The 109,948-nt window shown below is 65.9% G+C and carries 112 protein-coding genes and 2 tRNA genes (1 of these 114 running past the window's edge); 48 read left to right on the top strand and 66 right to left on the bottom strand.

Annotated elements, in window-relative coordinates:
* On the bottom strand, positions 1 to 783 hold the 5' portion of the coding sequence (locus ACT4ML_RS00820) for a DMT family transporter (protein ID WP_444719161.1). Its footprint begins 198 nt before the window's first position; only the first 783 of its 981 coding nucleotides appear in the window; it begins with the start codon at positions 781 to 783; the stop codon falls past the left edge of the window.
* Positions 784 to 1,021: 238 nt separating this feature from the next.
* On the opposite strand from ACT4ML_RS00820, the gene ACT4ML_RS00815 reads away from it, so the two are divergent.
* Positions 1,022 to 1,816, top strand: coding sequence for a helix-turn-helix transcriptional regulator (locus ACT4ML_RS00815; protein ID WP_138244334.1), 795 nt, complete (start codon positions 1,022 to 1,024; stop codon positions 1,814 to 1,816).
* Between the two features lie 56 nt (positions 1,817 to 1,872).
* On the opposite strand, the gene ACT4ML_RS00810 is transcribed toward ACT4ML_RS00815, so the two are convergent.
* On the bottom strand, positions 1,873 to 3,567 hold the full coding sequence (locus tag ACT4ML_RS00810) for a fused MFS/spermidine synthase (RefSeq protein WP_444719160.1): 1,695 nt from the start codon (positions 3,565 to 3,567) through the stop codon (positions 1,873 to 1,875).
* Positions 3,568 to 3,667: 100 nt separating this feature from the next.
* The gene (locus ACT4ML_RS00805; protein ID WP_444719159.1) at positions 3,668 to 3,895 is read right to left on the bottom strand and encodes a hypothetical protein; all 228 of its coding nucleotides are present in this window, start codon (positions 3,893 to 3,895) and stop codon (positions 3,668 to 3,670) included.
* Between the two features lie 168 nt (positions 3,896 to 4,063).
* Here ACT4ML_RS00805 and ACT4ML_RS00800 point away from each other — a divergent pair, with 168 nt between their 5' ends.
* Entirely contained in the window at positions 4,064 to 4,474 is a 411-nt protein-coding gene (locus tag ACT4ML_RS00800; RefSeq protein ID WP_444719158.1) for an SRPBCC family protein, read from the top strand.
* 75 nt (positions 4,475 to 4,549) lie between these two features.
* Here ACT4ML_RS00800 and ACT4ML_RS00795 read toward each other — a convergent pair whose 3' ends face one another.
* Positions 4,550 to 5,791 carry a CobW family GTP-binding protein gene (locus tag ACT4ML_RS00795; RefSeq protein ID WP_444719157.1) on the bottom strand — a complete coding sequence of 414 codons (1,242 nt, stop codon included), beginning with the start codon at positions 5,789 to 5,791 and terminating at the stop codon, positions 4,550 to 4,552.
* A 162-nt stretch (positions 5,792 to 5,953) separates the two neighbouring features.
* Here ACT4ML_RS00795 and ACT4ML_RS00790 point away from each other — a divergent pair, with 162 nt between their 5' ends.
* The 4 genes from ACT4ML_RS00790 (at position 5,954) to ACT4ML_RS00775 (ending at position 11,365) form a co-directional block, all read left to right on the top strand.
* Positions 5,954 to 7,897 carry a hypothetical protein gene (locus ACT4ML_RS00790; RefSeq protein WP_444719156.1) on the top strand — a complete coding sequence of 648 codons (1,944 nt, stop codon included), beginning with the start codon at positions 5,954 to 5,956 and terminating at the stop codon, positions 7,895 to 7,897.
* Positions 7,898 to 8,026: 129 nt separating this feature from the next.
* Positions 8,027 to 8,323 (top strand): hypothetical protein, encoded by a 297-nt coding sequence (locus ACT4ML_RS00785; RefSeq protein ID WP_444719155.1) that lies wholly within the window; start codon positions 8,027 to 8,029, stop codon positions 8,321 to 8,323.
* A complete protein-coding gene (locus tag ACT4ML_RS00780) occupies positions 8,323 to 9,300 on the top strand; it encodes an ArsA family ATPase (protein WP_444719154.1) in 978 nt (325 codons plus the stop codon). Before ACT4ML_RS00785 ends, ACT4ML_RS00780 begins: the two co-directional genes overlap by 1 nt.
* 199 nt (positions 9,301 to 9,499) lie before the next feature.
* Positions 9,500 to 11,365, top strand: coding sequence for a carbon starvation CstA family protein (locus ACT4ML_RS00775; protein WP_444719153.1), 1,866 nt, complete (start codon positions 9,500 to 9,502; stop codon positions 11,363 to 11,365).
* Between the two features lie 122 nt (positions 11,366 to 11,487).
* On the opposite strand, the gene ACT4ML_RS00770 is transcribed toward ACT4ML_RS00775, so the two are convergent.
* Entirely contained in the window at positions 11,488 to 12,093 is a 606-nt protein-coding gene (locus tag ACT4ML_RS00770; protein WP_444719152.1) for a hypothetical protein, read from the bottom strand.
* A gap of 186 nt (positions 12,094 to 12,279) precedes the next feature.
* Between ACT4ML_RS00770 and ACT4ML_RS00765 the strand changes: the two genes are divergently transcribed.
* Positions 12,280 to 12,501 (top strand): hypothetical protein, encoded by a 222-nt coding sequence (locus tag ACT4ML_RS00765; protein ID WP_444719871.1) that lies wholly within the window; start codon positions 12,280 to 12,282, stop codon positions 12,499 to 12,501.
* A gap of 57 nt (positions 12,502 to 12,558) precedes the next feature.
* Here ACT4ML_RS00765 and ACT4ML_RS00760 read toward each other — a convergent pair whose 3' ends face one another.
* Both ACT4ML_RS00760 and ACT4ML_RS00755 read right to left on the bottom strand, forming a co-directional pair.
* Entirely contained in the window at positions 12,559 to 13,758 is a 1,200-nt protein-coding gene (locus ACT4ML_RS00760; protein ID WP_444719151.1) for a redox-regulated ATPase YchF, read from the bottom strand.
* Between the two features lie 136 nt (positions 13,759 to 13,894).
* Positions 13,895 to 14,962 carry a pyridoxal-phosphate-dependent aminotransferase family protein gene (locus tag ACT4ML_RS00755; protein WP_444719150.1) on the bottom strand — a complete coding sequence of 356 codons (1,068 nt, stop codon included), beginning with the start codon at positions 14,960 to 14,962 and terminating at the stop codon, positions 13,895 to 13,897.
* 111 nt (positions 14,963 to 15,073) lie between these two features.
* Between ACT4ML_RS00755 and ACT4ML_RS00750 the strand changes: the two genes are divergently transcribed.
* Both ACT4ML_RS00750 and ACT4ML_RS00745 read left to right on the top strand, forming a co-directional pair.
* Positions 15,074 to 15,751 carry a class I SAM-dependent methyltransferase gene (locus ACT4ML_RS00750; RefSeq protein WP_444719149.1) on the top strand — a complete coding sequence of 226 codons (678 nt, stop codon included), beginning with the start codon at positions 15,074 to 15,076 and terminating at the stop codon, positions 15,749 to 15,751.
* Between the two features lie 195 nt (positions 15,752 to 15,946).
* The gene (locus tag ACT4ML_RS00745) at positions 15,947 to 16,852 is read left to right on the top strand and encodes a hypothetical protein (protein ID WP_444719148.1); all 906 of its coding nucleotides are present in this window, start codon (positions 15,947 to 15,949) and stop codon (positions 16,850 to 16,852) included.
* A gap of 14 nt (positions 16,853 to 16,866) precedes the next feature.
* Here ACT4ML_RS00745 and ACT4ML_RS00740 read toward each other — a convergent pair whose 3' ends face one another.
* Positions 16,867 to 17,643: an NAD(P)H-hydrate dehydratase gene (locus ACT4ML_RS00740; protein WP_444719147.1), complete on the bottom strand. Its 777-nt coding sequence runs from the start codon at positions 17,641 to 17,643 to the stop codon at positions 16,867 to 16,869.
* A 119-nt stretch (positions 17,644 to 17,762) separates the two neighbouring features.
* On the opposite strand from ACT4ML_RS00740, the gene ACT4ML_RS00735 reads away from it, so the two are divergent.
* Together ACT4ML_RS00735 and ACT4ML_RS00730 are read left to right on the top strand one after the other, a co-directional pair.
* Entirely contained in the window at positions 17,763 to 18,389 is a 627-nt protein-coding gene (locus tag ACT4ML_RS00735; RefSeq protein WP_444719146.1) for a phosphoribosyltransferase, read from the top strand.
* Between the two features lie 249 nt (positions 18,390 to 18,638).
* Positions 18,639 to 19,964: a CitMHS family transporter gene (locus ACT4ML_RS00730; RefSeq protein WP_444719145.1), complete on the top strand. Its 1,326-nt coding sequence runs from the start codon at positions 18,639 to 18,641 to the stop codon at positions 19,962 to 19,964.
* 90 nt (positions 19,965 to 20,054) lie between these two features.
* On the opposite strand, the gene gdhB is transcribed toward ACT4ML_RS00730, so the two are convergent.
* From gdhB to ACT4ML_RS00715, 3 genes are all read right to left on the bottom strand, one after another.
* Positions 20,055 to 21,374, bottom strand: a complete 1,320-nt coding sequence (gdhB, locus tag ACT4ML_RS00725; protein WP_444719144.1) for a glutamate dehydrogenase GdhB — start codon at positions 21,372 to 21,374, stop codon at positions 20,055 to 20,057.
* Positions 21,375 to 21,376: 2 nt separating this feature from the next.
* Positions 21,377 to 21,523 (bottom strand): rubrerythrin-like domain-containing protein, encoded by a 147-nt coding sequence (locus ACT4ML_RS00720; protein ID WP_138244352.1) that lies wholly within the window; start codon positions 21,521 to 21,523, stop codon positions 21,377 to 21,379.
* Between the two features lie 109 nt (positions 21,524 to 21,632).
* On the bottom strand, positions 21,633 to 24,611 hold the full coding sequence (locus ACT4ML_RS00715; RefSeq protein ID WP_444719143.1) for a bacterio-opsin activator domain-containing protein: 2,979 nt from the start codon (positions 24,609 to 24,611) through the stop codon (positions 21,633 to 21,635).
* Between the two features lie 97 nt (positions 24,612 to 24,708).
* On the opposite strand from ACT4ML_RS00715, the gene ACT4ML_RS00710 reads away from it, so the two are divergent.
* Positions 24,709 to 25,365, top strand: a complete 657-nt coding sequence (locus tag ACT4ML_RS00710; protein ID WP_444719142.1) for an ERCC4 domain-containing protein — start codon at positions 24,709 to 24,711, stop codon at positions 25,363 to 25,365.
* A 41-nt stretch (positions 25,366 to 25,406) separates the two neighbouring features.
* Here the strand turns inward: ACT4ML_RS00710 and ACT4ML_RS00705 are convergent, their stop codons facing one another.
* The 3 genes from ACT4ML_RS00705 to ACT4ML_RS00695 all read right to left on the bottom strand — a co-directional run bounded on the left by ACT4ML_RS00705 (position 25,407) and on the right by ACT4ML_RS00695 (position 27,228).
* Positions 25,407 to 25,580 (bottom strand): DUF7556 family protein, encoded by a 174-nt coding sequence (locus ACT4ML_RS00705; protein ID WP_444719141.1) that lies wholly within the window; start codon positions 25,578 to 25,580, stop codon positions 25,407 to 25,409.
* Positions 25,581 to 25,731: 151 nt separating this feature from the next.
* Complete coding sequence (locus ACT4ML_RS00700) at positions 25,732 to 26,586, bottom strand: YihY/virulence factor BrkB family protein (protein WP_444719140.1); 855 nt, start codon at positions 26,584 to 26,586, stop codon at positions 25,732 to 25,734.
* Between the two features lie 435 nt (positions 26,587 to 27,021).
* Positions 27,022 to 27,228 carry a DUF2196 domain-containing protein gene (locus ACT4ML_RS00695; RefSeq protein ID WP_138244356.1) on the bottom strand — a complete coding sequence of 69 codons (207 nt, stop codon included), beginning with the start codon at positions 27,226 to 27,228 and terminating at the stop codon, positions 27,022 to 27,024.
* Between the two features lie 303 nt (positions 27,229 to 27,531).
* On the opposite strand from ACT4ML_RS00695, the gene ACT4ML_RS00690 reads away from it, so the two are divergent.
* On the top strand, positions 27,532 to 29,931 hold the full coding sequence (locus ACT4ML_RS00690) for an MEDS domain-containing protein (RefSeq protein ID WP_444719139.1): 2,400 nt from the start codon (positions 27,532 to 27,534) through the stop codon (positions 29,929 to 29,931).
* A 21-nt stretch (positions 29,932 to 29,952) separates the two neighbouring features.
* Here ACT4ML_RS00690 and msrB read toward each other — a convergent pair whose 3' ends face one another.
* Together msrB and ACT4ML_RS00680 are read right to left on the bottom strand one after the other, a co-directional pair.
* Entirely contained in the window at positions 29,953 to 30,354 is a 402-nt protein-coding gene (gene msrB / locus ACT4ML_RS00685; protein ID WP_138244358.1) for a peptide-methionine (R)-S-oxide reductase MsrB, read from the bottom strand.
* Positions 30,355 to 30,446: 92 nt separating this feature from the next.
* The gene (locus ACT4ML_RS00680) at positions 30,447 to 30,608 is read right to left on the bottom strand and encodes a hypothetical protein (protein ID WP_175416361.1); all 162 of its coding nucleotides are present in this window, start codon (positions 30,606 to 30,608) and stop codon (positions 30,447 to 30,449) included.
* A gap of 593 nt (positions 30,609 to 31,201) precedes the next feature.
* Here ACT4ML_RS00680 and ACT4ML_RS00675 point away from each other — a divergent pair.
* The 3 genes from ACT4ML_RS00675 to ACT4ML_RS00665 all read left to right on the top strand — a co-directional run bounded on the left by ACT4ML_RS00675 (position 31,202) and on the right by ACT4ML_RS00665 (position 33,692).
* A complete protein-coding gene (locus tag ACT4ML_RS00675) occupies positions 31,202 to 32,188 on the top strand; it encodes a hypothetical protein (protein WP_444719138.1) in 987 nt (328 codons plus the stop codon).
* Between the two features lie 328 nt (positions 32,189 to 32,516).
* Entirely contained in the window at positions 32,517 to 33,467 is a 951-nt protein-coding gene (locus ACT4ML_RS00670; RefSeq protein ID WP_444719137.1) for a phytoene/squalene synthase family protein, read from the top strand.
* A gap of 72 nt (positions 33,468 to 33,539) precedes the next feature.
* A complete protein-coding gene (locus ACT4ML_RS00665) occupies positions 33,540 to 33,692 on the top strand; it encodes a hypothetical protein (RefSeq protein WP_175416362.1) in 153 nt (50 codons plus the stop codon).
* A 53-nt stretch (positions 33,693 to 33,745) separates the two neighbouring features.
* On the opposite strand, the gene ACT4ML_RS00660 is transcribed toward ACT4ML_RS00665, so the two are convergent.
* From ACT4ML_RS00660 to ACT4ML_RS00630, 7 genes are all read right to left on the bottom strand, one after another.
* Positions 33,746 to 33,907, bottom strand: a complete 162-nt coding sequence (locus tag ACT4ML_RS00660) for a hypothetical protein (protein ID WP_444719136.1) — start codon at positions 33,905 to 33,907, stop codon at positions 33,746 to 33,748.
* A 107-nt stretch (positions 33,908 to 34,014) separates the two neighbouring features.
* On the bottom strand, positions 34,015 to 35,016 hold the full coding sequence (gene cruF / locus ACT4ML_RS00655) for a bisanhydrobacterioruberin hydratase (protein ID WP_444719135.1): 1,002 nt from the start codon (positions 35,014 to 35,016) through the stop codon (positions 34,015 to 34,017).
* Positions 35,009 to 35,881, bottom strand: a complete 873-nt coding sequence (locus ACT4ML_RS00650) for a prenyltransferase (protein WP_444719134.1) — start codon at positions 35,879 to 35,881, stop codon at positions 35,009 to 35,011. The genes cruF and ACT4ML_RS00650 overlap by 8 nt, the downstream gene beginning before the upstream one ends.
* A gap of 85 nt (positions 35,882 to 35,966) precedes the next feature.
* Positions 35,967 to 37,463 (bottom strand): phytoene desaturase family protein, encoded by a 1,497-nt coding sequence (locus ACT4ML_RS00645; protein ID WP_444719133.1) that lies wholly within the window; start codon positions 37,461 to 37,463, stop codon positions 35,967 to 35,969.
* Between the two features lie 208 nt (positions 37,464 to 37,671).
* Positions 37,672 to 37,956 (bottom strand): translation initiation factor eIF-1A, encoded by a 285-nt coding sequence (locus tag ACT4ML_RS00640; RefSeq protein WP_083902798.1) that lies wholly within the window; start codon positions 37,954 to 37,956, stop codon positions 37,672 to 37,674.
* 136 nt (positions 37,957 to 38,092) lie between these two features.
* On the bottom strand, positions 38,093 to 38,605 hold the full coding sequence (locus ACT4ML_RS00635; RefSeq protein WP_444719132.1) for a YkgJ family cysteine cluster protein: 513 nt from the start codon (positions 38,603 to 38,605) through the stop codon (positions 38,093 to 38,095).
* Between the two features lie 164 nt (positions 38,606 to 38,769).
* The gene (locus tag ACT4ML_RS00630) at positions 38,770 to 39,531 is read right to left on the bottom strand and encodes a fumarylacetoacetate hydrolase family protein (RefSeq protein ID WP_444719131.1); all 762 of its coding nucleotides are present in this window, start codon (positions 39,529 to 39,531) and stop codon (positions 38,770 to 38,772) included.
* A 180-nt stretch (positions 39,532 to 39,711) separates the two neighbouring features.
* On the opposite strand from ACT4ML_RS00630, the gene ACT4ML_RS00625 reads away from it, so the two are divergent.
* A complete protein-coding gene (locus ACT4ML_RS00625) occupies positions 39,712 to 39,960 on the top strand; it encodes a hypothetical protein (protein ID WP_444719130.1) in 249 nt (82 codons plus the stop codon).
* 72 nt (positions 39,961 to 40,032) lie between these two features.
* On the opposite strand, the gene ACT4ML_RS00620 is transcribed toward ACT4ML_RS00625, so the two are convergent.
* From ACT4ML_RS00620 to ACT4ML_RS00575, 10 genes are all read right to left on the bottom strand, one after another.
* Positions 40,033 to 41,055, bottom strand: a complete 1,023-nt coding sequence (locus ACT4ML_RS00620) for an amidohydrolase family protein (RefSeq protein ID WP_444719129.1) — start codon at positions 41,053 to 41,055, stop codon at positions 40,033 to 40,035.
* A 136-nt stretch (positions 41,056 to 41,191) separates the two neighbouring features.
* Positions 41,192 to 41,428, bottom strand: coding sequence for a hypothetical protein (locus ACT4ML_RS00615; RefSeq protein WP_444719128.1), 237 nt, complete (start codon positions 41,426 to 41,428; stop codon positions 41,192 to 41,194).
* Between the two features lie 141 nt (positions 41,429 to 41,569).
* A complete protein-coding gene (locus ACT4ML_RS00610; RefSeq protein WP_444719127.1) occupies positions 41,570 to 42,016 on the bottom strand; it encodes a hypothetical protein in 447 nt (148 codons plus the stop codon).
* Between the two features lie 26 nt (positions 42,017 to 42,042).
* On the bottom strand, positions 42,043 to 42,846 hold the full coding sequence (locus tag ACT4ML_RS00605) for an adenosylcobinamide amidohydrolase (protein WP_444719126.1): 804 nt from the start codon (positions 42,844 to 42,846) through the stop codon (positions 42,043 to 42,045).
* Positions 42,846 to 43,901, bottom strand: a complete 1,056-nt coding sequence (locus ACT4ML_RS00600) for a pyridoxal phosphate-dependent aminotransferase (RefSeq protein WP_444719125.1) — start codon at positions 43,899 to 43,901, stop codon at positions 42,846 to 42,848. The genes ACT4ML_RS00605 and ACT4ML_RS00600 overlap by 1 nt, the downstream gene beginning before the upstream one ends.
* Positions 43,891 to 44,940, bottom strand: coding sequence for a nicotinate mononucleotide-dependent phosphoribosyltransferase CobT (gene cobT / locus ACT4ML_RS00595; protein ID WP_444719124.1), 1,050 nt, complete (start codon positions 44,938 to 44,940; stop codon positions 43,891 to 43,893). The genes ACT4ML_RS00600 and cobT overlap by 11 nt, the downstream gene beginning before the upstream one ends.
* Before the next feature lies 1 nt (position 44,941).
* Entirely contained in the window at positions 44,942 to 45,535 is a 594-nt protein-coding gene (locus ACT4ML_RS00590) for an NTP transferase domain-containing protein (RefSeq protein ID WP_444719870.1), read from the bottom strand.
* Positions 45,535 to 46,299 (bottom strand): adenosylcobinamide-GDP ribazoletransferase, encoded by a 765-nt coding sequence (gene cobS, locus ACT4ML_RS00585; protein WP_444719123.1) that lies wholly within the window; start codon positions 46,297 to 46,299, stop codon positions 45,535 to 45,537. The genes ACT4ML_RS00590 and cobS overlap by 1 nt, the downstream gene beginning before the upstream one ends.
* A complete protein-coding gene (cbiB, locus tag ACT4ML_RS00580; protein ID WP_444719122.1) occupies positions 46,296 to 47,234 on the bottom strand; it encodes an adenosylcobinamide-phosphate synthase CbiB in 939 nt (312 codons plus the stop codon). The genes cobS and cbiB overlap by 4 nt, the downstream gene beginning before the upstream one ends.
* A gap of 43 nt (positions 47,235 to 47,277) precedes the next feature.
* Positions 47,278 to 47,913 (bottom strand): HAD family hydrolase, encoded by a 636-nt coding sequence (locus ACT4ML_RS00575; protein WP_444719121.1) that lies wholly within the window; start codon positions 47,911 to 47,913, stop codon positions 47,278 to 47,280.
* A 112-nt stretch (positions 47,914 to 48,025) separates the two neighbouring features.
* Between ACT4ML_RS00575 and ACT4ML_RS00570 the strand changes: the two genes are divergently transcribed.
* Positions 48,026 to 48,568: a helix-turn-helix transcriptional regulator gene (locus tag ACT4ML_RS00570; protein ID WP_444719120.1), complete on the top strand. Its 543-nt coding sequence runs from the start codon at positions 48,026 to 48,028 to the stop codon at positions 48,566 to 48,568.
* 142 nt (positions 48,569 to 48,710) lie between these two features.
* Here ACT4ML_RS00570 and ACT4ML_RS00565 read toward each other — a convergent pair whose 3' ends face one another.
* Both ACT4ML_RS00565 and ACT4ML_RS00560 read right to left on the bottom strand, forming a co-directional pair.
* Complete coding sequence (locus ACT4ML_RS00565) at positions 48,711 to 49,322, bottom strand: translation initiation factor IF-2 subunit beta (protein WP_006431209.1); 612 nt, start codon at positions 49,320 to 49,322, stop codon at positions 48,711 to 48,713.
* 116 nt (positions 49,323 to 49,438) lie between these two features.
* Entirely contained in the window at positions 49,439 to 49,825 is a 387-nt protein-coding gene (locus ACT4ML_RS00560; protein ID WP_444719119.1) for a DUF5789 family protein, read from the bottom strand.
* Between the two features lie 200 nt (positions 49,826 to 50,025).
* Between ACT4ML_RS00560 and ACT4ML_RS00555 the strand changes: the two genes are divergently transcribed.
* From ACT4ML_RS00555 to ACT4ML_RS00535, 5 genes are all read left to right on the top strand, one after another.
* A complete protein-coding gene (locus ACT4ML_RS00555) occupies positions 50,026 to 50,223 on the top strand; it encodes a hypothetical protein (protein WP_138244376.1) in 198 nt (65 codons plus the stop codon).
* Positions 50,224 to 50,472: 249 nt separating this feature from the next.
* Positions 50,473 to 51,375 (top strand): 5-oxoprolinase subunit B family protein, encoded by a 903-nt coding sequence (locus ACT4ML_RS00550; protein ID WP_444719118.1) that lies wholly within the window; start codon positions 50,473 to 50,475, stop codon positions 51,373 to 51,375.
* Positions 51,372 to 52,349, top strand: coding sequence for a biotin-dependent carboxyltransferase family protein (locus ACT4ML_RS00545; protein WP_444719117.1), 978 nt, complete (start codon positions 51,372 to 51,374; stop codon positions 52,347 to 52,349). Before ACT4ML_RS00550 ends, ACT4ML_RS00545 begins: the two co-directional genes overlap by 4 nt.
* Before the next feature lie 80 nt (positions 52,350 to 52,429).
* On the top strand, positions 52,430 to 52,672 hold the full coding sequence (locus ACT4ML_RS00540; protein ID WP_138244379.1) for an acetyl-CoA carboxylase: 243 nt from the start codon (positions 52,430 to 52,432) through the stop codon (positions 52,670 to 52,672).
* A gap of 204 nt (positions 52,673 to 52,876) precedes the next feature.
* Complete coding sequence (locus ACT4ML_RS00535; RefSeq protein WP_444719116.1) at positions 52,877 to 53,638, top strand: LamB/YcsF family protein; 762 nt, start codon at positions 52,877 to 52,879, stop codon at positions 53,636 to 53,638.
* Between the two features lie 54 nt (positions 53,639 to 53,692).
* Here the strand turns inward: ACT4ML_RS00535 and ACT4ML_RS00530 are convergent, their stop codons facing one another.
* Positions 53,693 to 55,036, bottom strand: a complete 1,344-nt coding sequence (locus tag ACT4ML_RS00530) for an acetyl-CoA carboxylase biotin carboxylase subunit (protein WP_444719115.1) — start codon at positions 55,034 to 55,036, stop codon at positions 53,693 to 53,695.
* A gap of 186 nt (positions 55,037 to 55,222) precedes the next feature.
* Positions 55,223 to 56,557, bottom strand: coding sequence for an aspartate aminotransferase family protein (locus ACT4ML_RS00525; RefSeq protein WP_444719114.1), 1,335 nt, complete (start codon positions 56,555 to 56,557; stop codon positions 55,223 to 55,225).
* A gap of 203 nt (positions 56,558 to 56,760) precedes the next feature.
* Between ACT4ML_RS00525 and ACT4ML_RS00520 the strand changes: the two genes are divergently transcribed.
* The gene (locus tag ACT4ML_RS00520) at positions 56,761 to 57,252 is read left to right on the top strand and encodes an Lrp/AsnC family transcriptional regulator (RefSeq protein ID WP_444719113.1); all 492 of its coding nucleotides are present in this window, start codon (positions 56,761 to 56,763) and stop codon (positions 57,250 to 57,252) included.
* 79 nt (positions 57,253 to 57,331) lie between these two features.
* On the opposite strand, the gene ACT4ML_RS00515 is transcribed toward ACT4ML_RS00520, so the two are convergent.
* On the bottom strand, positions 57,332 to 58,729 hold the full coding sequence (locus tag ACT4ML_RS00515; protein ID WP_444719112.1) for an APC family permease: 1,398 nt from the start codon (positions 58,727 to 58,729) through the stop codon (positions 57,332 to 57,334).
* Between the two features lie 398 nt (positions 58,730 to 59,127).
* On the opposite strand from ACT4ML_RS00515, the gene ACT4ML_RS00510 reads away from it, so the two are divergent.
* Both ACT4ML_RS00510 and ACT4ML_RS00505 read left to right on the top strand, forming a co-directional pair.
* The gene (locus ACT4ML_RS00510; RefSeq protein ID WP_444719111.1) at positions 59,128 to 60,090 is read left to right on the top strand and encodes a PGF-CTERM sorting domain-containing protein; all 963 of its coding nucleotides are present in this window, start codon (positions 59,128 to 59,130) and stop codon (positions 60,088 to 60,090) included.
* A 447-nt stretch (positions 60,091 to 60,537) separates the two neighbouring features.
* Entirely contained in the window at positions 60,538 to 60,765 is a 228-nt protein-coding gene (locus ACT4ML_RS00505; protein ID WP_444719110.1) for a hypothetical protein, read from the top strand.
* Between the two features lie 19 nt (positions 60,766 to 60,784).
* Here ACT4ML_RS00505 and ACT4ML_RS00500 read toward each other — a convergent pair whose 3' ends face one another.
* Complete coding sequence (locus ACT4ML_RS00500; protein WP_267877932.1) at positions 60,785 to 60,916, bottom strand: hypothetical protein; 132 nt, start codon at positions 60,914 to 60,916, stop codon at positions 60,785 to 60,787.
* A 266-nt stretch (positions 60,917 to 61,182) separates the two neighbouring features.
* On the opposite strand from ACT4ML_RS00500, the gene ACT4ML_RS00495 reads away from it, so the two are divergent.
* Together ACT4ML_RS00495 and ACT4ML_RS00490 are read left to right on the top strand one after the other, a co-directional pair.
* A complete protein-coding gene (locus ACT4ML_RS00495; RefSeq protein WP_444719109.1) occupies positions 61,183 to 61,623 on the top strand; it encodes a hypothetical protein in 441 nt (146 codons plus the stop codon).
* A gap of 91 nt (positions 61,624 to 61,714) precedes the next feature.
* A complete protein-coding gene (locus ACT4ML_RS00490) occupies positions 61,715 to 62,119 on the top strand; it encodes a hypothetical protein (protein WP_444719108.1) in 405 nt (134 codons plus the stop codon).
* A 5-nt stretch (positions 62,120 to 62,124) separates the two neighbouring features.
* Here ACT4ML_RS00490 and ACT4ML_RS00485 read toward each other — a convergent pair whose 3' ends face one another.
* From ACT4ML_RS00485 to ACT4ML_RS00475, 3 genes are all read right to left on the bottom strand, one after another.
* Complete coding sequence (locus ACT4ML_RS00485; RefSeq protein ID WP_444719107.1) at positions 62,125 to 64,653, bottom strand: DEAD/DEAH box helicase; 2,529 nt, start codon at positions 64,651 to 64,653, stop codon at positions 62,125 to 62,127.
* A gap of 2 nt (positions 64,654 to 64,655) precedes the next feature.
* Complete coding sequence (locus ACT4ML_RS00480; RefSeq protein WP_444719106.1) at positions 64,656 to 66,152, bottom strand: ribonuclease H-like domain-containing protein; 1,497 nt, start codon at positions 66,150 to 66,152, stop codon at positions 64,656 to 64,658.
* A 144-nt stretch (positions 66,153 to 66,296) separates the two neighbouring features.
* Positions 66,297 to 66,647, bottom strand: a complete 351-nt coding sequence (locus ACT4ML_RS00475; protein WP_444719105.1) for a thioredoxin family protein — start codon at positions 66,645 to 66,647, stop codon at positions 66,297 to 66,299.
* 208 nt (positions 66,648 to 66,855) lie between these two features.
* On the opposite strand from ACT4ML_RS00475, the gene ACT4ML_RS00470 reads away from it, so the two are divergent.
* Both ACT4ML_RS00470 and glnA read left to right on the top strand, forming a co-directional pair.
* Positions 66,856 to 67,203, top strand: a complete 348-nt coding sequence (locus tag ACT4ML_RS00470; RefSeq protein WP_444719104.1) for a hypothetical protein — start codon at positions 66,856 to 66,858, stop codon at positions 67,201 to 67,203.
* A gap of 240 nt (positions 67,204 to 67,443) precedes the next feature.
* Positions 67,444 to 68,796, top strand: a complete 1,353-nt coding sequence (glnA, locus tag ACT4ML_RS00465) for a type I glutamate--ammonia ligase (RefSeq protein ID WP_444719103.1) — start codon at positions 67,444 to 67,446, stop codon at positions 68,794 to 68,796.
* Between the two features lie 152 nt (positions 68,797 to 68,948).
* Here the strand turns inward: glnA and ACT4ML_RS00460 are convergent, their stop codons facing one another.
* Positions 68,949 to 69,182: a MarR family transcriptional regulator gene (locus tag ACT4ML_RS00460; protein ID WP_444719102.1), complete on the bottom strand. Its 234-nt coding sequence runs from the start codon at positions 69,180 to 69,182 to the stop codon at positions 68,949 to 68,951.
* 187 nt (positions 69,183 to 69,369) lie between these two features.
* On the opposite strand from ACT4ML_RS00460, the gene ACT4ML_RS00455 reads away from it, so the two are divergent.
* Positions 69,370 to 69,675: a hypothetical protein gene (locus tag ACT4ML_RS00455; protein ID WP_444719101.1), complete on the top strand. Its 306-nt coding sequence runs from the start codon at positions 69,370 to 69,372 to the stop codon at positions 69,673 to 69,675.
* Between the two features lie 126 nt (positions 69,676 to 69,801).
* Here the strand turns inward: ACT4ML_RS00455 and ACT4ML_RS00450 are convergent, their stop codons facing one another.
* The 4 genes from ACT4ML_RS00450 to ACT4ML_RS00435 all read right to left on the bottom strand — a co-directional run bounded on the left by ACT4ML_RS00450 (position 69,802) and on the right by ACT4ML_RS00435 (position 75,309).
* Positions 69,802 to 70,647, bottom strand: coding sequence for a metallophosphoesterase (locus ACT4ML_RS00450; protein WP_444719100.1), 846 nt, complete (start codon positions 70,645 to 70,647; stop codon positions 69,802 to 69,804).
* A 10-nt stretch (positions 70,648 to 70,657) separates the two neighbouring features.
* Entirely contained in the window at positions 70,658 to 72,451 is a 1,794-nt protein-coding gene (locus tag ACT4ML_RS00445) for a hypothetical protein (protein WP_444719099.1), read from the bottom strand.
* Positions 72,448 to 73,722 carry a Single-stranded DNA binding protein gene (locus ACT4ML_RS00440; RefSeq protein ID WP_444719098.1) on the bottom strand — a complete coding sequence of 425 codons (1,275 nt, stop codon included), beginning with the start codon at positions 73,720 to 73,722 and terminating at the stop codon, positions 72,448 to 72,450. Before ACT4ML_RS00440 ends, ACT4ML_RS00445 begins: the two co-directional genes overlap by 4 nt.
* Before the next feature lie 591 nt (positions 73,723 to 74,313).
* Positions 74,314 to 75,309, bottom strand: a complete 996-nt coding sequence (locus ACT4ML_RS00435) for a PhoU domain-containing protein (protein ID WP_444719097.1) — start codon at positions 75,307 to 75,309, stop codon at positions 74,314 to 74,316.
* 575 nt (positions 75,310 to 75,884) lie between these two features.
* Here ACT4ML_RS00435 and ACT4ML_RS00430 point away from each other — a divergent pair.
* The 12 genes from ACT4ML_RS00430 (at position 75,885) to phoU (ending at position 87,917) form a co-directional block, all read left to right on the top strand.
* Positions 75,885 to 76,859 (top strand): PstS family phosphate ABC transporter substrate-binding protein, encoded by a 975-nt coding sequence (locus tag ACT4ML_RS00430; RefSeq protein WP_444719096.1) that lies wholly within the window; start codon positions 75,885 to 75,887, stop codon positions 76,857 to 76,859.
* 41 nt (positions 76,860 to 76,900) lie between these two features.
* Positions 76,901 to 77,842 carry a phosphate ABC transporter permease subunit PstC gene (gene pstC / locus ACT4ML_RS00425; RefSeq protein WP_444719095.1) on the top strand — a complete coding sequence of 314 codons (942 nt, stop codon included), beginning with the start codon at positions 76,901 to 76,903 and terminating at the stop codon, positions 77,840 to 77,842.
* A gap of 49 nt (positions 77,843 to 77,891) precedes the next feature.
* Positions 77,892 to 79,529 carry a phosphate ABC transporter permease PstA gene (gene pstA / locus ACT4ML_RS00420; RefSeq protein ID WP_444719094.1) on the top strand — a complete coding sequence of 546 codons (1,638 nt, stop codon included), beginning with the start codon at positions 77,892 to 77,894 and terminating at the stop codon, positions 79,527 to 79,529.
* Between the two features lies 1 nt (position 79,530).
* Complete coding sequence (gene pstB / locus ACT4ML_RS00415) at positions 79,531 to 80,442, top strand: phosphate ABC transporter ATP-binding protein PstB (protein WP_444719093.1); 912 nt, start codon at positions 79,531 to 79,533, stop codon at positions 80,440 to 80,442.
* Between the two features lie 7 nt (positions 80,443 to 80,449).
* Positions 80,450 to 81,169 carry a phosphate signaling complex PhoU family protein gene (locus ACT4ML_RS00410; protein ID WP_444719092.1) on the top strand — a complete coding sequence of 240 codons (720 nt, stop codon included), beginning with the start codon at positions 80,450 to 80,452 and terminating at the stop codon, positions 81,167 to 81,169.
* Positions 81,170 to 81,568: 399 nt separating this feature from the next.
* Positions 81,569 to 82,543 carry a PstS family phosphate ABC transporter substrate-binding protein gene (locus ACT4ML_RS00405; RefSeq protein WP_444719091.1) on the top strand — a complete coding sequence of 325 codons (975 nt, stop codon included), beginning with the start codon at positions 81,569 to 81,571 and terminating at the stop codon, positions 82,541 to 82,543.
* On the top strand, positions 82,540 to 83,463 hold the full coding sequence (gene pstC / locus ACT4ML_RS00400) for a phosphate ABC transporter permease subunit PstC (protein WP_138244407.1): 924 nt from the start codon (positions 82,540 to 82,542) through the stop codon (positions 83,461 to 83,463). The genes ACT4ML_RS00405 and pstC (ACT4ML_RS00400) overlap by 4 nt, the downstream gene beginning before the upstream one ends.
* Positions 83,463 to 84,341: a phosphate ABC transporter permease PstA gene (pstA, locus tag ACT4ML_RS00395; protein WP_444719090.1), complete on the top strand. Its 879-nt coding sequence runs from the start codon at positions 83,463 to 83,465 to the stop codon at positions 84,339 to 84,341. The genes pstC (ACT4ML_RS00400) and pstA (ACT4ML_RS00395) overlap by 1 nt, the downstream gene beginning before the upstream one ends.
* 11 nt (positions 84,342 to 84,352) lie before the next feature.
* On the top strand, positions 84,353 to 85,225 hold the full coding sequence (pstB, locus tag ACT4ML_RS00390; protein WP_444719089.1) for a phosphate ABC transporter ATP-binding protein PstB: 873 nt from the start codon (positions 84,353 to 84,355) through the stop codon (positions 85,223 to 85,225).
* Between the two features lie 203 nt (positions 85,226 to 85,428).
* Positions 85,429 to 85,920: a metal-dependent hydrolase gene (locus tag ACT4ML_RS00385; RefSeq protein WP_444719088.1), complete on the top strand. Its 492-nt coding sequence runs from the start codon at positions 85,429 to 85,431 to the stop codon at positions 85,918 to 85,920.
* Positions 85,921 to 86,026: 106 nt separating this feature from the next.
* Positions 86,027 to 87,184 (top strand): glutathione-independent formaldehyde dehydrogenase, encoded by a 1,158-nt coding sequence (locus tag ACT4ML_RS00380; protein ID WP_444719087.1) that lies wholly within the window; start codon positions 86,027 to 86,029, stop codon positions 87,182 to 87,184.
* A gap of 61 nt (positions 87,185 to 87,245) precedes the next feature.
* Complete coding sequence (gene phoU, locus ACT4ML_RS00375; protein WP_444719086.1) at positions 87,246 to 87,917, top strand: phosphate signaling complex protein PhoU; 672 nt, start codon at positions 87,246 to 87,248, stop codon at positions 87,915 to 87,917.
* A 52-nt stretch (positions 87,918 to 87,969) separates the two neighbouring features.
* Here phoU and ACT4ML_RS00370 read toward each other — a convergent pair whose 3' ends face one another.
* The 6 genes from ACT4ML_RS00370 to ACT4ML_RS00345 all read right to left on the bottom strand — a co-directional run bounded on the left by ACT4ML_RS00370 (position 87,970) and on the right by ACT4ML_RS00345 (position 94,409).
* A complete protein-coding gene (locus tag ACT4ML_RS00370) occupies positions 87,970 to 88,545 on the bottom strand; it encodes a plastocyanin/azurin family copper-binding protein (protein ID WP_444719869.1) in 576 nt (191 codons plus the stop codon).
* Positions 88,546 to 88,688: 143 nt separating this feature from the next.
* Positions 88,689 to 89,108, bottom strand: coding sequence for a hypothetical protein (locus tag ACT4ML_RS00365; RefSeq protein ID WP_444719085.1), 420 nt, complete (start codon positions 89,106 to 89,108; stop codon positions 88,689 to 88,691).
* Position 89,109: 1 nt separating this feature from the next.
* Positions 89,110 to 90,891 carry an FAD-dependent monooxygenase gene (locus tag ACT4ML_RS00360; RefSeq protein WP_444719084.1) on the bottom strand — a complete coding sequence of 594 codons (1,782 nt, stop codon included), beginning with the start codon at positions 90,889 to 90,891 and terminating at the stop codon, positions 89,110 to 89,112.
* Entirely contained in the window at positions 90,891 to 92,471 is a 1,581-nt protein-coding gene (locus ACT4ML_RS00355) for an electron transfer flavoprotein subunit alpha/FixB family protein (RefSeq protein ID WP_444719083.1), read from the bottom strand. Before ACT4ML_RS00355 ends, ACT4ML_RS00360 begins: the two co-directional genes overlap by 1 nt.
* Before the next feature lies 1 nt (position 92,472).
* Positions 92,473 to 93,342, bottom strand: a complete 870-nt coding sequence (locus ACT4ML_RS00350; RefSeq protein ID WP_444719082.1) for an electron transfer flavoprotein subunit beta/FixA family protein — start codon at positions 93,340 to 93,342, stop codon at positions 92,473 to 92,475.
* A gap of 206 nt (positions 93,343 to 93,548) precedes the next feature.
* Positions 93,549 to 94,409 (bottom strand): polymer-forming cytoskeletal protein, encoded by an 861-nt coding sequence (locus tag ACT4ML_RS00345; protein ID WP_444719081.1) that lies wholly within the window; start codon positions 94,407 to 94,409, stop codon positions 93,549 to 93,551.
* A gap of 228 nt (positions 94,410 to 94,637) precedes the next feature.
* On the opposite strand from ACT4ML_RS00345, the gene ACT4ML_RS00340 reads away from it, so the two are divergent.
* Positions 94,638 to 94,835 carry a DUF5800 family protein gene (locus ACT4ML_RS00340; RefSeq protein ID WP_138244417.1) on the top strand — a complete coding sequence of 66 codons (198 nt, stop codon included), beginning with the start codon at positions 94,638 to 94,640 and terminating at the stop codon, positions 94,833 to 94,835.
* A 21-nt stretch (positions 94,836 to 94,856) separates the two neighbouring features.
* On the opposite strand, the gene ACT4ML_RS00335 is transcribed toward ACT4ML_RS00340, so the two are convergent.
* Complete coding sequence (locus ACT4ML_RS00335; protein ID WP_444719080.1) at positions 94,857 to 95,420, bottom strand: DUF420 domain-containing protein; 564 nt, start codon at positions 95,418 to 95,420, stop codon at positions 94,857 to 94,859.
* Positions 95,421 to 95,635: 215 nt separating this feature from the next.
* Positions 95,636 to 95,720 (bottom strand) — tRNA-Leu (locus tag ACT4ML_RS00330).
* Positions 95,721 to 95,968: 248 nt separating this feature from the next.
* Between ACT4ML_RS00330 and ACT4ML_RS00325 the strand changes: the two genes are divergently transcribed.
* On the top strand, positions 95,969 to 96,706 hold the full coding sequence (locus ACT4ML_RS00325) for a TVP38/TMEM64 family protein (RefSeq protein ID WP_444719079.1): 738 nt from the start codon (positions 95,969 to 95,971) through the stop codon (positions 96,704 to 96,706).
* Positions 96,707 to 96,790: 84 nt separating this feature from the next.
* Here the strand turns inward: ACT4ML_RS00325 and ACT4ML_RS00320 are convergent, their stop codons facing one another.
* From ACT4ML_RS00320 to ACT4ML_RS00310, 3 genes are all read right to left on the bottom strand, one after another.
* Positions 96,791 to 97,312: a response regulator gene (locus ACT4ML_RS00320; RefSeq protein ID WP_444719078.1), complete on the bottom strand. Its 522-nt coding sequence runs from the start codon at positions 97,310 to 97,312 to the stop codon at positions 96,791 to 96,793.
* A 103-nt stretch (positions 97,313 to 97,415) separates the two neighbouring features.
* Positions 97,416 to 97,619, bottom strand: coding sequence for an HVO_2523 family zinc finger protein (locus tag ACT4ML_RS00315; protein ID WP_444719077.1), 204 nt, complete (start codon positions 97,617 to 97,619; stop codon positions 97,416 to 97,418).
* 112 nt (positions 97,620 to 97,731) lie between these two features.
* Complete coding sequence (locus ACT4ML_RS00310) at positions 97,732 to 100,857, bottom strand: adenosylcobalamin-dependent ribonucleoside-diphosphate reductase (protein WP_444719076.1); 3,126 nt, start codon at positions 100,855 to 100,857, stop codon at positions 97,732 to 97,734.
* Between the two features lie 436 nt (positions 100,858 to 101,293).
* On the opposite strand from ACT4ML_RS00310, the gene ACT4ML_RS00305 reads away from it, so the two are divergent.
* Complete coding sequence (locus tag ACT4ML_RS00305; RefSeq protein ID WP_138244424.1) at positions 101,294 to 101,479, top strand: hypothetical protein; 186 nt, start codon at positions 101,294 to 101,296, stop codon at positions 101,477 to 101,479.
* Between the two features lie 118 nt (positions 101,480 to 101,597).
* Here ACT4ML_RS00305 and trpG read toward each other — a convergent pair whose 3' ends face one another.
* From trpG to trpD, 4 genes are read right to left on the bottom strand one after another with little or no spacing between them, the layout of a single operon-like run.
* Positions 101,598 to 102,236, bottom strand: a complete 639-nt coding sequence (trpG, locus tag ACT4ML_RS00300) for an anthranilate synthase component II (RefSeq protein ID WP_444719075.1) — start codon at positions 102,234 to 102,236, stop codon at positions 101,598 to 101,600.
* Positions 102,233 to 103,921 carry an anthranilate synthase component I gene (trpE, locus tag ACT4ML_RS00295; protein ID WP_444719074.1) on the bottom strand — a complete coding sequence of 563 codons (1,689 nt, stop codon included), beginning with the start codon at positions 103,919 to 103,921 and terminating at the stop codon, positions 102,233 to 102,235. Before trpE ends, trpG begins: the two co-directional genes overlap by 4 nt.
* 8 nt (positions 103,922 to 103,929) lie before the next feature.
* On the bottom strand, positions 103,930 to 104,580 hold the full coding sequence (locus ACT4ML_RS00290; RefSeq protein ID WP_444719073.1) for a phosphoribosylanthranilate isomerase: 651 nt from the start codon (positions 104,578 to 104,580) through the stop codon (positions 103,930 to 103,932).
* Positions 104,577 to 105,593, bottom strand: coding sequence for an anthranilate phosphoribosyltransferase (gene trpD, locus ACT4ML_RS00285; protein WP_444719072.1), 1,017 nt, complete (start codon positions 105,591 to 105,593; stop codon positions 104,577 to 104,579). The genes ACT4ML_RS00290 and trpD overlap by 4 nt, the downstream gene beginning before the upstream one ends.
* A 184-nt stretch (positions 105,594 to 105,777) precedes the next feature.
* Here trpD and ACT4ML_RS00280 point away from each other — a divergent pair.
* Positions 105,778 to 105,852 (top strand) — tRNA-Val (locus tag ACT4ML_RS00280).
* Between the two features lie 232 nt (positions 105,853 to 106,084).
* On the opposite strand, the gene ACT4ML_RS00275 is transcribed toward ACT4ML_RS00280, so the two are convergent.
* On the bottom strand, positions 106,085 to 106,294 hold the full coding sequence (locus tag ACT4ML_RS00275) for a hypothetical protein (RefSeq protein ID WP_444719071.1): 210 nt from the start codon (positions 106,292 to 106,294) through the stop codon (positions 106,085 to 106,087).
* A 107-nt stretch (positions 106,295 to 106,401) separates the two neighbouring features.
* Between ACT4ML_RS00275 and ACT4ML_RS00270 the strand changes: the two genes are divergently transcribed.
* Positions 106,402 to 107,310, top strand: coding sequence for an AEC family transporter (locus ACT4ML_RS00270; RefSeq protein ID WP_444719070.1), 909 nt, complete (start codon positions 106,402 to 106,404; stop codon positions 107,308 to 107,310).
* A 16-nt stretch (positions 107,311 to 107,326) separates the two neighbouring features.
* On the opposite strand, the gene ACT4ML_RS00265 is transcribed toward ACT4ML_RS00270, so the two are convergent.
* The 3 genes from ACT4ML_RS00265 to ACT4ML_RS00255 all read right to left on the bottom strand — a co-directional run bounded on the left by ACT4ML_RS00265 (position 107,327) and on the right by ACT4ML_RS00255 (position 109,849).
* Positions 107,327 to 108,061 (bottom strand): hypothetical protein, encoded by a 735-nt coding sequence (locus tag ACT4ML_RS00265; RefSeq protein ID WP_444719069.1) that lies wholly within the window; start codon positions 108,059 to 108,061, stop codon positions 107,327 to 107,329.
* A gap of 87 nt (positions 108,062 to 108,148) precedes the next feature.
* Positions 108,149 to 108,931 carry a YihY/virulence factor BrkB family protein gene (locus tag ACT4ML_RS00260; protein ID WP_444719068.1) on the bottom strand — a complete coding sequence of 261 codons (783 nt, stop codon included), beginning with the start codon at positions 108,929 to 108,931 and terminating at the stop codon, positions 108,149 to 108,151.
* A gap of 168 nt (positions 108,932 to 109,099) precedes the next feature.
* Positions 109,100 to 109,849, bottom strand: a complete 750-nt coding sequence (locus tag ACT4ML_RS00255; protein WP_444719067.1) for a CAP domain-containing protein — start codon at positions 109,847 to 109,849, stop codon at positions 109,100 to 109,102.
* Positions 109,850 to 109,948 lie beyond the last annotated feature (99 nt).

Here is a 109,948-nt window from a genome sequence, read left to right as displayed (position 1 = left end):
GAGCGTCGAGACGACGGGCACGACGTAGAAGATCAGGTTCGCGCGGATCGCGCCGGCCGTGTCGATGAGGCCGAAGTAGGCGATGTAGGCGAGGACGCCGGCGAAGATGCTGACGTAGCCGAGCGCCAGAGCCGCTTCGGCGCTCCACGTGATCGCGGCCGTCGACTCGCCGCCGGACCAGGCCAGCAGGTGACACAGCGCGGCGGCGAACGGCAGGCCCCACGCGACGCGGACCGTACTCGAGAGGTCGCTGTCGGCCCGGCGGATGAGGACGGCCCCGAGCGCGGCGGCGATCGCTCCGGCGAAGAGGATGCCCTTGCCGACGGCACCGCCGAGCAGGTTCGCGGGATCGGGGCTGACCACGAGGGCGACGCCGAGCAGGCCCAGTCCCATGCCGGCCGCGCCGCGGGCGGAGAGGCGCTCGTCGGAGAGCAGGAACGCGGCGAACACCGGCGTCATGATGGGGTTGAGACTGTACATGATCGAGGCGACGGCGCTCGTGACGTACTGCTGGCCGACGAACAGCAAGGCGTTCGTCAGCCCGATCGCGAGGACGCCGGTCGCGAGGATCGCGCCGATGTCACCGCTGGTCCGCGGCAGCAGTTCCGATCGCGACGAGGTCAGACCGACGTAGGCAAGCATGACGACCGCGGCGATGTCGAACCGGAAGGCGACGAACAGCAGCGGCGGAAAGTACGCGAGTCCGGCCTTCGCGGCGACGAAGGTGCCGCCGAAGAACAGACTCGAGAGGGCGAAGAAAACGGCGATGCGGCGGGAAACCATCTACGCCGTCACCTCCGTTCGAACCGTGTGCGCCGGACCGATCTCGGCCGACGCGGGGATAGCGAAAATCATCGTACTACACCGTACGAGCTACGGGTTTATAGTTTCGTTCAGAAAATATTTCATAGTAAGAAAGGTCGGCGAGCCGAGAAACTGCTGGAAGCCGCGATACCGCTGCAGACCGTGAAATAATTTCACACTGCGAAAACGATTTACCACAGCGGCGACGACTGTCCGTATGGAATCGGCGCTCGAGGAGATCGAGTTCCTCGCACTCTCGTCGAACCGGGTCGAGGTGCTCAGGCTGCTCGCCGAGGAACGACGGACGCGGACCGACCTCGCGAACGCGACCGGCGCCTCGCAGGCCACGCTGGGCCGGATTCTCGGCGATTTCGAGGACCGATCGTGGATCAGACACGACGGCAGCGAGTACGTCGCGACCGCGACCGGACGGCTCGTCGCGGAGGGGTTTACCGACTTACAGGAGATCCTCGAGACCGAGGGCAGGCTCCGGGATATCGTGGACTACCTGCCCACGCACGCGATGGACTTCGACCTCCGGCGGCTCTCGGACGCGACGATCACCGTCCCCAGCGGGACGCGGCCGAACGCGCCGCTGAGCCGGTTGCTCGGATTCCTTCGGGAGGGCGTCGAGGTCCGGACGTTTTCGCACACGTTCAACGAACAGACGCTGCGCGTCGTCCGAGAGCGCGTGACCGCCGGCGAGCAGCGCTTTCGAGGCGTGTTCGGCCGCAGCGCGATCGACGCCCTCGCCGACGACTCGGCGCTCCGCGGGCAACTCGAGGCCCTGCTCGCGGCCGAGGACGCCGAAATCCGGGTCCGCGAGGAGGGCGTGCCGATCGCGATCATGATCGTCGACGAGGTCGTCTACCTGCTCTTGCGCGACGAGAACGGCATTCTCCGCGCCTCCGTCGACACCGACGACGACGCCGTCCGCTCGTGGGCCGAGGACTCGCTGGACCACTACTGGCGGACGGCGACGCCGCTCGAGTCTGAGACGCTATCCGACTGAGAAGCGACCGGCGCACCCGTTCTGCGTCGTCATGGCTCCGTAGCCGCGGCGACCGGCTACGGCGACGCCGGTTCCGTTGCCACCGGGCCGACGGCCGCCGGATCGGTCGCTCCCGACTCGAGTCCCGGTCCGCCCGGTTCCGGCGCGGGTCGCGCGAGTGCGGGTGAGGAGCCCGCCGCGATCGACGCGGGTTCCGGGCTCGTCTCCTCGTCGTCCGTCTGTTCGATGACGTACTCCTGTCCGACCGTCGACGCCTGCAGACTGTCGACCGGCGCGTGGTCCTCGGTCAGCACCGGCACGTCGTCGGTCTCCGGCTCGGAGAGGGAGGCGTTGACCTCGCCGCTCAGGTCGATCCCGAGGTCGCGGTTTTCGTTTCGCTCGGCGAGTTCGGCGTCGGTGAAGTCGGTGTTGTCTTTCGTCGCGACGACCTCGATGTTCTGGACCGAGTCCCAGTTCGACGTCCGGTAGCTGTAGGTCGACGCGAACGCCTCGTCGATGGTCTTGTACTGGGCGCGGTAGAACTCCGAGCCGGCGCCGCTGGGTGCGGCGATGACGTTCGCGAGGAAGACGCCGTCCTCGGTCAGTCGCTCCTCGGCCAACTCCATAAATCCGAGTTGGGTCAGGTGAATCGGGACCTGATCCTTCTGGTAGGCGTCGAGGACGATCACGTCGTAGGTCGTGTCGGTATCTCGGAGGAACTGCCGCCCGTCTTCCGTGTGGACGGTCATGTTATCGCCCTCCTCGAGATCGAAGTAGTCCTTGGCTGCCTGCGACACTTCGGGATCCAGTTCGGCGACGTCGACGTTGACGTCGTATTTCCGTTCGAAGTCCTTCGGCCCGGTGTACCCGCCCCCGCCGATGAACAACACGTTCTCGACCTCGTCCGGATCGTCGACCATCAGCATGGGCAGGTGGAAGAACCGCGTGTACTCGAAGACGTGGCGGTCGGGGTCCTCAAGGTCCATCGCGCTGTGGCGGGCCCCGTCGAGATACAGCGTCCGGGTATCGCCGTCGTCGATGACCTCGAGTTCCTGATAGGCCGTCTGGGTCTGGTAGACGACGTCGCCGCGGTGGTCGAACGCGATCGGGCCGAGGCCGGCCGCGACGACGAGCAACACGGCGATGGCGACGCTGGCAGCCGCTGGTTTCGATGTGACTGCGGGGAGCGTGAGCGCGAATGCGGTGCCGACGAGGACGAACCCGAACAGGAGGCCGATCATGTCGATGCCGAGCACGGGGATGAGGAGGTACGTCGTCGCGCCCGCGCCGACGATGCTCCCGATCGTCCCGAGCGCGTAGACGTGGCCCGACGCCTCGCCGGTCCCCTCCTTCATCGAGAGTTCGGCCGAGTAGGGGCTGATGAACCCGAGCAGGTAGGTCGGGGGACCGAAGAGGATGAGGACGGCCGGCAACGAGGCGTATCGGGCCGGCAGCGGCATCGCCGAGGCCGAGAGCAGGAGTTGGTCGCTCGCGTAGACCACGATGGCGACGTAACCCGCCGTTCCCAGCAGGATCCAACTCATTCGGCGGTTCGACGCCGTCTGGGCCCGCTTCCCGCCCTGCCAGTAGCCGAGACTCAGCGCGGTGAGGAAGACGGTGATGATGCTTCCCCACGTGTAGATGCTGCTTCCGAACTGGGGGGCGATGATCCGGCCCGCGAGAATCTCCAGTCCCATGCTGGCAACGCCGGAGACGAACACTGCGACGTCGGGTTTGGTCGGCCGGTAGGCGGACAGCTGCCGCATACTCATTATCGAAACTGTAGCGGGCCTGCGATGAGAACCTGTCGCCTCGCGACGGTATCGCCGGACCCCGCTATCGCCGCGTCGATCGGCCCCTCACGACGACCGGTCAGGGCCGCGTGACGACGTGGGTGAGCACGAAGACGGCGAGAGCCACCGCTGCGACGGTGACCGGCGTGAATACGAGCGCACCGATGAGGTCCGCCCCCCAGACGAACATCGCGGCGAACAGCGTCGAGAGGACGGCGTTCAGGAGGAGCAAGACGCGCGGATCGCCCTGCGAGGACTCGAGCCCTTCCTGTAGTCCGTCGTCCGGCTCGCCGTCGGGTTCGGCCATGCGAAGAGAGGGGGACGTGGGTCACTTAGTGGTTTCCGTGCGCGACACCGGCGACCCGCAGCGGCGACCTGCCGTGTTGGCCGCGTCGAGACCAGTGTCGGCGGTCTCGTCGGGAACGATCCCGCCGGGACGGCGGTTTTTATAGTGGTTCGGCGGCACGGGGTCACTATGCGCGAGGTGACGGCGTCGCGAGTCCTCGAGGTGGCCGCGGCCGACCTGTCGGCGTGGCTCGAGCCGGCGGCGATCGTCGAAGCCGAGGGGAGCTTCGCGGTCGAGAGCGTCGAGGAGGGAGCCGACGCCACGATCGTCGTTGCCAGCGGTCCCGGAATCCGACTTCCGCTGCGGTTCGAGGACCGCGACGACGCGATGTACTACACACAGGAGGGCGAACACGGCCCCTTCTCTCACATGGAGACGTGGCTCGAGTACGAGCCGATCGACGACCGGCGGACTCGGGTGACGATCCGGTCGGCGGTCGAACTCGCCGCGCCGCTGCCCTTCGGCGATCGGATCGCCGCGTGGAAACGCAACGGCGAACTCGAGGGGGCGCTCGAGACGATCGAGACCGAACTCGGCTGACGGTTGTGGTGGGATGGAACGAGCGGCGGAGACGGAGTCGGAGTACGGAGCGGTGAGCGCGGGCAGCGGCAGTGATCAGGGCTCGCGAAGTACGACATCCTCGTCGTCCTCGCTCGGGAACGGGTTCGGCAACTCGTCGGCTCGCTCCCACTCGTCGTCGGTGACCAGACAGTCCTCGAGTCGCGAGCGAAGCGTCGGTTCGTGAGCCGCGAGGTCGGTACCGATGACGACCAGTTCCGTCCGGCGGTCGCCGTGGTCGTCGTGCCACTCGAGGTCGGGTCGATTGGAGCGGTACAGGTCCCGCTGGACCTCGGGGAGGGCGTCGATCCACGGCCCACGGACGGTCGCACGAACTGACGGGCCGGCCTGAGCGATATCGACTTTCACGTCGCGGCCGGCGATCCACGCCGTCCCCTTCGATCGGACGATATCGTCGGGGAGGTCTCGGAGGAACGACGCGAAGCGCTCGGGATGGAACGGGCGGCGCTCCCGGACGACGAACGAGTCGACGCCGTAGACCTCGTCCGGGTGGCGATGGCCGTGGTCGTCGTGGTCACCGTGATCGTCGTGGCCGTGCGGCTCGTCTCCGTGCTCGGCGTCGCGGTCCGCCCCCAGCGCCCGCTGCCAGCCAGCCAACTCGCCCGTCCGGCCGGGATCGAACAGGTCGACGCCCAGTATGCGATCCGGGTCGACCTCGCTGAACGTCGTGTGGATCGTCTCGGCGGTCGGCTGGAGCGCGCGGACGAGGGCGTCCGCCCGCTCGAGTTCCGTCTCGGTACAGAGATCCGTCTTGTTGAGCAGGACCAGATTCGCGACCTCGAGCTGTTCGATCACCAGATCCGAGAGCGGGCGATCGGCATCGCCAGTCTCTCCGCGGCGCTCGGGAACCTCGTCGCCGGCGAAGGTATCGAGGAACAGCCGCGTGTCGAGGACGGTCACCAGCGCGTCGAGATCGTAGCTGGCGGCCACGCGCGAGGACGTGGTAAAGAGTCGGGCGACCGGCGCGGGCTCCGAGATACCTGAGGACTCGACGAGCAGGTGATCGAACTCCCGTTCGCGGGCCAGCCGAACGACCGCCGTCTCGAGGTCGTCTTGGAGTTCACAGCAGATACAGCCGTTCGAGAGTTCGGCGACGCCGCCCTCGACGTCGAGATCCGAGCCCTCCGCGACGAGTTCGGCGTCGACGTTGACCGCGCCCATGTCGTTTACGAGTACCGCGAGGTCGCGGTCGGCGGTCCGCAGAAGGTGATTGAGCAGCGTCGTCTTTCCCGCCCCGAGGCTCCCCGAGAGGACGGTCACCGGAATCGGCGATTGCATAGGGATGGGTTGTGACTCGAGGGGCAAGAAGCGTCGCCTCGAGGTCGGGGCTGTCGGCTCGCGGAACGTACGTCGTCCCCACTACCGTTCCCCGGTGAAGTAGTTACTGAATGGGAAAGTAATGAAAACCTACTTGTAATGTCGGGAATAAAATCGGCTCGTATGAAGCAGTGTCCCCGCCGTACCCTCCTCGGTGGCATCGGCACGACGATCACCGCCGCGATGGTAGGAAGCGCCGCCGGCGCGACGACCACACAGACGGGTAGCGACGCCGAGTTACCGTCGCTCGATGGGCTCCTCGACTATCTCCCGGCGTCGGTCGCGACGGACTCGATGATGGTGATGGCGACGGACTACGAGCGCCGACGGAAAGCCGACGAACCCTACGAACGCACTCCGTCCACCGGACGGTTCGAGATCGACGCCGAATCCGTCTCGAAACAGGTCTACGTCTACGACAGCGGAGGCAGCGAGTTTTCGCGGCCGATCATTGTCCTCGCCGGTGAGTTCGACCTCGAGGGCGACGCCGAGACTCGCGAGACCGACGGCGGCGTCGAGTACGAATACCGGGAGACCGAGGAAACGGTCGCCGCCGTCACCGAGACGCTCGCCGTCATCGCCGAAGACGACGACACGATCGACGACGCGTTCGCCGCGAAGGCGGGCGAAACCGAGCGCTTGCTGGCCGCCGAATCCTCCCTCAAGAAGGGGTTCGGCCTCTTCGACGGCGGCCGTGCCGGCTACACCGTCCAGACCGGCAACAGCGCTCAGGCCCCCGATTCCATGGACGACGTTACCGTCGAATACATCGTCCGAGCGATCACGGTACTCGATCCGGACACCCTCGAGATGAACGTCGGGGTCGAATTCGAGGACGCCTCTGATGTCACCGACGAACTGATCGAGACGCTCAAAGGCGAACTGGCGTACACCGCGACGACGGGCGAGCCGACGGTCGAAACCGACGGCGCTCTCGTCACCATCTCCGTCGAGCGCGATCTCGCGGCCGAACGGGCGGTCAGAGAACACGACAGTCCCGGATTCCTCCGGGCCGAACGCGACTTCGATCTCGAGGACGATTACCTCGAGATCGAAGTCGGGCGCGGCGACCCGACTCCGATCGAGGACCTCACGCTCGAGGTCGGCGACGAGGAGTACGACCGTGATATCTGGGCCGACGGCCACGGCACCCTCGAAGAGGGCGACACGATCGTCATCGACATGGACGACGTCGAACCGAACCAGTCTGTCACGATCACACACGATCACGAACTCGGCACGAGTTCGAGTTCAACGAGGATCCTCAGCCGGTTCCAGTTCGAGTTCGACTACGATATCGAGACCGAGACGCTCGCCGTCGAGTACGTAGACGAGTTCCCGCTCGACGGCGACGAGGTTTCGCTCGTCGCCTACGACGAACAGCCGCGATACCGACTCGACGAGGACGGCCCCGAGCCGAAAACGACGACGCAGCCGTGGAGCGGAACGATGAGTTCGGGTGACGAGACGACACTCGAGGACGTCCAACCCGGCGACACCGTCCTCGTCTGCTGGGACGGGGCGAGCCGACAGGACAGCATCGCTCGCACCCGTATCCGACCGCCGGGCCACGTGCGCTTCGAGTACGACTACGAGAACGAGACGCTCTCGGCGACCGTCGAGTTCGAAGACGAGACCGAGCGGTCGGCCGCGGAGTACGAACTGCTGATCGACGACGAGCCGGCGGCCACGCAATGGGCCGACGAGTACGACACCGTTAGCTCGGGGACGACGATCGAACTCGAGGACGTGGCGGTCGGCACCGACGCCACTGCCGTCTGGGGCGACGAAGACATCCGCATCGGCGGTACGCGAGCGGAACCGTCGATCCAGCTGTCGTTCGATGAGGGGACGGTCACCCACGAGGGCGGCGACACCCTCCCCGCGTCGAAACTCGAGGCTCGCGTCTGGACGACCGACGGTCGCACCGAGATCGACATCGCCGACGAGGTCGACGGCGACTTCGAGGAAGGCGATTCGTTCACCGTCGACGCCGACGAGGCCCGCAGCATTATGCTCCGATACGACGGCGAGTATTCGGTCGGCTACGCGCATCCGCCGCGGTAACCGAGTCGAAACCCGCGGTCACCGGGAGTGCGTTTGTTGGCTCTCGCGGTTCGATATTCCGAGCGACGGCGAGTCGGCCACCGCCGGGACGCGACATATTTTTGTCTCCGGCCCTGAGCATGATTGACGATGACATTGGCCGATCGGATCGCGACGTTCCGGGCCACGCTCGAGGAGTGGCTCCGCGGGCTCTATCACGGGATGATCGCCCACCCCGCCTACGAGAAGATCGAGGCCGAAGCGGAGGACCTCGAGGACGCGTTCATGCTGGCGTGTTTCCCCGACGCCTTCGGCATCCCCTCGCCAGTCTCCTATTACACGGCCGAACTCCTCCCCTTCCTCGAGGACGAGTATCAAGCGTGGGAACGACGGATGTGGGACCGGCAGTCCGTGATCGAGCGTAAGGGCCACCAGTACCACTTCTGATGACGGAGTTTACCTTCTTCGGCGGCAAGGGCGGCGTCGGCAAGACGACCGTCTCGAGCGCCTACGCCCTCGAGTGCGTCGATGCGGGCCTCGAGACGCTGGTGGTCTCGACGGACCCGGCCCACAGCACCGCCGACGTGTTCGACCAGGAGTTTGGCGACGAGCCGCGGCCGGTCGAGGGCTATGACGGGCTCTCGGCGATGGAGATCGACCCCGATCGGGAAGTCCAGGACCACCTCTCGGAGCTCAAACAGCAACTCGGCTCCCAACTGAGCGCGACGATGGTCAACGAGGTCGACATCCAACTCGAGATGGCCCATCAGACTCCGGGTGCCTACGAGGCCGCCCTGTTCGATCGATTCGTCGAGGTGATGCGCAACGCCGAGCCGTACGATCGGGTGGTGTTCGACACGTCGCCGACCGGGTCGACGCTCCGATTGCTCGCGCTCCCGGAACTGCTCGAGCGCTGGATCGATCGGCTGATGGACAAACGCGAGCGCAGCATCGACCGCTTCGAGAAGGCGGCGATCGGCAACAACGAACCGCGCCGCGTGATGGAGGGCGATCCGATCCTCGCGCGCTTGCGGGAGCGCAAGGAGCGATTCGAGTTCGCCGGGGAGGTGCTGCGCGAGGACGCCGCGTTCTACCTCGTCTTGAACCCCGACGAACTCTCGATCCGGGAGACGCGCCGGTCGGTCGAGACGCTCGCGGAGGCCGACCTGCCGATCCGGGGACTCGTGGTCAACCGCCTCTCGCCCGAGCCCGATCCCGACGAAAACGGCCGGGGCGCGCGCTATCTCCGCCAGCGGGTCGCGACCGAACGCGACCGCCTCGAGCGGATCGAACGCGAGTTCGACGTGCCGATCGCCGCGACGATCGAAACCCGCGTCGAGGAGGTCCGCGGGAGCATTCTCGAGGATGTCGCCGCCGACCTCGAGATCGAGGTCGAAGACGGCGATCGAGCGCCGACGACGTAACGGAGTCGACCGTCGCGATTGGGACAGGGAAACTCGGTGTCGGCGGGAACCCGCGGTAGATTCAGCATCGCTCGTGACGTATATATTATATTCTCAAATCAATAGAGGGAGGAATGAAAAATCGTTCAGACCTAGTCCGAAATACAATGAATTATATTTATGGTTGTCCCGTGCAACGCATCGCTAGGGAGTTAGTAACATGGCAGGTGTAATTTGGATCGTCGCACTGGTGCTGGTGACGTTTACCGTCTCGTACGTGGCGTACGGACGATATCTCTCACAGTTCGTGGGGTTAGACGACAGTCGAGAGACGCCAGCACACAAGTACCAGGACGGACAGGAGTACGTACCGGCGAAGAAGCCGGTGCTACTGGGGCATCACTACTCGAGTATCGCGGGCGGGGCACCCGTGGTGGGTCCGATTACGGCCGCACTGGTCTGGGGCTGGGTGCCGGCCGTACTGTGGGTCGCTATCGGCAACCCGCTGTTGGGTGCGGTCCACGACTTCGTCTCGCTGTCGAGCAGCCTGCGACACGAGGGGAAGTCGATCGGCTACATCATCGGCGAGTACGTCGGCGAACGCGGCAAGGACATGCTGTTGTGGTTCGCGTTCCTGCTGACGATTCTGGTCGTCGCGGTGTTCGCGCTGGTCATCGGGGTCGTACTGAACGCGTATCCGTCGGCGGCGACCGCGAGCCTGCTGTACGTCACGCTCGCGTTCGTCTTCGGGGTCTGGCTCTACCAGCTAAACCTCCCGTTCTCGGTTGGGACGGTCGTCTTCGTCGGCGGCGTCTTCGCGTCGGTCTGGGTCGGCATCCAGTATCCGCTCGCGATCGTTCCCGGCGACTACCCCAGCGGAACGACCGTGTTGCTCGATTCGACGGCGTTCTTCCCGGCGCTGCTCGACAGCGCGAACATCGGCGCGTGGGTGCTGGTGATGCTCCTCTACGGGGCCGCCGCCAGCATCCTGCCGGTGTGGATGCTGTTGCAGCCGCGCGACTACCTCTCGTCGTTCCTCCTGTACGCGGGGGTCGGCGGGAGCCTGCTCGCGGTCATCGTCGGCACCTTCATCACCGGGATGGGCAGCGACGCGGTCCACCCCGAAACCGGTTCCGCGCTGAACTTCGAGATCACGACCGGCGCCTGGTACGGCTTCCTCGGACAAGGCGGGCCACTCGCGGAGATGATCCCGCTCATGCCGCTGTTCCCGCTGCTGTTCCTGACGATCGCCTGCGGGACCATCAGCGGCTTCCACGCGCTGGTCTCGTCGGGGACGACGGCCAAGCAGCTGAACAAGGAAACCGACGCGAAACTGATCGGCTACGGCGGCATGCTCGCCGAGGGCCTACTGGCAGCGGTCGCGCTCTGTGCGGTGACTGTCGTCGCGCTTCCGGAAAGTAGCGGCGGGATCGGCCTCGCGCTGCCCAACTTCGCGACCGGCGGCGGCGCACTGCTCACCGCGCTCGGGATCCCGTTCGAGTACGCCGCGCCGTTCATGGCGCTCGTACTCGCGAGCTTCCTGCTGACGAGCATGGACACGGCCGTTCGACTGGGCCGATACATGTTAGAGGAGATCGTCGGGACGCCGGAGACGACCGTCGAGCAGTACGCGGCCAACCGCTACGTCAACACGTCCATCATCGCGATCGTCGCGTTCTTCCTGCTCGGCAGCGGTCGATGGGAGGACCTCTGGACGCTGTTCGGCGGCGCGAACCAGCTGCTGGCGTCGCTGGCGCTGCTGACCGGCACCGTCTGGCTGGCTAACTGGAGCCAGTCCAAGCAACTGCTCTCCACGGGCGGCCCGATGGCGTTGATGGGATTCATCACGGTCATCGGCCTCACCTGGACCGGGCTCTATCAGATCCTCGGCGGGCGACTGCTCGGCATCACCGCCGACGCGGAGACCGAACTGCTCGGACAGGCCTCGGCGGTCGTCCAGCTCGCGATCATCGCCGTCCTCATCGGACTGGCGCTGTCGCTGTTCAAGATCGGCTACGACAACATCCAGATGGCCCGCGGGGCCGGCGACGGCCCCGCGGCCGACGTGGCCTCTGACGACGACTGATCGCGTCACGAGGGTGCGATTCGTAATCGCACCGATTTTTTTGGATCCGACGGCTCGAGCGAGTCCAGAGAGCGATCTCGAGTACTCGACGCAAGAACGGCGACCGAAACGCGGTGGACCGGCTACAGCTGGAGCCGGCGGGAAATCAGTCCGAGCAGTCCCGGCTCGTCGCGTTCGATCGGTTCCCAGAGCCGGAACGCGGTCGCGACGTCGGCGTTCTCGCTGGCGACCAGTTCCTCGCTGGCGGGCGAGACGACGGCCAGATTGATCTCGTAGTGGCCGTGATACCCCCACCTCAACAGCGTGCGGCCGTCGAACCCCGCGACCGCGTCGCGGATCTCGGCCGGGATGGACGGTGCGACCGCGACGAACGTGAACTCCGTCGAGAAGTGGTCCTCGTCGGGCTCGATCCACTCGTCGGCCAGCCGCTCGCCGAGGTCGACGAAGCGATCGAGCGTCCGGTCGTCGACGCGATCGACGCGCCGGACGAACAGGTGTTCGGTCGACTGGTGTTCGGCCAGCGAGACCGACGGATGGAGGAAGTGCTTCTTGTTCACCATCTCCAGCTCGCCGTACAGCGTGAACCGCTCGCCCTCGACGGCGAAGTCCTGCTCGAGGTCGTAGTTGTGCAGCAGTCGGTCGCTGACCCGGTCGACGTACTCGTCGTCCCACTCGGGGACGTCCTCGAGAGCGTCGTCGGGGCCGTTCGCGTTGTCACTGTCACTCATTCGAATCATCGGTTCGGTCGCCGGAAGCGGTGTGTCGATCGAGACCGGCAGTTCTCGCGAGGGGGTCGTCCATGCGTTCGAATGGCACGAGACGGCCAAAAGTCCGTCGGCACCGTTTCGGATCGGCCGTTCTCCGTCGAGTCGCGACAGCACTTAAGGATCGCGCGCTCCTACGGTGAACCGACCATGACCAACGACCGCGAGGCGTGTGGCCGCTGCTCGATGTCGGTAGCGGTCGACATCACGAACGCCGACCGGGACGACGAACGGGCCGAGCGAAACCCGTACGGCGAGGACCGAATCGAGGTCGACGAGGACCGGTTGCGAACCCTCTCGCCCGCCGGACGGATTGCCGGCCTCTCGAGTCGACTGAACGACGCGGCCCAGCGCGCTATCTGGGGACGATAACGAGAACGCCGTTCGCGGTCGACCGGAGTCGATTTGCGGGTCTCGACCGCGTCGGTGTCAGTTCGTCGTGATGACTTCGATGACGTCTCGAGACTCGATTTCGTAGTCCTTGCCCAGTTGGCGGTTCGTCCGGCAGTCGATCGCGTGCAGGAAGCCGTCGCCGATATCGGAGTGGAGGCTGTAGGCGAAGTCCTCCGCGGTCGAGTTCGGCGGGATCAGGTAGCAGTCCGGCAGCACCTCGCCCCGTTCGTTCCCCAGCCCGTTCGCGCCGCCGGGGAAGACGGGGGTGACACCGAGGACGTCGAAGAGCGCGGTTTCCAGCGCCGCCTGAACGCCGGTCGCGCCGAACTCCTCGAGGAAGTCCCGGATCTGCTCTAAGCCCTGTTCCTGATCGCCGGAGACGTCGCCCGTGATCTCGAAGTCGTCGTCACCGGGTCGGTAGTCGACGACGCCGGCCCCGTCGGCGGATTTGAGGGCCTTCTCCGCGTGGGCGCTGCAGGGAACGATCGTCAGGTGCTCGTAGTCGGGATCGTTCGCGATCTCCTCGTAGTTTGCCTGCGCTTCGGGGGTGTCCATCTTGTTCGCCGCGATGACCATCGGCTTGGTCTCCTTGCGGATTTCGCGGGCCAACTCGAGTTGGTCGTCCTCGTCCCACTCGTCGGGATCGAAGCCCACGTCGACGCGCCGAATGAGTCGTTTGATCTCGTCTTCGGTGGTCTTGAACGCGCTCATCTGTTCGGCGAGTTCCTCCTCGATGGCGTCGTCCTCGGTGGTGTAGCCCGTCTCGTATCGGTTGATCCCCTTCTCCAAGACGCCGAGATACCACTGGTCGAGTTCCTCTTCCAAGAACGCGATGTCGTCCCGCGGGTCGTGGCCCTCGGTCGGTTCGCCCTCGGCGTCCGTCTCCCCGGAGAAGTCGACGACGTGGACGAGCACATCGGTCTCGTTCAGATCGGAGAGGAACTGGTTGCCCAGCCCGTTGCCCTCGTGTGCGCCGGGGATCAGCCCGGCCACGTCGACGAGTTTCGTCGGGACGAAGCGGGTGCCGTGGTCGCAGTAGCCGACGTTGGGCGTACACTCCTCGTCGAATTCGGGTGCTGCACAGTCGACGCGGACGTAAGCCTCGCCCACACTGGGGTCGATGGTCGTGAACGGGTAGGCCCCTTCGGGCACGTCGTTCATCGTGGCCGCATTGAAGAAGGAGGACTTGCCGACGGAGGGTTTGCCGACGAGTCCGATCCGGTAACTCGTACTCATTACCCCTTCTGGACGGGGTGTGCCTAAACGGGTTTCTGTCCGACAGCGGCGTGGTATGGCCATCCCTGCCACGGTGTCATCCCCGCTCGCGCCGATCCGACGAACGGTCCGAACCGCAGTCGATCGCAACTCGAGCCTACTCGAGAACAGCAGCTAACGCGTCCATCGTCCGATCGACGCGGTCGAGACGCGCGTTGTGTCCCATATGCCCGACGCGGAGGATGTCGTCCTCGAGGTCGCCGAGCCCGGTCGCGAGGACGATGTCGTGGTCCTCGGCGAGCGTTCGCTGCAGGGCCGTCGCGCTCCCGTCGATCTCGAGTGCGGTCACGGTCGGCGACGGCGTCGCCTCGTCGGGGTACAGCGACAGTCCGAGATCCGCGGCCCGCTCGCGACAGCGCGCGGCGGCGTCCTCGTGGCGCTCGAAGACCGACTCGAGGCCCTCCTCGAGCAGCAGGTCGGTCGCCGCGTCGAGCCCGTACAGGTTCGACGCAAGGTGCGTGTAAGGGAACCACTCGTCGGCGGCGGCGTCGCGCCACGGCTCGAGGTCGGTGTACAGACTCTCGGTCTCGAAGGACTTGATTTTCTCCCACGCGCGGTCGCTGATCGAACAGACCGTCAGCCCCGGCGGCGCGCTGAAACACTTCTGGGAGGCGCCGAGACAGACGTCGATCCGGTCGGTCGGCACCGGCGTCCCGCCGAGCGAGGAGACGGCGTCGACGACGCTGATGACGCCGTGTTCCTCGAGCACATCGAGAATCGGCTCGATATCGTTCAGCGTGCCCGTCGGCGTCTCGCAGTGGACCAGCGTCGCCACGTCGAACGACTCGTCCGCGAGCCGGGACTCGATCCGCTCGATATCGAGCGGGTCCCGCCACGGCGCGTCACAGACCACCGCCTCGCCGCCGGCCATGTCGACGAAGTCTGCGAACCCCTCGCCGTAAAGGCCGTTCGCGATACACAGCACCCGATCGCCCGGTTCGACCAGCGAGGCGATAGCGGCCTCGAGACCGAGGATGCCCTCGCCGCCGAGGATCGCGATATCGTCGTCTCCGTAGATCGCCTCGAGCTTGGCCGTCACGTCGCGGTAGAACTCGAAGAACGCGGGTTCGATGTCGGGGTTCGGCGTCGGCTCGCTCATCCGTTCGCGGACGGCCGCGGGCACCTCGGTCGGTCCGGGAGTCATGCGCAGTCGATCGTCACTCATACGCGGGACACCGGCGCGTTCGGCCATAAAACCACTCGAGACGACGGCCGCTCGAGCGGGGACGGGCAAACGGGTATCAACGAGGTCGTCGTCGGTTGCACCGAGTCCGCCATGGCAGACACTGATCCACGGCGCGGTGCGGGCGAGGGGACGATCTCCCATCCCGCCTTCGCCGCGCTGTCCGACCGTCTCGTGCCGGATCGATTCCTGATGGGCCCGCACCGCGAATACCTCGCGGCCGACCTCTCCGGGCGCGTCCTCGATCTGGGCGCGGGCAGCGGCCCGACGTTTCCCTACGCCGCCGACGCGGGAGGCGACGACCTCGAGTACCACGCGGTCGAACCGGACCCGAACATGCGACGCCGGGCGGCACGCAAGGCAAAGCGCACGGACTTGTCGGTCGCCCTCCGCGACGCTCGCGGCGAGTCGCTGCCCTACGCCGACGACAGTTTCGACGTCGTGCTCTCCGGACTGGTCTTCTGTACTATCGGCGACCCGGACGCCGCGCTCGAGGAAGTCGCCCGCGTCCTGCGGCCGGGCGGGGAACTGCGCTTCCTCGAGCACGTCCGAAACGACGGCTGGCGCGCGCGAGCCCAGGATCGGCTGACACCGCTGTGGGAGCGCGCCGCCGGCGGCTGTCAGTTGAACCGCGAGACGGTCGCGCGGTTCGTCGGCCACGACGCGTTCGGCGTGCTCGAGATCGAGCGGACCGGCGTCGGGATCTTCCCGGTGACGCCGGTCGTCCGCGGGCGACTTCGGCGACGGGACGAGCAGTTCTCGATCCGGTAGCCGTCTTCGGACTCGAGGCCGCGTTCGGGTCGCGTTTTCGCCCGCAGTGACCCTCGAGACCGCTGCCCGAAGGTGTGGAACGTCGACCGGAGGGTCTCGCCGCTCACCGAGAACAGTCACATCGAACTGATTTTCATGAACTGATGACTATAACCATTCATTATGCGTTCGCCGTCGGTCGTTGGAGTATCGGTTATGTCTCCCGAACACCACCGGAGTACACACCTGAACCGGCGATCGTGTCTCGCAGCAACCGCCACGGCCGTTGCGGGGGCGATCGGCGGAGCGGGAACGGTCGGCGCGGCGTCGAACGACGGGTACGAGACGGTCACCGTTCCCGCGGGCGAGCGCGAGGTCGTCCGCGTGGACGACGGCGGGACGTTCGAGAACGTCCTGTTCGACGTCACCGCGAGCGGGGCCGCGGTGACGATCGTCGCGTACGGTTCGGACTGGACCATCCGGAACGTCGCGGTCCGCGGGCAGGTCGATATGGGCGACGAAGCGGTGATCGGCGCGGCCGATACCGACGGCGGGACCTCCCGCATCGAAAACGTCTGGCTCGGCGACGGCGCGGTCTACGAGGAGAAAGGCGGGACCGGGATCTGGGTCAGTCCGGACCACGACGGCCACCTCGAGATCGATCGAGTGAACGTCCAGAAGATGAGCGACAACGGCTTCTACTGCTCGCCGCCGGGTACGGGCTGTGGCGGAACCGTCGCCCTGCGGAACTGTTACGCCGCGAACTCGTGGGTCGCCAACTACCGGCTCGCGTCGGGGATCGTCGAGGACTGCGTCGCCGCCGTCACCGACGACCGCCAGTACCGCAAGGGCCGGGGCGTCTGGGCGTGGCCGTCCGGGCCGGTCCTGGTCAAAGGGTGTCAGTTCGCCATGAACGGGCACCACTACTCGTTCGTCCCCGGCGCGAACGGCGAGGGGAGCGATATCGCCGCCATCGAGACCCGATGGGGCGACGAGTTCCACGGCGGGTGGACCGACCACCACGGCGGAACGGTGTACTTCGGCGGTGAGTCCGGGACCGACCCGCAAAACACTGTTCCCGACGGCTGTCCGACATCGGCCGCGGCGGCAGTCGAAGAGTAGGACGACCTACCCCGTTATCGAATCGTGTCCGGAATCCGCTCGATGACGTCGGTCGCGACGACGCCCGGGCCGCGTTCGGCCGTCGCGAGTTCGCCGGTCTTGCCGAGGATCCACGCGCCGAGTTCGGCGGCCTCGCGCCGATCCATCCCCTGACCGAGCAGCGACGCCATGATCCCGGCCAACGTATCCCCGGTCCCGGCGACGGTCATGGCCGAGGTTCCCGTCTCGTTTTCGATCCGTTCGCCCTCGGCGACGATCTCGTCGATGTCTCCCGTGAGCGCGATGACCGCTCCCGTCTCCTCGGAGAACGCCTCGAGCGAGCCGTAGGCCTCGTAGATCGGGCCGTCCTCGGAGCCGCTGGGGGTCAGAACGGTGTTCGAGAGGTCGGCCTCGAGGGCGGGTTCGATCGCCAGCGCGTCGACGATGGTCGGGACTTCGATGCGATCGACCGCGTCGCGCACCGCCTCGGGATCGGCGTCGACGAGGCCGGGGCCGATCACGAAGGCGTCGGCCCACTCGCTGACCTCGACGGTCCGTTCGACGGCACCGTCGTAGAACTCCTCGTGCCCGTGGTGGTCGACGAGCAGGTTCGGCGAGTGGCCCGCGACGATCTCGTAGATCGGTTCGGCGACGAACGCCCGGACGTGATCCGAGCCCGTCCGGAGCGCCGCCCGGCCGACGAGTGCGGGCTGGTTCGGGTACGCGACGCTCCCGGCGACGATCCCGACCCGGCCGTTGTCGTGTCCGGACTCCTCCGAGATGTTCGAGAGCGTTTGCTGGAGCCGTGCCATACGCACCGTCCCGAACGACGGCGTGTAGGCGTTCGGCAGGCGAGTTCCGGTTCGGCGTTGCGTCCCGGCGTGTGCGACGCAAACCCATAGTGGGTTGCCGCCGTAGCTCCGGACGAACCATGTTCGACGACAGAACCGACGCCGGCGAACGCCTCGCAGCGGACCTCGAGGCCCGCGGGCTCGAGGCCGACGTCGTCCTCGGGATTCCCCGCGGTGCCCTGCCCGTCGCGCGGCCGGTCGCCGACGCGCTCGCGGCCGACCTCGACGTCGTCGTGGCGCGCAAGATGGGCGCGCCCCAAAACCCGGAGGTGGCGCTGGGTGCGGTCGCAAGCGACGGCAGCGTCTGGTACAACGACGACCTGATCGATCGGGTAAATCCCTCCGAGGCGTACCTCGAGGAGATCCGGACCGACGAGGCCGAAAACGCGCGCGAGAAAGCAGATCGGTACCGCGAGACGGGCGGCCTCCCCGACCTTCGGGGGAAGCGAGTCCTGCTCGTCGACGACGGCGTCGCGACCGGCGCGACCGCGACGGCCTGTCTCCGACAGGTCCGGGAGACCGGGGCCGACTGGGTCGGTCTTGCCGTCCCGGTGGGCTCGCCGCGGTCGATCGATGCCCTCGAGCGGGAGGCCGACGACGTGATCGCGCTGGAAACGCCTGCGGACTTCCGTGCCGTGGGCCAGTACTACCGGGATTTCGGGCAGGTGACCGACGAGGAGGCACTCGAGTACCTCGATCGGGGGTAGGGCTCCGTCTCGAGTGCCGTCGTGACCGCCGACGCGCTACTCCCGTGACGGCTGCCGTCGTTTTTCGATCCGATTGTCCGTTATCTGATCTGTCCAGATAAAGGGAATTGGACATGTATTGTACAAATATTCGAAGAACTTACAAATAACTCTATTTTAATAATTGTTCATACTTTTTATGGCGGCAAGATCTGATAAACAGTGATAGACATCAGTTAATTTTTATATGTAGAATATGACCGCCCTCGTATGGCAATAACTGGCTTGCCGCTTGGTATTATCGGCTACTGTTCGGTGTTTCTCATACTATTTTTGATTATACAACGGCGGTTATACGTCATCCCTGCTCTGATCATCGTCCCGGTGCTAGCCGGGTTGATCGCGGGGTTCTCGCCGGACGAGATCGGGACGTTCGCGGCGGAAGGGTTAGGCGGAATCGTCAGCATCACCGCGATGTTCGCGTTCGCGGTCTGGTACTTCAGCATCATGCGGGACAACGGGCTCTTCGACCCGTTCGTCGCCCGCATCGTCAGCAGCGTTGTCAATCGGCCAGCCCTGTTGACGGGTGGAACTGTGGTCCTCGCGATGGTCTCGCATCTCGACGGGGCCGGCGCGACGACGATGCTGATCACGATTCCGGCAATGTTGCCGCTGTACGACGCCCTCGATGTCGATCGGAAGATCCTCGCGGCGCTCGTCGCGATCACCGCCGGGACGATGAACATGGTCCCGTGGGGCGGGCAGGTCGTCCGCGGCGTCGCGGCGATCGAGCCCGCGGAGATCTCGAACGTGTTCGATCCGATGATCCCCGCCCAAGCCGCTGGCGTCCTCTCGATCTTCGTGATCAGCGCCTACTTCGGGCGAAAGATCCGCAACGATATCGACTCCGTCACCGCCTTCGAAGGAGTCGACGAGGAGTCGATAATCGACGAAGCCGTCGACGAGCGGACGATCGAGACGGACTGGCGATGGTGGTTCAATCTCCTGCTGACGGTCGCCGTCCTCGCCGTGCTCATCCGGGGTGTCACGTCGCCCGAACTGTCGTTCATGGTCGGACTGGTCATCGCCCTCGTCGTCAACGTCCCCGACTACGAGAAGCAGAAGGACGTCCTCGAGTCCTACGCGCCCGACGTGATGACCTACGTCGGCATCCTGTTTGCCGCGGGCGTCCTCATCGGCGTCCTCGAGGAGAGCGACATGATCACCGAGATGGCGAACATCCTGATCGTGCTCATCCCCGACGTGCTGGGCGCGAACCTGCCGCTGGTCGTCGCGATCGTCTCCTTGCCCGCGCGACTCCTGTTCAGCCCCGACGCCTTCTATTTCGGCGTCCTCCCCGTGCTCGCGGAGACGAGCGTTTCCTACGGCCACGATCCCGTGGCCGTCGTCCGCGCGTCGCTGGTCGGCCAGACCGTCGGTTTCCCGATTTCACCGTTTACCGGCGCGACCTACCTCCTCATCGGGCTAGCGGACATCGAACTCGGCGAACACATCAAGTTCACGCTCCCCTACATGGTGGTCGTCTCGGCGACGATCCTCGTCGCCGGCGTGGTGGTCGGTGCGATTCCGATCTAAGCCGATCAGTGCGCCGTCAACTCGGAGAATAGTACTCGGGAAACTCGATTGCAGACGGTCGGACGGCCGCGCTCGATTCCGCCCGTCCGATCAGGGCCAGAGACCGCGCGTCTCGTGTGCCTCGCCGATCCGATCGAGCGCGACGGCGTAGGCGGCGTCGCGCCACGTCACGTCCCGCCGCTCGACCTCGTCTTTCAGGGCGGTCCACGCCGTGAGCATCTCGGTCTCGAGTTCCTCGTGGACGCGCTCGAGTGACCACGCGCGGCGGTTGATATCCTGCAGCCACTCGAAGTACGAGACGGTGACGCCGCCGGCGTTCGCGAGGATGTCCGGAATCACCTGCACGCCTCGTTCCGCGAGGATGGTGTCGGCGGCGAAGGTGGTCGGACCGTTCGCGCCCTCGACGACGATGTCGGCCGCGATGGCGTCGGCGTTGTCCGCCGTGATGACGTTGCCGACCGCCGCCGGGATCAGTACGTCGACATCTAACTCGAGGAGGGCCTCGTTCGAGAGCCGCCGGACGCTGTCCGCGTCATCGATACCCGTCGCGAAGCGAGTGACCGCTTCCGGCTCCTCGTCGTGGGACGGGATTTCGGCCACGTCGATCCCGTCGGGATCGTAAATCGCGCCGTTGACATCGCTCACGGCGACGACGGTGGCACCCCACTCCTCGAGCAGGCGGGCGGCGTTCGCGCCGACGCTGCCGAAGCCCTGGACGGCGACGGTCGTCTCGGCGAGCGGGTAGTCGTAGTACTCGCAGGTTTCTCGAGTGACGATGGCGACGCTCCGGCCCGGGGCTTCCTCGCGGCCGTAGGAGCCGCCGATGACCGGCGGCTTGCCGGTGACGACGCCGGGAATCGTCTCGCCTTCTTGCATCGAGTAGGCGTCCATCAGCCACGCCATCGTCTGCGGATCGGTTCCCATGTCGGGTGCCGGAATGTCCGTCTTCGGCCCGATCACGTCGCGGATTTCCTGGGTGAATCGACGCGTCAACCGCTCCTTTTCGTCGTCGCTCAGCGACTTCGGATCGACGACGATACCGCCCTTCGCGCCGCCGAAGGGGAGGTTCATCACGGCGCACTTCCAGGTCATCCACATCGACAGGCCGACGCACTCGTCGCGGCTCACGTCGGGATGGTAGCGCAGGCCGCCCTTATAGGGCCCGCGGACGCTGTCGTGCTGGGCCCTGTAGCCGGTAAAGACCTCGACGGAGCCGTCGTCGCGCTCGAGTGGCACCGTTACCTCGTGGACCGCCGCGGGGTGTGCGAGCCGCTCGAGGGCGGCGTCATCGATATCCAGTTGGGCGGCGACGCGGTCGAGCTGTCGGCGCGCGGTCCCGAGTGCGGTCTCGGGGTCGGTCGATTCGGCCGTCGCTTCCCGCGTCGGCGACGAACGGTTTTGAGACGCCATCGTTACTCGATCGGTGTGCGCCGATTTCGCATCTCCGCACCGCATTCGGGGCAGGCATCCGGCGCAGCCGCGCGGACGACGGTTCCGCAGTCGAAGCATTCGTAGGTCGATTCCGCTTCGGGATCGAAGTCGGCGTCTTTGTGTTGCATGGGAGAGATGACGAACGATGTTTCGATGGTCGTCGCATTTAGGAATACAAGGGATATTAGGATGAGTATATCCGTCAGATAGCTAGCGTCGCCGTTAATTGAGGGTTCACTATTCAACCCCCTGCGATTGGGTTGCCGGAAGTCCGAGTTCCTCGAACACCACTTCGAAGAGCTTCCGCTGAACGGCCCGAATGTGACGGTAGAACGCAGCCGGCGAAATGTCGAGCGCGCCGGCGACGTCTTCGCCCGAGTTCTCCCGCGGCGATTCGAAGTAGCCGCCGTAGTACGCGATCTGGACGACCTCGAGTTGGCGATCCGTGAGCCGATCCCGCAGTGCCGACCGGAAATCGCGCGGCGACGTTCGTTCGACGGTCCGTTTCGAGCGCAGGTCGGCGTCCGAGAACGCCGTCGAGACGATGTCGGCGCTCTCCCGCGCGTCGACGGATCCGGGGACGTCGATGACGACTCGAGTGCTCGAGGGAGACGCCTCGATCCCCCGTAACACCGCGCCGTGGTCCGCGAGGCGGAGAGCGAGCGCCGGGCGGGCGAGTTGCAAGCGGACGATCCCGCCGTCGCTACCGTCGCCGTGATCGCTGCCACCGCCGCCCTGATCGCCCTCGCCGATGACCTGTGCGCGCTCGACGCTGACGAGGTCCGCGGCCGCGGTGACGACGGCGTCCGGCGACGCGCCGTCGACCGCGGCGAAGACCGACGCGCCGTCCTCGTGCTGGCGGACGCTCCCGTCGACGGAGAGCGCGCAATCAGCCCGTCGGGCGAGCTGTGCGAACACGAACGCGTCGTCGCCCACCTCGAACTCGAGTCGCGTGCTCGCGTCCGAGACCAGCGCGCGCTTGCGCTCGACCGCGGCGATGGCGGAGGCGATCGTCTCGCCGAGTTCCCCGAGGACGGCCCGGATCATGTCGTCGAACGCGCCGGGTCGATCGGCGTAGACGGTCAGGACGCCGTACGCGAACTCGTCGTAGCAGAGCGGGACGCTCACGGCGGACTGGTACTCGCGGGCGAGCGCCGCCGACCGCCACGGCTCGTCGCGGAGGCCGTCGGCGACGTTCGAGACGACGGTCTCCTCCCGATCGGTCGCCGCCCTGACCGCGGGTTCGCTCCCGTCCACGAGCGAGAGCGACACGCTATCGAGATACGCCCGGCCGTTCGATTCGCCGCCGTGCGCGCGGGACTCGAGGCGGTCGCCGCCGACGTCGGTGGTGCCGATCCACGCGAACGAAAACCGATCGGCGGCCGTGAGCCGGTCGCAGACGGCGCGTTCGATCTCCTCGCGGGTCTCGGCTCGAACCAGCGCCTGATCGAGTTCCCTGATGATCTCGTTGACCCGATTGAGGCGGGTGAGTTGTCGGTTCCGCCCCTCGAGTTCGCGGTCCCGCTCGCGCAGCGCGTGCTCTCGTTCGACGCGGTCGAGCGCCGCTTCCGCGGTCGCCGCGAGCAAGTCCGTCAGCTCTCGGGTCACGTCGTCGAACGCGTCCGGCTCCGGTGAGCCAGCGACGAAAACGCCGTGGTCGCCCAGCGGGACGTAGGCCGCGCTTCGCAGGTCCGTCCCGGGGTTCGAGAGCGACGGCGAGTCGTGAACGTCCGCGAAGAACCGACTCTCGCCGTCGACGAACACGCGTCCCGGAACGCTGTCGTCTGTTGCCCGATGATCGCGGACCGGCCCGTGTAGCCGCTCCATCCCCGGCGAGGACGCGGCGGGCCGCAACACGTTGTCGTCCGTCTCGAACAGGTACGCCGCGCTCGCCTCGCAGTCGAGGACGTCCGTCGCGTCGTCGACGACGATGTCGGCGATTTCGCGGTCGGTTTCGGCGTACAGGAGTTCGCGGGCGGTGCGATGGAGGGCCGTCAGCGCCTCCTCGCGGCGCTTTCGCGTCGTGATGTCCCGGCAGCTGTAGAGGGTCGTTCCGCCCTGAATCGAGACCTCGCGGACGTTGACCAGTAGCGTGTGCTCGCGACCCGCCCGATCGGTCGCCGTACACTCGAGGTTGGTCAGGACGCCGGCCGACTCGAGCTCGGCGCGATCGAAGAGGTCCGGCTCGAGCAGTTCGTCGATCGTCCCCAGTTCCCGGATCTCGTCGTCCGAGTAGCCGAAGATGAAGTGGACGTTCGGACAGACGTAGGTGAACTCGCCGTCGTCGTCGGTGATGAGGACCGTGTCGGTCATGTTGTTGAGCGTCACCCGGTGGAGCTCCTCCGACTCGCGGAGCTCCCGCTCGAGCCGGGCGCGTTCGGTGATATCTGTCGCCCGCGCGAGCAACGAGACGACCCCGCCGGACTCGTCGCGGACTGGTCGAACGGTCACTTCGAAGTGGGCCTCGGCCGCGTCCGCGACATCGCTCGAGGACGCGCTTCCGCCGTCCGTGGCCCCCGCTGTCGCGCCGCCGTCGGCGCGGAGTTGCGTTAGCTCCCGGTGAGCCGTGTCGCCGCTCGCCGCCCGGTCGATCGCCTCCCGAATCGCCGTTTCCCCGTCGGCGGTACACCGCCACCACGGGAGGTCCTGTAACGGCCGGCCGCGAACGTCTCCCTCGGTCGCGCCGATAGCCTCGAGCGCGGGTTCGCTGGTCCGTCGGACGGTTCCGTCGGGCTCGAGTACCCACGAGTACGTCTCGGAGTCCTCGAAAATCGCGTCGAACCGGCGAGCCCGCTCCCGCCGGCGCCGTCGCTCGCGGCCCGTCGAGAGCGCTCGGTCGATCGCCGCCCGACAGTCCGCGACCGTGTCATCGGCGTCGTCGGTACCATCGCGCGGAACGTACGCCGTAACGCCCGTGGCGACCGCGTCGCTGGCCAGTGTCTCGTCGCCGTCGGCCGGCGCGAACACCACCGGAAGCTCCGGGTCGCGTTCGCGAACCGCCTCGAGGAGGGCGAGTCCGGCCGCTTCGGATTCCGGCAGGGACTGTACCGTCAGCAGACAGTCGACGGACTGGCGCTCGAGCCGGTCGAGTGCGGCGGCGGCCGTCGACACCGCGGTCACGTCGCGCGCGTCGCCCTCGAGCGCACTCGAGAGGGCCCCTTCTGACGGCTCGACGACGAGGAGCCGCGCGCTGTCGAACGTTGCTGGCGAATCCATTCGTCTCCGATAGGGTCTCCACCGGATAGAAAGCATCGCTCCGGTCGCGCTCGCTGCGACCGACACCCGTTCACCGCTCGAGTCCCTACGGGGGCGTATGCGCGTTGCCGTTACCGTCGACGACCGGGAGCCGGCCGGACTCGTCGAGGCGGTTCGAACCCACCCCGACGTGATCGACGTGACCGTCGAACGGCTGGCGACCGGCGACCTCGCGATCGACTCGGTCGGCATCGAACGGAAAACGCCCCGCGACTACGTCACCAGCGCCATGGGTCGGAGCGGCTCGGACATCGCGGATCAGGTCGAACGGATGGCCGCCGCCTACGACCACTCCTACGTCCTGCTCGAGGGGGATTTCGCCGACCTCGAGTCGCTCCGAACGAACGTGTCACCGGCGTCGATCCGGGGATCGATGGCGTCGATCACCGCCCGGCAGGGGGTGGCGGTCATCCCCTGTACGGATCGCCAGCACCTGATCGACTTCGCGATCCGCCTCGGTCGAAAGCACGCGGAGGACCCGACGAGCCGACGGCTGCCGGTCGGCTCCGTGCCGAGCCGGCGCGAACCGACGACCAAGCGGATGTACGGCTGCATCGAGGGGATCGGCCCCGAACTCGCGGCGACGCTGTACGACCGGTATCCCACCGTCGAAGCGCTGCTCGAGGCGGGGGTCGACGAACTCGCGGGGATCGACGGGATCGGGCCGACGCGGGCGAAGACGATTCACACCGCGTTCCGCGACGACGGCCCGTGAGAGAAGAAGGGGGGTCAGGCGTCGTTCGTATCCCGAAGCGTCTACCGGCACTCCTCGAGCGAGACGGCGTCGGCCTCGCTCATGGCGATCCAGCTGTCGTCCCGAGCGATGTTCGCGACGACGAGATGCGGACTGCCGTCGATCTCGTCGACGGCTGCGACGACATCACCTGCCTCGTTCGACCGGCTTCCGGTCGACTCTGCTTCGGGCATCATACTCGGAGAATACATCCAGGCAACCAAGAATGTATCGGTATTTTCCAAATCAGTGGTTGAATACTCGAGAACGGAAGGCATCGTTCTGGATGTGAAACGCAATATCGGGGAGAAGTTAGACGGGTTGTAACGAGTCCGGCGCGTCGACTCCTCAGGCGTACTTCGACCACACGTTTCGGAGCGGGAGCCACTCCGTCTCCGGATTCACGCGGTCGGCGAGTACCGCGTTGAGGACCGCCCCGAGCAGGAGACAGAGCCCGCCGAGGTAGACCCACGTCAGGACGATGAGGATCGCGCCGGCGACGCCGAACAGCGCGACGCTTTCGGACGCGGCGGCGTAGAGCCGAAAGCCGACCGCGAGCGCGGTCCACGCGAGGGCCGCGACGGCCGTCCCCGGCAGCACCTCTCGGATCGAGACCGCGGGCTGTGGAAACAGGTAGTACATCGGGAAAAACGCCGCGAACAGGAGGACGGTCAGCGAGAGGGTCACGAGGACCGTCGCCAAGAGCCCGCCGTTCCCCGTCGGAATCCCGGCCCCGATCACGCCGACCAGCGCGACGCCGACGGCGACGGTCGCCGTCAGGAGGACGGCGTTGCAAACCGTGACGAGGGTCACGGAGGTGGCCGCGTCCGCGTACGACTGTTCCTTTCGACCGTCGTAGACCGCTAGAAACGCGCTGTTGACCGCCTGAAACAACCGGGCTGCGCTCCAACAGAGGATCCCCGACGCCAGCAGCGCCGCTCTGATTCGGCCGCCGCCGTCCCCGGTCACCGCCTCGAGGTCGCTCGCCGATACCGTCCCCTCGAGGCCGGTCTCCCGGACGGCGACCTCGAGGATCGGCTCGAGCGCGTCGACGAGCGACGCGCCGACGAGCGCCAAGATCACCAGCGGGACGACGGTATTGAACGCGTGATAGGCGAGTCCGGCGGCAGCGACGCTGAGTTGTCGTTCCCGTGCGATCGCAGCGACGTCGTGGGCGAGCGCGGTGAGACTCGAGGCGCGCATAGCACGGGATCAACGGACCGACAGAAACCGTTTCGGCCGGCGATGGAACCGGGCCGCGGCGACGGAGCAACCGAGAAACATGGGACATCGCACCCGAAAGGAACGGGCACTACTCGTGGTCGCGTTTCGGTACGGTTGATTGGGTATCTCTCTCATAGTCCTGTAGCCCATCCGACCCCCCACAAGAGTTATTCACAGTACATTTATGCCGCTATATCGAATAGAGCCCGATATGACTATTCAACAGAAGAAACGATTTAGTCTTATAGCAGGGATTCTTGGTATTCTCGGTTCGTTACTCAGTATTTATCTTGGTATCGGAGGGCTGTGAAGAGACGGTCTGAAAAGAAGGCGGTCAGTATTCTAGGTATCCATGCCCGAATCCAGCCGCCACATCGTCTCTAACGGCGGCGTTCAATTAGATTTTGTGGAGCGCTACTCGTCGGTGACGACCGACTGGACGTGACCGACGACGCCGCTCTTGAGTTTGACGTGCGGTCCCTCGGGGTCGTCGCCGTGGATCGTCCCGACCTCGCCGATGATCGGCTCCGTGTCTTCGGATTCGGGATCCGCATCGTCCTGGACGATTTCGACGGTGATGCCCTGTCGCAGTTCCTCGGCGCTCGGTCGTTCGTTCGACATGGATAGAGGTGAGCCGGGTCTCTCGAAAAACGTAGTGCCTGCACTCGACCGGGCCACTAGGAGTCCGTCTCGAGGCCGCGTTCCGTCGCTCACGAGCAGTTCTAAACCGCCGAACTGGTCGTCGTACGCCACTGTCTCGCCGTCTGAACCGATTCCACCGGACGGCTTATCCGACTGTGTGCAGTCTCTGTTAGTAGCAACCGACGTGACCTGCGACTGGATCACGCTCTCCCTGCCGTCTCCTCGCCGAACGGATCGGACGACAGCGATTCCGAACGACTGACTGCGACCCGACACTACCACATGAGTAAACAGACACAACCCCCCGAGCACGACGTTCTCGGACTCGAGACCGGTCTCGAGGCGCTGCAGGCGAGTCCGGAGTTCCACGGACCCGTCGAACCGGTCGACGAACACGACTCGTACGATCACCTCGCCCTGCTCTACGAGACCCAAGGCGAACAGTTCGCGACGGCGATTCCGTACATCGAACAGGGCCTCGAGCGCGGCGAACGCTGTCTCTACATCGCCGACGAGAACGACACCGATGCGGTCCTCGCGGCGCTCCGCGATGCCGGCGTCGACGTCGACGGCGCGCTCGAGTCGGGCGCGCTGACGATGCACACCGCACAGGACTCCTACCTCCGGTACGGCGAATTCGACCCCGACGACATGATCGCGTTCCTCGCCGACGCGATCGAGGAGGCCGAGGACGAGTACGAAGGCCTCCGGATCACCGGCGAGATGACGTGGGTGTTCGGCGACGATCCGCCGCTCGAGGCGCTCATCGAGTACGAGAGCAAACTCAACCGCGTTCTCCCGGACGCGAACGGAATCGCGCTCTGTCAGTACAACCGCGAGCGGTTTCCCGCGGAGACCATCCGCGACGTGATCAAGACCCACCCCCATCTGATCTACGACCGGACGGTCTGTCAGAACTTCTATTACACGCCGCCCGAGGAGTTCTTCGGGCCCGATCAACCGGCACGCGAAATCGACCGGATGATGGGCACGCTGCTCGATCGGACCGAAGCCCGCGCCGAGTTACAGCACAACCAGCAACACCTCGAGCGGCAAAACGAGATCACTGCCGATCCCGACTGCTCGTTCGAGGAGAAGCTACAGGACCTCTTCGACCTCGGCTGCGAACGCTTCGACCTCGAACTCGGGGCGATGGCCCGCGTCGACGTCGACGACGACTGGTTCGAACTCGAGTACGTCAGCGACGATCACGAACAGTTCCGACCCGGCGTCGAACTCCCGTTGTCGGAGACATACTGTGCCGCCGCCACCGAAATCGAGACCGCCGAGAGCGTGACTGATCCGCAGGCTGACGGGTACGGCGATGTCACCGTCTACAACGAGTTCGGACTGCGGGCGTATCTCGGCACCTACATCCCCGTCGAGGGCGGTGACGACCGGACGTTCTTCTTCGTCTCTCCGGACCGGCGCGACGAGGCGTTCACGGACGACGAACGGACCTTCCTCCGTCTGCTGGGCCAGTGGGTCAAATACCAGCTCGAACAGGAACAGCGGGAGTCCCACGAGCGGACGCTGTACGAAATCGCGGCCGACCCCGACCGCTCGTTCGACGAGAAGCTACAGGCCATGTTCGAACTCGGCTGTGAACGGTTCGACCTCGACCTCGGCGGGCTGGCGCGCATCGATCCGGCGACCGACTCGTTCGAAGTCGAGGCCGTAAGCGACGAGCACGAATATCTCGTACCCGGCGCGCAGGCGCCGCTCTCGGAGACCTACTGCCGGTTGACCGTCGACGAGTCGACGGCCGGCGTAACCGACCCCGTCCGCGCCGGCTTCGGCGACACGCTCGCCTACGACGAGTTCGGCGTCGAAACGTACCTCGGGTCGCGGATCGAACTCGAGAACGAACCCGACCGGACGTTCTTCTTCGTCGCCTCGGACGCCCACGACCGAGCGTTTACGGACGCCGAGCGGACGTTCCACCACCTGATGTCCCAGTGGGTCCAGTACGAACTCGAGCGAAAACAGCGCGAACGAGCGCTCGAGGACTCGAACGAGCGCTTAGAGCAGTTCGCCTACGCCGCCTCCCACGACCTCCAAGAGCCCCTGCGGATGGTCACGAGCTACCTGCAGTTGCTCGAGACCCGGTACGGCGACGCCTTCGACGAGGACGGCGAGGAGTTCCTCGAGTTCGCCGTCGACGGGGCCGAGCGCATGCGCGAGATGATCGACGGCCTCCTCGAGTACTCCCGCGTTTCGACCCGGGGCGATCCGTTCGAACCGGTCGAGTTGGAGGCCGTCCTTGAGGACGTCCGCGCGGATCTCCAGTTCCACATCGAGGAGAGCGACGCGGACATCGAGGCCGAGCAACTTCCCCGCGTCGAAGGCGACGCCAGCCAGTTGCGGCAAGTGTTCCAGAATCTGCTGTGTAACGCGATTACGTACTCCGGCGAGGAGCCGCCGCGGGTGCACATCAGTGCCAAACGACGGAGTCGGGAGTGGGTGATCTCGGTCCGGGACGAGGGAATCGGGATCGATCCCGACGACCACGAGCGGGTGTTTACCGTCTTCGACCGACTCCACGGTCGCGAGGAGTACGAGGGGACGGGGATCGGCCTCGCACTCTGCCAGCGGATCGTCGAGCGCCACGGGGGCGACATCTGGGTCGACTCCGAACCCGGCGAGGGGGCGACGTTCTCGTTTACTGTCCCCGTCGCGTGATCGCGGTCGCGACCGTCGCCGTTACTCGTCGTCGAACTCGAGGGCGACGGAGTTGATGCAGTAGCGCTTGCCGGTCGGTTCGGGGCCGTCCTCGAAGACGTGGCCGAGGTGGCCGCCGCAGTTCGCGCAGAGCACTTCGGTCCGGCGCATGCCGTGGCTGGTGTCGGTTCGGGTTTCGACCCGGTCGTCGTCGACGTCGTAGAAACTCGGCCAGCCGCAGCCGGACTCGAACTTCGTTCCGGACTCGAACAGTTCGGCTCCGCAGCCGGCACAGGCGTAGGAGCCGTCGTCCTTGTGGTCGACGTACTCGCCGCTGAACGGCGCTTCGGTACCCGCCTCGCGGAGGATGCGGTACTCCTCGTCGCTCAGTCGCTCGCGCCACTCCTCGTCGCTCGTCGGGGCGTGATCTGACTCGTTGCTCATAGACCCCGATAGGGTCGAGACACTCAAGAGTCTGTCTGCACGGACCACCCGATATCGCTATCGCACCGTCGCTGTCGCCGTCGTCGCTGCCGTCACCGGCTGGTAATGACGTCCGTGCTCTCGCAGTTCGGACACTGGGTCATCCGGCCCAGTTTCGGGACCTCGATCCGCCGCCACTCGTCGTCTCCGCCCGGTGCTTCGAACCCGCAGTTCCGACACCGCGACCGTCCGCGCGTGATCTGATCGCTCACCATGGGACGAACTATGCCATAGTCCCACATAGGTATTTGTTCGGTTACGGACGACTGTCGCCGGTTCCAACGGGTTACGCGACCGATCGTCGCGAGACGACCGGTCGCGAACACAACCACGGGTGACAGGGACGTGGACTGTGCGATCCGGTTTCGATCGGAGATCTCCTCGTCGATTTCCCACCGTCTCCGAGCGCCCACCTTCGGACGGATCGGTGTCTTCTCCGTCCGGGTCCGGCGCTCGGTCCGTCACCGGAGTGGATCAGTATCCCGGCACGCCTGATCTCCGTGGGAACCGTCCACGAACTGTTATATAAGTGTTAACTAACATAACAAAATTCTAACCACAACAGGGCAGCTGTCAGCAGCGAGACAAACGATTGCAACAGCCAAGCACTCCGAGTGAGCGCGACGATGCGTTCGCTACAGTATCCGTTTCGGAACGGATAACCCGTCTTCCCTCGACAGGTCGTCCAGTTCGCTGCTCACGAATCGGCCACCTCGATGGTGATGAAGTACGGCAGCTGGTAACTATTCCAATTCCGTACTGTCTCGTTAAAGATAATATATTTATTCACTGGGTTGCAGTTCTATATATGAATCGGAGACGGATGCTGTCCGCTATCGGGGGATCGGTTGCGACACTATCGCTCGCCGGATGTCTGAGCGATAGCGGTGACGACGATTCGACCAGTACAGACGGCGAGGACGACCCGGTGACGCTCATCGAATCGGCCGACGAAACGCTCAACGCAGCGGTCGATGATTTCGAGTCAGCAATTGACGAATCCGGCGGTCCGCTGAACGATGGCTCGTACGCCATCGAAACGAAACCGATCGAGGCCCAGATCAGCGAGGCCGAAAACGATCTGTCGGCAGCGCGCGACGGGGCGACTGACGACCAGCTCGCGACGATCGGAGCGCTCGAGGACGTCGCCGATTTCCTGCGTGACTTCGTCGACGTCTTTTCGGCGCTGGGCGATGCTATGAACGAACTCGACACGTGGGAGCAGTACCTGGATCAAGAGCGGTGGGGTGATGCGGTCAGTTCGGCCGAGCGTGCGGAGTCATACAACGACGATGCGATGGATAGTGCGACGGTCGCACGGTCGACCTTCGACGATATCGACACGACCGCGCTCGGTGCTGTCGACGAGGTCGACCGCGCCGAGATGGAAGTCGCGCTCGAGGAGATCGAGGACGTCCTCAGCGTGACAGACGTGTTGTTCACTGGAAGCCGGCAGATGGCCGAGGGGATGCTGCCGTTCACTGATGCAGTCGACGCGCTGGAGGCGGAGCGATACAATACCGCCGCATCGGAATTTTCGTCGGCCGCCGATACGTTCAACAGCGCCTATACGACGTTCAATGAGGCGGAAAGCGACGCGCCGGCGGAGTTCCGGAGCGACCTGATCGACCTCTCGTGCCAGATGAACGCACTGAAAGATGCTGCGGAGTACTACGCCAGCGGTGCCGAGGAATACGCGGACGGGAACTACTCGAGCGGTGACTCGTACTTCAGTCAGGGAGAAACCGCAGCGAACCGATGTGACAGCAATGATGTCGCCCTGTCGATGAACTAGCGTTTCGACGCGACTCGAGCCGGCCTGACCGACCGCCGGTTCGTTGCGCTCCGTGCGGTCCACGACGCGAGCTCGTTCGAGCGGCGGGAGACGGTTCAGGTGAAGAACTGGGAGTCTCGATACCGGTCTCTTGATCGACTGTAACAGCACTGGCAGGCCACCCAGCGGATGCTGTTGACGAACGTGTCGATACATCCGTGTCGATGGACGACGACTGCACTGAGTCCGCCGCAAGCCGCTGCTGAACATAGTGAGGGGGTGTTATTTTATGTGCATCTGTCGTATCGTATACATCCGATCGCCATCGGCAGGGTCAACGAGGCAGAGAATGCAACAGGAACACATCGACGCGGGCAAGGCGATACAGAAACGAACCGGGAAGACGTTCTATCTCGCGACGCGGTTCCTCCCCGAGCGAGTGCGACACGCGACTCACGTCCTCTACGCGTTCTTCCGGATCGCGGACGAAGTCGTCGACGACGCCGCTGACGTCCCGCCGGAGACACAGCGGGCCCAACTCGAGGACCTCCGATCACAGGCGCTTGGCGAGCGCGAGCCCGACGACCCGGTGCTCGAGGCGTTTCAGGAGCTCCGGGAGCGATACGGGATCGACGACGCGGAGGTCGAGACGTTCATCGACGCGATGGCGACCGACATCGAGACGAGCCGATACGAGACCTACGACGACCTCGAGTCGTACATGCGGGGGTCCGCCGCCTCGGTCGGCGTGATGATGACCGCGATCATGGAGCCGGAGACGGAGGAGGCCGCGCTCCCCCACGCCGTCACACTCGGTGAAGCCTTCCAGATGACGAACTTCCTCCGGGACGTTCGCGAGGATGTCCGCGAGCGCGATCGAATCTACGTTCCACAGGAGACGCTCCGAGACCACGGGGTCGAGCCCGCGCAGATCGAACGGCTTGAGCACTCGGAGTCGTTCGCGGCGGCGATGGCGGCCGAACTCCAGCGCACGGAGGACCTCTACCGCGAGGGAGTCGCCGGCATCCGCTATCTGCCCGAGGACTGCCAGCTCCCGGTCTTGTTGGCCGCGGTCCTCTACGTGGAACACCACGCTGTCATCCGCGCACAGGAGTACGACGTTCTCTCCCGGGAGCCGTCGTTATCGACGGCCCGGAAACTGTGGTGTCTCGCGAAGACGCGCTGGTACTGGCACTGGAACCGCGATCCCGAGGCGGTGTTTCAGCGGGTCTCGGCGGTGTCGACCGGCGAGCGCGACCGGCTGGGTCCGGAACACGGCGACGGCGTTCCGACCCGGTGACGATCGGCCGCATATCAATCCCCACGATATAGTGGCTATTCGTTCGTTGTCCCCGCGAGTGAAAGGAGTAGTATGTCCACGGACACGAACTCCGAGATACTCGACGAGGAACGGCAGATGGCGAAAACGACGGCGGTCGGCCTCGGCGTGTGGCTCGCGCTCACCGTCGCCGCCGTGGTGTTGTTGCTCCTCTTCGGCGACGTCATCTCGAGTCTGTTCGTCTGACTAGCCGCTGCTCCCCGTCTCACGGTCCAAACCGTGCGGGTCGCCACCGCGCGCTACTCGGAGACGTCGTCGGTGGTCAGCGTGGCGGTCTCGGCGACGATGAACTTCGCCAGTTTGCGCTTGGAGTGGTCGGCGAACAGGTGCTCCTCGAGCTGTTGATCGGCGGCCGGCGACTCCCGGCAGACCGGGCACTCGACCGGTTCTCTGGTAGCCATACGGAGATCACACGCCTCGAGTGCAAAAACGGACCGCCAGCATGCGCCTCCCGTCGGTCGTCGAGACAGTCCGCATCGTCGTCGTCACCGAGCGCGACCAACTTCCGTCACCGCCGGGACCACCCCGTCGGTAGCGCCGTCCGAACCGTCGCGAGGTCGTACCGGTCGGTCCGGAGGAGCCCGAGACAGAACAGTCCGGCGACGCCGGCGGGAATCCAGTTGCCGTAGAGGACGTTGATCGCGCCCCAGAGCAGGACGAAACTCACCAGATCGTCCAACGCGAACTCGCAGGCCCGAACGCGCTCGAGCAACGCCGCGCGATCGAACGCCAACTCGACGAGAACGACGGCGACGGTCCCCGAGAGGAGCCACCCCCAGTAGTTCGAGGCGGGAACGCCGTAGTAGCTCCCCGGCGGGACGTACGTCCAGAACCCGATCGCGACGGCCGCGGGATCGAGGACCAGATCGACCGCGACGACGGCGGCGATAGCCGCGAGCAATCGAGGGACGACCCGTCCGACCCGCTCGCGGAGCGCCAGCAGCGTGAGCAGGTAGGCGTTCAGCACCAGCGGGACGAAAAACAGCGGCAGTGCGAGCGGCACGTCGCCGCCGACCATCGGCCCGAGTCGGATTCCGTACTCGAACGTACCGTAGGGCCAGCCGGTCTGGACGCCCACGAGTTCGATGGCGTAGGTGTAGGCCGTCAGGACGCCGAGAAAGGCGACCGCCCGGCGGTCGACCCGCGGCAGCAGGGCGACGACTAGCGGCGAGCGCATCACCAGCGTCCCGAACAGGATCAACAGCGGGTTGTACGCGAGCGGGTCGGGAAGCACTCCCTCGGCGCTCCCGACCAGCGTCACCGCGCCGACGATCGGGAAGACGACCGCGATGGTGACCCGATTCTCGCGGACGAGCGCCTCGAGTCGACGCTGGACCGCGGCTCGGGTCCCGTCTGCATCACGCTCGCCGCCGCCGTCACGATCCTCGCCGGCGGACTCCTCGCGGCTGCAGTTCGGTCTCGAGTCGGACCCCGTCTCCGGGCTCGAGTCGGTCTCGGGCTCCCGGTCCGGACCCGAACTCGAGGGCGGGCGATCCGGGTCCCTAGCCATAGAGCAGCCTCCAGAGGCCGCCCATCGTCAGGAACGCGCCGACGGCGGTGTTGATGGCGGGGAACCACCAGTAGGCGCGGTCGACGGCGACGCTCGCGGTGGCGATCGCGGCCACGAGCGCGGGGTAGACGAGCATGAGCGCACCCAACCGGATGTCAAGCACGCCGAAGGCGGCCGCGCTCGCGAGCCAGCACGCGCCGCAGTAGAGGTAGGTCCGGCGCTCGCCGAGCACCGTCGCGGTCGTTCGGATCCCGGTCTCGCGGTCGGGTTCGATATCGGGGATCGCCGAGAATGTGTGCATTCCCATGGCCCACAGCCAGCCGCCCGCGACGGCGAGGATCGGCGGCTGCGCGCCGGCGACGGCGGCGTAGGCGGCCGCGCCCGGCGTGACGTAGAGCCCGTTCGAGACCGAATCGAGGAGCGGGGTCGTCTTGAACCGGACCGGCGGGGCGCTGTAGGCCGCGCCGAGGACGAGGAAGGCGACGAGCCACGGTATCGCGGCCGTTCCGACGAGGGGTGCAAAGAGCAACGGAAGCGCCGCACAGAGCCCGACGGCCGCGGGAACATATCGCTGTCCCCGATACCGCGTCTCCCGGTCCTCTTTCTTCGGATTCGCCGCGTCGATCTCCCGGTCGTAGATGTCGTTGATTCCATAGAGGAAGACGTTCGCCGGCAGGAGGAAATAGGCGAACAGCGCGACCGTCGCGGGCGCGAACAGATCGCCGACGGCGGTCGCCGCGTAGGCCACACCTACGAGAACGGGACCCGCGAGGTACAGCCAGAACCGCGGTCGCGAGAGTGTCAGCAGGTACGACAGCTGGTCGCCGACGCTCGCTTCGCTCTCGGCCGTCGGATTCGGGGTCATCGATGGGGGCTCGAGCGCGCGGTGAGGTCGTCTCGGTCGGCCGTTCGATCGATACCGTCGACCCGATCGCCCCGTCGCGGTCCCGTCACGGCCGGGTCCCGTCGCCGTGGTCGGCGAGCACTTTCTCGGCGGTCAGTTCGCCGCTGATGAGACACATCGGGACGCCGATTCCGGGCGTGGTGTCGCCGCCCGCGAAGTAGAGGCCGTCGACCTCTTTCGATCGGTGGGGCGGCCGGAAGAGGGAGGTCTGCCGGAGGGTGTGAGCCAGTCCCAGCGCCGTTCCGCCGTAGCTGTTGTACCGATCGGCGAAGTCTTCGACGGAGAATCGCTCCTCGAGGACGATCCGGTCCCGCAGGTCGGTGCCGGTGTTTGCGGCGATGTCGGCGAGGACTCGGTCGCGGTACTCGTCGCGGATTTCGGGCGTGTCCTCGAGGCCGGGCGCGATCGGGACGAGGACGAACAGGGCGCTGTGGCCGTCGGGCGCGACATCGTCGTCTGTTTCGGAGGGGACACAGAGGTAGTAGGCGGGATCGTCGGGCCACTGCGGGTCCTCGAAGATCTGGTCGAAGTGGTCGGTCCAGTCGGTCGGCAGGACGAGCGTGTGGTGGGCGAGTTCGTCGACGTCGCCCTCGACGCCCAGATAGAGCAGGAACGCGGAGGGCGCGTAGGTCCGCTCGTCCCAGTAGTCGGCGTCGTAGCCGCGCCGTTCGGGAGTCAGCAGTTCCTGCTCGGTGTGGGCGTAATCGGCGTTGCTCACGACCAGATCCGACCGGACGGGGCCGCTCGGGGTTTCGATTTCGAACCCGCCCGTGCGGCCCTTGATCTCCGTCGCCGGGCGTTCGGTGTCGTACTCGACGCCGAGTTCCCGGCCGAGGTCGGCGATGCCGTCGATGACCGCGCCGATGCCGCCGTCGGGGTACCAGACGCCGAGGTTGAAATCGACGTGGCTCATCAGGTTGTACAGCGCCGGCGTGTTCGTCGGCGACCCGCCCAGAAACACCAGCGTGTACTGCATGATCTGCTGGAGCTTCGGATGGTCGAAGTAGCCCTCGACGTGGCCCTGCATCGACCCCAGAAGCGAGAGGCCGCGGGCCTGTCGGGCCACGTCGAGGTCCAGATAGTCCCGTAGACGCTCGCGGTCCTCGTAGACGAAGTGCTCCATCCCGACCTCGTAGTTCTCCCTCGACTTCGCGAGGTAGCGCTCTAACGCGTCGCCCGCGCCGTCCTCGTACTCCTCGAAGACGGCCTTCGTTCGCTCTAAGTCCGGCGTCACGTCTACCTGATCCCCGTCTTTGAAGAAGATCCGATAATGGGGATCGAGGTGCTTGAGGTCGTAGTACTCGCTCGGAACCCGGCCGAAATCGGCGAAAAACCGCTCGAAGACGTCGGGCATCAGATACCACGAGGGACCCATGTCGAACCGGAAGCCGTCCTTCTCGAGGCGACTCGCTCGGCCGCCGACCTGTTCGTTCTTCTCGATGACGCGCACGTCGGCACCCGCGTCCGCGAGGTAACAGGCCGTCGAGAGCCCACCGATGCCGCCCCCGATCACGACGACCGACTCACCGGCCAGCGATTCCATGCTCGAACCTGAGTATGGGACCGGTGTTAAACGTATTTCATACGTATGTAGGGAATCGGACTGATCGCGTCGACCGTCGAACGAGCGGGTATCGGCTCTCGGTTCTCCGACTGGGTCACTGACGGATAGCGACGAGCGCCGGCGCGGCCGCTACCAACAAGTGGGCGGTGCGGAGAAATCTAGTAGGAAGCGAAACCGCTACCGGGGATCAATCGATGTGGCCTTCGCGACGCAGTTGATCTGCGTCCTGGCCGGTGTAGCGCCATTCGATGGTGGCCTTCTCGTCTTGCCAGTCCCACGGCTCGGCGACGACGATGTCGTCTTGCTCGATCCAGGTCCGGTATTTCATGCGACCCGGAATGCGGCCGAGTCGCTCCTCGCCGTCCTCACAGCGGAGGCGAACGTGGTTGCCACCGAGGTGTTCGGTTACGACGGCGAATACTTCATCGCTGTTGGGCATACGGAGGTTCCGTCGCCCGGAGTCTTCTGACACAGGTTTACTACGTGCGGTAGACCTTTAAATGGTTGGGGAGACGTGGTATCGCACCCCACGACGCTGTACGACTATGTGTCTCATCCTCGACGGAGTCGACCGCCGGTCGACCGGTTCGCAGACCACCAGCCCGACCCTATAGCTCGCGGTCCGAATCCGGGTTCTCGAGATCCCAGAGCAGTTCCGGCAGAAAGGCCTCGAGGTTGTCGATAACGCTCCGCTCGCTGACGTTCAGCCCCTCGCAGTGCTCGTGGGCGGACTCCCGAATGTCGACGTGGAGGTCGCCGTCCTCGAGCCAGACCCCCAGCGGGAAGACCGAACACCGGGTGGGTTTCCAGTCCTCCTCGAGATGCAGCGAACAGAGGCCGTCCTCCCGGAGGAACGCACAGGCCGAGCCGTCGTCGGCGACGTGGTCCTCGCGGTCTTTCCCCTCGCGGGTGACGAATTTCTCGCCGCGGAACTCCGTCGTCGTGTCGGCGAGGTTCGCCCGCTGGGCCAACTCGAGCAGATCCCGGTCGTAGAGGAGCACGCCGTGGTGACAACACCACGTGCAGTCGTCGACGCACTCGAACGTGAGTTCGGGATCGAACTCGACGACGACCTCGCGGTCGGGATAGACTTCGACGCGTCGCGTGGCGTCAGCGCTCACGTGTCGTCGGTAGGTGGTCACCGTGAAGTGCCTTTCTACCGATCGTCAGCCGATACTGTAGCAGCGCCGAAGAGAACGTCCCGCAACGACGCCGAAAGCACCTTTCAGTCCCGCCCGGCGGTGGATGGGGCAGGATGCTGTTCTACGTCTCAGTTCAGTCTGTTCTACGTGCGAATCGCGCCGTCCTCGAGCGCCAGACTGTCCCGCTCGCTCGAGTCGACGACGGTGTTGCGGAGCGTCCCGACGCCCTCGTAGGTGATTTCGACGGTGTCGCCGGGTTCGACGAGACCGGGGTTGGCGGGGCTGCCGAAGGAGATTACGTCGCCGGGGCGGAAGGTGAATCGGCGGGAGAGGAAAGAGATGATTTCGGCGGGATCGAACAGCATCAGTTCGGTGTTGGCTTCTTGGCGGCGCTCGCCGGCTACATCGGTGTGCATGTCGATGTCGGTCGGGTCGACGGCGGTTTCGATCCACGGACCGAGCGGGCCGGAGGCGTCGAACGCCTTGCGGGCCGTGCGGCCGCCCTGATCGAGCGCGTCCATATCGTTCAGGATCGTGTAGCCGCGGACGATTTCGGGTACCTCGGCTTCCGAAACGTTTCGACAGGGTTCGTCGATGACGGCCGCGAGTTCGCCGGCGTAGGTCACTTCGTCGCTGAAGCCGGGGTAGGGAACCGGGTCCTCGTGGCCGACGAGCGACGCGGGCGGCTTGATGAAAAAGTCGGGCTCATCCGGTCGTTCGTACTCCATCTGGTCGAGAGTCTCGGCGAAGTTGCGCCCGACACAGTACAGCGCCGAGGGCTCACAGGGCGGCAGTAAGTCCGCGTCCGACTCGACCTCGTAGACGCCGTCGTCGGTATGCACGACGCCGCCCTCGTATCGTCCGGTGACCGGTCCGTCGTCCGTCGCGATCCGCGCGAGTTTCATTGTCGGCGGTCTCGGTTCCGGGGGATTAGTGGTACCGATTCGATCACGGCCCGATCCGGGCCGAACGGCTCGCTCGAGGCGAGCGGTCATCACTCCATCCAACCGGCCGCCGGTCGGCCACACCGCACCCACGCACATGTCGGTCCAACGTATACCCCGCTGCTCGGCCAACGGGGGACTATGTGCGCCAACTTGACGGTCGACGACGAAGGGAAGCGAATCATCAACACGAACGGGAGAGCGGTCGGCGTCGTCCGAGACGTCGACGCGGGCGTCGCGTACGTCGAACCCGGACCGGAGATGACGGACTCGATCAAATCGCGGCTCCGCCGGGACCGAGACGTCGCCGACGGGATGGAAACCTACCAGCTCGACGAGGACTACATCGACGAAATCACCGGCGACGAGATCCGATTGCAGCGGTTCTGAGTGGCGGCCGACGGTTTCGAGTCCCGGTTCCGAAGCCGTCTCGTTCTCGAACGGACACCGACCTCCGTTTCGTCACCGAAGCACACGCTCGAGGGTCCGCGCTCGAATAGCCGCCCACGCCTCGACATCGAGATCGAACCGCTCGAACATCGTCGTCTGCGGAACCGTCTGCCCGGGAGCGAGGTAGTCCGATCCCCAGATCAGTCGCTCGTAGTGGGTCTCGAGAAACGCCTGTGCGTACGCCGGATCGCGAGTGAGCGCGTTCCAGCCCGAGCCGGCCGAGAGGTCGCCGTAGACGTTGTCGTACGCCCCGAGCAGTTCGGGGACCCGTCCGCCGGGTTCGACCGAACTGTCGGGGTATCGACCTCGGTCGGCGACCGTCACGTCCGCCGAGATGTGGGCCCACCAGAAGTGGGCGTGTGCGATGAAATCGACGCCGGGGTAGGACGCGAGCACGTCCTCGAATCCCGGGAGCCCGACCGCGTCCAACAGCGCCTTGTCGTCCAGATGGCACAAGACTGGGAGGTCGTACTCCGCACAGCATTCGTAGATCGTCTCGAGCCGTCGGTCGTCGATCGGCAGGCCCGGCTTGAGTTCGCCGAAGCCGCGAGCGCCGCGTTCGATATACCCCTCGAGCAGATTGCTGACGGTCTCCTCCCCGTAGACCACGGTCCGTGGATCGACCGAACAGAACGGGATCAAGCGGTCGGGAGCGGCCGCGACCTGGTCGAGAACCCACCAGCTCGGGGCCTGTACGGGGTAGCTCTCCGGCGAATCGAGCGCGTGGACGACGGCGCGATCGATCCCGTGCTCGTCCATCCAAGACAACAGCCCCTCGGCGGACAGTGGCTCCCTGCCGAGCGTCTCGTGGGGGATCAGATGCGTGTGCGCGTCGAACAGCGGGCGTTCCGCGACGGGGCCGTCCCCGCCGGCGTCAGCCTGTGCGACTCGGGCGTCGCCGTCTCGAGTCTCGATCGCGCCTGCGTTCGATCCGAACACGCCGGTGAGACCCCCACTCCCCGTGACTGCGAGTACTCGCCGCCGCGTCGCGGTCTCGGGCGATCGATCTCGGTCACCCGTTCGCGGACCAGTCATGCGTGTCGGTCCCACGGACCGACGCAAAACGCTACGGGGACCGGTATCGATTCCGACCGATCAAGCGCATCGGAACGGCGGCCACCTCGTCACGGGGTGAGGCGATAGTGGGATGATCGATGCCGATACCGGCCGATCAGTCCTCGAGCAGCAGGTACGTTCGGCCGCCGCGGTGCTCGAGCGAGACGGCGTCGGTATCGACGTTCGAGCGCACGAATTCGTCGATCCCCGCCGCGTGCAGATCGGAGACGTCGATCCGTCGGCGCTCTCGCTGCGGTCGGTCGTCACGGTCGCCGGTCGATCGAGGCGCATGTCGGTTGTTCCCCTCATCGCGGTCGCGTCGTTCGTCGGTCCCCTCGACTGCCAGTTGCATACCTCTCAGTTAGACTGATAGTACGTCAAACCGATCCGTCCGGAGTGAAAGTGAAAGTACGGGACGGAGTGGAGTCCCCGAGAAGCGCCGCCGATCGGCTCGACGCGGCCGATTGCAAGGAGTTGGGTCAGTCCCCCGCCGTTATCCGAGCGGTTTGAGTTCGACGCGATGTGGCCCGCTGTCGGTCTCGAGCGCGACCGCGTCGACGATCGCCTCGCGGGCCCGCGCTCGCCACTCCTCGACGGCCTCGACGTGGCGTTCGCGGACGCGGTCGGTCTCGTCCGGGTCGTCCGCATCCGCGTCGGCAAGCGCCGACTCGAGGTCGGGGTAGTCCTCGACGACGTCGTCCGCGATGATCTCGGCCGGCGAGAGGTGGACCGCGCCGGTCAGCTCGGTGTCGTCGACGCGGTAGACGTGGATCCGGGCGCGCATTCGGCCGTGAAACGGCGGGGTCACCCGGAGGACGGCGTCGCCGGGGTTCTCTCGGCCGTAGACGAAGGCGTCGACGGCGTCGTCCGGCGACAGCGCGATCGAGCGAATCGCTGACGGGTCGTCGGGTTCGGCTGGCGAATCGTCGTCCTCGGCCATCGGTCGAGGGTTGGCGTCGCGGCGGGTTAACTGTCGGGTTCGGCGGAGCCGTCCTCGAGCGGCGGCCGAAACACGTCGGCGCGCTCGGCCGTCGAAACCCCGTAGGTCGCGTCGGCGACCGACTCCGGGAGTTCGGCGTCGGCGGCCGCGTAGTGGGCGCGAAGCGACGCCCGGACGGCGTCTCGCACACAGGCTCGCGTCGCCGCACCGACTTCGGTGCCGCTCCCCGAGAACGCCGTCTGCGGTCCGTCTGGATCGTGGCCGACGACGACTGCATCGGTGGTCGTGCCCGGAAATCCGGTTTCGGCGAGGAGCGTCGCCGCCTTCGCCTCCGCGGCGACCGCGATCAGGTTCGCCAGCGCGCCCGGCGCGAGCGCTCGCGTCGTCCCCACGACGACGTTGACCGTTCCTCGGCCCGGCTCGAGTTCGGACTCGCCGGCTTCGATCCCATCTCCGTCCGACTCTGCAGGAGCCGGTTCCACGGGGAGCGCGGCGGGGTTCGACATCCCGGCGGTCGCGTAGGCCGTCACGGGACCGCGGCGAGCGCCGCGCGCGTCAGCGATATCGACGCCGGTCAGCAGCGCCGGTCCGGCCGTCTCCGAAGCGGGCGTCTCGAACCCCGCTCGCTCGAGTCGGTCGTCGACGTAGGTCTCGAGATCCGTGTGGTCCCAGCCCTCGGGGACCGAAATGTTGTACGCGTGGTCCGCCACGCGGCGGCCGCCGTTCCAGCCGGTCGAGAGCCATTCCGCGTTCGGCCGGCGAATTCGGAGCACGCCGTCCCGTCGGACCGCATCGAACTCCGGGTCCCGATCGGTGTCCGCGTCGGTCATCACTCGGACCCGCGGTCGGCGTCCTCGCGGTCGCGAACGCCGAGCGCCGCGAGCAGCCGGTCGTTCGCCTCGCGGTCCTTGACCGCGACCCGGACGTGTGAGTCGAGCGCCCGGAAGGTCGTCGCGTCGCGGATCGCGACGCCGGCCGCTCGCGCGTCATCGATCACCGTCGCCACGTCGCGGTCGCCGACGTCACAGAGGAGATACGGGGCGTCCGATTCGTGGACGTCGAATCGTTCCGCGAGCGCATCGCGCATCCGCTCGCGCTCGGTCGCGACGCGAGCGCGCGTGTCGCGAACGAACTCCTCCCGTCGCAGACAGTGTGCGCCGACCCGCGCCGCGGGCGTCCCCAGCGACCACGCGCGCCGCGCCGTCACGAGCGCGTCCCGTCGCTCGCCGGCCGCGACGGCGAAGCCGGCCCGGAGCCCGGGCAGGCCGAACAGTTTGGTGAGCGAGCGCGCGACGACGACGTTCTCGCGCTCGAACTCGGCCGCGGACGGGCGGTCGGTAAAGCCGAGGAACGCCTCGTCGACGAGCAGCGTCGTGTCGGCGTCGGCACACCGGGCCGCGAACGCCTCGAGCGCGTCCGGATCGACCGCGTCGCCGGTCGGATTGTTCGGCGTGCAGACGACGGCGAGGGCACACGCCTCGAGGGTGGTCGGGCCGAGTTCGAACAGGTCGTCGTAGTGCACGAACCGCGGCTCGGCTCCCTGCAGCTCGACTTCGCGGGCGTACTCGCCGAAGCTCGGGTACGGAACGAGCGCTTCGTCGCCCGGCTCGAGCGCGGCTTCCATCGCGAGCCGTATCGCAGCCAACCCGCCGGGCGTGGGGATCACCCGCGCCGGATCGCAGCCGACGAACGCGGCCGCGGCGGCCCGGTAGTCTGGGTAGTCGTCGTCCGGATAGCGTCGGGACTCCTCGAGTGCGGCCGCGTACGCGTCCCCGACGCCGTCGGGGGTTCGGGGGTTGGTGTTGGCGGAGAAGTCCAGCAGGTCGCGGTCTGTCTCGCCACCGTGGGGGACTCGCGTCCCGGTACGGATCGAGTCAGGGTCCACGGTCGCCCTCCGACGCGCCGTCGCCGGCTGGTTCGTCGTCGGCATCGTCCTCTCCGCCGCCGATTCCGAGGCGAGCGCAGACCGCCTCGAGCCGGTCCCTGACCGCCGCCATCTCGCCGTCGGGGACGAGCGAGAGCGCGCCGCCCATGCCGACGCCCTCCTTGGCCTCGCCGGCGCAGTAGCGGGCCATCGCGACGTGCTCGCGCTCGTCGAAGCCGGGATCGGTGACGGTGAGGTCGCAGTCGAACCGCTCGCAGGCGTCGGGGAGCCGGTCGCCCTGCTCGTCGGCCACGAAGGAGGTGGTCGCGATCGACAGCGGCGCGTCGATCCCGGCGTGGCGCAGGGCGGCGGCGACGGCGACCATCTGGGTGCCGCCGGCGAGCGTCACGTCGGTCCCGGACTCGAGCGCGCCGGCTGCGATCCCGGCCACCGTCGGCTGGACGGGATCGCCGACCGCTGCGATCGCCTCGAGCGGGCGGCCATCGCGGTCGCCCGGCTCGAGCCCGCTCGCGGCCAGCGCCTCGTCGACGACCCGCCGTTTGCGCTCGAGCGGGTTCGTCGGCAGCGACGAGGAGACGCCAGCGGATTCGCCGAGCGCGGTGAGGACGCCGAGGGCGGTCGTCGTCCCGCCGGGGATCGTCTCGCCGATCATGAGCCGGTCGTCCGGGAGGCTCGCCCCGTAGTCGTGGGCGCGGTCGAAGGCGGCGTTCGCGTCCGGCACGGCCGCTTCGTCGCGGATATCGGTGCCGGGGGTCCCGCCGAGGTCGACCGTCGGCGCGGCCGTCGACCGGGTGAGCCCCGCGTCGATCACGGACACGTCGAAGCCGACGACCTCCCGCACCGCGCGGGTCACGGCCGCGGGCGTCGGACACCCGTTCGGGCTCACCGGCGTCACCGGCGACATGACCGGCTCCCCGTACTCGAGGATCTCGACGTCCGCGGAGGGCGTGTGTTCCATCAGTTCGGGGGCGGCTCCGGCGGCGCTGATGCCGTCGATCAGGGCCGTCTCGGTCGTTCCGGCGGGGAGGAGGAGTCGCATCTCAGCGGCCCTCCCCGTCCTCGTCTCGGTCCCGCAGCAGTCCGGCCGCGAGACGGGCGTCTTCCAGTCGGTTCACGTTCGTCGCCAGTCGCGAGTCGTAGTACACGTCGGTCATAGTCGTCGAATCGTCGGTCGTGCCGACAACGTTGACCCCGGTCGGCGCGAGGTGGTCGGCGGTTTCGAGTCGCGTGTCGATACTGACCCCGAGGCGCCGTTTGAGCGCCACCGGGACGCAGACGGTCCGCGAGGCGCTGCCGTCGCCGTGGGCCGCGAGTATCCGGTCGACGACGGGGCCCTCGAGCAACGGCAGGTCCGCGGCGACGGTCAGCACCGGCGGCGAGATTCGGGGATCGTCGAGGACGTTCAGCAGATCGGTCACGTAGCCCTCGCCGGCCGTTTCGATCGTCGTGACGCCGTCGGTCGCCTCGAGATGTGATCGCGTGTCCGGTGCGTTCGGCGAAACGGCGGCGTAAACCGTCTCGATCGCGCTCTCTCGCAGGGCCGCCAGCACGCGATCGACCATGGCCGTCCCGGCGATCGGGTGCAGCGGCTTTTCGCGGGGGATCTCGAGGCGGGTCCCCTCGCCGCCACACATCACAACAGCGTCCACGCGATCACCCCCAGATGGACGCCGGCGACGCGGCCGATCTCGTTCGCGGCACCGAAGATGTCCCCGTTGAGGCCCCCGAGATACCGGTTCGCCCAGTACCACGGGAGGCCGATGCCGGCGATCGCTCCGCATAGAGCGATCGCGCCGGGATGGGGCCAGACGAGCGTCGCCGCGGCGAGCACGACGACCATGGGGACGAAAAACGAGCCGCTGCTCGCTCCGTCGGTGAACTGTTTCCCCATGCCGTCGTAAGCCGCCCGTCCGTAGCTGGCCATCAGCCCCATTCCGAATTTCGTCCCGATTTCGGCTCCGACCGCGACGCCGACCGCCGTTCCGACGGGGAGGCCGGCCAGTCCGAGCCCCCCGAGCGCCAGTCCAGCGACGGTGAGCGAGACCGCCAGCAGCGCGCCGACGCCGGTGGTCGTGTCCTTGAGCACCTCGCGGCGGCGCGCTACGTCACCGTGGACGACCAGCGCGTCGCCCAGATCCGCGACCCCGTCGAGGTGGTGAATTCCCGTGACGGCGTACACCGACAGCAGATATCCGAGCGCGACGGTCGGCGCTGCGAGCGTCTCGGCGGCGAGTAGCGGCATCGCCGCCAGCGCGCCCGCGACGAGTCCGACGACTGGAAACGCCGCCGGCGTCGTCCGAAAGGCCTCCCAGTCGCCGTCGCGGAACCCGACCGGCAGGCGCGTCAGGAAGCCGAGCGCGCCGCGGACGGAACCGATCCAGCGCCCGATCGCGGTCACGGGGACACCACCCCGGAGACGGCGATCGCCAGCCCGATCGAACCAGCGATCGAGACGACGGCCGCGCGGCCGACCGCGGTGACGGCCCGCTCTCCCTCCGCCAGCGTCGGGACGTCCGCGTCGGGATTGAGGACGTAGACGCCCGCCTTCTCGAGGCGGACCGAGAGCGCGCAGGCGAGCGTCGCCATCGGCCAGCCGGAGTTGGGCGACGGCGGCACCCGCGCCCACTGCCGGGCGCGAGCGAGCGCGAGCGGGTCGGCCGCGGCGACCGCGATCGAGACGGCGGCGATTCTGGCGGGCAGGTACATCACGAGGTCGTCCAGCCGCGCGCTCGCGGTGCCGATCGGTTTCGAGGGGTAGCCCAGCATCGAGTCGAGCGTGTTGACGCCCTTGACCCACGCGGCGACCGCCGCGGCGGCCGGCAGCGAGATCGGTGCGAGCACCGCGAACGGCAGCAGTGTCGCGACCAGCCCGTCCGCGAGGTTCTCGGCCGCACTTTCAACGGCCGCGCTGCGAAGTTCGCCGGCCGAGAGCGTCGACGTGTCCCGGCCGACCAATCCGCGAACTCGCTCGCGGGCGCGCTCGAGATCGGCTTCGTCTGCGGTCGCTCCGACGACGTCTTCAGTGAGCTCGAGCAACGAGCGCAGGCTGGTCGTCAGGAAGAGTACGAGCGCGGCGACGATGCCGCCGCCCATCGGGTGGACGAGCCCCGCCGCGAGGACGACCCCGCCGGCGACGGCGGCCGGAACGAGCGGAGCGACGGCGGCGATCGCGCCGCCGACCAGTCGCTGGCGGCGCTCGTCGTCGCTCCACGTCCGATCCACGGCCCCGACGAGGCGGCCGAACCACGCGACGGGATGGGCGGCGGTCGGCGGCTCACCGAGCAGCAGATCGAGACTGAACGCGAGGCCGATGACCGAAAGCGTCGTCAGCACGCCCTCCTCGCCTCCATGCTATCCTCGGAATGGAGCCGCGCGGTCATGACTGCTGTCGTTCGCCGGTCGCCAGTCGCGCCGGCACGTCCGCGAGCGAGGCGTCCTCGAGTAGCAGCGCCGTGCCGCCGACGGCCTCGATACCCCCGTCGGCGTGCGGATCGTCGCCGACGTGGACGAGATCGGCGGGCGGAACGCCGAGTTCGTCGGCGGTCAGTTCGAAGATTTCCGGCGCGGGTTTGCGCCAGCCACAGCCGACGCTCGTGACGATCGCGTCGAAATCGTCGCGCTCGAAGGCCGACCTGACGAGAGTGCGACCGACGAGTTCCGGGACGCTACAGTTCGAACAGATCGCGACCGGCCCCCGCTCTCGAGCGGCGGCGACCGCCTCGAGTGCGCCGTCTCTGGTCTCGACGGCCGGATCGAACGCCGCCACGACCGCCCGTCTGGCCGCGTTTCGGTCGTAGTCGACGCCGCGGCTCGCGAGGGCGCGGGAGACGTGAGCCGGAAGCGGCACTTCCGCGCCGTCGGGCGCGTCGACGTGGGGCTCGGCGTAGGCCGCGGCCCAGTCGTCCGGCACCGTGACGTCTCGCTTTGCGAGTTCGGCCGCGACGGCTGCAGCCGGGTCGTCCGGGCGGTCGGCGGTCACCAGCGTCCCGAAGAGATCGAACGATACTCCCACGACAGTGTGACTAGCACAAATCTACTTTAATTTCGCGGTCTCACGGTGACGGGGTTGTTTGGACGGTTTTGTGCATACCCCTTTTCGGACACGGTCGCCAGCCACGAGTACGATGATTCGACGACACGCGCCGATCGGTTCCCGACACGTGACCGCCGTCGGACGGGCGATTCGAGCCTGCGCCGACGCGGTCGGCTCCGTAAGTGCGATTCGACGCGACGAGAGTACTGCGAACCGATCCAGGCAGCGACGCGAGGCGTGGGCGGGGCGACTCGAGGACACGAGCCGAACCGCAACCGGCGAGGCGCCAGGAGAGGATTCGGACGCGGGAGCGGCTGGCAGTGGACCGACGGCCGGCGAATCGGACGGCGGGTCGTCGATCGCCAACGGAGCCGTCGATCCGGACGACGGACCGACGAGCAGGGCCGAGATCCTCGAGTACGGCCTCACGCCCGCGGAGTACGTCCGCGCGGTGCTCGTCGAACACGGCGGCCGGATCAAACAGCAGCGCTTCATTGACCGCTACGGCTGGTCGCGTGCGACGCTCAGCCGGCTGCTCTCCGATCTCGAGGACCGCGACGTCGTCGAACGCTACCGGGTCGGTCGCGAGAAAATCGTCTGTCTCCCGGCCGCGGTACCCGACTCGGTGTGCTAACGTGTTCGTCGCGGCACGCTCGAGTCGCCGTCGAAAATAAAACGAATCGAACCGCGGATCTCAGACGGTCTCCTGTAAGTCATTGCCGGCACAACCCCAGAGCGATCGGGGTTGTGCCGGGAAATCGGTACAGCAACCCGTCTCAGTCGAGGCGGGCGAACGCGAGATTGCCCGAGATGTTCTTGATGTAGATGTCGACGACGTCGCCCTCGTCCGCACCGGGGACGAAGATCGTGTAGCTGCCCTTCTCCGCGACGCCGTCGCCCTTGCGGCCGGTGCCAGTGATTTCGACCGTGTAGGTCTGGCCCTCTTCGACGGCGTCTTGCTGTTGTTGCTGCTGGCTGCTGGTCGAGCGCTTGGTGACGGGGCGGAACGCACCGCAGGCGTCACAGCGAAGCATCGGGGTGCGGTCCTCGCGGACGAGGCGGGTGTCCGGCAGGCCACACTCCGAACAGAGGACGTACTCGTCGACGTAGGCGTCGATCGCCGCGTCGAGGTCCGTCTGCGAGAAGGTCCCGTTGTACCGGCCGCGGCCGTTCTCGAGTTTGCCGCTGGTCCCCAGTTCGCGCTGGATGAACCGGTGGAGGTGCTCGGTGTCCCGGGAGAGCACGTCGGCGATCTCGTCGAGGTTGGTTACTCGCGTGAACGCGCCGTCTTTCTGTGGCTCCGGGTCGGGAATCTGTAGCCGCTGTTCGTCGCCCCCGATATCGGGGACGTCCTCCATCGCTCGGTCGAGACTCGATTCGTAATCCATACGCGAGAACAGGTGACGCGAACGTAAATCCGTTCTGCTATCACGATCCGCCCGACGGCGTGCCGAACGGAACGGATACGAGCGCCGTCGGCGTGCAGTGGGCGGCGGCCGTCGGCTCAGTACGTGCCGCCGCCGCTCTCGCTGAGCGAACCCTGGGCCTCGTCGTCCAGTTCGTCGAGGTCGCGTTCGGCGTTGGCCTCGTTGGGACTGCCGGCCTCGCCGGTGATCTCGCCGTAGACGGCCTCGCGGACCTCTTCGGGCGAATCGTACTGCTCGCCCGCCAGCCGGTCGAAGACGCTCCCCAGCGACTCCGTCTCGTTGGGCATGTCGATCGGCTCGTTGCCGTACTCCGAGGCGATCTCCTCGCTGGTGATCGGATACTCCATCTCGCCGAGGTGGCGCTCGACATCCTCGAGGATGGACTCGGTGTGGTCGGCCCGCTCCGCCTTGCGTTGTTCGGCACGATCCTGGACGCGGTCGCGGCTCGGTCCGTCGTCGCTCATAGCCGGAGCTATCACCAGCCGTCGGAAAAGCGGCCGGCCGGCGCTCGCGTGGCTCGCCCGATCAGTCCGGCCCGTCCGCTCGCTCGGACCTCCGCTCCCGGACGCCAGCCGTGTTGTTACGACCGTAGCAACGAGCGTGCTATCACTCGCATCCTCACAGCGTCTATTTGTGCCCGCTTTGACGACGAGATACTGCGACGATGGACGAATCCGATGCCAATCGACGAACGATCGCCGCCTGCGAGCAGTGTGGCGCACTCTACGCGGCACTCGAGTTGTCCGACGACAAGCTTCGCCCGATCGGCCGCCGAGACGGCTGTCGCTGTGGCAGTACGGCGTTCTCCGCCGTCGACGGCTCTCTTTCCGAATTGTCTCTCGAGGACGACTCGGACGAGTGACCTTCCTCGCGGGGCAGTCGGTCGCGTTCGCACTGGCTGTTGGAACCCGATCTCGATCCTTCTCTACGGTTCTGCCGAACGGGACGACGGCGCTGCGTAGCGCTCTCGAGAACACGCGCGACGCCGTCGTGATATCGCACTTCGTTCTCCATCTCGAACCCTAGTCGGATTTGGTTCAGGATACTGTGGTAATATTGATCAGGCACCAATATCTATTCATAGTTGAACTCTGAATTGTCATCACAAGGCATGGCCACCGAACGGATCACACCCGTCGACCTTCCCGAACCGCGCTACGAGTACGGGGCGGACGATCACGTGTTCGTCGAACTCGCGGAGGAGATGAGCTTCACTGCCAATTTCAAGGCGATGGCGATCACCCAGCAGGTCGCCGAGCGAGACATCGACGGCGTCGTCGAAAACTGCCCGGCCAACGCGTCCTACATGCTCCGTATCGATCCGGAGATCATCCACCCGGACGACCTGATCGCGGAGCTCAAAGAGATCGAGTCCGAGATCGATCTCGAGAACTACGAGTGGGAGACGCGTATCATCGACGTGCCGGTCCTGTTCGAGGATCCGTGGACCCACGAGACGCTCATGGAGTTCCGGGAACGCCATCAAGACCCCGACGGGACGGACCTCGAGTACTCGGCGGAACTCAACGGCTTCGACGGCGTCGAGTCCTTTATCGACGCCTTCGTCGGCGCGCCCCATCTGGTCACGATGGTCGGGTTCGTGCCGGGGCTGCCGTGGTGTTTCCAGATGGTCCCGCGGAACCAGCAGTTGGAGGTTCCCAAATACGTCGAGCCGCGGACCGACACGCCGAGCCGCGCGGTCGGCTTCGGCGGCGCGTTCTCGGTCATCTATCCGGTACAGGGGGCCGGCGGCTACCAGCTGTACGGGCGGACGCCGATCGAAGTGCTCGACACCGAGCAGACGCTGCCCGACTTCCGCGATTCGATGGTGTTCCCGAACCCCGGTGACATCCTGAACTACAGACGGATCGATCGCGAGGAGTACGACGCGATCCGCGAGGAGGTCGAAGCGGGTACCTACGAGTACAATTACGGCGAAGTCCGGTTCTCACCGGAGGAGTTCTTCGAGTCACCGGCCGAGTACAACGAGCGGCTCATGGAGGTGGTCGAATGATCGAAATCGAGGAGGGCGGTATCGCGAGTACGGTCCAAGACCTCGGTCGCACCGGCCACTACCACATCGGCATGCCGCCGTCGGGTGCGATGGACCGCTACGCCCACACGGTCGCGAACTATCTCGTCGGGAACGACGCCGACGCGGCGACCGTCGAAATGACGTATCAGGGCATCACCGCGACGTTCCGAGACGACGCCGTGATCGCGATCACCGGTGCCGACATGTCGCCCAGCCTCAACGGCGAGCCGATCGACACGTGGGCGACCGTCGCCGTCGACGCCGGCGACGAACTCGAGTTGGCGTTCGCGACCGAGGGGGCGCGAGCCTACCTCGCGGTGGCCGGCGGCATCGACGTTCCCGAGGTGATGGACAGCCGCTCGACGTACACCCTCGTCGGGATCGGCGGTCACGAAGGCCGCGGTCTCGAGGAGGGCGACCAACTCCCGATCGGCGACGCGCCGGCCGAGCGGCGCGAGTTGGTCGGGACGCGGATCGACGACGATGACGTGCCCGACTACGCGGACGAGGACACCGTTCGGATCGTCCTCGGCCTGACGAGCTACCGGCTCACCGAGGAGGCCAAGGAGACGCTCTGTGAGTCCGAGTGGACCGTCTCGTCGGAAGCCGACCGCGTCGGCTACCGGCTCGAGGGGCCGGACCTCGAGTTCGAGGAGCGCGAGCAACCCTTCGGCGCGGGAACCGATCCGTCGAACGTCGTGGACCTCGGCTATCCCATCGGGTCGATTCAGGTGCCCCAGCAGCCGATCGTCCTCATGCAGGACGCGGTCACGGGCGGCGGCTACGCGACCGTCGGGACCGTGATCAGCGCCGACCGCGGGCTGCTCGCACAGCGCCAGACCCACAAGTCGGTCTCTTTCGAGTCAGTCGATGTCGACGAGGCGATCGACGCGCGCACGGAGCAGACCGAGCGCCTCGAGGCGATCCGAGCGGACATCGAGGGTGAGAATTAGAGTCAACGATACGCTAACAGACAGAATAGTAACCGAAACAAAGAATAGATTCGGGATTGAATCCGATACATCCACAACATATGACAGAGAAAACCACGATCAAGTCACCGATGCCGGGCATCTTCTACCGACAACCCGACCCTGACGACCCGCCGTTCGCCGAACCGGGAGATACCGTCGAAGCGGGCGACACGATCGGCCTCGTCGAAGTGATGAAGAACTTCCACGACATCGAGGCCGACAGTTCGGGGACGATCAGCGAGTTCCTCGTCGAGAACGAGGCCGAAGTCGAAGCCGATCAGGCGATCGTCGAACTCGAATAACGGCGTCGAAGCGACCCGCCGGATCGGCGAGTTCCGTCCGCTGTCGGCCGATCGCGATTCGACTGTAATCGAGACAGGTTTTCTGGTATGCAACCGGATAGGAGCTAGTCTCTGAGGCCTTCGTGAGATGTTATTTGACGTCCCCCAGATACTGTTGGACGAACCGACGTAAGCTATATGCTGGATTGTGCTAGACTCTCACCCATGGCGGCGATCGACATCAACTGCGATATGGGCGAGAGCTTCGGCAACTGGACGATGGGCCACGACGAGGCGGTCATGCCCTACATCACGTCCGCGAACGTCGCCGGCGGGTATCACGCCGGCGATCCGCACGTAATGCGGGAAACGGTCGAACTGGCGGCCGAACACGATGTCGGCATCGGCGTTCACCCCGGTCTCCCGGACCGAACCGGCTTCGGCCGCCGCAAGATCGACGCCACGCCGGAAGAAGTGCGCGACTACGTCGTCTACCAACTCGGCGCGCTCACGGCGTTTGCTCGCCGCCACGGCGCGACCGTCCAGCACGTCAAGCCCCACGGCGCGATGTATTCGATGCTCTCGGAGAGCCCGGAGCACGCCCGCGCGGTCATGAACGGCATGCTCGAGGTCGACGACGATCTCATCTACCTCGCGACCGATATGAACATCTACGAGGTTGCACAGGATATCGACGGGCTCCGGGCGGTTTTCGAAGGGTACGTCGACTTGGATTACCGGGCCGACCGCTCCCTGATCGTCGAGCAGGAACTCGCCGACCGCGACCCGGAACTCGTCGCCGATCGGTTCGTCTCGATCGCCACCGACGGCGTCGTAGAGGCCGCAAACGGCGAGGAGATTTCGATCCCCGCCGAGAGCATCTGTATCCACGGGGACAACCCCAACGCCGTCGCGATCCTCGAGGCGATCCACGACCGGGTCGAGGAACACGACATCGAACTCGCACCGCTGTCGCAAATCGCCTGATCGAGGTGTTGAAACACCGATCTCGAATCGAACTCCCCTGCCGCCCGTTGATCCTCACTCGTCGAGCAGTTCTCGTTCCACGTACTTCGTCGTGTGTTCGTTCGAAACGAACCCGTCGTCCTCGAGGAGCCGCCGGTGGAACGGGATCGTCGTCGGGACGCCCTCGATCGTCGTCTCGTCGAGCGCGCGTTTACTGCGGGCGAGCACCTCGTCTCTGTTCTGTCCGGTGACGATCAGTTTCGCGAACATCGAGTCGTAAAACGGGGCGATCGAGTCGCCCTCGTCGACGCCGTCGTCGACGCGGACGCCGATGCCCCGCGGCGGTTCGTAGGTCGACAGCGTCCCCGGCAACGGCGTGAAATCGTTGTCGGGGTCCTCCGCGTTGATGCGGAACTCCATGGCGGCCCCGCGCGGGTCGACCTCATCTTGGGAGAACGAAAGTTCCTCGCCGGCGGCGACCCGGAGCTGCCACGTGACAAGATCGATCCCGGTGAGTTCCTCGGTCACCGCGTGTTCGACCTGAATCCGCGCGTTGACTTCGATGAAGTAGAACTCGCCGCCCTCGTAGAGGAACTCGACGGTGCCGGCGTTGACGTAGTCGGCCGCCGCTGCCCCGCGGCAGGCGGCCTCCCAGAGTTCGGCGCGCGTGTCGTCGTCTAGCACCGGTGAGGGCGACTCCTCGAGGAGTTTCTGCTGGCGTCGCTGAATGCTGCAGTCGCGTTCGCCGAGGTGGCGCACGTTTCCGTGTTCGTCGCCGATGATCTGGACTTCGATGTGACGCGGGCTCTCGAGGAACTTCTCGAGGTAGACGTTCGGGTTGTCGAAGTACGCGTCGCCCTCGCGAATCGCTTCCTGGAGCTTCGAGTCGATCTGGGACGGTTCGCGGACGATCTTGAGGCCGCGGCCGCCGCCGCCGCCGTCGGCTTTGATCGCGACGGGATAGCCGTGTTCCTCGGCGAACGCCTCGACTTCGTCGGCGGACGTGACCGGATCGGTCGTGCCGGGCACGATGGGGACGTCCGCCGATTCCATGATCTTTCGGGCTTTCGTCTTCTCGCCGAAATCGGCCATCACGTCGCTCGGCGGGCCGATCCACGCGAACTCGCTTTCTTCGACGTTCGCGGCGAACGACTCGTTCTCGGCGAGGAACCCGTACCCCGGGTGAATCGCGTCGGCGTCGGCCGCCCGCGCCGCCTCGAGCAGCGCGTCCTGATCGAGGTAACTGTCCTTCGCCTTCGAGCCGCCGATGTGGTAGGCCTCGTCGGCCATGCGGACGTGTTTGGCGTCCCCGTCGGCGTCGCTGTAGACGGCTATCGCGTCGATACCCAGGTCCGTACACGCCTGAACGATTCGAACGGCGATCTCTTCTCGGTTCGCGATCAGTACTCTTTCGAACACAGTGTCGTGATATGGCTTCTATTTCCAGATAAAGCTAACTTACAATCGTGTATTGGATAGCGTTCAACAGAAGCTGATTGTCCCGACTATCGACCTGTTCCGCCGAGAGCGAGGACCTGCCGTGAGTGCGGGAGGAACCGCGGTCGATCCGCACTCGAGCCGGTCCTGTTCGGCGCGGCTGCGGACTCAGGCGACCGTCTCGAGGGCCGCCTCCAGTTCGTCGACGGCGTACTCGAGCTGGTCCCGGGAGATGGTCAGCGGCGGCTGGAAGCGCATGACGTTCTTGTAGTAGCCGCCGACGCCCATCACGACGTTGGACTCCTCGCGGAGGTACTCGCTCACCGCGGACGCGAGGTCGCTGTCCGGTTTCGGCGCGACGTTCTGTGGCCCGGTCTCGCTCGGGTCGACGAGTTCGACGCCGCGCATGAGCCCGAGGCCGCGGGTCTGCCCGACGACATCATACTCGTCCTCGAGGGTCTGGAGTTCGGACTCGAGCCACGCGCCCTGCTCGCTGGCGTTGTCGACGATGCCGTCCTGTAGTTCGTCGATCGTCGCCAGTGCGGCGGCACAAGCGACGGGGTTGCCGCCGAACGTCGAGAGGTGGTCGCCGGACTCGAAGGCGTCCGCGATCTCCGCGGAGGCGGTGAAGGCACCCAGCGGCAGCCCGTTCGCGATGCCTTTCGCCTGCGTGAGGATATCGGGTTCGACGTCGAAGTGGCTGCTCGCGAACAGCTCCCCGGTCCGACCGTAGCCGGTCTGGACCTCGTCGGCGATGAGCAGTGCGCCGTGGTCGTGGGCGATCTCCTGGACCCGCTCGAGCCACCCCGCCGGCGGCACGATGATCCCGGCCTCGCCCATGACGGGTTCGACGACGACCGCCGCGAGGTCCCCGCTCGTGTGCGAGCCGATGATCCGCTCGAGTTCCTCGGCGCAGTCGGCGTCGCACTGGTCGCCGTCACAGCGCGGACAGCGGTAGCCGTACGGCGGCGCGGTGTGGGCGACGTCGTTGAGCGTCGGGGCCATGCCCTGCTTGTAGGCCTTGTTCCCCGTCAGCGCTAGACTGCCGAGGGTGCGGCCGTGAAAGCCCATCTCGAGGGCGATGACTTCCTTCGAGCCGGTGTACTTCCGCGCGAGTTTGACCGCGCCCTCGACCGCTTCCGTCCCGGAATTACAGAAGAAGCTCTTCTGCAAATCGCCCGGCGTCACGTCGGCGATCCGCTCGGCGAGGTCGGCGACCGGTTCGTTGGGGTGAACGTACGAACAGCCGTGGACGAACTCGTCGAGTTGGTCTTTCGCGGCGTCGACGACGGCGTCGTTGCCGTGGCCGACGTTGACCACCGAGATCCCGGAGAAGACATCGAGGTACTCGTTGCCCTCGAAGTCCTCGAGCGTACAGCCCGAGGCCCGTTTGATCGGCACGTCGAGCGATTTCCAGATGGGCATCACGTGGTCGTCGTACGCCGACAGGACGGCCGCGTTCGACTCTCGGCCGGCGGACGAATCAGTTTGTTGTCCAGCCATTACCTAAAGAGTCGAACTACATCCTAATAAAATATGTCTTTAGGAATCCTGTCCCATATCTAAAACGCCGGCCCCGGATTCACTGGCCGCTCGAGCGGCGCGACCGCTCGAGTCGCGGCGAACCCCCGAACTGCATCCAACGTTTCCCCGATCTCGCGACTCACGTTCGAATGTTGTTTATCCGTGTACTCCGTTTCGCGAGTATGGACGAGCGAAACGTTCGCATTCTTCAGGCTATCGCGGAACTCGGAACGGGGAGCCCGGACGAGATTTCGGAGTACACCGACATCCCGAAGTCGACCGTTCACTATCGACTCACGAAACTCAAAGAGAGCGGCGTCGTGACAGACGATCTGTTCGACATCGACCTCGAGGAGTTCGGACTCGAGATCACGGTGATCACGGAGGTCATCGCGGAGTACGAAGAGCAGTACCACGAGGAGGTCGGCGAGAAACTCGCCGCCATCGAGGGGGTCAATCAGGTGTACTTCACGATGGGCGACACCGATTTCGTCGTCATCGCCTACCTCTCGGGCCGCGAGATGGTCCATCGCCTCATCAGCGACTACGAGGCGATCGACGAGGTCGTCCGAACGAGTTCGCAGTTCGTCGTCGAAACGGTCAAAGACGAGTCCTACCCGCTGAACGACTTCGAACTGGACACGTTAGTCGAAACCGTCGCCGACGACGAGTGAGGATACCGCCGTTTTCGCCGGGAAAGACGACCCGAAATCGAGCGGCGATTCACGTTCCCGCTGTCAACCCCCCGAGTGACTACTCGAGTTCGTCGAGTTCGAGATCCGCCAGCTCGAGGTCGGAATCGGTCGAGGAGGCGCCGTACAGGACCACGCCGAGCAGCGCCCAGAGGAGGACGATCGCCCACTCGTAGGGCCACACGAGCGCCGACGGGCCGCCGGGCAGGTAGAGGCCGATGAATCCGAGCGTCAGGACCAGCCCGGCCACTCCGAACGCGTACCCGAACGGGAGCTTCAGCGGCCGGTTCAGTTCGGGCTCGCGACGGCGCAACACCAGGAAGGAGACGGCCACGATGAACCACGCGACGACGAGACCGAGGCCGCTCGCGTTGACGATCCAGACCAGCATCTGTTCGCCGAACAGTGGGGCGAAGATCGAGAGTCCGCCGATGAGGGCGATGGCCGTCGAGGGCGTATTGTACTCGGGGTGGAGCGTGTTGATCCGCCGCGGGATCATGCCGGAGTCGGCGAGCGCGAAGACGGCACGGCTGGCTCCGAGCAGGAAGGAGTTCCAACTCGTCAGGATGCCCGCGATACCGGCGAGTGCCATGATACGGCCGATCAGCTGACTGCTGAAGATCGCTTCCATGGCCGCGGCGGCCGGCAGCGGACTGTCGACGAGCGTGGAGCCGGGCATCGCCTGTCCGGACGCCCAGATGACCGCGATGTAAAACAGCGCGGCGAGCGTGACCGACGCCGGGATGAGCAGCCCGATGAGCCGGGGCGCGACGTCTGCTTCCTCCGCGGATTGGGGGATAACGTCGAAGCCGACGAACATGAACGGCGTCATGATCGCGACCGTCGCCACGCCCGCCGTTCCGACGTCCGACAGCGGCGGGTTCGGCTGCGACTGGCCGTTGAAGAGCGCGCCGATGACGAGCATGATCCCGGCCAGACCGATGACGAGTGCCAGTATCGTTTGGAACTGTGCTGCGGGTTTCACGCCGCGGTAGTTGAGCGCCGTCATCACGACCGCGCCGATCCCGCCGACGAGAATCCACGAGGCGTAGACCGGCTCGCCGGCCACCGTCCAGAGTTCGAGGACGTTGAAGCCGGGTACGATGTACGCCATCGCGGACGGCAGCGCCACGACCTCGAAGACGACGACGCCGACGTAGCCGAGGACGAGCGACCACGTACAGACGAACGACCAGAGCGGCCCGAGCGCCCGGAAGCTGTACACGTGCTCGCCGCCGACGAACGGCAGCGCGGAGGCGAGCTCGCCGTAGATCAGGCCGACGATACAGACCATGATCGCGCCCACGACGAAGCCGAGCACCGATCCGGCGACCCCCGCTTCGTCGATCCAGAAGCCGGTCTGGATAATCCATCCCCACCCGATCATCGCGCCGAACGCGAGCACGAAGAGGTCTTTCTTCGTCAGTATCCGCTCGAAGTTGTTGCTATCTTCTACCATACCACTCCCTGTCCAATACCGGGTGTTAAGTTTAACTAAATACAATCCATTGGGATCACGTTCCTGTTAGCTGTCTTTGGCCGGACATTGTCCAATATACGGGATTACTGACCGATCGAAACGACGGTACGCGAAGTGTTGCCGTCGATGAACCCGGAGTTACCCCAGTGGGCACCTCGAAGAGCCGCTGGTATGGATCGGTTTCGGACCCTGCCGGTCATCGAAACGACTGTCTACTCGGCGTAGCAGTCGTCTACTCCTCGAGTACACTGCTCATATATAGGGCGGGGAATCCGGTACCTCAATTCGATGACTAGTACTGTCAGACGACAGTCGTCGTCGCGGAACAGTCAGACGAACGATTCTACGGCAGCCACGGCCGGGTACGGAGCGTAACCATGATCGGATTAGGAACGCTTCGAGACCTGGTTCCGGGCAGCCGGCAGACGATTCTCGCGCTCGGGTTCGGACTGGCCGTCATCGCGAGTCTTGTCGCGACGGGTGCTATGGGCGCGTCTGCGGCCGTCGGTCCCGATTCGAACGAGTCCGTCTCGGAGGAGGCGTACGTCGAGGCCACGCCGGAGCCGGGCGATCCCTACTTCGAGGCGGCGGCCGACGACGGTAGTTGGATCAGCTACGAGAACCCGCGCGACGAGTATCGGAACCCGTATCTCGGCGACGGCTCCGGGAAAATCTGTGTTACACTGGTCAACGAAAACGGCGACCCCGTCGTCGGCGAGTCGGTCCCCAACACGTCCGTGACGATTCCCACGAACGATGTCACGAGCTGGCACTCCAAGGCCGATCCGATGACCGTCCAGTTCCCCATGACCGAGCACTACGACCGTCCGCTCGACGCCGACCAGTTCGGCACGAGTCCGGACATCGCACAGGGCGACGGCTACTTGGATTCCCACTGTATCGAGTTGCACGGCAATCCCGAGGACGCGACGATCGAGTACGGCGAAGCGCAGATCAGCGGCGAGAATGCCGACCGAGTCGAGGTCGCCGGGTACATTCAACAGATCCCCGAAGGCGACGGCTGGGATACCGACATCGACCCGCTAACCGCTGCGGGGTCCTACGAGGAAGCCGGCGGCGGCTGGACCTACGAACCCGGGGCCACGCACGGACAGGTCGACGTCATCCTGCAACTCGACGCACCGGCCGACGAACGGTTCGACCCCGACGGCTCGAGCGGCTCGGAGTCGGAAACGAACGAGACGAGCGACTCGACGAACGAGGGCGACCAGCAACCCGACGAGAGTGAGTCCGGCGAGAACGACGAAATGCCCGGGTTCGGCGTCCTTGCAGCCCTCGTCGCACTCTCGGTTGCCGTCCTCGCTCGATACCGCGGCTAATCCCGGCCCTCGAGCCGACGCTCACCCGACGCTTGCGGCCCGGATATTCACGACACAGCCGCTCGAGCGGCGTCATGGACAGCTAACTCACATCGGAGAACCGAGACGAAAGACAGGGAACGGCTACGAGTTGTAGCCGGGAACCATGGAGCTCCTCGCACGTCGTGACGGGGCAAAGATCAGGTGGGGTATCCCACCGACAGACTGTCGTACCCCCGTCTGTCAGATGATTCGAGCGGAACACAATAATACTGCTGGCCAATCGGTTCAAAACGCGACGAAAACGGACGACAGACGCCGGTGAATCGACCGATGTGTGCTATCAAACCACAGCAACGTCAGTCGTTCGAAGCGGAACGTCTCGATGGCCGTACTCTCGCGGACGGCTGACTCGGAGCGCCGTTCGAACCAATTAGGTTTTGACGGTCGACGCGAGATACCCGACAAATGACGAACACGACCGACGCTGACGAGGACGCGCCGCGCGTTCCCGTCGTCTGTCCGGCCTGCGAGACGACCTCCCGCGTTCCGCTCTCCGACCTCGCAGACGCCATCGAACGACACAACGACCAGCTCCACGACGGCGACGACGTCGCCGAAGTCGATCCCGACATCGCCGATCGTATCGCGGATCTCGCCGCCACCGATCTCGGTCTCCTCGAGGACGACGGCTGACCGGCCGCTCACCGACACATTACCGGCCGAGATACTCGCGAAGTTTGCCGATGAGCGAGCGGGAGGACTGTTCAGTGCGATCTCGCTTGGTGACGATTCCGTCTTCGTCGGGCGCGTCGTCGAGTCGAACGTCGGGCCGTTTCGAATCCATACCGGTCGGCTACGGCGATCGCCGGGACAAGTATTGACCTTGCAATCGTCGCCCGTCGACGGCCGGACGCCGATCGACCCGATCAGCTGTTCTCCGTCGAGCCGATGCCGTGAACGGGACTCAGCCACGGGATACCCGCGATTCTCTCGAGTCGACGCCGTTTCGAAAATTCCGCCGATCTTCGACTCGAGAGCTTATATTTCGTCGCCTCCTACCGTTAGTTCAGTGAGAAGGCTTATGCTGGCATACTCGACTGTGTCCAGTATATGACGCGGAAGAACGCGACAGTCGACCACGACAGGAGCGGATTCGCGGCCGAGGCGGACGACCAGACGCCGTCGCCGAGCACCGTCGAACCGACCGCGACGGCGACGATCGCAGCGACGAGAACGGCGGCCATGGACGCCGGCGAGACCGAGGACTCCCTCCCGAACACGCTGACGATCATCGGACAGGGGACGCCCTCGAGTTTCGAGATTACCGTCGACGGCGAGATCGATCTGACCGACGACCCGCGGGACGCCGACGCGACCGTCGTGTCGGGGACCACGGTCGAGGGGACGATCGAGTCCGGAACGGTAACGTTCCGGTTCACCGGCGATCTGACCGACGTGACGTTCGTCGACCGCGGAATTACGGGACAGGAACCGGCGACCACCCCGAACGTCCACGTCGATTACGACGCGCCCGACCAGCGGCAGTCGTAACCGACCGTTCTCACGGGACAGTACACACGTCGCTCGAGTCCGGCGACCGGCAGTATAAACATACTCACGGGCGGGGATCGAACGACCCCGTATGGACGAACGCACTCCCGACGCCGACGCGGAGAGCGAGACCGGTGTCGAGGCACATCCCGAGATACGGGTCGACGCGGACGACCATCTCGAGGGCGGAATCACCGTCGAGACGAAAGCCGGCGTCCCGATCTATGCCGACGCCGGCTCGGAAATCGACGCCAGATGGATGGAGGCCGTCGACGGCCGAATCCTCGAGTTCATGCAGGACGAAGACGCCTTCGAGCCGACCCAGATGGACGAGGAAGGGATCTGTCCGGCGAAGTACGCGGCCTATCGGTGTCGCGAACTGGCCAAGTACGGTCTCCTGAAGCGCCACATGCCCGGCTTGTACGAGGTCTCCGACGCGGGCGACCGCTACCTCGCGGGCGAGCTCGATCCGCGCGAACTCGAGCCCGATAGCTGACCGCGTTACGAGATCGACGCGGGCGGCCGGCGCTCGCTATCTGTTCCGTCGTTCGTCTCGAGATCGGCACGCCGATCATCGACGTCGAAATCGCCCAGCAGCGCGTCGATCACGTCCGTCGCCGCGGGCGAGTACAGCGGTCGATTGTCGTTGCCACAGCGGTCGTCCATCAGGCAGGCGGGACACCCCTCGTCGCGCCCGCACTCGCAGTCGACCATCAGGTCGCGGGCCCGCCGGGCGACCGCCTCGTACTCCTCGTAGATGCGCCGGGAAAAGCCCAGTCCGCCCTCGATACCGTCGTAGATGAACCAGCCGCTCGTTCCGGGGGTGTCGGGCAGCCGGTTGGTCGCGAGTCCGCCGAGGTCGGCCGCGTCCACGGTCAACTCGAGCGGGGCGACGGCGATCATCGCGTGCTCGATGGCGTGGATGCCGCCGAGGTAGCCGTGGAGCCGCGGCGGGAGGTTCTCACACTCGTCGTTGTGGTAGTCGCTGTGAGCGGCCGTCACCGCCCGTTCCACGTCGTCGGGCACCTCGGCCCAGCACAGTTGCGTGCGCATCTCCAGGGGCGGGACGCCCGTCTCGAGGCCGACGGCGCGAACGTCGCCCGAGCCGATCTCCCGTTTCATGAAGGTGCCGTGGTGGACCGTGACGGTGCCGTAGCCCCAGTTGAGCCGGAACGGGCCGATGTCGCGGGACTCGCGGACCTCGGTGTCGTAGATCGTCGTCTGGCGCTGGGACTGCGTGTAGTAGTCGATGTCGACGGCCTCGAGTGTCACGTATGGCTGGGGCCGATCCTCCCGGAGTTCGACCACCTCGTACTGGTCCCCCCGGTACAGCACCGTCGCGCCATCGTGGTAGTCCCGATACGCGCGTGCGCGGCCGATCGGCTGGTGATCGAACGATTCCTCGCCGGCCAGTCGGACCTCGAAGTCGTCCCCGCCGGAGGCGTAGAGGCTGATCTCGTCCTGCGGTCGGTCGCGGTGGGCGTAGGTGACGCCACCCGCGAGCGAGCCCTCGAAGTCGCCGATTCGTCGCCCGTACTCGACGGCCCGCTCGAGACGGTCGAGCCCGCCGAACCGGTCGGCGTCCTCGCGGCGCAGCGGTAGCTCTTGGGCGGCACACCGCAGGTGCTGGAGGTAGACCGGATTGTTCTCGAGATCGACGACCGCGCTCTCGGGTTCCTCCTCGAGGAGGTACTCGGGGTGGCGGAGGATGTACTGGTCGAGCGTCGCGTGACTGGGGACGAACACCGAGAGCGCCTCGCGCTCGCCGCGTCCCGAGCGGCCGATCCGCTGCCAGAAGGACTGTCTCGAGCCGGGATAGCCCAGCAGGACGGTGCCGTCGATGCCGCCGACGTCGATGCCGACCTCGAGCGCGCTGGTCGTCGCGACGCCGTCGAGGTCGCCGCTCTTGAGCCGGTTCTCGGTCCCTCGACGCGACCGCCTGCCGTGGCCCGCGTTGTACGCGGCGAGTTCGGTTCCGCCGCGGGAGGGGAGACTCGGGGTCTCGAGGTACTCCCGTGCGCGCCCGACGGCGAGTTCGGTCTGTTTGCGGGAGTCACAGAACAGCAGCGAGGGGACGCCGTGATTGCAGCAGTGCGCCCAGACCTCGGGGGCCTCGACGGTCGCGGGGCGCTTGCTCGGCGTCCACGCACTGCTGTCGCCGTTCCCGTCCCCGGAACCGCCTCCGTCGCCGTCCGCCGGCGGGTCCCAGAACACGAGGTGACGGCGGCCGCTCGGTGAGCCGTCCTCATCGATGACCGTCGCCGACTCGCCGGTCAGCGCCTGCGCGTGTTCGGCCGGATTGCCGATCGTCGCGGTCGTCAGCACGTACTGTGGGTCGCCGCCGTACCAGTCGATCAGTCGACGGGTCCGCCGGAGAATCCACGCTGCGTGCATCCCGCTGATCCCCGTCCACGCGTGGGCCTCGTCGATCACGAGCAGGTCGCAGTTCGCGTGGAAGTCGGCCCAGCGGTGATGCCCCTCGAGGTACTGGTTGACCCCCGCGAAGTTCGTGATGACGACGTTCGCTTCCTCGCGGATGCGCGCTTTCTCCTGTCGTTTCGTGTCGCCGTCGTAGACGCCGACGGTGACCTCGAGTCCGAGCGCGTCGAAGAGGTCGTTGAGTTCCCGCTCCTGATCGCGGCTGAGCGCCTTCGTCGGATAGACGAGCAACGCGCGCACGTCGGGGTTCTCCCGAAATCGCCGGGCGATGTCCAGTCCGTAGACGTAGGTCTTCCCGGAGGATGTCGAGGTCGCGACGCAGACGTTCTCGCCCGCGGACAGCGACTCGAGCGCCGCGGCCTGATGGCTCCACGGGTCGACCGCGAGTTTCGCCGCGAGTTCGGGCGCCAATACCTCGCGGGCCGGGACGTGGCTGGCGGACTCGGCCGGCAGCGTGAACCGCTCGCGGTCCTGGCCGCTGTAGCGACTCGAGGGATACGTCTCGACCAGTTCCGCGGCGGTCAGCGCGAGGCCGTCCGTCGGGGTGCTGTCTCCGTCCGTCGTCAGGGTCTCGGTGTCGTCAGTTGGCATACTCAAAAGTCGGCGAGTCCGGTCTGGGTCGTCGAATCGTCCGTCGCTCGATCACCGTTTGTGCCGTGCTGGGTCGCGGGCGGGGCCGCGGTGATCGCATCGTAGACCGCGGCCAGTTCGCGAACGTCCGCCTCGCAGTACCGACGCGCCGCGTCCCAGTCGATACCGGAGTCGGCCGCGGCGTCTGAGCCGCCGTTCGCGCCGGAATCGGGACCGCGCGAGCCCTCGAGCAATCGCCGAATCCGCTCGGCGAGGGTCTTCCCGTCGAGGGCCGCCGCGGCACCCGAGCGGTCGCAGCCGAGCGCGTGCGCGACATCCCCGAGTCGGTTCGTTCGACCCGGCAGGACGGCGTTGTCCCGTCGCACCGCCCAGTCGTAGGGATCGTAGGTGGACACGTGTTCGCGCCAATACTCGTGATACGCGGGCGCGTCGCGGGCGACGAACCGCTCGAGGTGTTCGTAGTCGAACGAGTGGCCGTTCCACGCGACCAGCGACGGGGCGTCGTACTCGGCGGCCAGCCACGAGACGAACTCGCGGGTCGCCGCGCCCGGGTCGTCTCGGGTCGGCTCGGTGTCGACGAAGTCGACGTAGGCGTCGCGTTCGGGATCGTAGACGCCAATTAACCAGATGATCGTCGGCTGGAGCCCGTCGGTTTCGATGTCGACGAACAGCGGCGTCGCCGCGTCGGTCGCCGGCGGGACCGGGTCGGCGGTTCGTCGAACGACGCGGGACTCGGCGAGCGCCCGCGCGCTGTCGACGATCTCTCGAGCCGTCGACGCACCGATGCCGTCGATCGCACACAGCGCCGTCTCCGTCGCCTCGGTGACGGCCGCGCGCGTGTCGTACCCGTTCGTCCGGAGCCGCTCCGCCGTCGTCGGCCCGACACCGGCGAGCGCCTGTAGCCCGAACCGGTCCGCCGGGACCGATGAGACCGCGACCGACCCCGCTCGATCGCAGGTGAGGCCGGCCAGTTCCGCCCCACCTGACCGGCGGAGCGGGGCGACCCCCCGAACCGGTAGTCGGACCGACTCGCCGTCGACGGTCGCCGTCCAGACGTGGTCGTAACTCGCCTCGAGAGCGCCGGTGAGAAACGTCGGGTCCCCGCCCGCTCGAGCCCGGTAGCAGGCGGCGGCCTCGTGGCCGGCGAGAGTCGCCTCCAGCGAGACGGCGTCGGTCGTCGGCTCGAGGTCGTCGCAGACGATGTAGTCAGCGGACGGGTCGCTTTCGGCGGCGTCCTCCAGCAGTGCGGTCGATCCCGCGAAGAGAAACGAAACGTCCCCGACGGTCTCGGTCTGGACCTCCGCGGGTCCGGCGGCGGAGACGATCGGCCCGTCGAACGCACGCCGGAGGCGGCTCACGACGCGGACGTCCGAGGCGTCGCGAACGACGTAGACGAGCGCCGGATCGAAGTAGCCGAGCACGTCGCGCAGCGCCGACTCGTCCAGTTCGGCGACGGCGTCACAGCGCAGCGCCAACAGCTCGGCACCCTCGGCAGACATAGAGATGGCCTAGCAGCGGGCGGCCATAAGGTTCGTGGACTCGCGCGGTCCGCGAGCCCCGCTCATACGGCCTCCTGTCCGTCATTGCCGGCGCAACCCCAGCGCGGTCGGGGTTGGGCCGATAAATCGGTACAGCGACCCGTATCAGTCGGCGTCGACGGCGTTCGGAACGTGTGTCTCGAGGAAGTCGGTGACGGCGTCGCCACCCTGAAAGCCCTCCGCCAGTCGAGCGGTCTCGTCGCCGTCCTCGAAGAGGATCAGCGTCGGCACCGACCGGATGTCGAACCGGTCGACGAGCTCGATATCGTTGACGGGGTTGACCATCCCGATTGCGACGTCGGTCGCGCGGGCGACGTTCCCCAGTACCGGCTCCATCGCCTGACACAGCGCACAGCCGCTGGTGTAAAACTCGACGAGCGCCACGTCGTGGCTCTCCACGAAGGTCTCGAGGTCGTCGCCGGTCTCGAACCGGCTCGGTTTGCTGGTCGCGGCCATACTCGAACGGAGGGTCTCACCGCGGAAATCGGTGACGGATGTCGCGGTGTTCGGCCGACGGAGAGGGCCTATTCGACGGACGGCGCCACGTCGACACGACACCCCTCGGATCGATTGACGGTGTCGTAGCGGAGATTCACCGGGAAACTGTATTGTGTGAACGGGTTACGGAGTGTGACTTTATACGTGGCCGCTGTAGCCTCGCTCGATGACCCAGCCAGCATCCACCCGCGACGACGGTGCGCCGACACGGCGGAAAGCGACGCTGTTCTGCTGGGAGTGTGATCACGCGAGTCCGATCGACGGCGACTGGCAGGTGCAGCCACGGCCACGACACGTCGCATACGTCTGCCCGTCCTGTGAGACCACGCTCGCGAAACGACCGCGGCGTACCGACCCGTCGCCCGCTCGAGCGCCGACCCCGCTGGCAGTGTGGCGGCGCACGCTCCGCACCTCGGCGACCGTCTGGCGGGCGAGCATCGATATCGGCATCTCGAGTCTGACCGCAGCGGCGGCGGTCGGTGCCGTCAGCGGCCGCGCCTTCGAGATGAGCTAACCGGCCCGCCGGGCGGTAACGGCGGCGGGAACGCGCGATTCGATCGGACCGGTAAACCGCGTTCTCGAGCCGACGCTCCACGACTATTCAATTCCGACGATATTTTTCAGCCAATGTCATCCTCACTCCGAATATTCCATATTATAAACTACAAACGCCCATTTTTATCTCCATTTGCGGATATTCGCCAACAACAATAGAACTTTAATAGTAGAATCCATTGGCTTAGGCGAGCAGAAGATGACGAACGGAAACTTAACCGCCGCGGAAGAGGACGTACTGGACGAGATCGAGGAGGAGAACATCGACTTCCTCCGACTGCAGTTCACCGACATTCTCGGGACGGTCAAGAACGTCTCCGTGCCGGCCCGACAGGCCGAGAAGGCGTTCACCGAGGGAATCTACTTCGACGGCTCCTCGATCGAAGGCTTCGTTCGCATTCAGGAGTCGGACATGCGGCTCAAGCCCGACCCGGACACGTTCGCGATTCTCCCGTGGCAGGACCGCGAGGACGGCGCATCGGCCCGAATGATCTGTGACGTCATCGACACCTCCACGGGCGAGCCCTTCGAGGGCGACCCGCGCCGCGTGCTCAAGAACGCACTCGAGCGCGCCGACGACCTCGGCTACACGGTCAACGCCGCGCCCGAACCGGAGTTCTTCCTCTTCGAGGAGGACGAGGACGGCCGCGCGACGACGGAGACGGGCGACCACGGCGGCTACTTCGACCTCGCTCCGAAAGACCTCGCGAGCGACGTCCGCCGCGACATCATCTACGGCCTCGAGGACATGGGCTTCGAGATCGAAGCGAGCCACCACGAGGTCGCCAAGGGCCAACACGAGATCAACTTCGAGTACGACGACGCCCTGACGACGGCGGACAACGTCGCCACGTTCCGGACTGTCGTCCGCGCCATCGCCGCCCAGCACGACCAGCACGCGACGTTCATGCCGAAGCCGATCCCGCGCATCAACGGCTCGGGGATGCACACGCACCTCTCGCTGTTCGAGGACGGCGAGAACGCGTTCCACGACGAGGACGACGAGTTCGACCTCTCGGAGACGGCCCACTCCTTCATCGCCGGGATCCTCGAGCACGCGCCGGCGATCACGGCGATCTCGAACCCCACCGTCAACAGCTACAAGCGACTGGTGCCCGGCTACGAGGCACCCGTCTACGTCGCGTGGTCCGACCGCAACCGCTCGGCGCTGATCCGCAAACCGGCCGCCCGCGTCCCGGCCGCCTCGCGCATCGAGGCCCGCTTCCCCGACCCGTCCTGTAACCCCTACCTCGCGCTCGCAGCGCTCATCCACGCGGGTCTCGACGGGGTCGAGCGCGACCTCGACTGTCCGGATCCGGTCCGGGAGAACATCTACGAGTTCGACGAGGAGAAACGCGAAGAGTACGGCATCGACACGCTGCCGACGAACCTCGGCGAGGCCGTCGAGGCCCTCGAGGAGGACGAAGTCATCTACAGCGCGCTCGGCGAGCACGTCGGGCCGAAGTTCGTCGAGGCCAAGAGTCAGGAGTTCGAGGACTACCTCGTCGACGTCTCCGACTGGGAACTCGACCGCTACCTCGAGACCTTCTGAGGCGACTCCCGCTTTCACCGCGTCTAACTCCGCCGCGATCGACACACCGGCGACGATTCTGTGACTGCCGTGGCTCACTGCGGCCGATTCCGTTTTCGTCGACACCGTCGTGAGAACAGCGACCACTCGTCGGCTCCGCCCGCGTCTCGGGATTAGTTCGCGACGACGTACTCCGAGCCTGCCTGCTCGACGTAGCCGGCACTCGAGAGCGAGTTCAGCACGCTCAGAATGTCGATCTTCTTCATCGCCAGTATCTCCCCCAGTTCGTCGATCGTCGCGCCGTCGGCCGCCTCGAGATAGAGATAGACGAGTTTCGCGCTGGCTGACTCGAGGTCGCGGGGGATCGGCTCGAGCCGAGTGTCGTGGCGGTGTGTCTGTGAGGCCATTGTCATCAGTGTCGACCTCGTTCCGGTATATAAATCTACACGTGGTTGGCGTACTAATGAATACTAGGACTCAATACGAGGTGCGTCAACAGCCATCTGATTGAGGCGGCGAGTCGGTCTCGAGTCGGTCGACGAGTTCCAAACGGAAAGGCGATAGTTTACGGTCCTCAGCCCACCACCGGGAGACATGAGCGGAGACGAGCGGCCGAGCGCGCCGACGGAACTCGATCGCACGGGTCGCGAGGCGCTACGAGAACTCGCGACGCGAGAACCGGCGACGCTCCGCGCGGCGAGTAGCTATCTCGAGGAGTTGGCGTCGTGGAAGTCACGCCGGGAGGAAGGAGAGGCGACGGCAGCGGCCGATCCGGAGACCTACCCCGACGGCGTCCCAGAGCGAGCGACCGTCTCGGTGACAGAGATCGGCGGCACCGAGTACTACTATTACCAGTGGCGCGAGGGCGACGAGATCAGGTCGACGACCGAGCGGCGGTAGCCGAACGCGGCGGACACGGCCCCGTTCGACCGGAGCCGCGAAACTGTACCCCATTCTCATCGCACGGCGGTTCAACTGTCCGAGAAGTGACGGCCAGACTCGGTGTCGGAGCCGATCGCGGGCCCGTTAGACCGTTCCGTACGGGCCGAGCCGCGTCCCGTCCAACAGGTAGGCCTCGCCCTCGGCCAGCCCTGCGGGGAGAAACGGCGAGAGAAACGACTGCCCGGTCACGTTGATCCACGTCCCGCCGACGAGGTCGTTGAACGCCGGTATCACGACCACGCGCGGGGGCGATTCGTCCGCATCCTCGAGCCACGAGACCCCCTCGTACTCGGGGCGGTCGCGAAACGGCTCGGGATCGAGGCGGCCGCGCAGCCACGCGCGCTCGACGCGACTGCCGCCGACCTCGTCCTCGAGTCGCACGCAGGGGTGTTCGTGGCCCAGACAGAGCACGTCGCTCTCGAGGGCGGCCCGCGACGGCCACGTGTGGCCGTGACAGACGCCGATATCGCCGAGGGCAACGCCTTCGCCGGGGACGACGTCGACCGTCGCCCCGATATCGTCGCCGTCCGCCAGCCACGTTTCGATCCGGCCGTCGTGGTTGCCCTTGACGACGGTAACCGCGAGATCGGCTCCGAAGGATTCGAACAGCACCTCGAGTTCGCCGCGTTCGGCCCCGCCGGGGTCCCCGATCGAGTGCATCAGATCGCCGCAGACGACCAGCCGATCGGGATCGGTGCGCTCGAGCAGGGACAGCAGGCGCTCCCGGCGGTCGGGTGCCCGACTGGGAACGTCGACGCCGCGCTCGTAGCGCAGTCCCGCCTCGTAGCCGGCGTGGTAGTCGGCGACGAACAGCGCGCGCTCGCTGCCGACCGCGGCGGTCGCGGCCGGTTCGCCGGGAACGGGTTCGACTCGAGGCGGCCGCGATCCGGATTCGGCCGCGTTGGGGCGGGAACGGGGATCGTCTCGCATCGTCGCCCGATCAGATCGCTTTCAGCGTCTCGTCGTCGGGCTCGTAACACTGGCCGCCCATCAGGGCGTCCTGGATCGCGTCTTCGACCTCGGCGGCGGACACACCGGTGTCGTCGGCGACCGCTTCGATCAGCGCCGTCCGATCGGCACCGTCGCCGTCGTCGAGTTCCTCCATGGTCTCGACGACGTAGTCCTCAAGGTCGACGTCCGCGGCCGGTTCGTCGTTGCCGTCAGCGTCGGCTTCGGGCTCCTCGTCGGCTTCGGATTCGGACTCGGCGTCCGGTTCGTCGGTCTCGTCGGCCTCGAGCCCGGATTCCGGCGGTGCACCGAGGTCGTCGTCGGGCTCGGTCGATTCGGTGGCGGCGGTATCGCCCTCCGCCGGCTCGGCCGCCGTCTCAGCGTCGCCCGTGGCGTCGTCCGATTCGGACTCGTCGCCGGTCTCGACATCCTCCGGCTCGGGAACGTCGATGCCGGCCTCGCCGGGGTCGTCGACCTCGCTGCCGGTCGTGAACTCCGCGCCGAACTCCTCCTCGAGCTGTTCGCGCTCCGCTTCGTCCATCTCGTACATGCTGTCGTCGACGTCGCCGGCGTCGAAGTCGCCGAGATCGTCGTCGGCGTCGTCAGCGTCGTCGGATGCCGGGTCCTCGACAGCGGGCTCGTCGACGGCGTCGTCCGTCGTTTCGGTCTCGGTATCGGATTCGAGATCGACGGGTTCCGTTTCGTCGGCGCTCGCCGAGCCACCGGTCGCCGTCTCGGCGGTCTCGGATTCGGACTCCGAGTCGGTGACACCACTCGCGTCCGTGCCGAGGTCGCCCTCGGCCGTGTCGTTCTCGGACTCGGCCGCGGTCGGTTCGCTCTCGAGGTCAGCGTCGATGTCGGCGCTCTCGGCGGCGTCCGTCCCGGCGCTCGTCGCCGTTCCGGCCGCGGAGCCGGAGTGTGCGTCCTCCGGATCGGTTGCCGCCCCGCTCCCGCCGGCCGCCGCTGCGACGGGCTCCGGTTCCGCTTCGGACTCGGCACCGGCCTCGAGCGCCTCGGTATCGACGCCCTCGAGATCGGCGAGTGACGCGACGGACGCGTCGTAGTCGGGGCTCGTCGCGTCGGGCGCGATATCGAGTCCGCCCACCTGATCGCGCTCGCCGGCGACGACTTCGACCGCCTCGATCGCGCACTCGCGCAGCGCTGCGAGGTACGACGGCGTCGTCCCGTAGTGGTCTTGTGCGAGCGGAATCCCCGCCGCCAGACCGGATTCGACGCCGGCCTCGAGCAGGGCGTCGGTCAGCGCCTCGTCAGTCACACCGAGTTCGGTGGCTCCCGCGACGGTGCCGATCCGCTCGAGGGTTTGCTCAGCCGCGCTGACGACCCAGCGATCCCGGGTGTCGGCGTCGACCGTCGCGATGCTTTCCGGACGGATCGAGGTGTAGACCTGGTCCGAGTCGTCGGGCTGGAACGTCCGGGCCTTGCCCGTCACCGCGACGAAGGCCGGCGGTTCGGCCTGCTCTAAGAAGGCGAGTTCGTCGGGTTGGTACTGGCCGGCGTAGACGACGAACGCGCCGGTCGGGTCGACGACGCGGGCGCGGACCATCTCGTCGTTGACCGACGTGACTTCGGTCAGCGTCCCGACGGCGAAGACCCGGTTGAGCCGCGCGCCGGTCGGCGTGATCACGTAGTTCGGGGCTCGTTCCTCGTCGCTCTCGGCGTAGGAGAGCGAGGCGTCGTCGTACTCCGCCGCGAAGAGCCGGTAGGCGAGTTCTCGCCCCGGCACCTCGTCGTCGCCGTCACCGTTTCCGTCGCCGTTCGCGCTCATGCGTCCACCTCCTCTAAGAAGGCCGTCGCACGGGCGGCCGGATCGTCGTCGCTCTCCTCGAAGATTTCGGCATCGAGGTTCGCACCGTACTCGTCGACCGAGAGGTGACCGCGCACGCGGTACTCGCGACCGACGATGCGCTCGCGGATGCGATCCGCGACGACTTCCTGATCCATCGCCTCGCGGGCCTGCTCTAAGGCGTCCTCTAAGGTGCCGCCGTAGACGCGCTCGGTGAGTTCGTCGTCGAGGACGACGGTGACGGTCCCGGTGCCGTCGTCGAGGATCCCCTTGACGCGCATGTCGTCGATCCCGTCGACGTCGCCGTGGGTCCGGCACTGGCCCTTCTGGATGACGCGGTAGCACTCCGGACAGCGCTGGATGAGTCCGGAGCCGTCCCGGACCGCCAGTAGGTTGCCGACGACTTCCACGTCGTAGATGCCGCCGGTGCCGACGGCGTCGCCGACGTCCATCGTCGAGGTGTTACTGCCGACGTCGATCTCCCGATCGAGCGCGCTGACCGTCGAGAACTCCGAGACGTTGACCTCGGGCACCCCGCGGAACTCCTGGACGTAGGCGTTCTCGATGCGGACCGAGCCGCCGTCTTCGATCTCCGGAGCGGGGTCCCAGTTCGTGAAGGGGAGCCGACCGCTCTCGTCGCCGAAGACGCCGCTCAGGATGTCCGTTTCGCCGTCGCGGCCGTCGATCGTCTTGCGCTCGCACTCGAGGACCGAGACCTCGATGGTGACCGCGCGATCGCCGGTCTGGAGATCGGCCAGTTGGGCGTCGCCGCCGATTTCGTACGGCACCTCGAGCGAGTCGTCGTCGAACGACAGCGAGGTGCTCTCGCCGAGGTTGAGTTCGGGTTCGCCGTCCCACTCGCGGACGCCCGCGTTGCCCGCGGTGATCGTGTCGCCGGGCTCGAGGCCGAAGTCCTCCCACGCCGTGTAGTCGATGACGCCGGTCTCGTCGGCCAGCCGGCCCTCCACGATGACGTGATCGGAGCCCTGATAGCGGATCGACCGCTCGCCGGCCGTCAGGACGACGCCCGTGACGGTAACCGACCCGTCGTCGGGCGTGATTTCGGCGATGTCCTTCGCCGACGGTGTCCCGCCACCGCCGCCGGAATCGTCGCCGTACTTCCGTCGGAGGCTCTGTTTGGCCTCGTCGACCGGGACGCTGTACTCCACCAAGTTCTGCAGGTCGTCTTTGACCTCCTCTTTGTCAACACCGAGGTCGGAGGCGAGATCCTCGGCATGATCGTCGAGTTCCATCACTTGCCTTTCGAGTTGGGGCATAAAAAGCGTTCCCGGAGGAGGGTGAAAGTGAACCGGGCGGGGGATCGCTCGAGGCGTTCGTTCCCTGAATCACGTATAAAGGACTGAAATCGTCGACTCGTTCCGAAGTGGGCAGCCGATACTGCGGTGGCGCGCGCTGGACCACGGTGAGTCATTGACGAACCGTGGTCGAACCCGTGCGAGGGATGAGCGAGGGAACGACGTGACTGAGCGAATCGGTTGGGGAGGGCGTGGTGATTCCGTGTTGCCAGCCTGAGCAGAACGCTCTGCCTCGTTTCGTTCCCTCTTTCCAGCGAGTAAGAACATACCGTCAGTATACAGAGCACCCTCGAGGACAAGCGCCGGGTACCGGACTCAAACTGCGCATCTGCGCCGCTACCGGACGATAGCAACAGGACACAGAAGACCGCCATAGCGACCGCTCAGGGTTGTTGGAAAGACGGGGTAGGTCAGTCAGGTGAACACCCGTGGAAACCACGCGTGCTGAAAGGTAACTGTCTGACCGTGCCGTCTACCTCCCACTCACCGCTATCGGCATAAAACCCCTCCGGTACGCAGAGCGATCGCTCAGGGTCGCGGTGCCGCCTTCTGCAGCGCCGTCTCGGCGATGTTCCCGCCGTAGTCGGCGCTTCTGGACAGCGAGTCGACGATCAGTCCCAGCGACTGGGCCTGGACCGGCTCGAGGTCCCGAAGCATGTCGTCGATCTGGCGCGTGTGCTCGTCAATCTCGAGGACGTTCTCCCGGGCGTCGTGGCCAAGTTGATTCGCCTCGCCCGCATCGTCGGCGAACAGCGCGTCCATCGACTTCTCGAGGACCGTCGAGGCGTCGGCCTGCAGTTCCTCGAGCCCCTCCGCGACGGGTTCGGGGATCTCGCCGAGTTTGAGCGCGATGTTGCTGATCTTGGCCGCGTGGTCGGCCACACGCTCGAGTTGCCGAGCGCTCGAGTGAAAGTCGAAGCAGTCCTCGCGGGGCACCCCGAGTTCCTCGGCAGCGCGGGGCGATCGGAGGGTGGCGCGAAAGATTCGCGAAACGACCAGCCAGAGCCGGTCGACGTCGTCGTCGCGCTCGATCACGTCATGAGCGATGTCGTCGTCGTCCTCGATCAGCGCCCGGACGGCGTCCTCGAGCATCGATTGAGCGATCAAGCGCATGCGTGTCACGGCGTTGACGATCGAGAGTTCGGAGGAGTCGAGCAGGTCCTGAATGACCACGCTGTCGGTCGTCTCCTCGAGGACTTCGACGCCGACCAGTCCCTGCGTCGCGTCGCGGATCGCTCGACGCTGGTCCGTCGTGATCCGGCCCGCCTCGAGCCTGATGATGTCGAAGCCGCTGACGTACATCGTCATCACCGCCCGGGTCAGGCGCTCGCCCTCGAGACTCGAGATGTCGAGGGTGCCTTCCTGCCGGTCGGTTTCGTTCCGCGGCGTGAGCAAGAGCGCGTCGTCTTCCGGGTAGAACTCGACGGTCGTCCCGGCACTGACGTCGTTTTCGGTCGCCCACGTCTTCGGTAGCGAGACGGTGTACGTCGATCCGCCGGTCACCTGGACCTTGCGCGTCTCCATGTTGCGGGGGTTTCGACCGCCCGAATATAAATATATGTGCATCTATAGAGCACCGCCGATATACGGGTATAGTCGCCGTTCAGTGGTCGGTTCTGGCCGATTTTGGAATAGAGAAATACGTAGCAATACCGTCGTCGATGTTCTATACTATAGACCTATATAGCAGTGTGGTTGTGGAGTAACAACACACCGTCATAGTATCGATCGCCGATTCCCGCCCTCTAGTCACCGACCGACCCTGTACGCACCCCGAACTCGAGTCACCGGAATTGCCGCGAAACCGGGTTCGAACGGCCAGTGTCACGTCCGACTCGAGGCGTGACAGCGATCGACGAGTCAACGTCACAGTCGTCGGATGCGGAGCGCGGGATGGCTGTCGCGAGTCGAACTGGCCGGAACGACGTGAAATAGTCATCCGCGAGCGCCGTCACTCGATTCCCCTCAAACCGGCGAAATCGGACGCGAAAGACGATTTTCCAGAGACAGTAATTGTTCTATATAGGAATATGTGGCCACTGATCGATATATACGGCTCATAGCATCGTATTTTTATACCCTCTCGAATTGACCACGTGATGGCAGATAACCAGTTCGGACGCGACGCAGTATCGCGACGGAAATTCATCGCCGCAACCGGTGCTGCCGGTACGGCCGCGATCGCAGGGTGCAGCGACACGAGCAGCGGGAACGGCGACGGCGAGCTCTCGGGGGAGGTCATCGTCAAGGGGTCGAGCACGGTGTTCCCCATCTCCGACGCGATGGCCGAGCGGTTCATGGAGGAGAACCCGAAGGTCAACGTCACGGTCGACCCGACCGGCAGCGGTGGCGGCTTCGAGAACCACTTCTGTCCCGGTGACGCCGACATCAACGGCGCATCCCGGAAGATCAAGGAGGAGGAGCAAAACCACTGTGCCGAGAACGACGTCTCACCGATCGAGATGCATATCGCGGGCGACGCGCTCACGGTGGCCGTCAGCCCCGATAACGACTGGGTCGATAGCATGACCTTCGACGAACTGGCCCAGATCTGGGGCGACGACAGCGCCACCACGTGGTCCGACATCAATTCCGACTGGCCCGACGAAGAACTCGAGCTCTACGGCCCCGACACGACCTCAGGGACCTACGACTGGTTCAGCGAGAACATCAACGGCGGCGGTCACCGGACCGAGTACGAGGGTACCGAGGACGACAACACGATCATTCAGGGCCTCGAGAACAGCCCGTACGCGATGGGGTACTTCGGCTACGCCTACTACAGCGAAAACGAGGACCGCGTCAAGGCCCTCGAGATCGCAGAGAGCGACGACGACGAACCCGCCGCCCCGAGTCTGCAGGCGGCCAGCGAGGGAACGTATCCGCTGGCCCGACCGCTGTTCATCTACCCCGCCGAGGGCGCGCTGGAGCGCGAGCCGGTCTACGAGTTCGTGAACTTCTACCTCGAGAACTCGAACGCCGACTGGATCGCCGACGACGTCGGCTACGTCCCGTCGAACCAGGACATGGTCGACGAGAACATGAGCGCGCTCGAGGACGCAGCGGGCGAGTAACGCGGACGCCGATCGATTTTTCGGAGGAAACCGGATAGAAAATGAGTGACACATCAATGGAAGCCGATCTCACACGATCGGCAAACGGACGAATTGCAAAGGAGCGGTTGTACCACGGCTTGTTGTTCTGCTGTGCGGCGCTGACTGTCTTCGTGACGATCAGCATCGTCGCCACGCTGGCGATCGACGCCGTCGAGTTCTTTCGACGCGTCGATCCCCTCGACTTCTTCACCGGAACGGAGTGGGTCCTGCGGAGCGACAACCCGATTCTCGGTATCCTGCCGCTGGTGTCTGCCACGCTCATCGTGACGATCGTCTCGGCGCTCGTCGCGATCCCGGTCGGCACGGCGGCCGCGGTCTATCTGAGCGAGTACGCGAGCGATCGGATGCGATCAGTGCTGAAACCGGCCCTCGAGATCCTCGCGGGAATTCCGACCGTCGTGTACGGCTTTTTCGCGCTGGTGTACCTGACGCCGTGGCTCCAGCGGCTGGGGCTCGACCTGAGCCTGTTTAACCTGCTGTCGGCGTCGGTCATGGTCGGGATCATGATCATTCCGATGGTGTCCTCGATCAGCGAGGACGCGATGAGCGCGGTGCCGGACTCGCTACGGCAGGCAGGATACGGGCTCGGAGCCACGAAATTCGAGGTCTCGACGAAGATCGTCATCCCGGCGTCGATTTCGGGGATCTTCTCCTCGTACATCCTGGCGCTCTCGCGGGCGATCGGCGAGACGATGATCGTCGTGGTCGCCGGCGGCAGTCAGGGCCGAATGTTCAACCCGTCCGAACCGTTCGCGAACCTCCTCAATTCTGGGCAGACGATGACCGCTGCCATGGTGCAGGCGGTGACGACGGACCTGTCGGGCGGAACCGCCGGCTACTACTCGATGTTCGCGATCGGGCTGACACTCTTTGTCATTACGTTCAGCATGAACCTACTCAGCAACCGTATCGCCGCTCGGTACCGGGAGGAGTACCAATGAACCGACCACCCACTGCGACCGTCACGGTCACGACGGAGGTGCGTCGCTGATGGCGACGACCGACGAGTCGACGGGCGCTTGGTTCGGCGCGGACGGACAGGTGAGTCAGCTCCGCGGGCTGTTGTTCAAAGCCGGCTGCCTCGGCGCGACGGTGCTCACGCTGTTCCTCGTGTTCGTCTTTCTGGTCTACGTGGCGGTCGACGCGATCGAACCGAGGACGGCCGATCCCGCCTGGTGGGCGACGGTCGTCGTGACCGTCGCGGTCCCGGGGGTCGCCCTCTCGGCCTACTACTACCGCTTCGAACCACAGGCAGGTGAGGTCGCGTACACGGCCCTTGGACTGCCCGTCGCTGCGACGCTGCTCGCCGGCGGCGTCGGCATCGTTTTCAGGCACATCGTCAGCCCACACGAGTGGCTCGCGCTCGTCGTCGCGGTACTCGTGGCCTACGTCGTACTCGAGGTCCACGAGCGAACTCGGGACGCCGGAGCGCTCGAGCGGGCCGCGGTCGCCGTGGCTGTCCTGGTACTCACGATCGCCGGTGTCCCCGGGCTCGTCCCGAGTCTCCGTGCACTGATCCTGTCGCTTCCGGTCCTCCCGATGGCACCGCTGTCGCTTCTGGGAGCGTTCGTGGTCCCGATCGGGATCGCGGTCGGCTGGTACCTCCGTCGCGTCCGGGGGAGCGACCGGGCGGGCGTGATCGCTGGGGGAGCGACGGTCATCGCGGCCGCGCTCGGCGTCGTCGCCGGACCGGTTGCGGGCGTCTCCTGGACGACGTGGCTCATTCTGACGACGGTCGTCGGCGTTCCCGTCGGGCTCTACGTCGAACGGGTTCTCAGAGGGGGCGAGGGCGTCTCCGGACTCGCACTGCCGGTCGCACTCGCCGTCGGCGCGGTCGTCTGCGCCGTCGTCGTCGACGCGGCTGGATTCGCCGGCCCGAACGTCTGGCTCGACTGGGAGTTCCTGACCACCGCTCACAGTCGGACACCGCGGGAGGCAGGCATCTACCCCGCGCTCGTTGGGTCGGTGATGATGATCATCGTCGTCGCGCTCGCGGCGTTTCCGGTCGGTGTCGGCGCTGCGATCTACCTCGAGGAGTACGCGCCGAGCAACGGACTGCTCGGATCGATCGTCGAACTCATCGAGATCAACATCGCGAATCTCGCCGGGGTGCCGTCCGTGGTCTACGGACTGCTCGGCCTGGCGCTGTTCGTCAAGACGGGCGGGCTGCGTCCGGGAATCGTCGTCGTCGGTGGATTGACGGTCGCACTGCTGATCCTGCCGATCGTCATCGTCTCCGCACAGGAGGCGATCCGCGGGGTACCCGACTCGCAGCGACAGGCGGCCTACGGCATGGGTGCGACGAAGTGGCAGACGGTCCGGACCGTCGTCCTGCCGCGGGCGATGCCCGGAATTCTCACGGGGACGATCCTCGCGCTCGGCCGCGCGATCGGCGAAACGGCACCGCTGTTGATGGTCGGCGTTGCGGCGGTCGTCCGGATCTCGCCGAACTCGTTTGTCGGGCTGTTCAGCGCGATGCCGCGACAGCTCTACTCGTGGGCGCAGTTGGCCAAGCCGGACTTCTACCACGGCGTTCTCGCGGCCGGCGTCCTCGTGTTGCTCATCGTCTTGCTGATGATGAACGGCACCGCGATCCTGCTTCGCAACAAGTACCAGAAAGATAACTAAGATGACTCGAAACGACATTCGAAACGCCGACGACGGCGACGAGCAGCGAACGGACGGCAGCGCAACGACCGTCTCCGAACCGACTACGGGAGCCGACACGACGAACGACTCGCTACTCGACGACTCGTTCGATGTCGACAGGGGCTCCCTGCCGGCAGACACTGAGACGGTGATCGAGGCGCGGGATATCGATGTCTTCTACGACGACGTTCAGGCCCTGCAAGGCGTCGACATCGAGATCCCCGAAAACGGCGTCACGGCGCTCATCGGGCCGTCGGGCTGCGGGAAATCGACGTTCCTGCGCACGATCAATCGAATGAACGACCTCATCGACGCCGCTCGCGTCGATGGCGAACTGCGATTCGAGGGGAAGAACGTCTACGACGACGACGTCGATCCGGTCGCCCTGCGCCGGAAGATCGGCATGGTCTTTCAGACGCCGAACCCCTTCCCCAAATCGATCCGGGACAACGTCGCGTTCGGACTGGACGTACAGGAAAAAGACGTCGACGTCGACGAGACGGTCCGGAGCGCCCTCGAGCGAGCGGCCTTACTCGAGGAGGTCGAAGATCAACTCGACTCGAGCGGGCTGGACCTCTCGGGCGGGCAGCAACAGCGGCTGTGTATCGCGCGGGCGATCGCGCCGGACCCGGACGTGATTCTCATGGACGAGCCCGCCTCGGCGTTGGATCCGATCGCGACCTCGAAGATCGAGGACTTGATCGCGGATCTGGCCGAGGAGTACACGGTTATCATCGTCACGCACAACATGCAGCAGGCGGCCCGTATCTCGGACAAGACGGCGGTCTTCCTGACCGGCGGCGAACTCGTCGAGTTCGACGACACCGACAAGATCTTCGAGAACCCCGAGCACGACCGCGTCGAAGACTACATCACCGGCAAGTTCGGGTGACGGCCCGATGACTCGCGAGGACTATCGAGCGCGCCTCGAGCGGCTTCGCGACGCGGTCGTCTCGATGGGGGATCTGGTTTGTGACCGGCTCGCCGACGCCGTGACGGCGTTGTTTACCGACGATCGAGCACTCGCCGGCGAAGTGATCACGGACGACAGCAGCGTCAACGACCGGTACCTCGAGGTCGAGCGCGAGTGTCTCGACCTGCTGGCGCTGTACCAACCCGTCGCCGGTGATCTCCGAGTCGTCGTCGCCGCGTTCAAGATCGCCACCGACCTCGAGCGGGTCGGCGATCTCGCCGTCAATCTGGCCGAGTACACCCTGTCCTCGACGGACGCGTCGCCGCCGATTCCCGACGTCGATTTCGAGCGGATCGCCGCGCTCGCCCTCGAGCAGGTCGAGCGCGCGGTCGAGGCGTTCGGCACGGACGACGCCGACGCCTGTTTTGCGATCGCCGACCGCGACGACGAACTCGATGCCCGCTGTGCTACCGTCGCCGAGCGCGTCGTCCGGACGCTCATCGAGTTACGCGCGCCGGACCCCAACTCGAACAGGGGTCGGGACATCCGTCACGATCTCGTCGATTCGCCGATAGCGGACGTGATCTCCGACGTCTCGCGGACGTTCGTCATCGTTCGCGACCTCGAGCGGGTCGGCGACCACGCGGTGAACGTCGCCGCTCGCACGCTGTACGCCCTCGAGAACAGCGAGGAGTTACTCGTTTGACGCCGCTGTGGGTTCGAATCCGCTGTGCTCGCGTTCGTTGCTGTTTCTCCCAGTTGATCGTCGCTCGAGCACTGAAAACCGCCCCAACGCGATCTATAGACCGCTATACGGCGATATCGAGCCCGGAGGATGAAACTGTACTCGACGCCGTCCCGTGATCGTGGCTGCTCGTCTCGTAATCGAATCTATATATGCTGCCATTATTATCCGGCCGATAGATCCGAAATATTGTCCGTGATCGGTGGGTGAAAATACGGAACGTCAACTATTGGCATATGTATGCGTTTCGAGTACTGACGTTGGCACTCGCTGTACTACCACAAACACCCCGAATGAATACATAGTGCTATATAGTGCTCATAGTAGTATACTTACCCGTTCTGTGGCTTCGATTCGGTGATGTCGAGAGATACCACGGCGTCTTTGTCGACCGGCTTCGGTCGACGTGATTTTCTCGCCGCGGCAAGCGTTGCTCTCTCCGGTGGACTGGCCGGTTGTACCGGCGTCTTCGCCGCCGAGGGCAACCAAGTGAACATCGCGGGAAGCAGTACGGTATTTCCCGTGACCGAGGCGATCGCCTCCTCGTTCTCCGAAGAAAACCCGACGGTCAATTTATCGATGAGTAAGACCGGGACCGGCGGCGGATTCGGGAACTTCTTCTGTGCCGGTCGGACCGACATTAACAACGCGAGTCGGGCGATCGCCGACGCCGAAACCGAGCAGTGTGGCTCCAACGATGTCACGCCGCTCGAGTTCACGGTCGCAACGGACGCGCTGACGGTCGTCGTCAACCCCGATGCCGACTGGATCGACTGTCTCACCGTCGAACAGCTCCAAGAGATCTGGCAGGCCGACGGGGCGCAGCGCTGGAGCGATATCAACGAGGACTGGCCCGACGAAGAGGTCGAACTCTACGGCGCCGCGACGACCTCCGGCACGTTCGACTACTTCAAAGAGGCGGTCCTCGGCGAAGAACTGAACCACCGGAGCGACTACTACGCGACCGAGCGCGACCGAACGATCGTCCAGGGGGTTCAAGGATCGGAGGCCGCGATGGGCTACTTCGGCTTTTCCTACTACAGCGAAAACCCGAACTCGATCAAGGCAGTCTCGATCGACGACGGGAACGGCTGCGTCGAGCCCTCGATCGAGACGGCGAAATCCGGTGAATACACGCCGCTCTCGCGGCCGCTGTACATCTACGTCGCGAAGGAGTCACTCGCCGAACCCGCCGTACGGGACTTCGTCCGGTTCTACATGGAACAGGCCGCGACGGACCTCGTCTCGGAGGTCGGCTACGTGCCGATCACCGACCAACAACGCGACGACAACCTCGAGAAACTCGAGTCCCACATCGAGGAGGTGACCGAATGAGCGCACCCGATTTCTCTCACGACGCGAGCCGCACGGCGCGGGGCACCGTCTTTCGCTATCTCTTCATGCTGTGTGCGCTCCTGTCGATCCTGACGACCGTCGCGATCGTGTTGACGCTGCTGGTCGACGCGATCGATTTCTTCGCGCAGATCTCGGTCGTCGACTTCCTCACCGGAACGCGGTGGAGTCCGACGAACGACCCGATCGCGTTCGGCGTCCTGCCACTGATCTCGGGGACGCTGGTCATCACGATCGGCTCGGCGATGGTCGCACTCCCGATCGGCCTGCTGACGGCGATCTATCTCAGCGAGTACGCCTCCGAGCGCCGCCGGGCCTATCTGAAGCCGGCCCTCGAGGTGCTGGCGGGCGTTCCGACGGTCGTCTACGGCTACTTCGCGCTCGTCTACGTCACGCCGGCGCTGGACACGTTCCTGCCGCTCTCGACGTTTAACGCGCTGTCGGCGTCGATCATGGTCGGCATCATGATCATCCCGATGGTGTCCTCGATCAGCGAGGACGCGATGAGCGCGGTGCCCGATTCCCTGCGGCAGGCGAGTTACGGGCTCGGTGCGACGAAGTACACCGTCTCGACCTCCGTCGTCGTTCCGGCGGCGCTGTCGGGGATCTTCTCCTCGTTTATCCTCGCGCTCTCGCGGGCGATCGGCGAGACGATGATCGTCGCTATCGCGGCGGGACAGACGCCGCGACTGGCCGACGTGACCGATCCCGCGGGGCTGTTCCTCAACTCGATCCAGACGATGACCGCCGCGATGGTCCAGATCGGGACCGGTGACATCGTCGGACAAGGCGTCGCGTACAAGAGCCTGTTCGCGGTCGGACTCACCCTGTTCGTCATCACCTTCATCATGAACCTCGTCAGCGAGTTCGTCGCGTCGCGGTATCGCGAGGTGTATCGCTAATGGCGGCCGACACGCAGGACGCGCCCGACGCCGGTTTCGGGCAGGTCAGCCGGACGAAAGACGTCGCATTCCGCCTGCTCGCGCTGGCGGCGACGCTGCTCGGCATCGTCTCGCTGGCCGTCTTGCTCGCGAACGTCGCCGTCGACGCCGTCGGCTGGCTCGACTGGCAGTTCCTCACGAACCCGCCGCATCCGGACCCCTACGCGGCCGGGTACTTCCCCGCGCTGGTGGGCTCCATCGCGATCATGCTCCTGATCGCGCTGATCACGTTCCCGCTCGGGGTCGGGGCCGCGGTCTACCTCGAGGAGTACGCCGACGACGGCTATCTCACGAAATTCATCCAACTCAACATCGCGAACCTCGCGGGGGTCCCGTCGGTCGTCTACGGCCTCCTGGGACTGGGGCTGTTCGTCGGCCTCTTGAACCTCGGCTACGGGACGGTTCTCGTCGCCGGGTTCACCGTCTCCCTGCTCATCCTGCCGATCGTCATCATCTCGGCACAGGAGGCCATCCGATCGGTGCCCGACTCCCAGCGGCAGGCCTCTTACGGCATGGGCGCGACGAAGTGGCAGACGATCCGTAACGTCGTCCTGCCGCGGGCGATGCCCGGCATCATGACCGGGACGATCCTCGCGCTCGGTCGGGCGATCGGCGAGACCGCGCCGCTGATCATGATCGCCGCGCCCACGACCGTCTTCGGGATTCCCAACGGCCTCTTCAGCAAGGTCAGCGCCATGCCCCTGCAAATTTACAACTGGGCGTCGTACCCCGAGACGGAGTTCCAGTACGGCGTCGTCGCCGCCGGCGTCGTCACGCTGCTCGTCGTCCTGCTAACGATCAACTCGATCGCGATCGTCATCCGGAACCGCTATCAATAGAGATACTGACAATGACTAACGAACAGATGACTTCCTCGGAAACGGAACCGACCGACGACCAGCCAGCCCCGACGCCGGGAACCGGCGGCCTCGACGACCGCACCGCCGACACTGGCGGGGAGACCATGATGGATCGCACCCTCCTCGAGGCGCGCGATCTGGACGTCTACTACGGCGACGATCAGGCGCTCCGAGGGATCGACATGGAGATTCCCGAAAAACAGGTGACGGCGCTCATCGGCCCGTCCGGCTGCGGGAAGTCGACGTTCCTGCGCTCGATCAACCGCATGAACGACCTCATCGACATCGCTCGCGTTGAGGGCGACCTCTACTTCCGCGGGAAGAACGTCTACGACGACGACGTCGATCCGGTCGCGCTGCGCCGGAAGATCGGCATGGTCTTCCAGTCACCCAACCCCTTCCCGAAGAGCATCTACGATAACGTCGCCTACGGGCTGAAGGTCCAAGGGAAAGACGAGAACGTCGACGAGAAGGTCCACACTGCCCTCGAGCGAGCGGCCTTACTCGAGGAGGTCGAAGATCAACTCGACTCGAGCGGGCTGGACCTCTCGGGCGGCCAGCAACAGCGGCTCTGTATCGCTCGCGCCATCGCGCCGGATCCGGAAGTGATCCTGATGGACGAGCCGGCGTCGGCGCTCGATCCGGTCGCGACCTCGAAGATCGAGGACCTGATCGAGGACCTCGCCGAGGAGTACACGGTCGTCATCGTCACCCACAACATGCAGCAGGCGGCCCGTATCTCGGATAAGACGGCCGTTTTCCTGACCGGCGGCGAACTCGTCGAGTTCGACGACACCGACAAGATCTTCGAGAACCCCGAGCACGACCGCGTCGAAGACTACATCACCGGCAAGTTCGGATAACCCGCTGGTTTTCGTTCGATCGGTCTCGCGTTCCGTTCGAGTCGCGTTACAGTTCGCGTCCCACCGAGTCACCACACCGCGTCGAGTCGCCGTTCGTGTTCGTATTCGGTACGTCTACTCGCTCGAGAGACTGTCTGCGTCGCGACTAAGTGTCGATTTCTAACCACGTCGCTTATGCGCGGATATCGCATGGGTTGGAAGGGATGGTTGCCACTGGGGTCCACATCCTGATCGGTCTCGCGCTGGCCCTGCTCGTCTCCCGATCCGGACGGGCCGAGCCGTACCTCGTCGTTGCACTCGCCGCCATGGCCCCCGATATCGACACGTTCGTCTTCCGGCCGCTGGTCGAATTCGGATACGTTTCGGGGCCGCTATGGAGCCATCGGGGACTGACGCATTCGCTGCTCGGGGGCGTCGTCGTGGTCGCACTCCTCGCGTATTTCGGTCCGTGGCGAGCCGCCGCGATCGGATTCGGCTCGCACGTCGGCTTCGATATGCTGACCGGGGGCGTGCGACTGTTCGCTCCCGTCGATCCCACACTGTACGGAACGTCCGTCGATTGGCTGCTCCTGAATATGCTCGCGTCCGTGGTCGCAGTCATCATCATCCTCGGCGGGTTGCTCGGCATGAAATACGATTTCGAGCGCCCGATCGACGCGCACGCCCCGAAAACGACACTCGAGTGGTTCCGGTAGCCCGACCGATCACGATCGACCGACGGCACGGGTCAGCGACACCGTTGCGCCTGCGCGTGGTGGCTTTACTGATAGTCTCGGCGTGGCACGTCGTGGGTACCGATTAATGTCTATCAAAGGCTTAGTCTATCACGACGCACACGACGTCTCGATCGAAGACATCGACGAACCGGAGATTCAGAGCCCCAACGACGCAATCCTCGAGGTGACGACGACCGCGATCTGTGGCTCGGACTTACACATGTACGAGGGTCGAGCGGGGGCCGACGAGGGGATGGTCTTCGGCCACGAGATCATGGGCGAAATCGAGCGGGTCGGCGACGGCGTCGACACGCTCGAGGCGGGCGACCGCGTCGTCCTCCCGTTTAACGTCTCCTGTGGCTTCTGTGAGAACTGCGAGGACGGTGAGTACGGCTACTGTCTGAACGTCGCCGACACCCCCGGCGGGGCCTACGGCTACGTACAGATGGGGCCGTATCAGGGCGGCCAAGCCGAGAAGGTCCGGGTGCCCTACGCCGACTTCAACGCGCTGAAACTACCCGATGAGGGCCACGAGGAGGACTTCATCCTGCTCGCGGACGTCTTCCCGACGGGCTGGCACGGCACCGAGCTCGCGGACCTCCAGCCCGGCGAGTCGGTCGCTATCTTCGGGGCGGGCCCCGTCGGCACGATGGCCGCCTACAGCGCGAAGCTCAAGGGGGCCGCCGAGATCTACGTCGTCGACCGCGTCGACAGCCGCCTCGAGATGGTCCGAGAGCACTGCGACGCAACGCCGATCAACTTCGAGGAAGGCGATCCGGTCGAGCAAATCACCGAGGCCCACGGCGGCCCGGTCGACAAGGGCGTCGACGCCGTCGGCTACCAGGCCATCGAGGGCGACCGCGAGGGAGACCACGCCTACGACGCCGACCGGGAGAACCCCTCGATCGTGATCAACCAGCTGATCGAGGCCGTCATGGCCGGCGGGAAGATCGGCATCGTCGGTGTCTACACCTCCCAAGACCCCAACGAGCCCGACCACATCGCCGAACAGGGTAACCTGGACATCAATATCGGGCAGGCCTTCGAGAAGGGACTCAAGTTCGGCACCGGCCAGTGTCCCGTCAAACGGTACAACCGCCGGCTCCGGGACATGATCATCTCCGGGCGGGCGGAACCGAGCTTCCTCGTCTCACACCGCGTCTCACTCGAGGAGGCCCCCGAGATGTACGAGCGGTTCGACGAGCGCGAAGAGGGCGTCACGAAGGTCCTGCTTTCGCCGTAGCCGGCGAAAGTCCAATGTGACGCACACAGTCTTTATCAGGGACGGACGACGTGCCAACAGTATGGCCAGACAATCCTATCAGGAGAAGCTCACGGAACTCCGTGAGGACGTGCTCTACATGAGCGAAGTCGTCATGGAGCGGCTTCGAATGGGGCTCGACGCCCTCGAGCAGAAAGACGAATCGCTCGCTCAGGAAGTGATCGAGGGCGACGGCGAGATCAACCGGATGTACCTCGATCTCGAGCAGGACTGTATCGACCTGCTCGCGCTCCAGCAGCCGGTCGCGAGCGATCTGCGGTTTATCGCCGCCTCGTTCAAGATCATCACCGACCTCGAGCGGATCGCCGACCTCGCGACCAACCTCGGCGAGTACACGATGGACGCCGAACAGGACCTGTTCCCCGACGTCGACGTCCAGGAAATGGGCGATCTCACCCTCGACATGCTCGAGGACGCGATGATCGCGTACGACACCGAGAACACCGACACGTGTCGGCGACTGGCGTCCCGCGACGACGAACTCGACGAGTTCGCCGAACGGGCGAGCGAGATCGTCGTCCGCGACCTGATCGAACGCGAACTCGAGTCGCCCGACGAGGTCGAGCGGATCCTACAGGACGTCTCGCGACTCCTACTGACGATTCGAGACCTCGAGCGCGTCGGCGATCACACGGTCAATATCGCTGCGCGGACGCTGTACATGGTCGAAAACGACGACGAACTCATCTACTAACGGCCGATTCGGTCGGGGCTGATCGAGACGCCGCCGAACGGTGGCTGACCTCTTATTCGGATTCGTTGCCGCCCTCGGACTCGTTGCCACCTTCGGATTCGTTACCGCCCTCGGTTTCGTTACCGCCCTCGGACTCGTTGCCGTCTTCGGATTCGTTGCCACCGCCGCCGTCGCCGCCATCGATCTCGAGATCGCCTCGCATCTGGGTTTCGTGCGGTTGGCAGACGTACTGGGCCATCTCGCTGCTCGCCGTGATATCCAACATCTGTTCGTCATCGGGTTCCGTGACCTCCTCGGTCGAGAGGTCGTCGACGACTTCGTCGCTGTCGTCTCGAATTTCGATATTGTGGTTGGACCCGTCGCCTTCCGTCCAGCCGATCGTGTAGTCTTCGCCCTCCTGCAGGATCAGCGTCGGGTTCGACTCGCCCTCGATCTGGGACGGTGCGAGTCCTTCCCACTCGGACGTCTGCCCGCTGAACTCGATGTCGGTGCCGGGGTCGATCTCGTAGCCGTCACCGCTGCCACCGTTGCCGCCGTTGCCGCCGTTGCCGCCGTTACCGTTGCCGCCGCCGCCACCACAGCCGGCGATAAACGCCGTTGAACTCGCGACACCTGTCAACTGAAGCATCCGCCGTCGGGATAACCGATCGTCTCGTGCCATCAGGCTGACTTTGTGCCCAACGGGAATAGTCGAATACCCGTCTACTGCGTGGGAGTCAAGTACGGGTCGGTTTGGGACACGTTGACGCCGATTTCGGCTGTCGGCCTTCCTCACCGTGTCGGCCGTGGCCCCGTCCCTGATTCACGCTCGGGAACACGTGTCAACAACTGTGTCGTATCAATGATGTTTCGGGTCTCGAGCAGCAGTTCGGCCGCCGTCCGAATCGCGAACTCGGCCTCGAGATCGACGCCGTGACAGCGCGCGTAACACTCGAGCCAGCGGTTCATCGCGTCCTCGAGCGCGGCGAGCTCGGCCGCAGTGAGCGGGACCCTGCGGCCGCCTGTCCGGGCCTCGACGTAGAGCCAGACGGCCTGTCCCGCCCCCTCTCGGAGGTATGCGGTGGGGTCGTCGGGTTCCGTTCCCGTACTCGTCGAACCGGCGGGTCGGTGCCCGTCGCCGCTCTCGAACGCGGCTCGCTCGCGCTCAGCGCGGCGAGCGAGCGCGGCGATGCGAGGCCCGTACCGGCTCATATTATCCCTCGCGGTAGTCCACGCCCTTGCCGCCGCGGGGGTGTTCCCACTCGGTGTCGGCGACGATCGCACAGGTGCCACACTCGACGCAGGGCTGGGTGTCCAGACTGACCAGCGTCTCCTCGGTGCCGTTCGTCTTGACGACCTCCGAGCGGTAACAGCCGCCGCCGAAATCCGCGGCGCTGACCGGACAGGCCGTGACGGCCGCGCCGCTTGCCGCGACGGATTCGTCTCTGAGTTCGATATGCGGGTTCCCCACGTCGGTGTCATACGTCAGGTCGCCGATTCGCTCCTCGAGACTCGGCGGCTCGATATCGCTCTCCCAGTGGATCGTCTTGCCGTGTTCCTCGGCGATCACCGTCGGCAGGGAGACGTAGCCGGTCTTCGTATCGGGGAGCATCGACACCAGAAACGGCGAGTTGTACGCCCGCTGTAACAGCCGGTCCGCGATCGGGTTGCCGACCGCGAGCGATCCGAGCGGCGACTCGAGCACCCGTTCGACCGCGTTCGTCACGGCGTCGTTCTCACCAAGGGTCCGGGAGAGTTCGTACCGCTGCGGCCGGAGTTTGTCCATCGTACCCGATTCCTCGAGCATCGTCGTGTACCGCCGGCCCGCCGCCTCGGAACCGGGATCGCCGCGCGCGGCAACGAAGGCGTCGGCCGCGAGCGCGCCGGCGGTGACGGCGTGGTTCATCCCCTTGATGATCGGCCCTTGGGCCTGCATCTGGCCGGCCGCGTCGCCCACGAGGACGAGCCGGTCGCGGTATGGCTCGCGGTGGGCGACCTTCTTCGAGTCCGGGACGAGCTTGGCGGCGTACTCGCGCTCGCGGTACTCGTTTTTGAACCAGCCCGCCAGCAGCGGGTGGGTCAGCAGGGCGTCGAGCAGTTCGTGGGGTTCCGCCTCCCGCTCGACGAGGCTGTCGAGGTGGAAGACGGTCCCGATCGACAGCGAGTCCTCGTTCGTGTAGCAAAAGCCGCCGCCGCGAACGCCATCGAAGAGGTCGCCCGAGAACAGGTGAGCGGCCCCCTCGTCGGGCTCGAGATCGAACCGGTCGTCGATCGCCTCTGGGTCCATGTCGACGACGGCCTTGACGCCCTGGAACCACTCGTCGGGTTCCTCCCAGTCCATCAGCCCGGCGTCGCGGGCGAGTTCGGAGTTGACGCCGTCGGCCGCGACGATCAGGTCCGCCGCGATCGGCTCGAGTTCGTCGCAGGTGACGCCGACGATCTCTCCGTCTCGCGGGCCGCGAGACGGCTTCGCCGTCTCGTTCGAGGCGGTGTCACCGCCTCGCCGCCCGCTCGACTCGTCCGAGGGTCGTACGCGACCCTCGCTGTCCTCCCTGAGCAGGCCGTTCACTCGAACGTTCGTCAGGACGCCGCCGCCCGTCTCACTGGTCTTCTCGTGGACGCGGGCCTCGAGCCACGAGTCCATCTGCCGGCGAAGCACGGCGTCACACCAGTCGGTGTCGTGCTCGTGGAGGTCGGCCAGCTCGTACGTCTTGACCGAGTTCCCGGCGACGTTGTGGATGTAGTAGTCCGTGACGGGCCGCTCTGTCGCTTCCTCGCGGACGCCGTCGAAGAGGTCCGCGAGCGTGTACGGTGCGGACTCCTCGGCGTAGAGCAGCCCGCCGGAGACGTTCTTCGAGCCGGCCTCCGTTCCGCGCTCCAAGACGAGCGTCTCGACGCCGTGGTCGGCCAATCGCGCGGCCGCCGCGGCCCCGCCGGGGCCACAGCCTACGACGACGGCTTCGTAGTGTTCGTAGTCGTCCGTCGCGGCCGCCATCACTCGTCACCCCCGTCGGCGACGGCCTCGGGCTCGAGATCGATCGCCCCCGATTCGACGGCTTCGGTGAGCCGCGGCAAGACCTCGAAGAGATCGCCCTCGATGAAGTAATCCGAGAAGTCCCGGATGCGGGCGTCGGTGTCGGTGTTGACGGCGATGATCGTCTCGGACTCGTCCATGCCGACCTTGTGCTGGACCGCCCCGGAGACGCCGGCCGCGATGTAGACGTCGGGCGCGACGACCTGCCCGGTCTCGCCGATCTGGCGCTCCTCCTTCGAGTACGCCTCGACGTGGCCCTCGAACTGGTAGGAGGAGGTGACGATCCCCCGCGTAATCCCGAGTTCGGCGTCCTCGAACGCGTCGACCAGCTCGAGACCCAACTCCATCCCCGCAGTCGGATCGTCGGCGATCCCGCGGCCGAGACAGACGATCACGTCGTGGCCCGTGAGATCGATCCCGGCCTCGAGCCGATCGTACTCGGTGATCGCGACGCGGAACCAGTCGTCGTCCAGTTCCATGTCGTGTTCGACGACCAGTCCCTCGCGGTCGGGGTCCGGATCCATCGGGTCGAAGCTCCCAGGAATGACCGACGCTCCCTGCGGGTGGAAGTCCCGGCCCGGATTGTCGAGACAGAGGATCGTCGAGTACTCGAAGCCCGAGAAGTCCGGCCGCTTCATGTGCAGGACCTTCTCGACGGTCTTCTTCACGCCGGGTTCGCCGGTCTTGACCGGGTTCGAGACCTCCTCGTCCGCGATGAACAGATCCGAACAGTCCGAGGCCAGTCCGGAGTCGAGTTCGGCCTGGACCGTCGCCGAGAGATCGCGGCCGTTGTTCGTCGCCGGAAACAGGATATAGCGCGGTTTGTCGTACTCGCGCCAGTCGGTGCTCTCGACGGTTCCATCGCCGCGAGCCATGTGGGCCGCGATTTCGGCGTACGGTTTGTGCAGGAACCGCTCGAGGCGCTCGTCGTCGTGATAGACCGCAACGTCGGCCCCGTAGGCGATGCACTCCTCGGCGAGGCCCTTGCAGTCGTCGCCGACGAGGACCGCGACGACCGCCTCTTCTTCCCCGTAGTCCGCCTCGAACTGGTCCATCAGTTCGCGGGCCTTCCCGAGCATCTCCCTTGCGACATCGAGCAACTCGCCGCCCTGCGTTTCACAGAAGACCCACATATCGGCGTAGTCGCCGTCCTCGAGCGCCCGCACGTGTTTCTTGTCGCGGGTGGGATGGGAGAGCCCGTCGTCTTCTTCTTCGTCGGTCTCGGGCTCCGCTCCCGTCTCCCCGGTCGCCGCGGCTTCGTCCTCGCTCTCCGCGTCGCCCGCTGCTTCGTCGCCCACGGACTCCCTCGTCTCCTCGTACTCGCCTTCGGTTTCCGTCCCCTCCTCGACGCCGTCGCTTTCACCCTCCGCGTCGGCACCGATCGCCTCGAGTCGCTTCCGGACCGCCTCGCGGGCCGTCGCGCGGTCCTGCCCGGTCCGCTCGGCCTCGAGGATCGCCTGCAGTTCGTCTACGTCGTCGACCGTCTCGAGTGCCGCCGTCAGTTCGTCGACCGTGTGGTCGTCGGGGTCGATCGCCGTCATTTCAATCACCTGCCCCCGCGGCGTAGGGCTGTAGTTCCTCGAGTACGTCGCCCATTCCCTCGCCGTCGTCGGGTTCGATCATCGTCGCCTCCCGTTCGGACGGCGCTTTGGGGATCGGATCGACCGACGAGACGATCGTGGGCGACCCGTCGAGCCCGATGTAGTCGGGATCGAGGTTCAGATCGGTGTGGTCCCACGTCGTCAGATGGTCGTCGTGGTTCTCGGCTCGCGCTTCGGTTTCGGCCCGGAGTTCTTTGCGGGTCAGCCGGTGTGAGGCCGTCCGGTAGGTCGGCTCGAACTCGGGATCGGTGACGACGACACAGGGCAGCGGCGCTTCGACCGTCTCGATCTCGTCGATGTCGCCCTCGACGAGGCGCTTCGCGCGCAGCGTCCGCTCGTCGGGGTCGATGTCGAGCGCGACGACGTGGGTGACGATCGGCCAGTCCATCGCCCAGCAGGTCTGGGGCCCGGTCTGGCCCGTCTCGCCGTCGGCCGTTTTGAACCCCGCAAACACCAGATCGATGTCGGCGACCTCCTCCCGATACGTTTCGAGACCCGCGCTGAGTGCGATCGCCGTCGCCCACGTGTCGGAGGCGGCCAGTTCGCGATCCGAGAGCAGGAAGCTGTCGTCGGTGTAGACCGTCTCCATCGCCCCCCGCAGGACCTCGGCGTACCCCGGCGGCCCCATGCTCATCCCGCTGACGTGACCGCCGTGTCGGATCTTGGTCTGCAACGCGGCCCGCAGCGCGAACTCGTCGTTCGGGTTCATAACCGTCGGCGTCTTCCCCCGCTCGAGGTGGCCGTCTTCGTCGAACGAGACGGCCCCCTCCGAGAAGTCCGGAACGCCTTTCGTCAGTACGATCGACCGCATGGATACCCCCGTTGCCAGAGCGTGTTAATTTCTACCATGGCTGTCGCACCCTACCATAGTATCAGTATTAAGAATAGGGGTGAAATTCGCCGATAAATTGTCCCGAACGCGGAGACAGTCTCCCGGAGAATTCGTACGGCTTCGATGGTGGTCGTCGTGGATCGAGCGTCTCGCTCGAGCGAAAGTCGTCCGGACGGCGGGTCGCGTTACTCGCGTTCGCGTTCGGTCGTCCGCATCGTGATCTCGCCGTCGGCCCGGATCGTTCCGTCGACTTCGGCGTCGGGGCCCAGTTCGAAGTCCTCACAGGAGACATCGCCGAGGACGCGGGCGTCGCGCTCGACGACGACATCGCCGTCGCGAGTGGTCACGTCGCCGTGGATACGGGTCCCCTCGCCCACGGTGACGTCGCCGCGTGCCCGGAGGCTGCCGAAGACGTTGCAGTCGGCGCCGACGTCGATCGTCTCGGCGCGGACGTTGCCGTGGAGCCGGCAGTCGTCACCGATCGTCGCGGGCGTCGAGACGCGCCACGCGTCGTCCCCGACGGTCGCGTTCCGGGGAATGACGAGCGGTTCGGCGTCGGGTTCGTCCTCGTCTTCATCGTCGACGATTTCGGAGATCAGCCGCTGTGCGGCGTCGTCCTCGCCGATCAGGAGGAGGTGCTTGAGGTAGACGAACAGAAAGACGATCGTCGGCATCGGGTTCCGGATGACGATCCAGCCGTTGGCTTCGAACCCCTCCTCGATCTCGACGTCGTCGCCGATGTCGAGGTCGCCGGCGACTTTCAATCGACCGCCGATGTGGACGCGCTCGCCGATATAGGCGTCCTGCCCGACCAAGACGTTCTCGGCGACGTCACACCACATGTCGAGCCGACAGTCGCCGTCGGCCTCGATTGCGCCGCCGAACTCGGCCGACTCGCCGGCCAACACGTTTCGGCCGCGGACGCCGAACCCGACGGTCGCCCGGCCGCCCACGAGGACGTCCCCGTCGGTTACGAGGTCGCGCTCTTGGGCTTCCGTTCCGTCGGGAACGACGAGTTCGTCGAGCGGATCCCTGCTGAAGGCCACACTCGCATCCAAAGGGAGCACCGCCTAATAAACCTCGCGCGTCGTCAGTCGTCCGTCTGACGCCGTCGCCCGCGCCGCCCTCGCCATCGCTTCATACGGTCTGCTGTACGTCATTGCCGGCACAACCCCGGTCGCTCTGGGATTGCGCCGGTACATCGTTACAGCAACCGGTATCAGCCGTCGAGTACAGTCGCCTCGCTTTTACACCCCCGCTGCATACGACCAGCCATGACTACGCTCGCGTTCGACGACGACGGCGTCGATGTCGTCTACGAAGGCACCGAGTTTCGCCTCGAGCAGGAACTCATCGAGGAAGCGACCCAGAAGTCCTACTACGACGTGACCGACCACGAGGTGTTGAAGATCGTCGCCGAACAGCCGAACCTGCAGGGCGAACCCCGCCGTATCGGCGATATTCTCGACTGAACACGGACGGTGTGCCCGCCGTCAGTACACGCCGTGGAGTAACACGAACACGACGATCCCCAGCGAAAAGGAGATCAGCCACAGCGTCGCCGCGACGCGGCCGATCCGGGCGTGGCTCGTCTGCGGAATCTCCGTGACCGGACGGGACGCCGCGAGCAGGAGGACGTAGTAGAGCAGGGGGATACAGACGATCGCGAGGAAGATGTGGATCGCGAGCAGCGGCAGGTAGACGAACTGGTAGACCGCGTCGGGTCCGGGAAACGGCTGCGGGCCGCCAGTCACGGTCAGCCGGTAGAGATAGAGCGCGAGAAAGCCCGCGAACAGCCCAAAGGAGGCGAGCATCGCGACGCGGTGGCGTTCGATCCGACCGCGACGGATCGCCCGCCAACCCACCGTGATCGTCCCGATCGCGACCGCGCTGATCACGGCGTTGACCAGCGGAATCACGTCGATGATCCACTCCGGGGCCGCCGGCACGCTCGAGGACGGAATTCGTCCGCCCGCGGCCGCGAAGACGACTGCCAACGACACCACGCTCAAGACGCCGGTGAGCAGGTGCACGCGCTCTCGAGGGACGTATTCCATGTGTGGTCGTTCGAGCGGAACGTGAAAGTGGTTATCGTCTCCGGCGGAGAGCCGTCACCGCTCGTCGCCGTCCTCCGATTTCCAGTACTCGTATCGAGACAATAGCCACAGCGATCGCTCGTCGGAAGTAGTGTCGGAAAGGATTATGCGTGGGTGATGTCCGCGAAGGGAAATCACCTGCATCGATCTTTGGTGGAGCTCAGCCACCTGTGCGATGCGTGGGACCGGATTCGAACCGGCGGACCCCTACGGGACAGCGCCCTCAACGCTGCGCCGTTGGCCTGGCTTGGCTACCCACGCTCGCGGTCTCTGTCTGCACTCATTCGTATCCAGTGTGATTATAAAAGCCCTTTCCTTTGGGTCGGCGACTGCGGCGAGGTCACACGGAAATGACGGGCTCACGTGACACGTGAGCGGTCCACGCAACCCGTCGGCGTCGGGGCTCGAGCGGCATCGATCGTCGGCGGTCCGAGATCCGCTCGGTGCGAACCGTCCTCGAGTCGAGTGAGACACAAAGGTTTCAACGCTCGAGCGGGATTTCAGGTCGAATGTCGGTGTCGTCGGTTCGGACGCGTGCGCTCGCCGGTGTGATCGCGGCCAGCGGCATGGTCGCCGCGGGACTGCTCGTCTCGCCCTCGAGGGCGATGGGGACCGTCGACGCCCTCGCCGCGGACCCGTTCCTGTTCGGTCTCGTCGTCGCCGGCCTCTACCTCGTGCGGCCGCTTCTCGCGTGGCCCACGACGCCGCTCGCGGTCGTCGTCGGCTACGGCTTCGGCGTCGCGGCCGGCGTCCCGATCGCGCTCGTCGGCGTCGTCACGACCATTCTTCCGGTCTTCCTCGTCGCCCGCTGGCTCGCCGCCGGCGAGGCGGACGCGGCTCGTGAATCCCGCGCTGGAAGCGAGGGGAGCGGTTCTCGGTTCCTCGAGCGGGCCGGCGACGCCGTCGCGCGCTATTACGAGACGGCGGGACCGCTCCGCGGCGTCACCGCCTCGCGGCTGGCACCGATCCCGTCGGACGTCGCGACGTGTGCCGCCGCGGTCAGCGGCGTCACGCTCCGCCAACTGGTGGTCGGGACGGCGATCGGCGAACTCCCGTGGACGATCGCCGCGGTCGTCGTCGGCGCCTCGGCGGCGACGATCACCTCGAGCGGACTCGGCGAACTCGGTGTGGCGTTGTCGGTCGTCTGTGCGCTCGCCGCCGTCGGCCTCCTCGCCGGCCCCGTCTACCGCACGCTCCGGACGGACCGAACGCGAACCGAGGGCGCGGGACGATCGACGGACAGCTAGTCGGCTCGGTCGGCGGTGATCCGTTTGCCGGTCGTGATGTGGGTCGCGAAAATCAGGCCGCAACTGCGCGGTATCGCTGTCCGATCACCCGTCTCCCTCCTCGATCAACGAATCGCTCAGGTCCTGTAACTCCGACTCGAGTCGCTGGTAGCCCTCGGTCTCGGTCAACTCCTCGACGGAGTGCTCGTCCTCTAAGGTCTCCATCTTGTTCGAGATGGACTCGAGTTCGCGCCGGTCGCCGCCGCCGTAGCGCGACTGGACCCGCAGGTTCTCGATGATTCGGGTCAACTGGGCTCGCGTGACCGGCTTCGTGACGTAGTCGTCGAGATCCAGTTCGACGATATCGAGACCGGGATCGACGGCGGTCACCATGATCACCCAGCAGTCGTAGCCCGCCGCGCGGATCTCCTCAAGCACGCGATCCCCGGTGATATCGGGCATGTGCCGGTCGAGCAGGACGACGTCGATCGCGTCGCTCATTCGCTCGAGTGCGGTGGTCCCGTCGTAGGCGGTCACGACCTCGTAATCCTCGCCGACCCACATCGCGTAGAGGTCGGCCAACTCCCGTTCGTCGTCGACGACGAGAATCGTCGGTTGCGCAGACATAGAGATCAGTGCCCGAGACCACAAAGCGCCGTCTTGTAGGGGTTCCGGGCGACTCAGTACTCGAGTCGGGCGCTGATTCGGTGGTTCGGCGAGAAAGGGACGTTCAGCGGAAGGGGTCGCTGCAGTCGAGGATGACCCCGTGCTGGGGACAGACGTACTTGCAGTGACGCTTGTACATCGGGGCCTCGCAGTGCGGACAGCGCGGCGCGCCGGCGGCTCGGTCGCTCGAGTCGTCCGTAGCAGCGCTGTCGGTCGACCCGTCGCCGTCGGCACCGCCCGCGGCGCCGTCCACACCGTCGACAGTCATACGACGGCGTACTCGCCGACCGGTGCTAAGTGTGGCGTTTCCGACGGAGCGGTAATGTAAAAGAGAAGAAAACCGAGACGAGAGAAAAGCCCAAAACCGGCTCAGTCAGCGCTCAGCACTCGCTCCAGCCACAAGATTCGCAGGTCTTGCAGCCTTCGGAGAAGTACAGCGACATCGAGCCGCAGTCGGGACACTCCGGCGATTCGCCGGCGTCGATGAGGTCCTGGGTCGTGTCGTCGTCAGCGTCCGCGGTCGAGCCGCTATCGGCGGCGGCCGCGCCGCCGTCGGTCTTCGGCCCGTCGTACTCGGCGAAGTCCGCGTCGGCCGACTCCTCGAGGGTCTGCTGTTTCGGGTACGGCTTGTCGATCTCGTTCTCGAGGTAGCGGCGCATCGCGGTGCCGATGGCGTCGGGGATGGACTGGATCTGTTCGCCCTTGTCCCACGCGACCTTCGGCGAGCGCGTGCCACAGAGTTCGTCGACGATCTCCTCGGGGTCGACGCCGGAGCGCAGCGAGGTCGAGATGACCTTCGCCAGCGCCTCGGTGAAGGAGTTCGTGAAGCCGCCGGAGTGGCCGATGTTGGCGAACAGCTCGAACGGCTGGCCGGTCTCGGGGTCCTCGTTGATCGTCACGTAGATCTTCCCGTAGCCGGTGTCGATGCGCTGGCTGACGCCCTGCAGGGCGTCGGGGCGCTCGCGCTTCTCGGTGAAGTCGATCTCGACCGGCTGGCCGTCCTCGCCGAGCAGCGCGTCGACGTCCTCCTCGAGGACGTCGGCGACTTCCTCGCTCTCGAGGAAGCCTTCGAGGCCGCCGAAGATCTCGTCGATCTGTTCGACCAGGGCCTGTGCGGCCTCGGTCTCGTCGGCGAAGTCGGCGTTGTCCGCGCGCGTCGTCAGCACCTGCTTCGAGCGGGTGCCGTCGCGGTAGTAGGTGACGCCCTTGCCGCCGTTCTCGTAGACCCACTCGAAGACCTCCTTTGCGTCCTCGAGCGAGGAGTCGTTGGGCGCGTTGACCGTCTTCGAGATCGAGGAGTCGACGCCCTTCTGACAGGCACACTGGACCGCGGCGTGCTGTTTCGCGGAGAGGTCGCTGGTGATGACGAACAGTTCGCCGATGGCGTCGGGCACGGTCGAGAGCCCTTCGACGCCGTCGAACTGGTTCGTCGCCATCTGCTCCTGTGCCTCCTCTTTGACCGCGTCGACGTCGATGTCGTTCGCCTCGAGGGTTCGCAGGAAGTAGTCGTCGAACTCGACGAGCATCTCGTCGCCCTGGACGTCGTCGGTGACGTTCTTGTAGTAGGCGACGTTGTAGATGGGCTCACAGCCGCCGGTGGTGTTGCCGACCATGGAGGTCGTCCCGGTCGGCGCGATGGTGGTGACGTTGTGGTTGCGGATGGGGAAGCCGTCTTCCCAGTCGTCGGCGTCCTCGCCGGTCTGGTGCTCGAACCACTCGCGGTACTCGGTCGGGTTCGCGTACTTCGACTCGCCCCAGTCGTTAAAGGAGCCGCGCTCGGTGGCGAGTTCGTGGCTCTTGGCCTTCGCGCCGTGGTTGATGTGGGTCATCAGCTGGCGGGCGACTTCGTTCCCTTCGTCGCTGCCGTACTTGATCCCGAGCTGGACGTACAGCTGCGCGAGTCCCATGATTCCCAGCCCGATCTTGCGCATGTCCCGGACCTTCTCCTCGATTTCCTCGACCGGGAAGTCCGACATCGTGACGACGTTCTCGAGGAAGCGCGTGCCGTACTCGATGCGCTCGTCGAACTCCTCGAAGTCGATGGCCTCCTCGAGGAAGGCTTCGATAGCCGCCGCTTGGGAGTCGTACTCGTCGCCGTGTTCCTCGGACCAGACGCGCCAGTCGGGGGCGTCGAGATCGGCGAGCGTCGAGAGGTTGATGTGGCCGAGGTTACAGGCCTCGTGTTCCTCCAACGGCTGTTCGCCACAGGGATTGGTCGCGAGGATCTGGTGGTCCTCCTGTTTCTCGACGTCGAAGGAGTGCTGGTCGTTCACTCGCTCGAGGTAGATGACGCCCGGTTCGCCGTTCTCGTGTGCCCCTTGGACGATGCGCTCCCAGACGAGTTCCGCGGGGACCGAGAGCGGTTCGCCGACCTCGACGTGCTCGCCGAGGTCGTACCGGCTGTACATCTCCTTGGTCTCCTCGCTCGCGATGTGGGGCTCTTCCGTACGCGGGTTGGTGAAGGTGTACTCCTCGCCGTTCTGGACGGCCTCCATGAAGTCGTCCGTGACGCCGACGGAGATGTTGAAGTTCGAGAGGTGACCTTCGACGGCGTTGCGCAGGTGCTTGGGGACCCGCCCGTCCTCGTCGATCAGATCGCGGGCCTCCTCGAGCGCTTCCGAGAAGGTGGTATAGGTGTAGTCGTCGGGGTCGTTCAGTCGCAGCGTGTGGGCCAGCGAGACGTCCTTGTTCTTGGCGTGGATGAACTCGATGACGTCCGGGTGGGAGACGCGCATGATGCCCATCTGGGCACCGCGTCGAGTACCGCCCTGCGCGATGGTCTCACAGAGCTGGTCGTAGGTCCGCATGAAGGTGATGGGGCCGGAGGCGATACCGCCCGTCGAGCCGACCGAGTCGCCGTAGGGACGCAGTTGCCAGAAGCCGTAGCCGACGCCGCCGCCGGACTGGAAGACCTCCGCGGCCTTCTTGGCGGTCTCGTGGATGTCCGAGAGGTCGTCGTCGGGGCTCATGACGAAACAGGCCGAGAGCTGCTGGAGTTCGTCGCCGGCGTTCATCAGCGTCGGCGAGTTCGGCATAAAGGAAAGCGACTCCATGCCGTCCGTGAAGGTCCCGGCGACGTCCTCGACGTGGCTTCGGACCTCGTCGGGAAGCTCGGGGACGACCGTCTCGTAGGCGAACTTATTGACGTTGTGTTCGGTCAGGACGGTTTCCGCGTCGTCGTCGGCCGTGACACCCTCACCGAAGACCTCCGCGGCGAGTTCGTCTCGGCGCGGGTGGTCGGGCTTCAGCTGGTCGGGCGTGACCGTGATCTCGAGGTCGCGCTTTTCGGCCTCGTAGACGGCTTCGGCCAGCGCGACGTTCTTGCCGACGCGGTCGAAGAGGTCCTCCTGCGTCTCGATCAGTTCGCCGTTCGAGTCCTTCCGGAGATACCGGGCCGGGAGAATGTTCTGGTATGCGTTGTCAGTTAATCGTTCCTCTAAGGAGTCACCATCGGAGCGCTTGATCGGAAGCGTGAGGTCTGCCGCGGAGAGTTCGACATCGCTCACGCGTGCGTCACCTCGTCGGTACACTGCTGCAGCACGTCGATTCTGGCGTCGGACTGGGTCCTAGCTCGCATCATTCGTAACGAAGGTTCGATATTCATTGATACCTCATAAAACGTGGTGTTGTTGTCCTACTTTTCTTGTAGTAATACAAATGTGGTTGCAAAGATGTCTCTGTAACCTTTCGTTTCTGTTCCTCCGGCGACCGCCGAGACGGCCGCCTGTGTGGTCAATAGCCCCTACGCAGTCGACTGCCTTAACGATTTTCAGACCGAATTGAACGTGACTGTTTCCGACACGAGGCCGTCGCAAGCGGGCGAATTTCCCGTTTTCCGGTGATCCGGTTGGACTGACCGATATACTCCCTCGAGTCACTCACTCTCGCGAGTCAGTCACGATATCCAGAAAGATTACGTCCCTGCAGTGCGGGGTGGTTCGTATGATCGATGCACTGCTGTCGGCACCACCGATCCTGCTGGTGCTGGCCGTTCTCGCCGCCTTCGCAGTCGCGGTTATCGCCCTCCGAATCGCGATCAAACTGGCCGTCCGCGTCGGTATCGTCGCCGCGGTCGTCCTCGCCGCCCTCTACGCGGTCGGGCAACTCGAGTTGCTTCCCGGCGTCTGAGGACGATCGTCCAGTCCCGTCGAATAGCTCCCAGATACGGGAATCACTCGCCGAGAGATCGCTGTTCAGTCCGTGTCGACCTTTTCGGACGGCCGCAACGAGAAACGCGCAGCGACGCTCAGACGCTCGAGAGGAAGTTCTCGATCACGTCGTGGCCCGCCGCCGTCAGCACGCTCTCGGGGTGGAACTGCACGCACTCGAGGGGGTACTCCTCGTGGCGGACGCCCATGACGAGCGTTTCCTCTCCGTGTTCCGCGGTCGCCGAGACCGCGAGACAGTCCGGCACTTCGGTCGCGACGAGCGAGTGATAGCGACCCGCCCGAAAGCCCTGCTCGAGGCCCTCGAAGACACCCTCGCCGTCGTGGTCGACGGCGGAGGCCTTGCCGTGGATCGGATCGGGCGCGCGGCCGACGGTGCCGCCGTACTCGTAGACCGCGGCCTCGAGGCCGAGACAGACACCGAGGGTCGGCACGTCGGGTGAGAGTTCCCGGAGCACGTCCATCGTGACGCCGACGTCGCGGTCGTTTTTCGGATGCCCTGGTCCCGGACTGACGATGATCGCGTCGGGCTCGACGGCGCGCACGTCCGCGAGCGACGCGGTATTTTTCAGGACCTCGGTCTCGGTGCCGGCCTGCTGGCTGACGTACTCCACGAGGTTGTAGGTAAAGGAGTCGTAGTTGTCGACGAAGAGGACCGTGATCGGGTCCGCATCTCCGTCGGTGGTCGCGGCCGCCTCGTCCCTCGCGGCCGGGTTCATCGCCCCACCTCCGGCGTCGCTTCGCGGTCCGCGTCCGAACCGGCCTCGCCGGCCGGGAGCTCGATCTCCTCGAGCGCCGCGAGGACGCCGCCCATCTTCTGCTCGGTCTCCTCGTACTCGGCGGTGGGGTCGCTGTCGGCGACCAGCCCCGCGCCGGCTTGGACCGTGATCCGGTCCTGCTCACCTTCATCTTCGACAGTTGCAGTCCGAATCACGATCGCGAAGTCCGTATCGCCCGTCCACGAGTAGTAGCCGACGCCCCCGCCGTAGAGGCCGCGAGGGGTGGACTCGAGGTCGTCGATGATCTCCATCGCGCGGATCTTCGGGGCCCCTGAGAGGGTGCCGGCGGGGAACGAGGCTCGAGTCGCGTCGAACCCGTCCGAGTCCTCGGCCAGCGTGCCGGTCACCGTCGATTCGATGTGCTGGACGTGGCTGTACTTGAGGACGTTCATGAACTCGTCGACGCGGACCGAGCCCGGCTCGGAGACGCGGCGCACGTCGTTGCGCGCCAGATCGACCAGCATCGTGTGTTCGGCGCGTTCCTTCCCGTCGGCCAACATCTCGCCCGCGAGCCGCCGGTCCTCGACGGGACTCGAGCCGCGGTCGCAGGTGCCAGCGATGGGGTTGGACATGACCTCGCGGCCGCGCACGGAGATCAGGGTCTCGGGGCTCGCCCCGACGACGGTCAGGTCGTCGTGGTCGAGCAGGTACATGTACGGCGACGGGTTCACGTCCCGCATGGCCTCGTAGAAGCCGAGGGTGTCCACGTCGCCGTAGAGCTCTCGGGTTCGGGAGATGACGCCCTGATAGATGTCTCCGTCGAGAACGTGTTCTTTGGCTCGCCGGACGCTTTCCTCGTACTCGTCTTTGGGGCCTGCGACCTCCTCTTCGCGGACGAACCCGCCCGTTTCCGGCCGTTCGGCCTCCCGGAGCGTCGCCGCGACATCAGCGGCCTCCGCCCGGAGCGCGTCGTACACCGCGCCGGGGTCGTCGTCGGCCTCGAGGACGGGTGTACAGACCAGCGAGACCGTCCCGTCGCGCTCGTCGAAGGCCAGCGTCTTCGTCGTCAGGAGGAACTGCGCGTCCGGGAACCGCGAGTCGGGCCGCTCGCAGCCGACCTCCTCGAGCCAGAGGTCGTAGACGGCGTCGTAGGCGAGGAAGCCGACCAGTCCGCCCTCGAGGTGCTGGCGGTCGTGATCGGGCATGTTTTCGAGGCGAACGTCGGGCATCGCGGCCCGCAGCGCGTCGACGGTGTCGCCCTCGGCGTCGGTATCGATCGCTTCGAGCGGCGCGTCCTCGGACAGCGCCTCGACGGTCGCCTCGCCGGACTCGACGGTGACGACGGCCTGGGGGTCGTAGCCCACGTAGGAGTAGCGCGCGTGGCGCTCGGCGTCCGCGGCGCTCGGCCGGAACGCGCCGTCCGGATCGCTCGAGGCCGTTTTCTCCGCGCTCTCGAGCAGGAAGGCGTACGGCGAGCGCTCGCGATCGACCGCGTCGGAGCGGCCGGTCAGCGCCGCGTAGGCGGCCAGCGGCGTCGTCTCGCACTCGAGGGTCGCGACGGTGTGGACGACGGCGGGTCGGTCCGCCCGCTCCTCGCTCGTGCCTGCGTGGTCGCGGAACGTCTCCCGGTCGATGTCGAATACCGGGCGGTCGGCCGGCGTCGAATCGGAGTCGGCGTCGTGCATGGTCACGGTTACGGCTCCGCGGGTTTGCGGGCGTTCTTGGCTCGGTCGACGAACGATCGCACGGCATCGGGGTCCTTGACGCCGCCGCGTTCCTCGACGCCGCTTGCCACGTCGACCGCGAAGGGGTCGACGGTTCGGACCGCGTCGCCGACGTTCTCCGGCGTGAGCCCGCCCGCGAGGACAAGCGGCGACTCGAGGTCCGCGGCGGCCATTCGCGTCTGATCCCAGTCGTGGGTGCGGCCGGTACCACCGCCGCCGCCGTCGCCGGGCGTGTCGACGATGAGGGCGTCGACGATGTCGTCGTAGGTCTCGGCGGTCGTCGCGTCGTCGGCGTCGACCGCGAGCAGGAGTTCCGTCTCGAGTTTCGCGCGCAGGTAGGCGAGGTCGCCGACCCGCATGTCGCTGTGGATCTGGAGCGCGTCGGGTTCGATCGCCTCGACCAGTTCGATCGCCTCCTCGGGACCCTCCGGCATCGTCACGAGCACGCTCGTCACGAACGGCGGGGTCGCCGCCGCGAGCGCCGCGGCCCGCTCGATCGAGACCTCACGGGGCGTGTCGACCGACACGTCGCAGATGATGCCGATCGCGTCCGCGCCCGCGTCGATCGCGGCCTCGAGGTCGGCTTCGGTGGTCAGTCCGCAGACCTTGACGCGGGTCATTGGCCCTCCGCCCGCGCCGTCGCGCCACAGAGTTGCTCGAGTTTCCGCGCCGCCTCACCGTTCTCGATCGCCTCGCGGGCCACCTCGGCACCCGCCTCGAGCGAGTCGGCCTCGCCGGCGACGTAGATCGCCGCGCCGGCGTTCGCGAGGATGACGTCCCGTTTCGCGCCGGTCACGTCGCCCTCGACGATGCCGCGCATGTCGACCGCGTTCTCCTCGGGCGAGCCGCCGGCGATGTCGTCGATATCGTGCTCCGCGAGCCCAAGATCCGCCGGCTCGAGCGCGTACTCCTCGACCGAATCGCCGTCGACCTCGGCGACGACCGTCTCGCCGTGGATGGCGATTTCGTCGGTGCCCGCGCCGTGGACGACCAGCGCGCGGTCGATGTCCATCCGCGAGAGCGCCTCCGCGAGCACGGGGACGAGGTCGGGGTCGTAGACGCCGACGACCTGTGCGTCCGCGCCGGCGGGGTTGGTCAGCGGCCCGAGTACGTTGAAGATCGTCCGCATCCCGAGTTCCTTGCGCGGGCCGATGACGGCCTTCATCGCCGGGTGGAACACCGGCGCGAGCATGAAGCCGATGCCGTCGGTTTCGATCGCGTCCTCGACGGCCGGCGGTTCTGCCTCGACGTCGACGCCGACCTCCTCGAGCACGTCCGCGCTGCCCGAGGATGAGGAGACCGAGTAGTTGCCGTGTTTGGCGACCGGAACGCCGGCCCCGGCGGCCACGATCGCGCTCGTCGTCGAGACGTTGATCGTGTCGTAATCGTCGCCGCCGGTGCCGCAGGTGTCGACCAGTGGCTCCCGATCCGGCGAGATCGTTCTGGCCGCGTTGCGCATCCCCTCGGCGAAGCCGGCGATCTCGGCTTCGGTCTCTCCCTTCGAACGCAGCGCCGCCAGCAGCGCGCCGATCTGTGCCTCCGTCGCATCCTCGAAAACGGCCGTCGAAGCCGCTCGAGCGTCCGATTGCGTGAGATCCTCCCCGTCCGTGACTCGTTCGACATACTCCTGCATAGTGGACACCAATGTACGTAGTTGTCTTGTAATGCCCAAATCCGTACATCGACTTAAGGGTATCGGACGGGTGCGTGGTGGAGACTCGCGTACAGCAGTCGATTCGAAACCTTCAATTGGTGTGGCGGGCAACGACTGAGTGCAGACAACGTGGCGACGCAGGCCACGGACGAAAGCCAAACCAGGGTTGGTGGTCTAGTCTGGTTACGACACCTCCTTGACATGGAGGAGGCCGGCAGTTCAAATCTGCTCCAACCCACTTTTCGAGCGACACTACGCGAGGAGCGGAGCGACGAGCGCGTCGCTCGAAAATTGGTACAGCAGTTTGAACCAAACGAGGCGCGCGCAACGAAGTGAGCACGTCTCGGCGTGGTTCAAATATGCTCCATCCCGTTTCTGCCGATATCGAAAATCAAGTCTCAGTGAGTCGTTTTGCGAGACCCCGAGCAGCTCCAGCGAGGGTCAGTGCTCCTAGACACCACGACACGCAGCTATTCGTAGTTGAAGAGTCGCCCGACGACGAGCGCGACGGCGACGGCCAAGACGAGCGTGAGTAGCAGTTCCGAAAGCCACTGTATCGGCCACGGACCGACGGACCCGAGGCGAACGAAGCCCGCGGCGAGCACCACGATATTCGTTCCGAGAAGGAGATTCGTCGTTTCTCGGCTGGCCACCCAGTCTCGAGCGTCCTCCGATGACATCGGTTGCTTCTCGTCGCCCGTCTACTGTTACTGTTCCGATACGTTACCGCGCCCAGTAGCTTGCCCGGATCGAACAGTACAAAGCCGTGAGTCGATTCGGCCGGGGTATGGAAGTCGTCGGTCGACTGTTGGCGCTGCTCGTCGTGTTGCTGGTCGGAGCGGGGTTGCGGACGACCGGCGTTCTCGACGCGCGCCGGACCTCGTTTCTGAACGACACCGCCTACTACGTCGCGCTCCCGGCGCTGATCTTCGTCTCGACCTACGACCGATCGATCAGTGCGCTCCTCTCGCCCGCGCTGCTCGGGGGACTGCTGTTCGTGCTGTTCGCGACCGCGGGGATCGCGTGGCTCGTCCATCGGCATCGCGACTCGAGTGCGCGCCGGAGCGTCGCGATCGTCCAGTCGTATCACTCGAATCTGGGCTATCTCGGCCTGCCGCTGGTCGCCGCGACGTTCAACGATTCGGTGACGGCGATCGCGAGCGTCGTACTGGGCGTCGTGTCGCTGGCGCAGGTGCCGCTGACGGTCGTCGTGCTCTCGATGCTCAACGGGACCGACGCCTCGATCGGGCGGGGACTCCGCGGACTCGGGCGAAATCCCGTCTTGCTGGCGCTGCTCGCCGGGCTGACGATCGGCTCGGTCGGCGCATCGATTCCGTCGTTCGCCGCGACCGGCCTCGATGCGGTCGGCTCGCTCGCGCTGCCGGTCGCACTGCTCTGTGTCGGTGCCTCGCTGGAGGTCGACGCGCCGTCGATCGACGTCGGTGCGACCGCCGCCGTCGTGGCTCTCAAGATCTGCCTGATGCCCGTACTCGCGTGGGCCGTCTTCTCGACGCTCGCCGTCGACTCGGCGACGTTCACCGCCACCGTGGTGATGCTCGGCACGCCGACGGCCGTCTCGACGTTCGTCTTCGCGAGCGAACTCGGCGGCGACAGGAAATTTGCATCCTTGAACGTCTTCGTCACGACGCTCGCCTCGATCGCGACGATGTTCGTCCTGATATCGCTGGTCGGTTAACCGTCGCGACCGGCGGTTACCGCGAGAAGAAACCCTTGATTTTGCCGAGCAGTCCGGGAGAATCGTCCTCGTCGTCCTCCGTTGCGGGTCCGTCGTCGGGGTCGACCGACCCGGCGAGCGGGCCGGCGTCGTCGGCCACGTCCGCACCGTTGGCTCCGCCGGCCCCTGTCGTCTCGAGGTCGTCCATCGAGAGGTCGACGTCGTCGATCTCGGGGGTCGACTCGCGGCCCTCGCCGGCTTCGGCCGCGCGGACGTCCGCGCCGGTGACGTCGCCCTGCTCGACGCGGGCGGCGAGGTCCTCGGGCGACTCGTCGGCGATATCGTCCGGGAGGGAGGCCGCAGCCGAGTCGACTGCGGACGGCTCGGGGTCGCTCTCGGCGCTCTCAGTGCTCTCGTCGCTCGAGCCAGGTTCGTCGAAACTGGCCTCGGCACTGTCCGTCGATTCGGTGTCGCTCGAGGCCGAGGCCGAGGCCGAGGTCGGGGACGGGGATTCGTCGGCGCCGGTATCGGGATCGGCCTCGGCGGTGGTCGTAGTCACCGTCTCGGTCGCGCTCGAGCCGGTCGATACCGAGGTGGCCGACGCCGATTTCGTCGAGTCCAGCGAGTCGAGGATGTCGTCGACGCTCTCCTCGGAGACGACCCGTTGGGGACCGCCGTTGGGCTCGAGGGCGTCGCCCGAATCGGCCTCGTTCGTCTCGTCCGCCGCACCGTTTTCGTCGGTCGCGGCGGCGGTGGATCGGTCGTCGCTCATGGTGGTGGTCTGTCGCTGCCGGGGACATAATCTTTCCCCTGTGAAGAGGGTTCAGGAAACGAGGGAGACGGCGGTCACAGCGGCGGCCTATTCCGCGATCGAGGGCCGCGCACGAACGACGTTGAGCACGGCGCCGACGAGGATGATGATGCCGGCGAAGTAGAGCCACGTGACGAACAGGAGGACGGCACCGACGGCCCCGTAGGCCTCGTATTGGGCGGCGTTCGCCGCGTAGAGCTGGAAGCCGAGCTGGAGGATCGTCCAGCCGACGGCGGCGAAGACCGCGCCCGGGAGGATCTCGCCGAGGTCGACCGGGACGGGCGGGAGGACGTAATAGATCGGGAGGAAGACGAGGACGAGCCCAGCGAGCAGGACGAGCCAGCCGAGCACGCCGGCGAACGGGACGGTGTCGGCGACGGTCCTGAGTGCGGCACCGATCCCGAGCATCAGCACGAGCGCGCCCGCACCCGCGACGATCACGGTGAGTCCGTCCCTGATCTGATCGACGAGCGAGTCCTCGGCGACCTCGTCGTAGACCTTGTCGAACGCGAGGCTCAGCCCGCGAAAGACCTTGAGCGCACCCCACGTGGCGACGCCGAGCGCGACGACGGTCGCCTCTGCGCGCCCGGATTCGGTCGTCAGCGCCTCGGTGACGAGGTCCTCGCCCGACGCCGGGAGGAAGTCGCCGGCGGCGGTGATGAGGCGCTGGGCGGCCTGCTCGCCGCCGAGCAGCGAGCCGACGACGAGCGCGAGCAGGACCAGCGGAATCAGCGACACGAACGCGTAGTAGGCGAACCCGGCCGCGAGAAAGGTCAGGTCGCGGTCGCTCGCCGTCCGATAGATCGCAGTGAGTGTCTCCGGGATTTCCATACGATTCGTACGACCGTCGGGGCCAATAACGTGTAAGTCGTTCGCAGTTCCTGCGGCCCGCCCGTGACGGCGATTTCCGCCGCGTCTGTCACCGCTCGAGACTGACTGGTCGCCGAGCGGTCGCGGATCGCGATGACAATGGCGATGGCGAGCGCCGCGCGACGACGGCTACCACTCGCGACAGAAGTTCTGGCCGGCGTAGACCGAGCCGTCGTCGGCGATGTAGACGCCGACGCCCGCTCGGTCCCAGCGGGGCGTCTCGCCCTCCTCGAGGATCGCCTCCCGGTGGTCCGTCGAGTTCATCCACTGGTTGACCAGCCCGGTCGCGAGTCCCTCGGCGGTCTGATATCGAACGGGGCCGCCCTCCCCGGGTCGTTCGACGCGCCGGTCGACCCACGTCATGGCGATGTTCTCACCGTACCCCTGACAGTAACTGTCGACGTCGCGGAACCGATCGTAGGGTCCCTCCCCGTCGGGGTTCGTGTGCGCGAAGTAGTCGCGCTGAGCCATGTCGTCACTGTGTGCGCGCGAGACGGACGCGATCGTCCCGTCCCACGCGAGGGGCTCGAGGCCGTGGTCGGCCCGCCGCTCGTTGATCTCGGCGTGGACGAAGTCCTCGACGGTGGGGGAGCGGACCGTCTCGATGTCGGTCTCGTAGCTCGAGTTGCCGGGGTCGTCCGGATCGGTCACGCTGGGATCGCGTTCGCCGGCCGGCGGCGGGTCGGAACTGGGCGAGGGTCGGTCCCCGAGACCCAGATCGAGGCCGTCGATGAGCTGGGGCGCGAACAGCGCGGTGCCGAGCGCGAGCGAACAGATGAGGAGGAGCGAGACGAGGACGTTGAGCAGGCCCCGGAGCAGTGCGCGGTCGCCGCTCCCGTCCGTCTCAGTCGACGCCGTCTCGGATCGCCGGCCGTCCATCGAGTCGAACGACCAGACAGCGACACAAGACTGTCGCGGTCAGTTACAGTCAGTGAGACGTGAGTGTTGCAGTGGAAACAGGTGCGCAGTTGCCGTCGA

Origin of the sequence: Natrinema sp. LN54, from assembly GCF_052439245.1 — an archaeon.
Lineage (GTDB): Archaea > Halobacteriota > Halobacteria > Halobacteriales > Natrialbaceae > Natrinema > Natrinema versiforme_A.
The sequence above is the reverse complement of the archived record's forward strand: the minus strand, read 5'-3'. Positions and strand labels throughout refer to the sequence as shown.

Coding starts and splice junctions, on each gene's coding strand:
- ACT4ML_RS00815 (WP_138244334.1), top strand. CDS start 1,022: ATGGAATCGGCGCTCGAGGAGATCGAGTTCCTCGCACTCTCGTCGAAC.
- ACT4ML_RS00810 (WP_444719160.1), bottom strand. CDS start 3,567: ATGAGTATGCGGCAGCTGTCCGCCTACCGGCCGACCAAACCCGACGTC.
- ACT4ML_RS00805 (WP_444719159.1), bottom strand. CDS start 3,895: ATGGCCGAACCCGACGGCGAGCCGGACGACGGACTACAGGAAGGGCTC.
- ACT4ML_RS00800 (WP_444719158.1), top strand. CDS start 4,064: ATGCGCGAGGTGACGGCGTCGCGAGTCCTCGAGGTGGCCGCGGCCGAC.
- ACT4ML_RS00795 (WP_444719157.1), bottom strand. CDS start 5,791: ATGCAATCGCCGATTCCGGTGACCGTCCTCTCGGGGAGCCTCGGGGCG.
- ACT4ML_RS00790 (WP_444719156.1), top strand. CDS start 5,954: ATGAAGCAGTGTCCCCGCCGTACCCTCCTCGGTGGCATCGGCACGACG.
- ACT4ML_RS00785 (WP_444719155.1), top strand. CDS start 8,027: ATGACATTGGCCGATCGGATCGCGACGTTCCGGGCCACGCTCGAGGAG.
- ACT4ML_RS00780 (WP_444719154.1), top strand. CDS start 8,323: ATGACGGAGTTTACCTTCTTCGGCGGCAAGGGCGGCGTCGGCAAGACG.
- ACT4ML_RS00775 (WP_444719153.1), top strand. CDS start 9,500: ATGGCAGGTGTAATTTGGATCGTCGCACTGGTGCTGGTGACGTTTACC.
- ACT4ML_RS00770 (WP_444719152.1), bottom strand. CDS start 12,093: ATGAGTGACAGTGACAACGCGAACGGCCCCGACGACGCTCTCGAGGAC.
- ACT4ML_RS00765 (WP_444719871.1), top strand. CDS start 12,280: ATGACCAACGACCGCGAGGCGTGTGGCCGCTGCTCGATGTCGGTAGCG.
- ACT4ML_RS00760 (WP_444719151.1), bottom strand. CDS start 13,758: ATGAGTACGAGTTACCGGATCGGACTCGTCGGCAAACCCTCCGTCGGC.
- ACT4ML_RS00755 (WP_444719150.1), bottom strand. CDS start 14,962: ATGAGTGACGATCGACTGCGCATGACTCCCGGACCGACCGAGGTGCCC.
- ACT4ML_RS00750 (WP_444719149.1), top strand. CDS start 15,074: ATGGCAGACACTGATCCACGGCGCGGTGCGGGCGAGGGGACGATCTCC.
- ACT4ML_RS00745 (WP_444719148.1), top strand. CDS start 15,947: ATGTCTCCCGAACACCACCGGAGTACACACCTGAACCGGCGATCGTGT.
- ACT4ML_RS00740 (WP_444719147.1), bottom strand. CDS start 17,643: ATGGCACGGCTCCAGCAAACGCTCTCGAACATCTCGGAGGAGTCCGGA.
- ACT4ML_RS00735 (WP_444719146.1), top strand. CDS start 17,763: ATGTTCGACGACAGAACCGACGCCGGCGAACGCCTCGCAGCGGACCTC.
- ACT4ML_RS00730 (WP_444719145.1), top strand. CDS start 18,639: ATGGCAATAACTGGCTTGCCGCTTGGTATTATCGGCTACTGTTCGGTG.
- gdhB (WP_444719144.1), bottom strand. CDS start 21,374: ATGGCGTCTCAAAACCGTTCGTCGCCGACGCGGGAAGCGACGGCCGAA.
- ACT4ML_RS00720 (WP_138244352.1), bottom strand. CDS start 21,523: ATGCAACACAAAGACGCCGACTTCGATCCCGAAGCGGAATCGACCTAC.
- ACT4ML_RS00715 (WP_444719143.1), bottom strand. CDS start 24,611: ATGGATTCGCCAGCAACGTTCGACAGCGCGCGGCTCCTCGTCGTCGAG.
- ACT4ML_RS00710 (WP_444719142.1), top strand. CDS start 24,709: ATGCGCGTTGCCGTTACCGTCGACGACCGGGAGCCGGCCGGACTCGTC.
- ACT4ML_RS00705 (WP_444719141.1), bottom strand. CDS start 25,580: ATGATGCCCGAAGCAGAGTCGACCGGAAGCCGGTCGAACGAGGCAGGT.
- ACT4ML_RS00700 (WP_444719140.1), bottom strand. CDS start 26,586: ATGCGCGCCTCGAGTCTCACCGCGCTCGCCCACGACGTCGCTGCGATC.
- ACT4ML_RS00695 (WP_138244356.1), bottom strand. CDS start 27,228: ATGTCGAACGAACGACCGAGCGCCGAGGAACTGCGACAGGGCATCACC.
- ACT4ML_RS00690 (WP_444719139.1), top strand. CDS start 27,532: ATGAGTAAACAGACACAACCCCCCGAGCACGACGTTCTCGGACTCGAG.
- msrB (WP_138244358.1), bottom strand. CDS start 30,354: ATGAGCAACGAGTCAGATCACGCCCCGACGAGCGACGAGGAGTGGCGC.
- ACT4ML_RS00680 (WP_175416361.1), bottom strand. CDS start 30,608: ATGGTGAGCGATCAGATCACGCGCGGACGGTCGCGGTGTCGGAACTGC.
- ACT4ML_RS00675 (WP_444719138.1), top strand. CDS start 31,202: ATGAATCGGAGACGGATGCTGTCCGCTATCGGGGGATCGGTTGCGACA.
- ACT4ML_RS00670 (WP_444719137.1), top strand. CDS start 32,517: ATGCAACAGGAACACATCGACGCGGGCAAGGCGATACAGAAACGAACC.
- ACT4ML_RS00665 (WP_175416362.1), top strand. CDS start 33,540: ATGTCCACGGACACGAACTCCGAGATACTCGACGAGGAACGGCAGATG.
- ACT4ML_RS00660 (WP_444719136.1), bottom strand. CDS start 33,907: ATGGCTACCAGAGAACCGGTCGAGTGCCCGGTCTGCCGGGAGTCGCCG.
- cruF (WP_444719135.1), bottom strand. CDS start 35,016: ATGGCTAGGGACCCGGATCGCCCGCCCTCGAGTTCGGGTCCGGACCGG.
- ACT4ML_RS00650 (WP_444719134.1), bottom strand. CDS start 35,881: ATGACCCCGAATCCGACGGCCGAGAGCGAAGCGAGCGTCGGCGACCAG.
- ACT4ML_RS00645 (WP_444719133.1), bottom strand. CDS start 37,463: ATGGAATCGCTGGCCGGTGAGTCGGTCGTCGTGATCGGGGGCGGCATC.
- ACT4ML_RS00630 (WP_444719131.1), bottom strand. CDS start 39,531: ATGAAACTCGCGCGGATCGCGACGGACGACGGACCGGTCACCGGACGA.
- ACT4ML_RS00625 (WP_444719130.1), top strand. CDS start 39,712: ATGTGCGCCAACTTGACGGTCGACGACGAAGGGAAGCGAATCATCAAC.
- ACT4ML_RS00620 (WP_444719129.1), bottom strand. CDS start 41,055: ATGACTGGTCCGCGAACGGGTGACCGAGATCGATCGCCCGAGACCGCG.
- ACT4ML_RS00615 (WP_444719128.1), bottom strand. CDS start 41,428: ATGCAACTGGCAGTCGAGGGGACCGACGAACGACGCGACCGCGATGAG.
- ACT4ML_RS00610 (WP_444719127.1), bottom strand. CDS start 42,016: ATGGCCGAGGACGACGATTCGCCAGCCGAACCCGACGACCCGTCAGCG.
- ACT4ML_RS00605 (WP_444719126.1), bottom strand. CDS start 42,846: ATGACCGACGCGGACACCGATCGGGACCCGGAGTTCGATGCGGTCCGA.
- cobT (WP_444719124.1), bottom strand. CDS start 44,940: ATGCGACTCCTCCTCCCCGCCGGAACGACCGAGACGGCCCTGATCGAC.
- ACT4ML_RS00590 (WP_444719870.1), bottom strand. CDS start 45,535: ATGTGTGGCGGCGAGGGGACCCGCCTCGAGATCCCCCGCGAAAAGCCG.
- ACT4ML_RS00570 (WP_444719120.1), top strand. CDS start 48,026: ATGATTCGACGACACGCGCCGATCGGTTCCCGACACGTGACCGCCGTC.
- ACT4ML_RS00565 (WP_006431209.1), bottom strand. CDS start 49,322: ATGGATTACGAATCGAGTCTCGACCGAGCGATGGAGGACGTCCCCGAT.
- ACT4ML_RS00560 (WP_444719119.1), bottom strand. CDS start 49,825: ATGAGCGACGACGGACCGAGCCGCGACCGCGTCCAGGATCGTGCCGAA.
- ACT4ML_RS00555 (WP_138244376.1), top strand. CDS start 50,026: ATGGACGAATCCGATGCCAATCGACGAACGATCGCCGCCTGCGAGCAG.
- ACT4ML_RS00550 (WP_444719118.1), top strand. CDS start 50,473: ATGGCCACCGAACGGATCACACCCGTCGACCTTCCCGAACCGCGCTAC.
- ACT4ML_RS00545 (WP_444719117.1), top strand. CDS start 51,372: ATGATCGAAATCGAGGAGGGCGGTATCGCGAGTACGGTCCAAGACCTC.
- ACT4ML_RS00540 (WP_138244379.1), top strand. CDS start 52,430: ATGACAGAGAAAACCACGATCAAGTCACCGATGCCGGGCATCTTCTAC.
- ACT4ML_RS00535 (WP_444719116.1), top strand. CDS start 52,877: ATGGCGGCGATCGACATCAACTGCGATATGGGCGAGAGCTTCGGCAAC.
- ACT4ML_RS00525 (WP_444719114.1), bottom strand. CDS start 56,557: ATGGCTGGACAACAAACTGATTCGTCCGCCGGCCGAGAGTCGAACGCG.
- ACT4ML_RS00520 (WP_444719113.1), top strand. CDS start 56,761: ATGGACGAGCGAAACGTTCGCATTCTTCAGGCTATCGCGGAACTCGGA.
- ACT4ML_RS00515 (WP_444719112.1), bottom strand. CDS start 58,729: ATGGTAGAAGATAGCAACAACTTCGAGCGGATACTGACGAAGAAAGAC.
- ACT4ML_RS00510 (WP_444719111.1), top strand. CDS start 59,128: ATGATCGGATTAGGAACGCTTCGAGACCTGGTTCCGGGCAGCCGGCAG.
- ACT4ML_RS00505 (WP_444719110.1), top strand. CDS start 60,538: ATGACGAACACGACCGACGCTGACGAGGACGCGCCGCGCGTTCCCGTC.
- ACT4ML_RS00500 (WP_267877932.1), bottom strand. CDS start 60,916: ATGGATTCGAAACGGCCCGACGTTCGACTCGACGACGCGCCCGACGAA.
- ACT4ML_RS00495 (WP_444719109.1), top strand. CDS start 61,183: ATGACGCGGAAGAACGCGACAGTCGACCACGACAGGAGCGGATTCGCG.
- ACT4ML_RS00490 (WP_444719108.1), top strand. CDS start 61,715: ATGGACGAACGCACTCCCGACGCCGACGCGGAGAGCGAGACCGGTGTC.
- ACT4ML_RS00485 (WP_444719107.1), bottom strand. CDS start 64,653: ATGCCAACTGACGACACCGAGACCCTGACGACGGACGGAGACAGCACC.
- ACT4ML_RS00480 (WP_444719106.1), bottom strand. CDS start 66,152: ATGTCTGCCGAGGGTGCCGAGCTGTTGGCGCTGCGCTGTGACGCCGTC.
- ACT4ML_RS00475 (WP_444719105.1), bottom strand. CDS start 66,647: ATGGCCGCGACCAGCAAACCGAGCCGGTTCGAGACCGGCGACGACCTC.
- ACT4ML_RS00470 (WP_444719104.1), top strand. CDS start 66,856: ATGACCCAGCCAGCATCCACCCGCGACGACGGTGCGCCGACACGGCGG.
- glnA (WP_444719103.1), top strand. CDS start 67,444: ATGACGAACGGAAACTTAACCGCCGCGGAAGAGGACGTACTGGACGAG.
- ACT4ML_RS00460 (WP_444719102.1), bottom strand. CDS start 69,182: ATGGCCTCACAGACACACCGCCACGACACTCGGCTCGAGCCGATCCCC.
- ACT4ML_RS00455 (WP_444719101.1), top strand. CDS start 69,370: ATGAGCGGAGACGAGCGGCCGAGCGCGCCGACGGAACTCGATCGCACG.
- ACT4ML_RS00450 (WP_444719100.1), bottom strand. CDS start 70,647: ATGCGAGACGATCCCCGTTCCCGCCCCAACGCGGCCGAATCCGGATCG.
- ACT4ML_RS00445 (WP_444719099.1), bottom strand. CDS start 72,451: ATGAGCGCGAACGGCGACGGAAACGGTGACGGCGACGACGAGGTGCCG.
- ACT4ML_RS00440 (WP_444719098.1), bottom strand. CDS start 73,722: ATGGAACTCGACGATCATGCCGAGGATCTCGCCTCCGACCTCGGTGTT.
- ACT4ML_RS00435 (WP_444719097.1), bottom strand. CDS start 75,309: ATGGAGACGCGCAAGGTCCAGGTGACCGGCGGATCGACGTACACCGTC.
- ACT4ML_RS00430 (WP_444719096.1), top strand. CDS start 75,885: ATGGCAGATAACCAGTTCGGACGCGACGCAGTATCGCGACGGAAATTC.
- pstC (WP_444719095.1), top strand. CDS start 76,901: ATGAGTGACACATCAATGGAAGCCGATCTCACACGATCGGCAAACGGA.
- pstA (WP_444719094.1), top strand. CDS start 77,892: ATGGCGACGACCGACGAGTCGACGGGCGCTTGGTTCGGCGCGGACGGA.
- pstB (WP_444719093.1), top strand. CDS start 79,531: ATGACTCGAAACGACATTCGAAACGCCGACGACGGCGACGAGCAGCGA.
- ACT4ML_RS00410 (WP_444719092.1), top strand. CDS start 80,450: ATGACTCGCGAGGACTATCGAGCGCGCCTCGAGCGGCTTCGCGACGCG.
- ACT4ML_RS00405 (WP_444719091.1), top strand. CDS start 81,569: ATGTCGAGAGATACCACGGCGTCTTTGTCGACCGGCTTCGGTCGACGT.
- pstC (WP_138244407.1), top strand. CDS start 82,540: ATGAGCGCACCCGATTTCTCTCACGACGCGAGCCGCACGGCGCGGGGC.
- pstA (WP_444719090.1), top strand. CDS start 83,463: ATGGCGGCCGACACGCAGGACGCGCCCGACGCCGGTTTCGGGCAGGTC.
- pstB (WP_444719089.1), top strand. CDS start 84,353: ATGACTAACGAACAGATGACTTCCTCGGAAACGGAACCGACCGACGAC.
- ACT4ML_RS00385 (WP_444719088.1), top strand. CDS start 85,429: ATGGTTGCCACTGGGGTCCACATCCTGATCGGTCTCGCGCTGGCCCTG.
- ACT4ML_RS00380 (WP_444719087.1), top strand. CDS start 86,027: ATGTCTATCAAAGGCTTAGTCTATCACGACGCACACGACGTCTCGATC.
- phoU (WP_444719086.1), top strand. CDS start 87,246: ATGGCCAGACAATCCTATCAGGAGAAGCTCACGGAACTCCGTGAGGAC.
- ACT4ML_RS00370 (WP_444719869.1), bottom strand. CDS start 88,545: ATGCTTCAGTTGACAGGTGTCGCGAGTTCAACGGCGTTTATCGCCGGC.
- ACT4ML_RS00365 (WP_444719085.1), bottom strand. CDS start 89,108: ATGAGCCGGTACGGGCCTCGCATCGCCGCGCTCGCTCGCCGCGCTGAG.
- ACT4ML_RS00360 (WP_444719084.1), bottom strand. CDS start 90,891: ATGGCGGCCGCGACGGACGACTACGAACACTACGAAGCCGTCGTCGTA.
- ACT4ML_RS00355 (WP_444719083.1), bottom strand. CDS start 92,471: ATGACGGCGATCGACCCCGACGACCACACGGTCGACGAACTGACGGCG.
- ACT4ML_RS00350 (WP_444719082.1), bottom strand. CDS start 93,342: ATGCGGTCGATCGTACTGACGAAAGGCGTTCCGGACTTCTCGGAGGGG.
- ACT4ML_RS00340 (WP_138244417.1), top strand. CDS start 94,638: ATGACTACGCTCGCGTTCGACGACGACGGCGTCGATGTCGTCTACGAA.
- ACT4ML_RS00335 (WP_444719080.1), bottom strand. CDS start 95,420: ATGGAATACGTCCCTCGAGAGCGCGTGCACCTGCTCACCGGCGTCTTG.
- ACT4ML_RS00325 (WP_444719079.1), top strand. CDS start 95,969: ATGTCGGTGTCGTCGGTTCGGACGCGTGCGCTCGCCGGTGTGATCGCG.
- ACT4ML_RS00320 (WP_444719078.1), bottom strand. CDS start 97,312: ATGTCTGCGCAACCGACGATTCTCGTCGTCGACGACGAACGGGAGTTG.
- ACT4ML_RS00315 (WP_444719077.1), bottom strand. CDS start 97,619: ATGACTGTCGACGGTGTGGACGGCGCCGCGGGCGGTGCCGACGGCGAC.
- ACT4ML_RS00305 (WP_138244424.1), top strand. CDS start 101,294: ATGATCGATGCACTGCTGTCGGCACCACCGATCCTGCTGGTGCTGGCC.
- trpG (WP_444719075.1), bottom strand. CDS start 102,236: ATGAACCCGGCCGCGAGGGACGAGGCGGCCGCGACCACCGACGGAGAT.
- trpE (WP_444719074.1), bottom strand. CDS start 103,921: ATGCACGACGCCGACTCCGATTCGACGCCGGCCGACCGCCCGGTATTC.
- ACT4ML_RS00290 (WP_444719073.1), bottom strand. CDS start 104,580: ATGACCCGCGTCAAGGTCTGCGGACTGACCACCGAAGCCGACCTCGAG.
- trpD (WP_444719072.1), bottom strand. CDS start 105,593: ATGCAGGAGTATGTCGAACGAGTCACGGACGGGGAGGATCTCACGCAA.
- ACT4ML_RS00275 (WP_444719071.1), bottom strand. CDS start 106,294: ATGTCATCGGAGGACGCTCGAGACTGGGTGGCCAGCCGAGAAACGACG.
- ACT4ML_RS00270 (WP_444719070.1), top strand. CDS start 106,402: ATGGAAGTCGTCGGTCGACTGTTGGCGCTGCTCGTCGTGTTGCTGGTC.
- ACT4ML_RS00265 (WP_444719069.1), bottom strand. CDS start 108,061: ATGAGCGACGACCGATCCACCGCCGCCGCGACCGACGAAAACGGTGCG.
- ACT4ML_RS00260 (WP_444719068.1), bottom strand. CDS start 108,931: ATGGAAATCCCGGAGACACTCACTGCGATCTATCGGACGGCGAGCGAC.
- ACT4ML_RS00255 (WP_444719067.1), bottom strand. CDS start 109,849: ATGGACGGCCGGCGATCCGAGACGGCGTCGACTGAGACGGACGGGAGC.